Genomic DNA, 113,458 nt, shown 5'->3' with positions numbered 1-113,458 from the left:
TGCACCCGGGCCCGCACCTGCCGCCCCGGCCCGGTCACCACCAGCGTCTTCTGCCGCCGGTCGGCGGGGTCGGGGTGCCGCTCGACCAGCCCGGCCCGCTCCAGCTTGTCGACCAGGGCGGTCACGTTGGAGCGGTCGCAGCCCAGCCCTTCGGCGAGGTCGCGGGCCGGCAGCGGCCGGTCGGGGTCCAGCTCGTGCAGCGCCCGCGCGGTCGCGGGGGTCAGCCCCAGCTCGGCGATCTCCAGATCCTGGTGGTGGCGCAGCGCGGCGGCGACGTGCGTGATCCGGCGCACCACGTCGCCGGCCAGCGCCGCGCGGTCGGCGGGATGCGGCGGGGTGGAGGGGGCGGTGTGCTGCGCCATGCCCCACATCCTACTTGCGGTCAATAGTTTAGTAGCTCTACTGTTTAGCTGCTCACGCAAATCGCGTCGAGCGCCGAACGGAGGCACCCCGCCATGTCCGACTTCTCGGTCCTCGCCATCTCCGGCAGCCTGCGCCACGCGTCGTACAACACCGCGCTGATCCGGGCCGCGCAGCGCCTCGCCCCGGAGCGGCTGACCATCGAGCGGTACGAGGGACTGGGCGCCATCCCGCCCTTCGACGAGGACGTCGAGGCCACGCCGCCGGCGCCCGTGGTCGACCTGCGCCGGCGGGTGGCGGCGGCGGACGCGCTGCTCATCGCCACCCCGGAGTACAACTACGGGGTGCCCGGGGTGCTGAAGAACGCGCTCGACTGGGCGTCCCGGCCGAGCTTCCCGATCACCTCCTGGGTGTCGCCGCTGGCGCACAAGCCGGTGGCCATCATGGGCGCGGCGCCGACCGGCATGGGCACCGTCCGGGCCCAGCTCCAGCTCCGGCAGCTGTTCCTGTGGACCGACTCCACGGTGCTCAGCAAGCCGGAGATCATCGTGACCAACGCGCACGAGAAGATCGCCCAGGACGGCACCGTCACGGACGAGACGACGGCGGCGCTGCTGCGCGGCCTGCTCGACGCCCTGGCCACCCGCATCCGCATCAACCAGCTCGCCGCCGCCTGACCGCTGCCTCCGGGGCGTGCACGCCTACGCCCCTTGCCCGGCGCCGCTCTCGCGCGTATCTTTCGTTCAGAACATATTGAACGTTCGAAACGGGGAGCACATGACGGAACTGTCCGCCCAACGGCACTACGCCGAGGAAGCCGCCGTCGTGCTGAGCGGGCTCGGCCTGCCACCGGCGTACGGCAAGCTGCTCGGCTGGCTGCTGGTCTGCGAACCGCCGTGGCAGACCAGCAGCCAGCTCGCCGAAGGGCTCGGGCTCTCCAAGGGCTCCGTGAGCACCGGCATGCGGATGCTGGAGACCAGCGGCCTGGCCCGGCGGGTGCCGGTGCCGGGCCACCGGGGGCACGCCTACGAGGTCAGGCCGGACGCGATCATCCGGATCGCCGCCGACGCCGCCAAGTTCCGGGTGTTCCGCCAGCTGATGGAGCGAGGGCTGCTCCTCGTCGGCGGCGAGGACGCACCCGGCAGCGAACGGCTGCGGGTGATGCGCGACTTCTACGCGTTCGTCGAACGCGAGGTGCCGAAGCTCGTCGAACGCTTCGAGTCCGAGTACGCGAAGAAGGGAGGCAGGGATGGCTGACCCCGCCATCGAGACCGCGAACCTGGTCAAGACCTACGGGCGCAACCGGGGCCTGACCGGGCTGGACCTGCGGGTCGAGCGCGGCGAGGTGTACGGGTTCCTCGGTCCCAACGGAGCCGGCAAGTCCACCACGATCCGGCTGCTGCTCGACCTGATCCGCCCGTCCAGCGGCCGGATCAGCGTCCTCGGCGCGGACCCCCGCCACGACGGCGTCGCGCTGCGCCGCCGGATCGGCTACCTGGCCGGCGACTTCGTGGTGGACGGCCGGCAGAGCGCCCGGGAACTGCTCACCTACCTGGGCAACCTGCGCGGCGGGGTGCCCAGGGCCCGGATAGCCGAGCTGGCCGCCCGACTCGACCTGGACCTCGGCCGGCGGATCAGGGGGCTCAGCAAGGGCAACCGGCAGAAGGTCGGCGTGGTGCAGGCGTTCATGCACGAACCGGAGCTGCTGATCCTCGACGAGCCGACCAGCGGGCTGGACCCGTTCCTCCAGCAGGAGTTCCTGTCGATGGTGCGGGAGGCCCGCGCCGACGGCCGGACCGTGTTCATGTCCTCGCACGTCATGAGCGAGGTGCAGCAGACCGCCGACCGGGTAGGGATCATCCGCGAGGGTCGGCTGGTCACCGTGGCCCGAGTCGAGGAGCTGCGCGAGCGGGCCGTACGCCGGGTGGAGGTCACCTTCGCCGAGCCGGTCGTCGGGGCGGAGTTCGCCGCCCTGCCCGGCGTGAGCGAGGTGACGGTCACGGGAGCCACCCTGCGCTGCCGCCTCGACGGACGGGCCGACGCCCTGGTCAAGGCGGCCGCCGGGCACACCGTGGTCGGGTTGCTCTGCGAGGAGCCCGACCTGGAGGAGTTGTTCTTCGGCTACTACTCGCGGGAGGAGTCCGCCCGTGCTGCTGCGTGACCCGTTCACCAAGGCCCTGCACGACGCGCGCCGCTCACTGCTCGGCTGGACCGTGGCGATCGTCGCCGTCGGGGCGATGTACGCCTCGTTCTGGCCGACGATGCAGACGCCGGAGATGACGGAGGCGTTGGAGGCGTACCCGGAAGGGCTGCTGGAGGCGTTCAACTACAGCGACCTCACCAGCGCCGCCGGTTATCTCGGCAGCGCGGTGTACGGCCTGCTGGTCCCGCTGCTGGTCGCCGTCTTCGCCATCGCCGGTGGGGCCCGCGCGGTGGCCGGCGACGAGGAGGCCGGCACGCTCGACCTGGTGCTCGCCCACCCGGTCGGCCGGACCCGGCTCGTCCTGCTCCGCTTCGCGGCGGTGGCGGTCGGCATCGTGGCGGTGGCCGTTCTGCTCGGCCTCGCGATGGTCGCGCTGAGCGGGCCGGCGCAGTTCGACGGCATAACCGTCGGCGGCTTCGCGGCGATGACCCTGCACCTGGCCCTGTTCGGGCTGGCCTTCGCCGCGCTCGCCTTCGCCGTCGGCGCGGCCACCGGGCGGCGGGCCGCCGCGCTCGGCGTCGGCGCCGGAGTCGCCGTGCTCGGCTACCTGGCGAACTCGGTCCTGCCCCGGGTGCAGGGGCTGACCTGGGCGCGGGAGCTGTCCCCGTTCCACTGGTACCTGGGGGGCTCGCCGCTGGTCGACGGGGTGCAGCCGGTCGGGGCGCTGCTGCTCGCTGGTGCCACCGCGGCGCTGGCCGCCGTCGGCGCGGTCACCTTCGCCCGGCGCGACGTGGCGGTCTGACCGGGTGGGCTGGAACGGGCGGTCAGCCGGGGAGGAACGAGAAGCGGACGGTCCGGGTCGGGTTGTCGCCGTTGGGGTCGACCAGGCAGACCGACTGCCAGGTGCCCAACGCCAGCCGGCCGTCGACGACCGGCAGCGTCGCGTACGGGGGGACGAACGCCGGCAGGACGTGGTCGCGCCCGTGGCCGGGCGAGCCGTGCCGGTGCCGCCACCGGTCGTCGGTGGGCAGCAGGTCGTCCAGCGCGGCGAGCAGGTCGTCGTCGGACCCCGAGCCGGTCTCGATGATCGCCAGCCCGGCGGTGGCGTGCGGCACGAAGACGTGCAACAGGCCGTCGCCCTGCCCGGCGACGAACCGCTCGGCCTCCGCCGTGATGTCCCGGACGGTCGGCCGGGCCCCGGTCTGGACGGTGATGACCTCACTGCGCATACGACGCATTCTGCCCGAGGGGGTCGACGGCCGCCCACTTCCCACCGGGCGGCCCCGTTGCGCAAAGTTACCGGCGGGTACCTGTGTCGCGCGTCGCGTCTCCGGGCGGTGGGCGTGACGGCGGGTGCCACCAGGAGGCAGGATGGCGCTAGAGACCTATCCCACACAGAACCGAGGGAACGCCTGTGGCTACGGAACGCAAGCGCCCGGTGATCACCGCTGGTCTGCCGAGCCAGCTTCCGGACATCGACCCTGAAGAGACCAGCGAATGGGTCGAGTCGCTCGACGGTGTCATCGACGAGCGCGGGACCAAGCGCGCCCGCTACGTCATGCTGCGCCTGCTGGAGCGGGCCCGCGAGCGCCAGGTCGGGGTGCCGTCGCTGACCACCACCGACTACATCAACACCATCCCGCCGGAGCGCGAACCGTGGTTCCCGGGCGACGAGCACGTGGAACGGCGGATCCGGGCGTACGTCCGGTGGAACGCGGCCATGCTGGTGCACCGGGCGCAGCGCCCCGAGATCGGCGTCGGCGGGCACATCTCCACCTTCGCCAGCTCGGCCTCGCTCTACGAGGTGGGCTTCAACCACTTCTTCCGCGGCAAGGACCACCCGGGCGGCGGCGACCACATCTTCTACCAGGGCCACGCCTCGCCCGGCATGTACGCGCGGGCGTTCCTGGAGGGGCGGCTGACCGAGCACCAGCTCGACGGGTTCCGCCAGGAGCTGTCGCACCCGGGCGGCGGCCTGCCGTCGTACCCGCACCCCCGGCTCATGCCGGACTTCTGGGAGTTCCCCACGGTCTCGATGGGCCTGGGCGGGCTGAACGCGATCTACCAGGCGCGGTTCAACCGCTACCTGCACCACCGGGGCATCAAGGACACCTCGGACCAGCACGTGTGGGCGTACCTGGGCGACGGCGAGATGGACGAGCCGGAGACGCTCGGCGCGATCGGCGTGGCCGCCCGCGAGGAGCTGGACAACCTCACCTTCGTGATCAACTGCAACCTCCAGCGGCTCGACGGGCCGGTGCGCGGCAACGGCAAGGTCATGCAGGAGCTGGAGGCGTTCTTCCGGGGCGCCGGCTGGAACGTCATCAAGGTGGTCTGGGGCCGCGAGTGGGACCCGCTGCTCGCCGCGGACACCGACGGCGCGCTGGTCAACCTGATGAACACCACGCCCGACGGTGACTACCAGACCTACAAGGCGGAGTCCGGGGCGTACGTCCGGGAGCACTTCTTCGGTCGCGACCAGCGGACCCGCAAGATGGTCGAGGATCTCAGCGACGACGAGATCTGGAACCTCAAGCGGGGCGGGCACGACTACCGCAAGCTCTACGCGGCCTACAAGGCGGCGATGGAGCACACCGGCCAGCCGACCGTCATCCTGGCCAAGACGATCAAGGGCTGGACGCTGGGCTCGCACTTCGAGGGCCGCAACGCCACCCACCAGATGAAGAAGCTGACGCTGGAGGACCTGAAGACCTTCCGCGACCGGCTCTACCTGGACATCCCGGACAAGGTGCTGGAGGACAACCCCTACCTGCCGCCGTACTACACGCCGGGCGAGAAGTCCGACGAGATCGCCTACCTCAAGGAGCGGCGCCAGCAGCTCGGCGGCTACCTGCCGTCGCGGCGCTCCGGCCAGAAGCGGCTGGCCATCCCCGGCCCGGAGCGCTTCGCCGACGTCAAGCGCGGCTCGGGCAAGCAGAAGGTGGCCACCACGATGGCCTTCGTCCGCCTGCTCAAGGACGTGATGAAGGACAAGGAGTTCGGCAAGCGCTGGGTGCCGATCATCCCCGACGAGGCCCGCACCTTCGGCATGGACTCGCTCTTCCCGACGCAGAAGATCTACTCGCCGCACGGTCAGCGCTACACCTCGGTCGACCGGGAGCTGTTCCTGTCGTACAAGGAGGCCATCGGCGGGCAGATCCTGCACGAGGGGATCAACGAGGCCGGCTCGGTCGCCTCGTTCACGGCGGCGGGCTCGGCGTACGCCACCCACGACGAGCCGATGATCCCGATGTACATCTTCTACTCGATGTTCGGGTTCCAGCGCACCGCCGACGGGCTGTGGGCCGCCGCCGACCAGATGGCCCGGGGCTTCCTGCTCGGCGCCACCGCCGGCCGGACCACGCTCAACGGCGAGGGGCTCCAGCACGAGGACGGCCACTCGCACCTGATCGCCGCGACCAACCCGGCGGTGGTCGCGTACGACCCGGCGTTCGCGTTCGAGATCGCGCACATCGTGGAGAACGGCCTGCACCGGATGTACGGCGAGGCGCAGGAGAACGTCTTCTACTACCTGACGATCTACAACGAGCCGATCCTCCAGCCGGCGGAGCCGGAGGGGGTGGACGTCGAGGGGCTGCTCAAGGGCATCTACCGCTACTCCCCCGCCCCGTCGGTGGGCGACGACGCGCCGAAGGCCAACGTGCTCGCCTCGGGCACCGGCATGCAGTGGGCGCTCAAGGCGCAGCAGCTGCTGGCTCAGGACTGGGGCGTGGCCGCCGACGTCTGGTCGGTGACCTCCTGGACGGAGCTGCGCCGGGACGCGGTGCAGTGCGAGGAGCACAACCTGCTCAACCCGGGCGCGGAGCAGCGGGTGCCGTACATCCAGCAGAAGCTGGCCGACGCCGAGGGCCCGAAGGTCGCGGTCAGCGACTGGATGCGCGCGGTGCCGGACCTGATCGCCCGCTGGGTGCCCGGCGACTACACCTCGCTCGGCACCGACGGGTTCGGCATGTCCGACACCCGGCACGCCCTGCGCCGGCACTTCCACGTCGACGCCGAGTCGGTGGTGGTGGCGACGCTGCGGCAGCTCGCCCTGCGCGGCACGGTGCCGGCGAGCGTGCCGGCCGAGGCGGCCAAGAAGTACGCCATCGAGGACGTCAACGCGGCCCCGGTCGGCGAGACCGGCGGCGACAGCTAGGACGTACGCGACGAAGGGCCCGGCGCGGGTGCGCCGGGCCCTTCGTCGTCCGACGAGCGAAGCGGCGGTGGTCCGGAGTCCCTGGCGGGGACACCGGGCCACCGCCGTCGCGGGTGACGCCAGGACGTGCCCGGCTCAGCCGACGGCGGCCAGATCGGTCAGCCGGGCGAGCGAGTCCTCCAGGTCGGCGCCGACCCTGCGCAGGCCGAGGCGGAGCAGGGCGGCCTTGACCGGACCGGCCGGCCAGCGTACGACGATGAGCCGCACGATCGTCCCGCCCTCCTCCTCGTCCGCGGTGAGCTGGACGTAGATCTCGGTGCGCGCCTCCGCCCGGGCACCGGCGCCCTTGGCGCGTTCGCGCCAGCCGATCAGGGTCGGCGCCTGATAGGCGATCACCTCGGCCTCATGCGCGGCGCCACGTCCGGCCTGGACGAGTTGTCGTCGCCCGAAGCCCTCTCCCGAGAGCACCTCGGCCGCACGGACCCCCGCCAGCCAGGCCGGCAACTGCTCGGCCCGCTGCACGACGTCCCAGACCGCTTCCACTGGCGCCATCACGTGCGCACTGCGTTCCACGAGGATCATTTCCGTCTTTCCTCCAGTGAGGACATCCCACGATATCGGCACTCTATGCGCAAATTCGGACGTACTAGGACGGGTTTGGAAAAGACACGCCGAAATCCATTGCGCTGCGGCGCCGGAAGACCTATGGCGCATCGATCGACGGCGCTCTAGAGTCGCGAACACGATTCACGTACGCCGGGAGGACGCATGTCGACCGCAGCGATGCCCGAGTTCCCCGCCGGTTTCCGCTGGGGAGTGTCCACCTCCGCCTACCAGATCGAGGGCGGCGTCGACGAGAACGGGCGGGGAGCGTCCATCTGGGACACCTTCGCCCACACCCCCGGGCGGATCGCCGACGGCAGCACCGGCGACGTGGCCTGCGACCACTACCACCGGCACGCCGAGGACGTCGCGCTGCTGGCCGGGCTGGGCGTCTCGGCGTACCGCTTCTCGATCGCCTGGCCCCGGGTGCGGCCCACCGGCGACGGCCCGGTCGACGCGCGCGGGCTGGACTTCTACGACCGGCTCGTCGACGACCTGCTCGCCCACGGCGTCGACCCGGTCGCCACGCTCTTCCACTGGGACCTGCCGCAGGCCATCGAGGACGCGGGCGGCTGGCTGAACCGGGACACCGCCCACCGCTTCGCCGAGTACGCCGACGCGACCGCCGCCCGCCTCGGCGACCGGGTGAAGCTCTGGATCACCCTCAACGAGCCGTTCATCCACATGAGCCTCGGCCACGGCACGGGCGAGCACGCCCCTGGCCGGACGCTGTTCTTCGACGCCTTCCCGGTGGCCCACCACCAACTGCTCGCCCACGGCCTCGCCGTCGCCGCGCTGCGGACGCGCACCACCAGCCCGATCGCCATCGCCAACAACTACTCGCCCGTGCGGCCGGCCGGGGACACCGACGCCGACCGGGCGGCCGTCGCCGCGTACGAGGCACTGCACAACCGCCTCTTCACCGACCCGCTGTTCGGCCGGGGCTACCCCGACGGGCTCGGCTTCGACACCGCCGTGATGCGCGCCGGGGACCTCGACGTGATCGCCGCGCCGATCGACGTGCTGGGCGTCAACTACTACAACCCGACCGGCGTACGCGCCCCGCAGGAGGGCTCGCCGCTGCCGTTCGAGTTCGTACCGCTCGACGGATACCCGCGCACCGCCTTCGACTGGCCGGTCGCCCCCGACGGGCTGCGCGAGCTGCTCGGCTGGCTGCACCGCACGTACGCCGGCGACCTGCCGCCGATCCAGGTCACCGAGAGCGGCTGCGCCTACGACGACACGCCCGACGCCGACGGCCGGGTGCACGACCCGGAGCGCATCGCCTACCTCGACGGACACCTGCGCGCCGTACGCGCGGCGATGGCCGAGGGCGTCGACGTGACCGGCTACTTCGTCTGGTCGCTGCTGGACAACTGGGAGTGGGCGGAGGGCTTCACCAAGCGCTTCGGCCTCGTGCACGTCGACTTCGACACCCAGCTCCGTACGCCCAAGTCCTCGTACGCCTGGTTCCGTGACCTGATCGCCCGGCCGTGACCACCGTCGATCCGACGCCCGCGTCGCTGCCGGCGGCGCTCGCCGAGCCGACGGTGCCGGTGCGGCGGGGCTGGATCGCGCTGATCTTCGCGGCGAACCTCGGGGTCTGGATGGCGTTCTTCACGCCGATCCAGGTGCTGCTGCCGCAGCAGCTGGGGCGGATCGCGCCGGCCGACAAGGAGACCGCGCTGGCCGTGGTCACCGGCCTCGGCGCGCTCGCCGCGGTGCTCGCCAACCCCCTCGCCGGGGCGCTGTCGGACCGGACCTGCCTGCGGCTGGCCGGGCGGGAGTTCGGCCGGCGGCACGTCTGGACCGGCGGCGGCGCGCTGCTCGGCGCGGCGGCCCTGGTGCTGCTGGCGCAGCAGCGCACCGTCGCCGGGGTCGCACTCGGCTGGGTCGCCGCGCAGGTCTGCTTCAACGCGATGCTGGCCAGCCTCACCGCCGCCGTGCCGGACCGGGTGCCGGTCGCCCAGCGGGGCGGCGTCTCCGGCTGGGTCGGCATCCCCCAGGCGCTGGGGCTGGTGCTCGGGGTGGTGCTGGTCACCGCCGTGGTGAGCGGCACCGCCGCCGGCTACGTGGCGATGGCGGCGGCGGTGCTGCTGCTGGCCCTGCCGTTCGCGCTGCTCACCGCCGACGACCCGCTGCCCCGGGCGCACCGGCCGGCGCTGCGGTGGCGTGCCCTGCTCGCGTCGATGTGGATCTCGCCGCGCCGCCACCCCGACTTCGGCTGGGCCTGGATCACCCGCTTCCTGGTGCAGCTCGGCAACGCCCTCGGCACGCTCTACCTGCTCTACTTCCTCACCGACGAGGTACGCCACGTCGACCCCGAGGGCGGCCTGCTGGTGCTGATCCTGCTCTACACGGCCGGCCTGGCGGCCACCGCCGTGGTGGCCGGGCGGCTGTCGGACCGCTCCGGCCGGCGCAAGGTCTTCGTCATCACCGCCGGCGGGATCATGGCGGTCGCCGCGCTGCTGCTGGCCGTCGCGCCGGTCTGGCCGGTGGCCGTGCTCGTCGCGCTGCTGCTCGGCGCCGGCTACGGCGTCTACCTGTCGGTGGACGCCGCGCTCATCACCCAGGTGCTGCCGGCCGCGGCCGACCGGGCCAAGGACCTGGGCGTGATCAACATCGCCAACTCCGCCCCGCAGGTGCTCGGGCCGGCGATCTCCGCCCCGCTCGTGGTGCACCTCGGCGGCTATCCGGTGCTCTACGCGGTCACCGCGGCGGTCACCGTGCTGGGCAGCGCCCTGGTGCTGAAGATCCGCTCGGTGCCCTGAGCCGCACCCCTGGCGGAATCCGGTCGCGGGCCGCCGTAGGCTGGGGACGTGACGGTACGTGTACGCTTCGCCCCCTCCCCGACCGGTATGTTCCACGTCGGCGGCGCCCGCTCGGCGCTGCAGAACTGGATCTACGCCAAGCAGCAGGGCGGGGTGTTCGTGCTCCGCATCGAGGACACCGACGCGGCCCGCAACAAGCCGGAGTGGACCGAGGGCATCCTCTCCGCGCTGGACTGGATCGGCATCGAGCGCGGCAGCTACGAGGGCCCCCACTTCCAGTCCCAGTACGCCGGCGAGCACCGGGCCGCCGCCGCGCGGCTGCACGAGTCCGGCCGCGCGTACTACTGCGACTGCACCCGGGAGGCCGTGCAGGCCCGCACCGGCTCGCAGTACCAGGGCTACGACGGCTTCTGCCGCGACCGGGGCCTGCCGGCCGGCGAGGGGCGCGCCCTGCGCTTCCGCACGCCCGACGAGGGCGAGACCGTGGTGGTCGACCTGATCCGCGGCGAGCCCACCTTCGAGAACAAGCTGATCGAGGACTTCGTCATCGCCCGGGGCGACGGCTCGCCGGTCTTCCTGCTCGCCAACGTGGTCGACGACATGACCATGGGGATCACCCACGTGATCCGGGCGGAGGAGCACCTGCCCAACACCCCCAAGCAGCAGCTCCTCTGGGACGCCCTCGGGGTCAAGCCGCCGATCTGGGCGCACGTGCCGGTCGTGGTCAACGAGAAGCGGCAGAAGCTCTCCAAGCGCCGGGACAAGGTGGCGCTGGAGGCGTTCCGCGACGAGGGCTACCTGGCCGAGGCGATGCGCAACTACCTGATGCTGCTCGGCTGGGCGCCGTCGGGCGACCGGGAGATCGTCCCGTGGTCGGTGATCGAGCAGGAGTACCGCCTGGAGGAGGTCAACCCCTCCCCGGCGTTCTTCGACGAGAAGAAGCTCCGGGCGTTCAACGGCGAGTACATCCGGGCGCTCGGAGTCGAGGAGTTCGTCGAGGCCTGCCGGCCGTGGCTGACCGGCACCGGCACCATCGCCCCGCCGCCGTGGCAGCCCGAGGAGTTCGACGCGGACGCCTTCGCGGCCGTGGCCCCGCTGGCGCAGACCCGGATCGCGCTGCTCAGCGAGATCGTGCCGAACGTCGACTTCCTCTTCCTCGCCTCGCCGCTGATCGACGAGGCCGCCTGGGCCAAGGCGATGAAGGAGGGTTCGGCGGAGCTGCTGGACGCCGCCACGGCGGCGTTCGAGGCGCTCGAGTCCTGGGACGCGGAGACGCTGAAGTCGACGCTGGAGGCGGTCGGCGCCGAGCGCGGGCTCAAGCTCGGCAAGGCCCAGGCCCCGGTGCGCGTCGCGGTCACCGGCCGCACCGTCGGGCTGCCGCTGTTCGAGTCGTTGGAGGTGCTCGGCCGCGAGCGCGTCCTGAGCCGGCTGCGCGCCGCCCGGGTCCGCCTGGTCTGAGCCGCCACGCGGGCCACACCGCGCCAGCGCGACGTACCCCTCGGCGCCCGGACCGTCCGGTCCGGGCGCCGAGGCGTCGGGGCGTCGGGGCGGGCGCCCAGGCGTCGGGGCGTCGGGGCGGGCGCCGCTCAGCGACGGGCGGAGCGGCGGCGCAGCAGCAGGCCGGCCGCGAGGGCGGCGAGGAGAAGCACGCCGCCGAGGGCCCACAGCCAGCCGCGACCGGCCGCGTCGTCGCTCTCCTTCGCCGCCGGCACCGCGGATCCCGGCGAGCCCGCGCCCGCCGGATCGGGCACTGCCGAGGTCGGCGCGGCACCGGGCGAGGGCGGTACGGCCGACGCCGGAGCGGTCGGGCCAGCGGTGCCCGCGCCGGTCGGCGACTCGGCGGGGGTGCCGGTGGTCAGGGTGAACCGCACCTCACCGGAGACCGGGTGCCCGTCGCTGGACGCCACCCGGTAGTCGACGATGTACAGCCCCGCCCGGCCCGGCTTGAACGGCACGCTCACCCGCGAGCCGGAGAAGGTCGCCGCGCCGCCCAGCGCGGCCACGTTGTCCGGACCGGTGACTGTGATCTTCGTCGTATTCGGGTCCACCTTCGCCAGGAAACGCAGCTCGATCCGGGACGGCGCCTCGGCCACCCGGGCGCCGTTGCGCGGATCGCTGCCGGTCAGCGAGTTGTGGGCGGCTGCCGGCGCGGCCGGCAACAACAACGACACACCGAGCGCCACGCCGAGCACCACTGGCCAGGTGCGCGCCACTCGTGGGAACCTGCCCCCCATGAACCCCTCCGTAAAGGTACGATCCGCCCGCTGATCAACGGCTACCGTTCATTGGTCGGGCCGGGATCACAGATAGTTCCAATTACTGTTCCACGAGCTGCAACCGATCGACGTTCTGCGCAGTCTTGAGGGTGGCACCCTGCACGGGTTCGGTCACCCCCGTCAGCCAACCAACGCGTGACCTGCAGCAAGCCAGCCATCGAACGGGGCGAGGAGGCGGCGATGGTCCGAACGATGCGGCGGTTGGTCGCGGTGTTGGCGGGCGGGCTCGCGGCGGCGGTCCTGTCGCTCGGTCCGGCCGGGACGGCGACGGCGGCACCGAAGCCCCCACCGGCCGGAGTGGAGATCACCGGGCATGGGTTGGCGGAGCCGCTGCGGCTGCGCGCCGAGGCCCAACCGGCGCACGTGGTGGCCATCATCGACCAGGTCAACTTCCTCGGCCGTACGGGGCAGCCCAAGGGCCCGAAGGCGGCCGACCTCGGTCCGAAGTACACCCTCGTGGTGTTCGCCGGTGACGTCCCGAAGCAGACGTACGACCTCTACCCGAAGGCGGTCGGCGGGCCGCGCGTCTACCGCCCGGCCAAGCAGCCGGACGCCCGCAAGACCGTCGCGGGCTGGTTCCTGGGCCGGCTCAGCATGTCGGAGACCCTCCGCACGGCGGGCGTGCCGCTGGAGCGGCAGTTCGACACCGTCAGCGGGGGCGTCGGCGGCGGCGAGCGGGTCATCCCGGAGGACGCCCTCAACCCGGCGAAGGACATCGACGAGGCGCTCGGCGAGTTGCAGCGGCTGCTGCTGCTCAACGTCGCGGTGGTGCTGGTCATCACGTCGGGGCTCGCCGGGATCGCGCTGCTGGTCCGCCGCCGCACCCGCTGACCCGCGCAGCCCGACCGTCATCCGACACCCCACCGCCCTCGCCGGGCCGGCGCGAGCCGGTCGCGGGCCGACGTCCCCGGCCTCCGGTCGGGGTCAGAGCTCCAGGACCACCTTGCCGCGGACGTGCCCCGACTCCACCAGGCGCTGCGCGTCCGCCGCCTGCGCCAGCGGGAACGTCTGTTGCACGTGGACGGTCAGCCGGCCGGCGTCCACCAGCCCGGCGAGCATGCCCAGGTCCACGGTCGACGGCTTGACGAACAGATAGCTGCCGCCCAGCCGGGTGACGTGCTCCGGGTCGGCCGTCGAGACCAGCCGCGCGGGACGGGTGATCAACTCGGCCGACACGTCGAGCGCGTCGCCGCCGAACAGGTCGAGCACCACGTCCACCCCGTCGGGCGCGACCGCGCGGATCCGGTCGGCCAGCCCGTCGCCGTACGTGACCGGCTCGGCGCCCAGCGACCGGACGAAGTCGTGGTTGGCCGCGCCGGCCGTGCCGATCACGCGGTCGGCGCCGAGCGCGCGGGCGATCTGCACCGCCAGGTGGCCCACCCCGCCGGACGCCCCGTGCACCAGCACCGTGTCGCCGGCGCCGGTGCGGGACGACTGGAGCGCCTGGTACGCCGTGAGACCCGCCAGGGGCAGGCCGCCCGCCTCGGCCCAGGACGCCCGCACCGGCTTGGCCGCCAGCGTCCGCTCGGGTGCCGGGACGAGTTCGGCGTACGTGCCGTACTGGATGTGGTCGCGTCGGACGTAGCCGACGACCTCGTCGCCGACGGCGAACCCGGTCACCGCCGGCCCGACCGCCTCGATCACCCCGGCCGCGTCCCAACCCGGTACGAGCGGGAAGTGACCCGGGATCGCACCGGCCAGGTGCCCCTCGCGCACCTTCCAGTCGACCGGGTTCACCCCGGCCGCCCGGACCCGTACGAGCACCGTGTCCGGGCCGACCGGCGGGTCGGGCAGGTCCCGGACGGTCAGCAGGTCGGCCGGGCCGTACGTGTCGATCGCGATCGCCTTCACCCCGACCACGCTAGCGGCCCGGCGGCGTCGCCGTGGTCAGCACCAGCGGCGGGGCGGCCGCTCGCGGCGGGTGACGCGCTGCCGGGGGCGGACCGGGCCGTGCCGGTGCGCGCCGGCCCAGCCGGGCAGGTCGCTGCGGCAGCCCGGCACCTCCGCCGGCTCTGCCTCGCCGGTCGCAGCCGGCTCGGCGACGCGCTGCCGGGGCACCGTGACGTCGTCCTCGGGGCGCTCGGGCGTGCGGGCCGGGTGCTCCGGCGAGTGGGCCGGGAACCCGCCGGGCAGTCGGCGGTGCTTGGCTGCCGCCGGCTGCTCGTGGTGGCCCGGCCGGCAGGGCTCGCCCTGGGCGCAGCCGTGCTCGGCCTCCCCGTGCGCCATCGGAGTCTCCTCACGCTCGCCCCGCCCGCCGGGGTCGCTCCGACGGGCCCTGTCACCGTACTGGCCGGCACCGACGCCACCCGCAGCCACCCGACTCCCCCACCCCGCACACCCCCCTCCCCTCGCGATCACGGAGTTGTGGTGGGAATTTCGTACGCCGGTGCAGCTTTCGTCCCCACCACGACTGCGTGATCGGCGGGAACGGGCGGCGTGGGGGTGTGGTGGGATCGGGGGGTGGGGGTGGGAGCACGGAGTCGGCTGGGGAGTTGGGTGGGGGCCGGGACGGGTGGGCGGGATCTTCTGCTCGCGTGCGCGTCCCTGGTCGGCGGGGCGGTCATGTACGGCCTCGACACGCAGCCGCAACTGTCCTGGCACCCGGGCCTGCCGGAACCGCTGTTCCTGCTGCCGCTGGCGGTGGTCTGCGTGGCCGTGGGCCTGCGCCGGGTCGCCACCCGGGCGAGCCTGGCGCTCGGCACGGTGGCGGTGCTGGCCGACCTCGCGATGGGCGGCTCGCTGGCCACCGTCCTCGTCTACACCCAGGTGCTCTACGACGCGTGCGTGTTCGGCTCGGCCGGGGCCTGGCGCCGGCTGCTCCAGGTCATGGTCGGGTTGAGCGTCCTCGGCACGGCGGTGGGGGTGCTGCTGAGGGGCGACTGGCGGGGCGTGGGCTTCGGGGCGCCCGTGGTGCTGGCCGGGGTGCTGCCGGTGCTCACCGGGATCAGCGTGCGGCAGTACCGGGACCAGGCGGTCGCCGAGCGGGCCCGGGCCGAGCAGACCGCCCGGCTGGTGGAGCTGGACCGCCGGCAGGCGGTCGGCGCGGAGCGGGCCCGGATGGCCCGGGAGCTGCACGACGTGGTCGCCAACCACCTCAGCGCGGTGGCCATCCACGCCACGGCCGCGCTCTCCGTGCCCGGGCTCGACCGGTCGCAGGTCGAGTCGGCGCTGCGCGTGATCCGGGAGAGCAGCGTGCAGGGGCTGGTGGAGATGCGGCAGATGATCGGCCTGCTGCGGGAACCGGCGGAGGGCGGGACGGCCGTCGACGCGACCGACGAGACGACCCGGGCGCGGCTCAGCGAGGTGGACGCTCTCGTGGACCGGGTCCGCGCCGCCGGGCTGACCGTACGGGCGACCCGGCGCGGCGAGCCCCGCGCGCTGCCGGTCGGGGTGGACCTGGCCGCGTACCGGATCGTGCAGGAGTCGCTGACCAACGCGCTCAAGCACGGCGCCGGCGAGGCCGACCTGCTGGTCGCGTACGAGCCGGCGGGGGTGGTGGTGGGCGTGGAGAACCCGGTCGGCGCCGGCCGTGGCACCCTGACCGGCGCGGGCGCCGGCCTGATCGGGATGCGGGAGCGGGCGGTGCTGCTCAACGGCCGGTTCGCCGCCGGTCCGGCGGGGGGCCGCTGGCGGGTACGGGTGGAGCTGCCGACGGAGGCGGCGCCGTGAGGGGACGGGGCGCGACATGGCCGAGGTGATCCGGGTGCTGCTCGCCGACGACCAGCCGGCGGTGCGGGCCGGGCTGGCGCTGATCCTGGCCGGGGCGCCCGGCGTCGAGGTGGTGGGCGAGGCCGAGGACGGCGCCGAGGCGGTCCGGCTGTGCCGGGAGCTGCGCCCGGACGTCGCGGTGCTGGACGTGCGGATGCCCCGGCTGGACGGCATCTCGGCCACCCGGGAGATCGCCGCCGACCGGCTCGCCGACGTGCTCGTGCTCACCACCTTCGACGTCGACGAGTACGTCTTCGGGGCGCTGCGGGCCGGCGCGGCGGGCTTCGTCCTCAAGGACATCGACGCCGAGGGGCTGGTGGCGGCGGTACGGACGGTCGCCCGGGGCGAGGGCTTCATCGCCCCGGCGGTGACCCGCCGCCTGATCACCGCGTTCGCGGCGACCGCCCCGGCGACCTCCGCCGCGACCCGGGGGGCGGTGGACGCGCTGACGCCCCGGGAGCGCGACGTGCTGGCCTGTCTCGGCCTCGGCCTGTCCAACCAGCAGGTCGCCGACCGGCTGGCGATGGCCGAGAGCACCACCAAGACCCACGTCAGCCGGATCCTCGCCAAGCTGGACCTGCGCAGCCGGGTGCAGGCCGCCATCCTGGCCCAGGAGCTGGGACTGCCCGCCCCGCCGCCGGCCTGACCTCACCGCCGCCCGCGGAGCACGGCTTCGTCGTGACGGCGGGCGGGCCGCCCGGGGTCACGGCGAGCGGGACGCCCGGGGTCACGGCGGGCGGGACGCCCGGGGTCGCGGCGAGCGGGACGCCCGGCGCGGAGGCGCAGGTCGGGGCGTGTCAGGCTGGGGCGGTGAGCGAGCCGGGCGGGACGGAACTGTCGGCCACGCTGCGCCGGATCGAGCGGGCGGCGGGGGCGCTGGCCAGCGCCAGCGTGGCCCGGATGGACGAGGCGCTGCCCTGGTTCCGCGACCTGCCGCCCGACCACCGCTCCTGGGTGATGCTGGTGGCCCAGGCCGGCGCCCGGTCGCTGGTGCAGTGGCTGCGTGACGGCGGCGGCAGCGCGGACAGCACCCAGGAGGTCTCGGACGAGGTCTTCGCCACCGCCCCGCAGGCGCTCGCCCGCTCGATCAGCCTCCAGCAGACCGTCGCGCTGGTGAAGGTGATGATCGACGTCGTCGAGGAGCAGGTCTCGCACCTGGCGGCGAAGGGCGAGGAACAGCAGTTGCGCGAGGCGGTGCTGCGCTTCTCCCGGGAGATCGCCTTCGCCGCCGCCCGGGTGTACGCCCGGGCCGCCGAGTCGCGCGGTTCGTGGGACGCCCGGTTGCAGGCCCTGCTGGTGGACGCGCTGCTGCGGGGCGACTCGCCGGACGTGCTGGCGAGCCGGGCGGCGGCGCTCGGCTGGGCGGACGCCCCGCCGGTGGCGGTGGCGGTCGGCCGCTCCCCCGGCGGGGAGGTCTCCGCCGTGCTGCACACCGTGCACCGGCAGGCCCGGCGCATCGGCACGGAGGTGATCGGCGGGGTGCACGGCGACCGGCTGGTCATCGTGCTCGGCGGCGCCGCCGACCCGGTCGCGGCCACCGGCAAGCTGCTCGGCGCCTTCGGGGACGGGCCGGTGGTGGTCGGTCCGGCCGTACCGAGCCTGGACGAGGCGACCGAATCGGCGCGCGCCGCGCTGGCCGGCTTCCGGGCCGCACCGGCCTGGCCGACCGCGCCCCGGCCGGTGCCAGCCGACGACCTGCTGCCGGAGCGGGCGCTGGCCGGGGACGCGGAGGCGCGCCGACGGCTGCGGCACGACGTCTACGCCGCGCTGGTGCGGGCCGGCGGGGAACTGCTGGAGACCCTCGACGCCTTCTTCGCGGCAGGCGGCACGCTGGAGAGCGCCGCGCGGTCCCTCTTCGTGCACCCGAACACGGTGCGCTACCGGCTGCGCCGGATCTCCGACGTCACCGGCTTCTCGCCGCTCGCGGCCCGGGACGCGTTCGCGCTCCAGGTGGCCCTCACCGTCGGCCGGCTCGACCCGGTGGTCCCGGTGGTACCAACCCAGACAATCACCACGAGTGGCAACAGAACGCCACACACAGGTGATGATCGCCGCCGATCTTTGTAGGAACCCTCCAAAGGTACTAGTGCGGTTTGGTCGGAGGCGGCACAGCGCTACCCGCGCGTATCCGGGAGAGTCATAGACGTGCTCGCCGTACTCTCGCCCGGCCAGGGTTCCCAGAAACCCGGCTTCCTGACTCCCTGGCTGGACCTCACCGGCGCCGAGGCACGTCTGCGCTGGTGGTCGGCGCTGGCCGGGGTCGACCTGCTGCACCTCGGCACCGCCGCCGACGCGGACGAGATCAGGGACACCGCGCGGACCCAGCCGCTGCTGGTCGCCGCCGCGCTGCTGGCCGCCGAGCACCTGCCGATGTACGACGTCACGCTCACCGCCGGCCACAGCGTCGGCGAGCTGGGCGCGGCGGCGCTCGCCGGGGTGCTCCCGGCGGAGGCGGCGATCACCCTGGCGGGCGTACGCGGCCGGGAGATGGCCGCGGCCTGCGCCCTGGAGCCGACCGGGATGGCCGCCGTGCTGGGCGGGGACCCCGACGAGGTGCTCGCCTCGATCGTCGCGCACGGGCTGCACCCGGCCAACCGCAACGGCGCCGGCCAGTTCGTCGCCGCCGGCGCCGTCGACGGGCTGGAGAAGCTCGCCGCCGAGCCGCCGGCGAAGGCCCGGGTGATCCGCCTGAAGGTGGCCGGCGCCTTCCACACGCCGTACATGGCCCCCGCCGAGACGGCGCTGGCCGCCGTGGCCGCCGGGATCACCCCGACCGACCCGGCCCGGATCCTGCTGTCGAACCTCGACGGGGCCGCGGTCAACCACGGGCGCGTCATGGTGCAGCGCCTGGTCCGCCAGGTCACCGCGCCGGTACGCTGGGATCTCTGCATGCGTACCCTGGCCGACCTCGGGGTGACCGGCGTGATCGAGCTGCCCCCGGCCGGCACCCTCGCGGGCCTGGTGAAGCGGGAGCTGAAGGGGGCCGACGCCCCCGAGGTGGTCACCCTCAACACCCCGGACGACCTGCCCGCCGCCCGGGACCTGATCGCCCGGCACGGGATGGCGCCGGGTCACGAGCCGACCATGCAGTTCCGCGTGGTGGTGGCCCCGTCGGCCGGCACCTTCGAGCCGGCGGAGGAGCTCGCCGAGGGCGACACGCTCCGCGCCGGCCAGGTCGTCGGCCACGTGGCCACCCGGCAGGGCCCGGTCGAGGTGACCGCGCACGGCAGCGGCGTGCTCACCGAGTGGCTCGCCCACCACGACGACCCGGTCGCGCCGGGCCAACCGCTCGTCCGCATCGGAGGACACGCATGACCGGCAGCCGGATCGTCGCGCTGGGGCACTACCAGCCCTCCCGCGTGGTCACCAACGACGACATCGCCCAGCTGGTCGAGACCAGCGACGAGTGGATCCGGGACCGGGTCGGCATCGTCAGCCGGCGGATCGCCGACGGCGAGACGGTCGCCGACATGGCCGCCGCCGCCGGCGGCAAGGCGCTGGCCAACTCCGGGCTCACCGCCGCCGACATCGACCTGGTCGTCGTGGCGACGTGCAGCTCCGCCGACCGCAGCCCGAACGTGGCCTGCCGGGTCGCCGCCAAGCTCGGCATCACCGCGCCCGGGGCGTTCGACCTCAACACGGCCTGCTCCGGCTTCGCGTACGCGTTGGGCACCGTGGACCACGCCATCCGGGCCGGTGCCTCGCGCAACGCCCTGGTCATCGGCGCGGAGAAGCTGTCCGACATCGTCGACTGGACGGACCGCTCCACCTGCATCATCTTCGCCGACGGCGCCGGCGCCGCCGTGGTGTCGGCCGTCGGCGAGGGCGAGCCCGACGGCGTCGGCCCGGTGGTCTGGGGCTCGGTGCCGGAGCGCGGCGACGCGGTACGCATCGAGGGCTGGCGCCCGTCCATCCAGCAGGAGGGCCAGTCGGTCTTCCGCTGGGCCACCACGGAGCTGGCGCCGCTGGCCCGGCAGGCGTGCGAGCGCGCCGGGGTGGACCCGTCGGAGCTGGCGGCCTTCGTGCCGCACCAGGCCAACGCCCGCATCATCGACGGCATCGCCAAGCGGCTCGGCATTCCCAACGCGATCGTCGCCAAGGACATCGTCGAGTCCGGCAACACGTCGGCGGCGAGCGTGCCGCTGGCCCTGTCCAAGCTGGTCGAGCGGCGGGAGGTGCCGTCCGGCGCCCCGGTGCTGCTCTTCGGCTTCGGCGGCGGCCTGACCTACGCCGGTCAGGTCGTCCGCTGCCCCTGAGAAGCCCCTCCGGCCGCCGCGCCGGGGAGTGACGGCCGGCGTCGTCGGCCGTCGAATGATCCACGATGAGAGGAACCAACCGCAATGACCCGTGACGAGATCACCGCCGGCCTCGCCGAGATCCTCGAAGAGGTTGCCGGGGTGAACCCGGACGACGTGGCCGAGGGGAAGTCCTTCACCGACGACCTGGACGTCGACTCGCTCTCCATGGTGGAGGTCGTGGTGGCGGCCGAGGAGAAGTTCGGCGTCAAGATCCCGGACAACGAGGTGCAGAACCTGAAGACCGTCGGGGACGCCGTCAGCTACATCGAGGCGCAGTCCTGATCATGGCTCACACCGACGTCGTCGTCACCGGGCTCGGCGCGACCACCCCGCTGGGCGGGGACGTCGCGTCGACCTGGGACGCCATGCTCGCCGGCCGCTCCGGGGTGGGTCCGCTCACCCAGGAGTGGGCCGAGCAACTGCCCGTCCGCATCGCCGCCCGGCTCGCGGTCGAGCCGACCGGCCTGATCGACCGGGTCAAGCTGCGCCGGCTCGACCGTTCCGAGGCGATCGCGATCATCGCGGCGCAGCAGGCCTGGGCGGACTCCGGCCTGGCCGACTCCGGGCTGGACCCGGAGCGGCTGGGCGTCAGCGTCGGCTCGGGCATCGGCGGCGCGCTGACGCTGCTCGCCCAGGACGACATCCTGGAGGCGTCCGGCCCGCGGCGGGTCTCCCCGCACACCATCCCGATGCTGATGCCGAACGGCCCCGCCGCCTGGGTGGGGCTGGAGCTGGGCGCGAAGGCGGGGGTGCACTCGGTCGCCAGCGCCTGCGCGACCGGCGCCGAGGCGATCGCGCTCGGCATGGACATGATCCGTGCCGGCCGGGCCGACGTGGTGGTGGCCGGCGGCACCGAGGCGGTCATCCACCAGCTGCCGATCGCCGGGTTCAGCTCGATGCGGGCGATGTCGACCCGCAACGACGAGCCGGAGCGGGCCTCCCGGCCGTGGGACAAGGGCCGCGACGGCTTCGTGCTCGGGGAGGGCGCGGGCATCCTGGTGCTGGAGCGGGCGGAGCACGCCGCAGCCCGGGGCGCCCGGGTCTACGCCCGGCTGGCCGGCGCCGGCCTCACCTCCGACGGCTACGACATCGTCCAGCCGCATCCGGAGGGCGAGGGCGCGATCCGGGCGATCGCGAAGGCGATCGCGGACGCGGGCGTCGCCAAGGCGGACATCGTGCACGTCAACGCGCACGCCACGTCGACCCCGGTCGGTGACGTCGCGGAGATCACCGCGCTGCGCGCGGCGCTGGGTGACCACCCGGTGCTGACCTCGACCAAGTCGATGTCCGGTCACCTGCTGGGCGCGGCGGGCGCGCTGGAGTCGATCGCCACCATCCTGGCGATCCGCGACGGTGTCGTACCGCCGACGATCAACCTGGACGACCCCGACGACGGGCTCAGCCTGGACGTGGCCGCCAACGAGGCGCGCCACATGGACATCCCCGCCGCGCTGAACAACTCGTTCGGCTTCGGCGGTCACAACGTGGCTCTCGTCTTCACGCGGGCCTGAGACCACAGCCATGGAGGCTCACGTGACCACCACCGCCGTTGGCGTGGACGCGTCGTCCGTCGCGGACCACCGGGATCCGGAGGTGCGGCTCCGGGCGTTGTTCGACGCGGGTTCGTTGCGGCTGTCGGTGCCACGCGACACCTCGGGTGTGCTGTGGGCGCGGGGTGAGATCGACGGTTCGCCGGTCGTCGCGTACGCCACGGACGCGACGCGGATGGGCGGGGCGATGGGCACCGAGGGGTGCCGGCACGTCGTGGACGCGATCGACACCGCGGTACGCGAGCGGGTGCCGGTGATCGGGTTGTGGCACTCGGGTGGCGCGCGGTTGGCCGAGGGCGTGGTCGCCCTGGACGCCGTGGGTCAGGTGTTCGCGGCGATGGTGCGCGCCTCCGGGCGGGTGCCGCAGATCTCCACGGTGCTGGGCCCGGCGGCCGGTGGCGCCGCGTACGGGCCGGCGCTGACCGACATCGTGGTGATGAGCGGCGCGGGCCGGATCTTCGTGACCGGCCCGGAGGTGGTACGCAGCGTCACCGGCGAGCAGGTCGACATGGCCCGCCTCGGTGGGCCCGAGCCGCACGGCCGCCGCTCCGGGGTGGTCCACGTGACCTGCGCCGACGACGAGACGGCGCTGGTCGAGACGCGCAGGCTCGCCGCGCTGCTGGGCCGGCAGGGGCGGCTGTCGCCCGACGACGTGGCCGCCCAGGACGACGGGGCACACGACCTGACGGCGAAGATGCCGGTCGAGACGAACCGGGCCTACGACGTCAAGCCGGTGGTGAAGGCGCTGCTGGACGCCCCCGGGGTGGAGCTGCACGCCAAGTGGGCGCCGAACGTGGTGACCATTCTGGGGCGCTTCGCCGGGCGTACCGTCGGGGTCATCGCGAACAACCCGCTGCGCCTGGGCGGCTGCCTGGACGCCTCCAGCGCCGAGAAGGCCGCCCGGTTCGTGCGCATGTGCGACTCCCTCGGCGTGCCGCTGATCGTCCTGGTCGACGTCCCCGGCTACCTGCCCGGCCTGGGCCAGGAGTGGGACGGCGTCGTCCGCCGGGGCGCGAAGCTCCTGCACGCCTTCGCCGAGGCCGTCGTGCCCCGGGTCACCCTGGTCACCCGCAAGGCCTACGGCGGGGCGTACATCGCGATGAACTCCCGCTCCCTGGGCGCCACCGCCGTGTTCGCCTGGCCCAACGCCGAGGTCGCGGTGATGGGCGCCGGCGCCGCCGTCAACATCCTGCACCGCAAGAAGCTCGCCGCCGCCCCCGCCGAGGAGCGCGAGGCGCTGCGCGCGCAACTCGTCGAGGAGCAGACCCGCATCGCCGGCGGCGTCAACCGGGCGCTCGAGATCGGCGTCGTCGACGACGTCATCACCCCGGCCGAGACCCGCCGCCGCATCGCCGAAGCCCTCGCCGCCGCCCCCGCCGCACGAGGCGCCCACGGCAACATCCCCCTCTAGACCGGCCACGGCATCGGTGCGGCCACCGCGTGACAGCCGGTCGCGCCGCGGCGGGTCGACGTACCGCCGGAAGGGCCCGCGCTCAGCACGAGCGCGGGCCCTTCCGCGTCGCTCAGCCCCGGTTGCGGGGGTGCTGGCGGGCGGTCCGCTCGTTGCCCCGGCGGTAGTTGCCGGTCCAGCGGGCCATCACGAGCTGCGGGTCGCCGTCGACCTCGGCGAGGAACTCCGCCGCCCGACCGCCGCGCAGGGTGCCCGCCGCCCGGCCGTGGTGGGTGATGACCACCGTGCCGTCGGACCGTTCGACGTACGCGAAGCCCTCAGCCGTTGCCATGTGCGCGAGGGTGCCAGGCCCGGCGGCCGGACGCGACCCGGTTTCCCGCTTGACTCTCCAGCGGCTGGAGGCAGGAGGCTTCTCGACGTGGACGACCGCACCGACCTGTTCACCATCGGGCAGCTCGCCCGCCGGACCGGCCTGTCCGTCCGGACGATCCGCTTCTGGTCCGACCTCGACCTGCTCCCGCCCACCACGCGCTCCACCGGCGGCTACCGCCTCTACGACGCGGCGGCCGTGGCCCGGCTGGACCTGGTCCGGAGCCTGCGGGAGCTGGGAATCGGCCTGGACGACGTCCGCCGGATCCTCCAGCGGCGGATGAGCGTCCGGGAGGTGGCGCAGGCGCACGGCCGCGCCCTGGACGCGGAGATCCGCACGCTGCGGCTGCGCCGGGCGGTGCTGCGGTCGGTCGCCCGACGTGGCAGCACGACCGAGGAGTTGAGACTGATGAACGACCTGGCCCGCCTCTCCGCCCAGGAGCGGCAACGGATCATCGACGAGTTCGTCGCCGAGGTCTTCGGCGGCGTGGAGGCCGGCCCCGGCGGCGACGGGCTGGCCCGGGCGATGCGGACGCTCCCCACCGACCTGCCCGACGAGCCCACCGACGAGGAGGTGGACGCCTGGATCGAGCTGGCCGAACTGGTCGCCGATCCCGCCTTCCGGCTGCGGGTACGGGCGATGGCGGTGGCCGGGGCGGCGGCGACGTCCCCGCCGCCGGCGATGCCCTCCGTCGAGCCGGCGCGCGCCGCGCTCGCCGCCGGGATCGCCCCGGACTCCGGACGGGCGCGGGCGGTGCTCGACGAGATGGTGGACCCGGGGCTGTCCCGCGCCGAACGGCTCGCGCTCGCCGACGGCATCGCGGCCTTCACCGACCGGCAGGTGGAGCGGTACTGGCAGCTGATCGGGGTGCTCAACCGGCGGCCTCCGTTCCCGCCCGCGGTGCCCGCCGTGGAGTGGCTGGTGGCCGCCCTGCGCGCGGCGCCCTAGACCAACCGGGTTGACGACGCCGGTCCGCGCCGCTTTGATGAGCCGGCTCTCGTCGTCAACGGGGAATGGACACCATGAAACGTCGTACCCGCCTCGCCGTGCTCGCGGCGCTGACCGCCGCGCTGACCGCCGGCTGTGCCGAGGGGAAGGAGCCGCCGACGGACGCCGGCCCGCCGTCGGCCTCGCCGAGCCCCACCGGCTCGCCGGTGACCCCCGGCCCGCCCTGGCACGACGAGGTGGTGGCGGCTCCCGCCGGCACCACGGTGGGCGGCAAGGGCACGCCCTGCGAGCTGCCGGTCACGTTCTCGGTGCCCGCCGAGTGGAAGGTCGAGGCGGTGCGGGGCTCGGCGAAGCTCGGCGAGCCCCGCCTCGGCAAGGCCCTCATGCTGTGCGAGATCGACGCCCGGCCGACCGGCGACACCGGGTTCCTGCGGGTGTGGCGGGTCGACGGGGTCGCCGGCGGCGCCGAGGCGCACCTGAAGCACTTCCTCGACGCGTACTCGCCGAAGGCCGCGGACGCGGAGTACCGGCGGCTCAAGGCCGGCACCCTCGACGCCGTCGAGGCGAGCTATCCCAGGAAGGACGGCGGCGCGGTCAACGACCGGGCCATCGCGATCTCGTCCCTCTACGGTCCGATCGTGCTGAGCCTCGACACGCCGGAGCCGGTGGAGCTGCTGCCGGCGTACCAGCTGGTGAAGCAGTCGGCCCGGATCAACCGCGACTGACGCGGCTCAGGCGCCGCAGGTCGTGGCGGGCAGGCCGGTCACCGGCACCGGGGACCGGCCGCCCGGGCGGGTCTTGCCGGCCAGCACCCCGGCGAGGGCGGTCATCGACGCCCGGCTGGAGGAGTAGGTCGCCAGCAGCGTGGGCGACTTGGCCTTCGCCAGCACGTACGGGGTGTCCATGGCGACCGTGACGGCGGCGTCGGCGCGCAGGTCGCCGGCGCCGTCGCCGTACCCGACGAGGTGCACCACCGTGCCGCCGCCGGCGACCACCTTGACCCCGGCCGCCTTGAGCGCCTCGGTCAGCGCCGCCCGCGTGTGGTCCCGCCCACCGGAGGCCGTCACGGTCACCGGGCCCCGTACGCCGCCGCCGCAGGCGCCCCGCAGCACCGTCACCGCCGCCGCGGCCAGGTCCTCCGCCGCCTTGCGGTGTGCCGGGCCGGCCAGCGTGGACAGCTCGGGCGTGGGCCGGTCGGCCAGCTTGAACTTCATCGTCAGCACCCGGGTCGCGGCCTCGACGAGGCGGGCGCGGGGCAGCGAGCCGTCGCGGAGCGCGGCGAGCAGCCCGTCGTACGCCTGACGGACGTTCGGCGGCATCAGGATCAGGTCGTTGCCCGCCTTCAGCGCCCGCACGGCGGCCTCGCCCGGCGACCAGCGCTTGGCCGGCGGCATGTTCATCCCGTCGGTGATCACCACGCCCTTGAAGCCGAGCTGGCCACGGAGCACGTCGGTGAGCAGCTTGTGCGAGAAGGTCGCCGCGGTGCCCGGGTCCACCGACCGCGCGTCGAGGTGGGCGGACATCACGGCCATCGTGCCCGCGTCGATGGCGGCGGAGAAGGGCGGCCACGCCCCGGTCTCCAGCGTCTTCCTGGGCTGGTCGAGCACCGGCAGGCCCTCGTGGGAGTCGGCGGCGCTGTGCCCGTGCCCCGGGAAGTGCTTGACGGTGGCCGCGACGCCCGCGGCCTGCAGGCCCCGCACCGCGCCGGCGACCTGCCCCGCCGTCACCTTCGGGTCCGCCCCGTACGACCGGGAGCCGATCACGGTGCTGCGGGTGGCGAGCACGTCGGCGACGGGGGCGAAGTCGAGGTTGATCCCCATCGCGGCGAGTTCGGTGCCGGCCGCCCGCCAGGCGGCCTCGGTCAACTCCGGTCGTCCGGCGGCGCCGGCGGCGAGGGCGCTGGGCAGCAGGGTCACGCCGTCGGTGATCCGGGTGACCACACCGTGCTCCTGGTCGGTGCCGATCAGGAAGGGCGCCGGCCCGGCGGGCAGCCGGCCGGCGGTCGCGCGCAGGCCGTCGGTCAGCGCCCGGACCTGCTTCGGGTTGTCGACGTTGGTCGTCTCCTGGTTGCCCTTGGTGGGATCGTCGGCGCTGAAGCCGACCAGGATCAGCCCGCCGAGCCGGTACTTCTCGACCATCTGGGCGGGGGTGTCCACCCCGGCCAGCGCCTGGTTGCCGGCCGCCGAGCCGGCCGAGACCCGGGTGGCCGCGTCGCCGTAGGCGTACGGCATCAGCACCTGGCCGACGAGGTCCTCGTCGGCCAGCGAGGCCACGAGGGCGGCGGCGCGGGCGGCGGGGTCGGCGGCGGGGACGCTCGCGGCGGGTGTCGGGGCGGCCGTCGGGGCGGCGGCGCTCGACGGCGCCGGGTCGGGACGGCGGTCCGCCGGCCCGGAGCACCCGGAGACGAGCAGTGCGGTCAGGGCGGCGAGCGCGACGCCGGCACGTCGCGGGGTAGTCGACACGCGGCCCATCCCACCAGTTCACCCCTTATCGGGGCAACTTGACCTTCACCCGGCAGGAGGAGTCGGTCCCGGTCCCGGCCCCGCGTCAGCCGACGCGGGTGAGCAGGGTCACCGGCGCGCCGTCGCCGGCGTACCGGTAGGGCTCCAGCTCGGCGTCCCACGCCGTGCCGAGCGCCTTGTCCAGGGCGTGCGCGAGGGCCTCGGGCGCCCGCGCGCCCGCCATGATGCTGCGCAGGCGGTCCTCGCCGAGCTGGATGTCGCCGGCCGCCCCGACGCTCGCCCGGAACAGGCCCCGCCCGGGCACGTACATGAAGCGCTCGCCGTCGGCGCCGGGGCTCGGTTCCTCGGTGACCTCGAAACGGATCATGGGCCACTGCCGGAGGGCAGCAGCCAGCTCGGCGCCCGTCCCCGGACGACCGGTCCACCCGCACTCGGCCCGGCGTGCGCCGGGGTCGACGGGCTGAGCCGTCCACTGCAGGTTGACCGGCGCGGCGAGGACGCGCGCGATCGCCCACTCGACGTGTGAGCACACGGCGAGCGGGGTCGAATGGACGTATACGACGCCACGCGTTGGCACGGTGACCTCCCGGAGAGCGAGGTGCGTCTTCCCCTACGACCTCGACCACCCGAGTGGTTGCTGGAACACATGATGACTGGTGTGACGGATGGTGCGCCAGGGAATCGGAAAATTCGCGGGTCGGAATAGTCGGACGGGTGCTCCCGTTGACCCCTCACGACGCGATGACCAGCCAGGGATCGTGGTCGTGTACAGTTCCATCGGCGGCCTGTGCCGCGCACATCTTCCGCGGGCCCACCCACCAGGGTGTCGTCCGCACAGCCCCCGGACGTTCCGTCCTCCCGTACGTCTTGCAAGGAGTACCTCCGTGGCGAGCAACACCTCTAAGACCGCGCGCGCGTCAGTCCGGGCCGGCCAGGCTGGCCAGGGTGGCGCCCTCAGCGTGCTGGGCGAGTTCAAGTACCTCATCCCGCTCAACGGCGGCAAGCACGCCTACGTGCGGAACCTGACCAACGGCAAGACCGCGCACCTGCGCACCGACTCCGAGGCCTTCGTCGAGGAGATCCGGGTGCTGGCCGCCGCCGGCCACGCCGCGAAGATCCGCGCCGAGATCAACAACCTCAACACCACCCACCCGGGTGACGGCTGGGACGCCACCGAGAAGCGCCTCGTCGAGGCCGGCGTCTTCGAGGGCTGAGCCCTCCCCCACGCGACACCGCAACCGCCCGTCGGGATCAATCCCGGCGGGCGGTTGCGCGTCCGCGGAGCCCGGCGAGGGGCATTCCTACGTCTCCAGCAGGGCCACCTCGCCGGTCGCCAGGTCGTAGAGGGCGCCGACCACCGTCAGCCGGCCGGCGGCGACCGGGACGGCGAGCCGGTCGTCGGCGCGCAGGGCGGCGACCGTACGGAGCACGTGCCGCCGGACCGCCATCGGACGCACCCGGGGGTCGTCGACGCCCACCTCACGCACCGCCGGGGCGATCTGGTCGACGAGGTGGGCCAGCGCGCCGCCCGGCGACCGCCCAGCGCGCAACGCGTCCACGGCGGAGGCCACCGCGCCGCACCGCTCGTGCCCGAGGACCATCACCAGCGGCACGCCCAGCTCACCGACCACGTACTCGATGGAGCCGAGCACCGCCCGGTCGAGCACGTGCCCACCGGTGCGGATCACGCAGATCGAGCCGAAGGTCTGGTCGAAGATCGCCTCCAGCGGCACCCGCGAGTCGATGCAGCCGAGCAGCACCGCGTACGGCTGCTGGTCGCCCGAAGCCGCCGCGGCGGCGGTGACGTCGTGGCCGTGGATCGGCTGACCGCTGACGAAGCGGCGGTTGCCGGCGAGCAGCTCGGCCAGCGCGGCCCGGGGCGACCCCATGTCCCCCAGCTTGACGGGCCCGCCGGAGGCCCGGAGCGGGTTGCGAATCTTCTCACCGACACGGTTGTCGTGGTCTCATGACGGGTAGCCGGTGTTACCACCGGGTATCCCCGGTGTTGCGGTTCCGTGCGGCCCTGGGGAGGTGACGATGCCGGAGCACGTCGAGCTACGTCTTCCCGACGACGTACGCCTGCACGTCGAGGCGACCGGCCCGGCCGACGCCGAGGTCACGGTCGTGCTGCTGCACGGCTGGACGCTGGACGGGCGCGCCTGGCACCGGCAGCTCGCCGACCTGCGGCGACGCTTCGGCGACGCGGTACGGGTGGTGACCTACGACGCGCGCGGCCACGGCCGGTCGAGCTGCATGGCGCTGCCCACCGCCACCGTGGCCCAGCTCGGCGACGACCTGGCCGCGGTGCTGGACGAGGTGGCCCCGACCGGTCGTGTCGTGCTGGTCGGCCACTCGATGGGCGGCATGACGATCATGGAGTACGCGCACCGCCACCCCGAGCACTTCGCCGCCCGGACGGCCGGGCTGGTCTTCGTCTCCACCACCGCCGAGGGCCACACGCACACCGCCTACGGCCTCTCGCCCCGGATCGCCCGGCTGATCCGGCTCGCCGAGACCACCGGGGCCGGTGTGCTGGCCCGGTGCGGGGCCTGGCGACCGCCCCGGGCGCTGCTGCGCGCGCTGCGTCCCAGCATCCGCTGGATGCTCTTCGGCGACCGCTGCGACCCGCACGACATCCGGCTGGTCACCTCGGCGGTGGCCCGGGCCACCCTCCGCTCGATCGGCGGGTTCCGCGCCTCCATCGGGGCGCAGCACCGGCTGGACACCCTCGCCGGGCTGGCCCACCTGCCGGCCGCCGCCCTGGTCGGCGACCGGGACCGGCTCACCCCGCCGCCCTGCGCCGAGTCGATCGCCGGCGCGCTGCCGGCGACCGAGCTGACCGTCTGCCCGGGTGCCGGGCACATGCTGATGATGGAACGCCCCGACGAGGTCAACGCGGCGCTCGGCGGCGTGCTCCGGCGCGTGCTCGCCGCCCCCGGGGCCGGCGCCACCGCCGCCGCCCGGGCGGACTGAGCCGGGCCGGCGGAGAGCGCGACGCGGCCCTGCGGGCGTGACGCGGCTTCCTTTCCCGCACCGGTCGCGCCGCTGGTTGCGCGCGGGCCGTACCCTCTTGCGGTTGGCCTGGCGCGGTTCGCGCGGTTCGCGCCGCCCGCCGCCGACGTCAGGAGGAGCGAGCGGTGAGCGACCAGACCACCCTGGAACAGGAGATCGCCGTCGAGCAGCGGCATCTCGACCGGGTGTACGCCCGACTGGCCGAGCTGCGCCGGTCGGCGGTCAGCGCCGAGAAGGAGGGCTACCGGCTCGCCCGGGTGGGCAACTTCGGGGCGCTGGTCGAACGGGACGCGATGGTGTTCCACGCCGCGCGGCGGCGGCACATGCTGGACGCCGAGCACGAGGGCCTGGTCTTCGGCCGGCTGGACCTGCTCGACCGGCAGGTTCTGCACGTCGGGCGGCTCGGCATCCGGGACGACGACGCCTCCACCCTGGTGGTCGACTGGCGGGCCCCGGCCGCCGCCGCCTTCTACCAGGCCACCCCCGCGCAGCCGCTGGGCGTGGTGCGGCGACGCACGATCCAGTCCTCCGCCGAGCGGGTCACCCGGATCGAGGACGACCTGCTCGATCCCGTCGCCGCGCCCGCCGACATGGCGGTGGTCGGCGACGGCGCGCTGCTGGCCACGCTGTCGAAGGCCACCGGCCGGGGGATGCGGGACATCGTCGCCACCATCCAGCGGGAGCAGGACGAGGCGATCCGCTCCCCCGGCTCGGGCGTGACGATCGTGTCCGGCGGTCCGGGCACCGGGAAGACGGCCGTCGCCCTGCACCGGGCCGCGTACCTGCTCTACTCCGACCGCAGCCGGTTCGCCGGGGGCGGCATCCTGGTGGTGGGCCCGTCCTCGGTCTTCGTCGAGTACATCGCCTCGGTGCTGCCCTCGCTCGGCGAGGACACCGCCACCCTGCACTCGCTGGGCACGCTCTTCGCGGGCATGACCGCCACCCGCACCGATCCGCCGGCGGTGGCGGCGGTGAAGGGCTCGCTGCGGATGCGGCGGGTGCTGGAGCGGGCGGCCCGGGACGCGGTGCCGGACGGCCCGACCGAGCTGCGCCTGCTCTACCGGGGCGCGCTGCTCCGGCTGGAGCGCCGCGAACTGGACGGCATCCGCGACCGGGCGATGCCCCGGGGCGCCCGGCGCAACGAGGTGCGCCGGGCCGGCTTCGACGGGATCTTCGCCGCGCTCTGGGCGCAGGCCCGCAGGTTGGGCGTCGGCCGGCTGCCCGAGCAGCGCGCGTTCGAGGACGAGATCGCCGAGCGACCGGAGTTCCGGGAGTTCCTCAAGGCGTGGTGGCCCCGGCTGCACCCCCGGCACGTGCTGGGCTGGCTGGCCCGCCCGGACCGGCTGCACCGCTACGCCGAGGGGATCCTCTCCCGCGCCGAGATCCGGCTGCTGACCGACGCGTACCGCAGCCTCGACGCCGCCGGGCTGACGATCGCCGACATCGCGCTGCTCGACGAGTTGGACGCGTTGCTCGGCAAGCCGATGCGGCCGGCCCGGGCGAAGCGGGACCCGTTCCAGCTGGCTGGCGGGGTCCGCGAGCTGAGCACCTTCGCCGACCGGCAGCGCGCCGCCCGCGACGCGGCCCGGGAACGCCCCGACGACTACCGGGAGTACGCGCACGTGGTGGTCGACGAGTCGCAGGACGTCTCGCCGATGCAGTGGCGCATGATCGGCCGGCGGGGTCGGCTGGCCTCGTGGACGGTGGTGGGCGATCCGGCACAGACGGCGTGGACGGGGGATCCGGAGGAGCTGACCCGCGCCCGGGACCAGGCGTTGGGCCGGCGCAAGCGGCACCACTTCACCCTCACCACGAACTACCGCAACTCGGCGGAGATCTTCGCGGTGGCGGCGGCCGAGATCCGTCGGCTGCACCCGGACCTCCCGCTGCCCAGGGCGGTGCGCTCCACGGGCGTCGAACCGGTCGAGCTGGCGGTGCCGTCGGCGGAGCTGGAGGCCGCGGTGGTGGCGGCGGCCGGCGCGCTGCTCGCCGAGGTCGAGGGCACGGTCGGCGTGATCACGCCGGTGCCCCGCCGCGACGAGGTGGCCGGCTGGCTGGGCGGGCTCGGCGCGCCGCGCCTACAGGTGGTGACCAGCCTGGAGGCCAAGGGCATGGAGTACGACGGGGTCGTCCTCGTCGCCCCGAGCGAGATCCGGGCCGACCCGGGGTCGGGGGTACGGACGCTCTACGTGGCGCTGTCCCGGGCCACCCAGCGGCTGACCACCGTCGACCCGATCGGCTGAGGACCCGTTACTTGCATACATAGCGATGTCAGCATAAATTGAACGCGAATCCGGACCCCGAGAGGGAGGATGGGCGCGTGGGCGCAGGTCATGACCATCATCACGGGTCGGTGGCGAACGCCGCGCACCGCCACCGGGGCCGGCTCTGGGCGGCGTTCGGGCTGCTCGTCGGCCTGATGGTGGTGGAGGCGGTGGCGGCCTTCCGCACCGGCTCACTGGCCCTGCTGAGCGACGCCGGGCACATGTTCACCGACGTGCTCGGCATCGGCATGGCGCTCGCGGCGATCGCCGCCACCCGCCGGGCGGGCGCCGACCCGCAGCGCACCTTCGGCCTCTACCGGCTGGAGGTGCTGGCCGCGCTGGCCAACGCCGCGCTGCTCTCCGGGGTCGCGGTCTACGTCGTGATCGAGGCGGTGCGCCGCTTCGGCGACCCGCCCGAGGTGCTGGCCGGCCCGATGCTCGTGGTCGCCGTGCTCGGCCTGCTCGCCAACGTCGGCGCCTTCGCGCTGCTGCGCTCCGGGGCGAAGGAGAGCATCAACGTCCACGGCGCGTACCTGGAGGTGCTCGGCGACCTGTTGGGGTCACTCGGGGTGATCGGGGCGGCGCTACTGATCGTCACCACCGGCTGGTGGTGGGCGGACCCGCTGGTGGCGGTCGGAATCGGCGTGTTCATCCTGCCGCGCACCTGGCGGCTCGGGCGGGCCGCGCTGCGCATCCTGGTGCAGGCCGCGCCGGAGCACCTCCAGGTCACCGCGGTGCACGACCGGCTGGCCGCCGTGCCCGGCGTCGCCGAGGTGCACGACCTGCACGTCTGGACGCTGACTTCCGGGATGGAGGTGGCCTCGGCGCACCTGACCATGGCCCCCGGCGCGGAGGTCGGGGCGGTGCTGGGCGCCGCCCGCGCCGCGCTGCACGACGACTTCCAGATCGAGCACGCCACGTTGCAGATCGAGCCGGGAGCGTCGCCCGGGGCCTGTGGGGCGGTCGAGTGGTAATGAGGACAACCTTAAATCTGGGAGAGTATTGTGGCCTTATGCCGGATTTGACTGTTAGTGGACGCACACCGTCCGTCACCTGCGGTGCACCAGTCACACCGGCACCGGTAGGCTCGGCTTCGGCCTCCGCCAGGCGGCACCCACCGGTGCCGGCGGTGGCCGCCGCCTAATCGCCCGACGGGGCGAACCGGGGAACCAAGTTCGTGGGGTGCATCCGCGTCAGCGGTAGGGATCTTCCGTCCCGAACCCGTCAGCTAACCCGGTCGGCGGCTGACGGAAGGACACGTGTATGCCAGTGATGGCACCCGTACGACGACGTGCCGCCCGCGCGGCGGCCCTGATCGCCACGATGCTCGCTCTCGGCGCCGCGGTGGCCCCGGTCACCGCCGTCCCGGCGGCGGCCGCCACCCGCGCCGGCCTGCTCGCCGCGGCTCCCGGCCAGGACGAGGAGGGCGGCACGCCCGCCCTGCGGGCCCAACTGGAGGCCGCCAGCAAGGGCTATCTCGACGCCAAGCGCGCCCTGGACACGTCGGCCAAGCGGCAGCAGCAGCTCGCCGCGCAGCTCAAGACCACCGAGGTCGAGCTGACCGCGCGCACCGCCAAGGTCGGCGAGATCGCCGGGGCCGCCTACCGCACCGGCCGGCTCAGCGTGGCGTCCGCCCTGCTCAACAGCAGCTCGCCGGACGGCTTCATGGACCGCGCCGCCGCCCTCGACGCGGTGGCCGCCAAGGAGGACCGGGCCCTGCGCGAGCTCCAGGAGACCCGGGACGAGGCCACCCGCACCAAGCTGGCCCTGGACGGCGAGATCCGGGAGCAGCGCAAGCAGGTCAGCGTGATGGCCAAGCGCAAGGAGCAGGCCGAACGGGCGCTGACGGTCGCCAACCGCGAGCAGCAGCAGCGGCAGCAGTCCGCGCGCGGCGGCTCCTCGCCGGGCGGCACGTCGAGCAAGACGGCGAAGGCGGCGCCACGCAACTCCGACGGCTCCTGGCCGCGCGAGTCGTGCAGCGTCAACGACCCCACCCCCGCCAACGGCTGCATCACCCCGCGCACCCTGCACGCGCTCAACCAGGCCAAGGCGGCGGGCTTCACCCGCTACGTCTCCTGCTACCGCCCCGGCGGCTCGGGCGAGCACCCGAAGGGCCGGGCCTGCGACTTCGCGGCCCAGAAGGGCGGCTTCGGCGGCGACGCCACGGGCGGCGACCGGACGTACGGCAACAACCTGTCGGCGTACTTCGTGCGCAACGCCGACCGGCTCGCCGTGCTCTACGTGATCTGGTACCGGCAGATCTGGCTGCCGAGCAGCGGGTGGAAGTCGTACAGCGGAGCCAACGGCGACCCGTCCAGCGACCACACCAACCACGTGCACCTGTCGGTCTACTGACGCCCGCGCCCCGGCGCCCCGCCCGTCGCGGGGCCGCCGGGGCGCGACGGCGCCCGTCGCCTCCGGCCGGACCTGGCTGCTTCGCGCTCAGCCGGCCGGCGTCCCCGGCGGCTTCGTGTCGAGGGCCGCGGCGAGGCGCGCGGCCAGCCCGAGGTGGGCGGCGCGGGCCTGGCGGAACGCGTAGCCGAAGAGCGGCGCGGGCGCGGCGAGGGTGATCTCGACCTCGATGCGGACCACGCCGTCGGGCTCCGCCCGCAGCCGGGTGTGGTTGCGCACCGTGGTGGCCGGCCACTGGCGGGCCACGGTGACGATCTCGTCCGGATCGTCGACGAGGACGTCGGCGCGGTAGGTGATCGGCAGGCGCACCGGCCCGGCGGCCAGCCGATCGGTGATGGCGTAGCTGGCGCGCGCACCGGGACGGGGCGGCACCCGACGGACCCGGACGATCAGCGGGTGCAGGTCCTCCTGCCGGGCGGGGTCGGCGAGCAGCGCCGCGGCCTCCGCGAGGGAGCAGCGCGCCTGGACGGTGTAGCTGAAGGAACTTCGCCTGAGCACGCCGTCTCCCAGCGTCGGTGGTCGCCCGATCGTCGCGCATGCCGGGCGCGCTGGCAACGCCGCGCCGATCCCGCCCGGAGTCCGGACGTCCGGCCACCGATCCCACTACGGTCAGCTGATGAATGGTCACGGCACGTGTCGATCGGCGGAGGGCGGGCGCATGAACGGGTACGACGGATGAGCGGGCACGTGATGGTCTTCGCGCCCACGCCCCGGCTGACAGTGACCGTCGACCAGCCCAGCGAGGAGCCGGAGCTGCACCTGCACCCCGGCGGGCAGGGCGTCTGGCAGGCCCGGATGGTGATGTCGCTCGGGGTCGACGTGGTGCTCTGCACCGCCCTCGGCGGCGAGATCGGCCAGGTGCTGGAGCCGCTGCTGGTCAGCGAGGGGGTGCACCTCAAGGTGGTGGTCCGCGAATCCGGCAGCGGCGGGTACGTGCACGATCGGCGCGAGGGCTCCCGGCGGGAGATCGTGGACGTGCCCGGCCAGCCGCTCAGCCGGCACGAGCTGGACGAGCTCTACAACCTGGCGCTCGGCGAGGGCCTGCGCGCCACGGTCAGCGTGCTGAGCGGGCCGAACGAGCCGTCGCTGGTCCCGGCCGACCTCTACCGGCGGTTCGCCGCCGACCTCGGGGCCAACGGCAGCCGGGTGGTGGTCGACCTCTGCGGCGAGCACCTCGACGCCGTGCTGGACAGCGGCGTCTTCTTCCTCAAGGTCAGCCACGAGGAGCTGATCGCCGACGGCCGCGCCGACGGCGAGGACGAGGAGCAGCTCACCCGGGCCCTGTACGACCTGCATGCCGGCGGCGCCGAGAACGTGGTGGTGAGCCGGGCCGACAAGCCCGCCCTCGCCCTGGTCGACGGCGAGGTCTTCGAGGTCGAGATGCCCCGGCTGGAGGCGGCCGACCCGCGCGGGGCGGGCGACTCGATGACCGCCGGGGTGGCGGCCGTGGTGGCGCGCGGTGGTGACGTGCGCACCGCGATCCGTACCGGCGCGGCGGCCGGCGCGCTGAACGTGACCCGGCACGGCCTCGGCACCGGCCGGCTCGACTCGATCACCGGTCTGGTCGACCGGGTGCGCCTCGTACCGGCCGGCAGCCGGCCACAGGAGCGGACCAGCCCCGACGAACTGGCCGACCGGGCGGCCGGGCGATGACGCTGCGGGTGCTGGTCACCAACGACGACGGGATCGCCGCACCCGGCATCCAGGCGCTCGCGCGGGCGGCGGCGGACCGGGGCCTGGACGTGGTCGTCGCCGCCCCGCTGGAGGAGGCGAGCGGCACCAGCGCCGCGATGACCGCCGTGGAGCGCGACGGGCACGTGGTGGTCCACGAGCACCCGCTGCCGGAGGCGCCGGGGGTGCCGGCGTTCGCGGTCGGCGGCTCCCCCGGCTTCATCGCGCTGATCGCCGTGCACGGCGCCTTCGGCCCCCCGCCGGCGGTGGTGCTGTCCGGCATCAACCGGGGCGCGAACGCGGGACGCGCGGTGCTGCACTCGGGCACGGTGGGTGCGGCCTTCACCGCCGCCGCGAACGGCTGCCGGGCGATGGCCGTCTCGCTCGACGTGCTCTCGGCCGGGGAGGCCACGGCCGCCAGCGGGGGCGCCGCGGTGGCCGCCGCCGCCCGGGTACGCGACGCCGAGCGGCACTGGGCGACGGCCGCCCGGGTCGCCCTGGACCTGCTGCCCCGGCTCACCGCCGGGCCGGTGGAGAGCGTGCTCAACGTGAACGCGCCGGACCTGCCGCACGGCCGGCTGCGCGGGGTGCGCCGGGGCACGCTCGCCACCTTCGGCCAGGTGCAGATGACGGTGGCCGAGGCCGGGCACGGCTTCGTCCGCACGTCGCTGGAGGAGCCGGGGCAGGCCGTGCAGCCCGGCACCGACCTCGCCCTGCTGGCCGAGGGGTACGCCTCGGTGACGGCGATCCGCGCGGTCACCGAGGTGGCGGACGTCGACCTGTCGGGCCTCGGCGACGCCTGAGCGGCCCGCCTCCCGCCTCACGCCGCGTGGCCAGGGCGGGCCCCGGGCGGGCGGGGCGGGGAACGTCGGCGCGTCAGGCGCCGGGGAGGACCTCGGGGGTGGGCGCGCCGGCGTAGTAGGGCTCGGGGGCGCCGAAGAGGCCGAGCAGGCCGGTCACCCAGAGCTGCCGGTGCACGAAGCGGCTCGGCTCGGTGACGACGAGCTTGACGCCGCTCACCTCGGCGGTCTGGAAGCCGGCGACCATCGCGCTGATGCCGACCGAGTCGATGAAGGTGACGAGCCGCATGTTCAGCTCGATCCGACCGGGGCGCCCCTTGGTCAGGACCTCGGCGATCGCCTCGCGCACCTCGTACGCGGTGTCGACGTCGATCTCACCCCGCGGGGCGATCTCGATGACACCACCGGGCAGGACCGACTTCACGATCGACAGGCTCACGCGAGCACCTCCACTCGCCCGTCCGACGGGCGCCTCATCAGTACGCGGGCCGCGACCGAGAGTATTCCTCTGACGGCCTCGGTCGCCACCCCTCGGGATGAGCAATTCGCGGATGAGGGCACAGCAAGTCGCCCTTATCCGGACTATTGACGTTTTGTCTACCTGACGATCAGCTTGCCGCTGACACGTCGCGCCCCAGGGTAGCCGGCTCCCACCGGCCACGCCCAACAGCCGGCCCTCGGGCGTGGCCTCTTCCGCTTCAGCCCCGGGCCTTGCCCGTTCTGCCTAGCATCGGCTCGGAGACACGACTGCGACCGGGAGGACGATCGATGTTCAGGAGACTTGCCGCGCTGGCCGGCGTCAGCGCGCTGTTGGCCCTCGTACTGGCCTGCGGGTTCGGCGGCGGAGGCGATGACGACGACGACGGCGACGACGACTTCGCGCGGGGCGTGCCCACGGCGGTAGCCGTCCGCTGAGGCCGGCCCGCGGGCCGCCGTACGGGGGTTTGCGGAGCGGCCCCACCGGGCACAGGCGGAAAAGAGCGAACCGTCACACGCCGGTGCGACGCCGAAGTCCGAAGTGGCCGCCGGCTTCGGCACCCGAGGAGGTACCCACCATGTTCGGAAGTAACCTGCTGGACCGCCGCAGCAAGCCCGAGCGGATCACGGACCAGGCGTGGCAGCACCTGGTCTCGGCGGTCAGCTCCGCCAGCGACAGCGTCCGGGACACCGCCCGTTCGGCCCGCCGGGGCGGCTCCGGTCTCGCCGACGAGGCCGGCGACCTGGTGGGCTCCGCGGCGGACGAGGCCCGCCGCCGGGCCACCCGGGCCTTCGACGCGCTGGCCGGCCGCCGGCCCGCGCTGCCCTGGACGCTGCTGATCGGCGCCACGCTGGTCGGCGCGGCGATCGGCTGGGCCGCCGGCACCGCCGCGCGGGCCGCCGGCAGCCGGGGCGACCGGGCGATGGACGACATCGAGTTCGTCGACGTCGACCGGCCCAACTCCCCCGTCGGCCTCGACGGCTGACCGGCTCGGCACGCGCTCGCGACGAACGGGCCCCGGAAGACCGCGAGGTCGGCCGGGGCCCGCGCCTGTTCCGGGCGGCGTCCCGGGACGGACGGTCCGTCGTCCCGCACCCGCTCAGAGGGCGGCGACCCCCGCCGGAGCCCGCTCCGCCCGGCTCAGGGCGCGCAGCACCGCCGGCTGCCCGTGCCGGCGTACGGCGAGGCGGGCCAGCAGCGTCAGCACCGGGTCGACCACCTCGGCCGGCAGCTCCGGGGTGGGTACGCCCACGCTGACCGCGAGGTCGTCCGCGTGCACGACGAGTTCCATCAGCCGGGTGACCAGGTAGTCGTCCAGGGTGAGCGACCACGGGCCACGGACCACGTGCACCACCCGCCCGGGTGGCTCCGCCGCCAGCACGTCCGCCAGCTCGCGCAGCGTGGCGGCGCACCGGTCGACCAGAGCGGCCGGGCCGTCGGCGGCGAGTCCGTCACCGGCGCGGCGGATGGCGACGTTCACCGTGGCGTCGACCGGGGCGCCGAGCCAGGTGCCGCGCGCGTAGTGGTCGAGCAGCCCCACGGGGTCGCCGGCGGGGACAGGTGCGGCCAGCACGGCGGGGACGCCGAGCACCTGGCTGGCGAGGTGGCCGGCCAGGCCCCCCACGCCGAACGCGGGCAGGGCGCTCGGCTCGTCCCAGCGGGCCGCGACGGCGGGGGCGGCGAGCAGTTCCACCGCCGAGCGCGCGGCGGTGAGATAGGTCGTCCTGATCGGATTCACGGAGGACCCCTCCTTCGACGGGCGATCCCCCGAGCCTATGGCCCGCCGGGACACCGGCCCTCTCGGTGCGTGCCGGGTAGGCCGCCCCTCCCGTCCCGTCCACGGACCGGAGGCGGTGCCGGGCGAAACGGGACAGCCGAAACCCGTCCGCGCTGGCCGGGACCCCATACGTCTCACTCTCGTACGTCGGCTGGCCCATGGGCGTCGGCGCTCGCCGTCACGCTCCCACCGCCGGCTGAGTCGGCCGCACCCGGGCCACCGGGGTGCCGCCGACGGCCGCCCGCCAACCGGGCGGGACACCGGCCGCTCCGCACGACCGCGCACGTCACGCCCCTGGTGGGGACGGGGTGCGCGGTCGGCGGAGCGGACGTCAGCGGGCGGTGCAGGTGACGGTGGCCGGCGCGGTGTTCGCCCCGGTCGTACTGCCAAGGAAGCCGGCGGTGGCGGTGGCGCCCGCACCGAGGGCGCCGTTCCAGCCGGCGTCACGGACGGAGACGGTCGCCCCGGTCTGGGTGTGGGTGCCGCCCCAGAGCTGGGTGATCCTCTGACCGTCCGGGAAGTTCCAGCCCACCGTCCAGCCCGCGATCGCCGCGCTGCCGGCGTTGCGGACCACCAGCTCGCCCTGGAAGCCGCCCTGCCAGGAGCCGGTCACCCGGTACGTCGCCGTGCACCCGCTGGTGGGCGGCGGGGTCGTCGGGGGCGGCGTGGTCGGCGGCGGCGTGGTCGGCGGCGGCGTGGTCGGGGGCGGGGTCGTCGGCGGCGGGGTGGAGGCGGTCGGCGTCGGGTCGGGCGTGCCACCGAGCCGGTCCGCCACCAGGATGCCGCGGCCGTTGGTGCCGAGGTAGACCCGGCCGTAGACCCGGGGGTCGCCGGTCAGGGCCTCGCCCGCGTTGCCGTACTGGTGCTGGTCGTCGTTGATCCGTACCCAGGTCGCGCCGGTGTCGTCCGAGCGGTGCACGCCGGGTCGGCCGTCCACGGTGCCGAACAGGTACAGCGCCGGGTACGTCCGGCCGGGCGCGGCCTTGCCGAAGCCGACGTTGCCGGCGGTGCTCACCGCCGCCAGCTTGGCGAAGGTGGCCCCGGAGTCGGTCGAGCGCCACAGCCCGCCCTCGCCGGCCAGCCACAACTCGCCCTCCTTGCCGGGCAACGCCTTGAACCTGACGTTGCCGGTGGCGGGCAGGCCGGCGGCGGCCGAGGCGGTGAAGCTCGCTCCGCCGTCGGTGCTGACGTAGAGCCTGCCGCCGGCGAAGGCGTAGAACTTGTTCGGGTTCACCCGGTCGGACTCGATGGTCGCGTTGGCCGGGACCCCCGTCGACGCGGCCCACGAGGTGCCGAACCCGACCGAGTGCACCACCCGCTGGCCGGCGTCGCCCGGCGCCCAGACGAATCGGCTGCCGTCGGCCGACGCGGCGACCGTGCCGCCGCTGTTGACGCCGGACGGCTCGGTGCCCTGGAACCAGTTCGCCCCGCCGTCGGTGGAGAACGCGACGTGGCTGTCGTTGGGGCGGTCCGCGTCGGCGAAGTTGCCGGCCCGCACCATCACCGCCGGCTTCGTCTCGGCGTAGTCCAGGCTGGTGGTGCTGGTGAAGTTCGGCTGGGTGAACATCATCGGCGGCACGGCGTCCAGGTCGGTGTGCCGGAAGCCGCCGATGTCGCCGAGCGCGCTGACCAGTGGCGCCCCGGAGGGCGGGCTGACCAGGTCGAGCACCGCGGTCTCCTCCAGCCCCCGCACCATGGGCTTGATGGTGAACTGGCTGCCGGCGTCCCACTTGGTGAGGTCGGTGCTGCCGTAGATGGTCGCGCCGGTGCCGTACAGGAAGCGGTTGCTGTCGTGCGGGTCGATCTCGACCGACTCGTTCATCCAGCCGAGCTTCGGGGTCTCCTCCGGCGGGGCCGGGTTGCTGCCGAAGGTCAGCCACGGCACGGAGCTGACGTCCATGGTGTAGCGCTTGGACCGGTTCGGGTAGCTGGTGAACTCCCAGATCCGGGTCCAGGTGGCGCCCCCGTCGGTGCTGCGCCAGAAGATCGCGTCCGGCCACCACGAGATCTGGGTGGCCACCATCAGGGTGTTCGGCTTCTGCCGGTCGATGGTGAGGCCGCTGTAGCCGAAGTACGCGTCGGTGCTGGTGGACGGGATCGGGCTGATCCGCGTCCACGCGCCGGTGGCGCGGTCGAACTTCCAGACGTCGCCCTTGCCGCCGTCGTACGGGCCGCCGGTGTCGCTGGTGGCGATGTAGAGGAAGCCGCCCACCGGGTCGACGACGCCCTTGTGCGCGAGGTAGCCGGTCGGCTGCCCGGCGATCCGCTCCCAGCTCGCGCCGCCGTTCGTGCTGCGGTAGACCGGGTTCTCCTTGTCGGCCACGCCGACGTAGACGGTCTGCGTGGCGTTGCCGGCCGTACCGGTGCTCTTGTCGAAGCTGACCCAGGTCAGGCCCTGGTTCTGGCCGTTGTAGCCGTTCGGGTCGCTCGGGTCGGCCCGGTAGTTGCCGACGTTGGGGAAGTTGGCCACCTTGGCCCAGGTCGCCCCGAAGTCGGTGCTGCGCCACAGGCCGTTGCCGCCCTCGGCGCCGTAGTACAGGATGCTGTTCTTGTTGGGGTCGACGGCGAGCCGCTCGCCCATGCCCCGGCCGGGCATGTTCCCGCCGTTCTTGAACGGCAGCTCGGTGACCTGCCAGGTGGCGCCCTTGTCGGCCGAGCGGAGGATGGCGCCGTTGTTCGGGTCCCAGTCGTTGGTGTACATCCCGACGGCCGCGTAGACGCGGTTGGTCTGCACCGGGTCCGTGGCGACGCTGACCACGCCGTTCCAGCCCCACTTGTCGGCGCCGACCCAGTCCAGCAGCGGCGTCCAGGACTGCCGGTCCTGCTCCCACCGGTACATGCCGCCGATGTCCGTGCGGGCGTAGATCAGGTTCTTCTCGGTGGGGTTGAAGACGATGCCGGGGACGAAGCCGCCGCCGTCGATCCGGACGTTCTTCCAGGTGTACGGCTCGGCGGCGGCTGCGGCGGCGGTGGGCGCGCCGGCCGCTGTGAACGGTGCCGCCACGACGGCCGCGGCGACGACGAGCGCGGACACGACCGCGCCGACGTAACTTCTCCGCATCTGCGGTTCCTTCCGGGTTCGGACGCCGGGAGCGGACGTGGTGACGGCCACGCCCGGCAACGGGGACGTGCGGAAACGCGCCGGAGCTGCCCTGGCTCCGGTCATCGGCGCGACGGCTCCCGCACCCGAGGAACGGGCTTACCCTAGCTGATTCCACCGACCTGCTGGAAGCGCTCCCAGGAACCACCCGGGTCGGGTGAGGGGCCCTCATCCCGGCCGGCGCCAGGATCGGTCCCGGCGGGCCCGTGCACACCGGACAGCTATCCCGTGAGGAGTGACAGATGGCCATCGAGACGATCAGCCGTACCGACCGGGACATCCAGTCGGCCGTCCTCGACGAGCTGACCTGGGAACCCCGGGTACGGCCGCACGAGATCGGCGTGACGGTCGCCGAGGGCGTGGTCACGCTGACCGGCCGGGTGGACAGCTACGCCAAGAAGTGGGCCGCCGAGCGGGCGGCGCACCGGGTGGCGCGCGTCCGGGCGGTCGCCAACGACCTGGCGGTACGCCTCGGCACCGGCGCGGAACGCGCCGACCCGGACATCGCCGCCGCGGCCGGGCACGCGCTCGAGTGGGACGCGTTCGTCCCGCCGGAGCAGCTCGACGTGACCGTCTCGCACGGCTGGGTCACGCTGCACGGCGAGGTGGACTGGGAGTACCAGCGCCGCGCCGCCGAACGCGCCGTGGCCCGGCTGACCGGCGTACGCGGAGTCAGCAACGGCATCACCGTGCGCCCGGACGCCCGGCCGGACGGGCACGCCCTGGCGGTGCGGATCGTCGACGCGCTGGCCCGCAACGGGGCCACCGAGGCGGAGCGGATCACCGTCCGGGTGCACGGCGACACCGTGGTGCTCGGCGGGCTGGTCCACTCGATGCCGGAGCGGGCCGAGGTGGAACGGACCGTCTGGTGCGCGCCGGGCATCCGCGAGGTGCAGAACCACATCGCGGTCGCCCCGGTGCTGGGCTGAGCCGGGCGCGGACCACCCGGGCGGGGTGAGCCACCCTCACCCCGTCGCGGCGAAGGCTGGGAGGCATGACTGAGGGGACCACCCGATGACGACTCCACTCCAGGTCACCGCCCGCCTGCGGACCCCGGTGACCGGGCACGACCACATCCGCGGCCCGGTCGACGCGCCGGTGACCGTCGTCGAGTACGCCGACTTCCAGTGCCGGTTCTGCGGAGCCGCGTACGCGAACCTGCGGGAGCTGCTGCGGCAGCGGGCCGACACGGTGCGGCTGGTGTACCGGCACTTCCCGATCACCAACATGCACCCGTACGCGGAGCAGGCCGCCGAGGCGACCGAGGCGGCCGGCCAACGCGGGCAGTTCTGGGCGATGCACGACTGGCTCTACGAGCACCAGGACCAGCTCGACCCCGTGCACCTGTCGCTCGGCGCGGAGCAGCTCGGCCTGCCCGCCAACGAGGTCACCGCCGAGGTGGAGCGACAGGCGCACGGCGACCGGGTGCGGCGGGACTTCGTGGGCGGCATCCGCAGCGGCGTCCACGCCACCCCGACCCTGTTCGTCAACGGCACCCGCCACGACGGGGACTACGACGTCGCGGACCTCCTGACGGCGGTCGACGCCGCCACCCCCTGACCACCGACCGCCCCCGGCCCACCCGGACCACCTCCGGAACCCGCCCCGGGCCGGACTCCGGACCAAGCTCCGGACCGCCCCCGGACCGCGTCCGGACCGCCCCCGGGCCGCACCCGGGCCGCACCCGGGCCGCCTCCGGACCGGTGATCATGAGGTTTGCGTGCCAGAAAGCGCATTCCCAAGACGCAAACCTCATGATCACCGGGGAGAGGGCGGGCAGGCGGTGGGTGGGCAGGCGGGCCGGGGGCGTGGGTTAGATCAGGTGGAGGGAGCGGGCTCGGCGGACCGCTTCGCGGCGGCGGGTGGCGTCGAGCTTGCGGTAGATGTTGCGCACGTGGGTCTTGACCGTGTTGACCGACAGGGACAGTTCGGCCGCGATCTCCACGTTGGACAGGATGCTCTGCAGGTAGCGCAGGATCGTCAGCTCCCGCTCGGTCAGCGGCTCGTCCAGCGCCCCCGTGCCCCGCTCAGCCGGGGCCCGCTCGGTCGGCGCGTCGGCGCCCCGGACCAGGTCGCTGACCGTCGGCCAGTGCGCCGTACCGGCGTCCAGGTGCGCGGCGAGCAGGTCACGGACCCCGGGCTCGGCGCGCGTGAACGCCCGCCGGAACCCCTCCGGACCGGCCAGGTCGAGGGCCCGCTCCAGCAGTCGGCCGGCCCGCCGGTCGTCGCCCGCGCGCCCGGCCAGCACCGCGTCGAGCACGGCGGCGTCCAGGCGTACGGGCAGCGGCCAGCCGGCCGCCTCCGGCGACTCCCAGTCCGGCAGCGCGTACCCGGCGGCGCGCGGGTCGCCGGCCCGCAACTCCACCCGGGCGAGCGCGACGGCCAGCGGCGGGGCGGTCGCGTCGGGTGCCCGTGCGAGCAGGTCCCGGGCGGCGCCCAGATCGCCCCGTGCCCCGCGTACGTCGGACTCGGCGGCCAGCAGCCAGTGCGTCAGCTCGCCGGCCCGGGGGCGCCCGGTCAGCCGCTCCCGCGCCTCGGCCAGCACCCGGTGGCCCTCGGGCAGGTCACCGGCGTCCCGCAGCAGGTACGCCCGGCACAGCGCCGCCACCGCCCCCACCACGGGCTCGCCGGTGGCCGGCGTGGCCAGTGCCAGGTTCGCCTCCGCCTCCTCGGGCTGGTCGCGGTGCAGCGCGACCAGGGCCAGCGCCAGGTACGCGTGGGCGCAGTCCTCGCGGCAGGACCAGCCGTGGCAGGGCGGCATGGCGAGGGCGTCCCGGGCGAGGGTCTCGGCGGCCCGCAGCTCGCCCCGGACGGCGTGCAGCAGGGCCGCCCGGCTGGCGCAGACCAGCTCCGTACGCGCTCGCCCGGCCTCCCGGGCCGCCGACAGCGACCGGGCGAAGGCGAGACCGGCGGCGGGCAGGTCCCCGTCCGCCAGGTCGGCCAGGCCCAGCGCGGTGCCGGCCACCGCCCGCACGTCGGCGTCCTCGGCGACGGCGCCGCGCGGCTCGGCGGGCATCGGCGGGGACACGGACGGGCCGGGCGACGGGGCCGGGGACGCCGGCACCAGGGGCACGGACGGATCGGGCGACGCCGGGGACGGGGCGGGGCGGGTGGCGAGCAGTCGGGCCGCGGCGGCGCGTACCGCTTCGGGGTCGTCGGCCAGCCGGGCCAGGGTGAGTTCCAGCGCGGTGACCAGGCGCCGGAACCGGTCCCGGCGCGGCGCCGGCAGCGTCCGCGCGGCCTCGACGGCGCCGCGCAGGTGCCCGGCGGCGGCGGTGGCGTCGCCGGCCCCGGCCCGCTCGGCGGCGCAGGCCAGCCCGAGCTCCGGGTCGCGGCGCACCGCCTCCGGCGGCGGGGGCGCGGGCGGACGGCCGGCGGGCGTGTCCCGGTCGTACGGGACCAGCTCCGGCCAGCGGGCCACGAAGAGCGCGGCGGCCCGGTCGTGGTCGCCGCCGGCGAGCGCGTGCCGCAGCCCCTCGGCGGGCCGCCCGTTGTCGGCGTACCAGCCGGCCGCGCGCAGGTGCAGGTCGCGCAGTTCGTCGGCGGGCAGCCGGCCCAGCTCCGCGTGCAGCAGGTCGGCCAGGAGCGGTGGGCACCGGTACCAGGGCGGGCGGCTGTCGTCGCGGCGCAGCAGCCCGCCGTCACCGGCCAGGCCGGCCAGCGTCTGCTCGGCGTCGGCCCGGCCGGTCAGCGCGTCGGCGAGGCCGGCGCAGACCGCGTCGGCGACGGCGGAGCGGCGCAGCACGTCCCGCGCCGCCGGGTCGAGCCCGGCGAGCACCTCCTCGCGCAGGTAGCCGGCCACTTCCGGCTGGTCGCCGCCGAACTGCTCGGCCCAGCGGGCCGGGTCCGGCTGCCCGCGCAGCGCCAGCGCGGCGAAACGGAGCGCCGCCGGCCAGCCGCCGGTGCGTTCCCGCAGCCGCCGCACCCCGGCCGCCGGCAGCGCCACCCCGTGCGCGGTCAGCAGGTCGGCGACCTCGTCGCCGCTGAAGGCCAGTTCGTCGGGGCCGACCTCGGTCAGCTCGCCGGCCAGCCGCAGCCGGTGCACGGCCAGCGGCATGCCGGCGCGGGCGCCGACCACCAGCCGCAGCCGCTGCTCGGCGTGGCGGAGCAGGAACTCCAGTCCGGCCAGCGCCTCCGGGTCGGTGATCCGGTGCAGGTCGTCCAGGACCAGCAGCACCGGCCGTTCCCGGGCGGCGAGGGCCGCGGCCAGCACCTCCAACTGGTCGGGGCGGGGCGGTCGGTCGGGCACGGGCGGGGACGCCACGTCGTCGCCGGGGTCCGTGGCCGCGCGCAGCGCCGCCGCGAGGTAGGACCAGAGCCGGTCCCCGTCGTCGCCGGCCTCCACGGAGACCCAGGCCGCCCGGGGCCGGTCGGGTTCCGCCGGTTCGCCCGCCGCCGCGCCGAAGTCGCCCGGCGCGGCACCGGCCGGCCCCTCGTCCCGGGGGCCTCCGGCGGCGGCGGTCACCGGCCCCTCCCCCACCCGGCCCCGGTGCGCGCCGGCCTGGCCGGCGGCCCGGAACCAGGAGGCGAGCAGCGTCGTCTTGCCCCACCCCGCCGGGGCGCGGACCAGGGTGACCGGCCCGGCGGTCCCCTCGTCCAGCGCCCGCAGCAGCCGGGGCCGCAGCACCAGCGGCTCCGGCGGCGGGGCGGGGCACAGCCGCGACGCCAGCAGCGGCGTGCCGGCCCGCCCGGGCGCGACCGCGACGACTCCCTTGTCCCGTACGTGCTCCGGCATCCGGCCCGCCCTCCACCGATGCGTCCACTCCCCCAGGTCCCGCGGGCGGCGGTTACCCGGCGTGGGCCCGTTCACCCCTTCGGGGGGACCCGGCTTCACCCCGCCCCGGGCGACCCTGGTCGTACGCGGGCGACCGGCCGCGCGCGCCGGTGCGCGTCCGGCGGGGAATGGGGAACGGGAGGCGGGGCCGAGGTGAATCGGATAGGACGGCTGGCGGGCGCGACCGGCGCGGCGCTCGCCGTCGTGGCGGCGGGCCGGGCGCTGGCTGTACGGCGGCGCGGGTCGGCCTGGCCCCGCGCGGCCGGCGCCGACCCGCGCCCCGCGCGCTGGCAGGTGGTGACCGTCGACCGCGCGCCCGGCGAGGTGCTGCCCGGCGGCCGCTGGCCGGAGCCGCTGCGCCGGCTCGGCCGCGCGGTGCAGGTCGAGCTGCGGCCGGCCCCTGGCTGCCGGGGCACGGAGCTGGCGGCCCGGCCGGTGCCCGGCGCGGCGGCCCCGGCGGGGCTCGCCGCCCACCTGGTCGGCGACGATCCCGGCCTGCTGGTCCGCCGGGCGCTGCGGGAGGTCAAGCAGCTCGCCGAGACCGGTGAGGTGCTCCGCGCGGACCGCCGGCCGGCCGACCGCCCGGCGGGACCGCCGCGATGAGGGCGCTGTGCTGGGTGGGCGCGGGCGAGCTGGCGGTACGGCAGGTGCCCGACCCGGAGCTGCGCAACGGCCACGACGTCGTCGTCCGGGTCCGGCAGAGCGCCACCTGTGGCGGGGACCTGCCGCTGCTGGCCGGGCGGGTGCCGTTCCTCGCCGTCGGCGACGTGCTCGGGCACGAGTTCCTCGGCGAGGTGGTCGAGGTCGGGCCGGAGGTGCGCCGGCACCGGGTCGGCGACCGGGTGGTGGTCTGCTCGTCGGTGGCCTGCGGCAGCTGCTGGTACTGCCGGCGCGACCTGCCCTCCTGCTGCGACAACGGCAGCGCCGACCCGGCCGTCGCCGAGGCGGCCTGGGGCCACCCCACCGGCGGGGCGTTCGGCCAGCCCCGGGCGATGGGCGGCTTCGCCGGCAGCCACGCCGAGTACGTCCGGGTGCCGTACGCGGACGTGGGCGCGTTCACCGTGCCGGAGGCGGTCAGCGACGACCGCGCGCTGTTCGCCTCCGACGCCGCGCCGGCCGGCTGGATGGGCGCGGACCTCGGCCAGGTGCGCCCCGGCGACGTGGTGGCGGTCTGGGGCGCGGGCGCGGTCGGGCAGCTCGCGGCCCGGGCGGCGTGGCTGCTCGGCGCGGAGCGGGTCATCGTCGTCGACGCCGAGGACGAGCGGCTGCGGATGGCCGAACGGCACGCCGGCGCGGAGACGATCGACCACCGGCTCGCCGACGTCACCGCCGAGCTGCGCGAGCGCACCGGCGGGCGGGGCCCGGACGTGTGCGTCGAGGCGGTGGGGGCGGCCTGGAACGGGCACGGCCCCCGGTCGCTGGCCGAGCGGTTCACCGGCGGCGCCGAGCGACCGGCCGCCGTCCGGGAGGCCGTGCACGCCTGCCGCAAGGGCGGTTCGGTCTTCCTGCTCGGCGAGTTCACGGGCTTCGTCGACACCTTCCCGCTCGGGGCGGTCACCAACAAGGGACTGACGGTGCGGGGCGCGCGGCAGCACGGGCAGCGGTACATCCCGATGCTGCTGGAGCGGATGGCCCGCGACGAGCTGCGTACCGAGCACCTGGCCACCCACCGGCTGCCGCTGGAGCGGGGCGCGGAGGCGTACGCGCTGTTCCGGGACCGGGCCGACGGCTGCGTCCGCGCCGTACTCAGCCCCGATCCTCCGGCCGCCGCCGGCTGAGACGGAGCGCTGCGGCCCGCCGGGCCGGGTGGCAGACTCGGCGGATGCGTGAGCAGCGGACGTACGACGTGGTCCTCTTCGGGGCCACCGGCTTCACCGGAGGGCTGACCGCCGAGTACCTGGCCCGCAACGCCCCGCCGGGGCTGCGCTGGGCGCTCGCGGGACGCAACCCCGGCAAGCTGGCCGCCGTACGGGACCGGCTGGCCGCGATCGACCCGGCGCTGGCCGGGCTGCCCCTGCTCACCGCCGACGTCACCGACGCGCAGTCGCTGCGGGCGGTCGCCGAGAGCGCCCGGGTGGTGGCCACCACCGTCGGCCCGTACGTGCACCACGGGGAGCCGCTGGTCGCCGCCTGCGCCCACGCCGGCACCGACTACCTCGACATCACCGGCGAGCCCGAGTTCGTCGACCTCATGTACGTGCGCCACCACGCCGAGGCGGAGCGCACCGGGGCGCGGCTGGTGCACGCCTGCGGGTTCGACTCGATCCCGCACGACCTGGGCGTCTGGTTCACGCTCAAGCACCTCCCGGACGACGTGCCGATCACCGTCGACGGGTTCGTCCGGGCCGGCGGGCGGTTCTCCGCCGGCACGTACCACTCGGCGCTCACCGCCTTCTCCCGCACGGCGCAGGCGTCCCGGGCGGCCCGCGAGCGGCGGCAGGTCGAGCCGCGACCGACCGGGCGGCGGGTACGCGCGGTGCCGGGCCGGGTCGCCCGCGCCAAGGAGCTGGGCATGTGGATCGTGCCGCTGCCGACCATCGACCCGCAGGTGGTCCGCCGCTCGGCCGCCGCCCGCCCGGAGTACGGGCCGGACTTCCGCTACCGGCACTTCGCGGCCGTGAAGCGGCTGCCCACGGTGCTGGCCGGCGGGGTCGGGCTGGGCGGGCTGGTGGCCCTGGTGAAGCTGCCACCGACCCGGCGCTGGCTGCTCGGCCGGCTCGCCTCCGGGCAGGGGCCGACGCCGCAGCAGCGGGCGAAGTCCTGGTTCCGGGTCCGGTTCGTCGGCACGGGCGGCGGGCGGCGGGTGCTGACCGAGGTCGCCGGCGGCGACCCCGGCTACGACGAGACGGCGAAGATGCTCGCCGAGTCGGCGCTCTGCCTGGCCGGCGACGAACTGCCGGTCACGGCGGGTCAGGTCACGCCGGTGACGGCGATGGGCGACGCGCTGCTGGACCGGCTGGTGCGGGCGGGGATGACCTTCCGGGTGCTGGACACCCCGGGCTGACGGGGTGCGGACCCCGGACCGAACGGGTCCGGGAGCCGGACCGGACGGAGGCGGCCCACGCAGCGGCGGGAGCAGAGGTCGGCGGGTTGACCCTCGACCAGGTCGAGGCGGCAGGATCGACGCCGTGGAGAGCGACCTGCGCAGCATCGGCGAGCTGGCCCGGGCCAGCGGGTTGACCGTGAGCGCCCTGCGGTTCTACGACTCGGCCGGGGTGCTGGCCCCGGCCCTGGTCGACCCGGTGACCGGCTACCGCTGGTACACGGGCGAACAGGTGGCGCCCGCCCGGCTGGTGGCCGGGCTGCGCCGGGTCGGCATGCCGGTCGCCGAGATCGCCGCTGCGCTGCGCGCCGAGCCGGCACAGGTCCACCGCCTGCTCGACGCGCACCTGCGCCGGTTGGAGGACGGTCTCGCCGACGCCCGCCGCGAGCTGTCCCGGATCCGTACGCTGATCGGTTCCGGGGAGCCCGCCACCACCACCCGTCTCGTCCTGTCCCGCGTCGACCTGGCCGCCGCCGTGGACGCGGTCCGCTTCGCCGTCTGCGCCGATCCCGACCTGCCGGTGCTGGCCGGCGTGCTGTTCGAGTCCGACGCCGACGGCGTACGGCTGGTGGCGACCGACCGGCACCGGCTGGCCGTCGCGCGGGCGGACGCCCGGGTCGACGGGCCGGCGGTGCGGGTGCTCGCGCCGGTCGCCTTCGTCGACGAGGTGCGGGCCCTGCTCGACACCGGCGCGGGGAGCACCCCCGAGGCCCGGCTGACGGTCGACGCCGGCACGATCTCCGTCCGCGTCGCCGGCCGCACGGTCGACGCCGCCGCCCTGCCGTACGACTTCCCGGACCACCGCCGGCTGCTCCGCCCGACGCCCGACGGCCGGCCGGCGCACCGGCTGACGGTCGACGCCGACGCCCTGCGAGCGGCCCTGACCAGCGCCGACGCCCCCGTCGTCGTCCGCCGGCACGACGGCGCCCCGCTCGCGGTGACCGTGCTCGGCCCGGACGGCCAGGGCGGGGTGCGGCTGCTCGGGGCGGACGAGCTGACCGGGGAGGCCGACGCGTTCCGCGTCGGGGTGAACGGCGGCTACCTGCTCGAGGCCCTCGACGCGGCCGGCCGGGGCCAGTTGCTGCTGGAGCTGGACGGGCCGATCACCCCGCTGGCCGTGCGCCGGACGGACGACGTCGACGCGTTCTCCGTCCTGATGCCCATCCGGCTCTGACCGCCGCGCCGGCCCCGACCCGCCGCGCCGGCCGGCGTTGCCGGGGCGCGACGCCGGCCGCGCGGGGCCGTCGAGACCGGGCCGGGGCGTGACGGGCCGCGACGGTAGCATCGGTGGGTCCACCCGACGTCCGGACGGAGCGTACGGAGCAGCATGCTCGACATGGAGTTGATCCGGAAGGATCGCGAGGCGGTGGCGACCGCGCTGGCGAAGCGACTGGATCCCGCCGAGGTCAACCGGGCCCTGGACGAGATCCAGCGGCTCGACCAGGAACGCCGTGCCCTGATCAGTGGCATCGACGGCGAGCGGCAGCGCCGCAAGGCCGAGGCGCGCGCCTACGCGGCGGCGAAGCGGGCCGGCACCGAGCCGGAGGTCTCCACGCCGGAGGCGGGGCGCAAGCAGCTCGCCGAGCTGGAGTCCGAGCTGGACGAGGTGCAGGCGCGGCTGCGCACCGTGATGAGCGAGCTGCCCAACCTGCCCGCCGACGACGTGGTGGCGGGTGGCAAGGAGGCCAACCGGGTCGTCCGGGCCTTCGGCGAGCCGCCGGTGATCGAGAAGGTCCGCGACCACGTCGAGCTGAGCCGGATGCTGGGCCTGGTCGACCACGAGCGCGGGGTCAAGCTCGGCGGCTCCGGCTTCTGGATGTACACGGGCATGGGTGCCCGGCTGGAGTGGGCGCTGCTCAATTTCTTCGTCGACGAGCACATCGGCGCCGGCTACGAGTTCCTGCTCCCGCCGCACCTGCTGCTGGACACCGCCGGGTTCGCCGCCGGGCAGTTTCCGAAGTTCTACGACGACGTCTACCACCTGGACCGGGAGTCCGCCCCGCGCGGCCAGTTCCTGCTGCCCACCTCGGAGACGGCGATCCTCGGGGCGTACCAGGACGAGATCCTGGAGACGGCGAAGCTGCCGCTGAAGGCGTTCGCGTACACCCCCTGCTACCGCCGCGAGGCGGCCGGTTCGCACTCGGACGAGCGGGGCACCGTCCGGGGCCACCAGTTCAACAAGGTGGAGATCTTCCAGTTCTGCCTGCCGGAGCAGGCCGACGCCGCGCTGGAGGAGATGCTCCTGCACGCGGAGAGCCTGGTGGAGAAGCTGGGCCTGCACTACCAGCGCACCCTGCTGTCGGCGGGTGACGCCAGCGCGTCGATGAAGAAGACCCTCGACATCGAGGTGTGGATGCCGAGCACCGGCAAGTACAAGGAGGTGTCGTCGGTTTCCTGGGCCGGCGACTACCAGGCGCGCCGGGCGGCCATCCGCTACCGCGAGCCGGGCGGCAAGCAGACCCGCTTCGTGCACACCCTCAACGGGTCGGCGCTGGCCACCAGCCGGCTCTTCCCGGCCATCCTGGAGCAGTTCCAGCAGCCCGACGGCTCGGTGCTGGTTCCCGAGGTCCTCCAGGCCCGCCTGGGCACCGACCGCCTGACCCCCCGCTGACCCGCCGGCCTCCCCCGCCTCCTCAGGGGGCGGGGGTGAGGCGCAGCGCGAGTTCGGGGCAGACCCTGACCGCCTTGCGCGCGCCCTCGCGCAGCCAGGTCGGCACGGGGGTGGGCGGGAAGGCGGGGTAGCCGTTCCCGTCGAGCCGGATGAAGTCCGGCACCACGTGCGCGCACAGCCCGTGCCCGTCGCAGCGGGACCAGTCCAGCGTGAGTCGTTGCGGGTCCGGGTCGGGGGCGCCCGGCAGGCCCAGCACCGCCCTGACCCGCCGGCCACAGCCCTCGCCGGTGGTGTGCAGCCGCAGGTCATCGGCGAACACCTCCATCGCGGAGAGCGCGAACCGGGCCGTACCGTCGGGGTGGCTGCACGCCCCACGGCCCTTCACGTCGCCCGCGGCGGCGCGGACCACCTCCACCGGGGCGCTGCCGGAAACCGCCAGGTCGACGGCGCGGGCCAGGTCGGGCAGGCCCATCCGGCACGGGCCGCACTGCCCCGCGGACTCGCCGGCCAGGTAGCGCACCACCTGGGCGGCCTCGCCGAGCGGGCAGGTGTCCGCGCCGAGCGGGACGAGGATGCCCGCGCCGAGGGTGCCGCCCACGGCGGCCAGCCCCTTGCGGGAGATCTCCGCCCGGTCGGCGGCCTCCCGGGTGATCCACCTGCCGTGGTAGCCGCCCGTCAGGATGCCCGGCCCGTCCGGCACCTCGCACAGGTCGAGGATCTCCCGCAGCGGCGTGCCGGCCGCGCACTCCACCACCGCCGGGCGTCCGGCCGCGCCGGTGACGGTGAGCAGCACGGTGCCCGGCTCGTCGTCGGTGCCGAGCGCCGCGTACTCGTACGGGCCGAGCCGGGCGGCGACCGCGAGCTGGGCGTACGTCTCGGCGTTGGAGAGCAGGGTGGGCAGGCCGCCGACGCCGGAGTCGCTGGAGCGTCGCCTGGTGCCCGGCGGGATGTGCGGCAGGCCGTTGATGCCGTTGACCAGGGCTCCGCCCTCGCCGGAGATGAACCGGTGCGGCACGGTGACGATGCTGGTCGGCGCCGGCATCCGGCGTTCCTCCAGCGCGTCGGTCAGGGAGTCGCGGCCCACCCCGCCGTCGGCCACCCCGACGACGATCTCGTCGGCGTCCAGCGCGTACGCGGCCAGTGCGGCGCCGTCGAGGACCAGGTGCGGGGCCCGGGTGAGCAGCACCTTGTCCTTCCAGCTCGCCGGCTCCCCCTCGGTGGCGTTGACCACCACCACCGCCGGGAGGTCCCGCCGCTCGCAGGACTCCAGCACCGCGCGGAGCTTCCTGGCGAACGGGAAGCCCGCCCCGCCCTTGCCCTTGAGTTGGACGCCCTCGGCGAGCCGGAGCAGGGTGGCCGGTTCCATCGGCCCGACCGGCCCGTGCACCTCCTCGTGGGCGAGCAGGTCGAGCCGGCCGTACTCGGCGAAGCCGGCGGTGAGCCGGGGCTCGCCGACGCAGGCCACCGGGGGCACGGTCGTCCGCGTCACTTCGCCTCACCCCGCAGCCCGGCCCAGTACGCCCCGTCGACGGCGTCGGCGTTGACCCGGCGGCGGCGGGCCGACCGGCTCTCGCCGGCGGCCCGGCGCGCCCGCCGGGACGCGAGGTCGACCAGGGTCGGGGTGTCGTCGGCCGGCAGCGGTACCTCCTCGGGGACGTACCGGACCGGGGGCCGCCAGTAGTCCGGTTCGAGGTCCCGGTCGTCCTCGACGCTGTGCCGGCCGCCGCCGCCGCGCGGCGCGGCGGACACGCGCCCGGCGGACACGCGCCCGGCGGACACGCGCCCGGCGGACACGGGCCCGGCGGAGATCGGGTCGCTCGGTTCCCAGCGCCGCGGGCTGTCCCAGGGCTCCTCGGCCACCTCGCGGCGGCGCGGCGGCGCGGTGTGGCGTCGCTCCGCGTCCCGCTCGGCCCGGTCCCGGCGAGGGGTCTCCCCGCCGTGGCGGCGCCGGCCGGCGGGGGCGGGTTCGTCCCCGCGCCGGCGGCGGCCGGTCGACGCCGGCTCCTCCTCCCGCCGACGGCCGGTCGACGCGGGTCCCTCCTCCTCCCGCCGGCGGCGCGCGGTCGACGCGGGCTCCTCCTCGCCTCGGCGCCGCCCGGTCGGGGCGAGTTCCTCCTCGGGCCGGCGGCGGGGGCGTGCCGGGTCGCGGAGCATGCCGGGCTCGGGCACGGCCGGCACGGTGAACCGCCCCGGGTCGCGACGCCGCGCGGCGGGGGCGGACCAGGTGCCGGCGACCGTGGCGCCGGCGACCGTGGTGGCCGACCGGGTCCCCGCGTGCCCCTCCGGCTCCGCCGTCCGGTCGGCGCGTCGGGTCAGACCCCGCACCAGCGACCGGCGCGGGGCGTCCTCGGCCGGCCGCCCGGCCAGGGCCTGGTTCATCACGGCGGCCTGGTGCTGCTCCCGGCGGCGCCGGCCGAGGCTCACGGAGAGGCGGACCAGCAGCGCCAGCACGACCAGCAGGACGCAGGCCAGGTAGCTCAGCATCACCCAGGGCTTCGCGGGCCGCCCGGCGTTGAGCCCGTGCACGATGGCGAACGGCCAGGAGAGGTACGCGGCCGAGTGCAGCGTGCGCCAGAGCCACTTCGGACCGACCCCGGCGAAGCGGGCCCGGACGACACCGGTCCAGAGCACGCTCACCATCAGCAGGGCGGACACCGTGCCGAGGCCGACGTAGAGGCCCCGCCCACCGACGAAGGGGACCACCGCGTCGGTGCTCGCCGCCCGGCCGGTGGCGATCTTCGTGAGCACGTGGAAGACCAGCCCGGCGACGCCGAGGATGCCGGTGGCCCGGTGCGCGGACTGGAGCAGCACCCGGTGCCGGATCAGCAGCACCAGCCGGTCGGTGGCGAGCAGCCCCATCATCACGGTGAGGCTCAACGCCACGAGGGCGACGACCCCGGCGAAGAACTCGGTGAAGAAGAAGCCGTACGCGTACGCGGCCGAGCCGACGCCGGTCAGCATGGTGGCGGCCCACAGCGCGGCGAGCGCCGAGAGCGTCAGCAGGGCCACCGCGGACCGGGACCGGGTGCGGGCCCCCCGGCTGGTGCTGGTGGTCCGGACGGTGGGCGGCTTCTGGTTGCGTTGTGCCCGGCCCATCTGCTCCTCGATCGTCTCGCGGCGGCGCACCACCGGCCGGCCCTGTTCCCCATCGAGTACGGACCGACGCGGCGGGCGGATCACCGGCGCGCGGAAATTCCCCCGCACGGTCGTCGAACCGCCCGCCTCCTTGCGCGCGGGCGGCCCGATCGCCCCGAACGCGGCCACCCGGCGCGCATCCACACATGCCCATGCATTGACAGTGCTTGCAATGCGCTTGTAACCTTTCGGAAATTTTCAAGCCCTACTGCAAGATCCCGGCACCATCGGGGCCTCTCGGCCTCGCCACCGCCCCCGTCCCCCACGCCCCGTCAGGAGTCCTCCCATGCAGAGACGTCGACGGTTGTCGGCGATCGTCGCCCTCGGCGTGATCGCCGGCCTGATCGTCCCCACCGCCGCGACCGCGCCCCCGGCCGGCGCGGCCCCGGCGGGCGGCAAGAAGGTCATCGCCAACCTCTTCGAGTGGAACTGGTCCTCGGTGGCCACCGAGTGCCGCACCACCCTCGGCCCGAAGGGCTACGGCTGGGTGCAGGTCTCGCCGCCCCAGGAGCACGTCCGGGGCTCGCAGTGGTGGCTGGCGTACCAGCCGGTCAGCTACCGGATCGAGTCCCGCAAGGGCACCCGCGCCCAGTTCAAGTCCATGGTCGACGCCTGCCACGCCGCCGGCGTCAAGGTGGTCGTCGACGCGGTCGTCAACCACATGTCCGGGCAGGACAACGGCGGCACCGGCTGGGCCGGCTCGTCGTACGGGCACTACGACTACCCCGGGATCTACCAGACGCAGGACTTCCACCACTGCGGGCGCAACGGCGGCGACGACATCGCCAACTACAACGACCGGTGGGAGGTGCAGAACTGCGAGCTGGTCAACCTCGCCGACCTGAAGACCGAGTCGGACTACGTCCGGACGAAGATCGCGGGCTACCTGAACGACCTGCTCTCGCTGGGCGTCGACGGCTTCCGGATGGACGCCAGCAAGCACATGCCGGCCGCGGACATCGCCGCCATCAAGGGCAAGCTGTCGCGCTCGGCGTACATCGTGCAGGAGGTGATCCACGGCGCCGGCGAGCCGATCCAGCCGGGCGAGTACACCGGCAACGGCGACGTGCACGAGTTCCGCTACGGCAAGGACCTCGCCCGGGTCTTCCGCTCCGAGAAGCTCGCCTACCTGCGCAACTTCGGCGAGGGGTGGGGGCACCTGCCCAGCGGCTCGGCCGGTGTCTTCGTGGACAACCATGACACCCAGCGCGACGTCGGCGGGGTGCTGACCTACCGCGACCGGGGCATCTACGCGCTGGCCAACGCGTTCATGCTCGCCTGGCCGTACGGCTCCCCGACGGTGATGTCGAGCTACACGTTCAGCCAGCGCGACCAGGGCCCGCCCTCGGACAGCTCCGGCAGGACGCTCGACGCCACCTGCTACTCCGGCTGGGAGTGCGAGCACCGCTGGCCGGTCGTCGCCAACATGGTCGGCTTCCGCAACGCCACCGAGGGCGCCGGCGTCGTCAACTGGTACGACAACGGCAACAACCACATCGCCTTCGGCCGGTCCGGCAAGGGCTACGTCACGATCAACGACGAGGACTCCGCGGTCACCGGGCGTTCGTACCAGACCGGGCTGCCGGCCGGCCGCTACTGCGACGTCATCCACGGCACCTTCAGCAACGGCACGTGCAGCGGGCCGGTGATCACCGTGGACGGCGGCGGCTGGTTCGCCGCGAACGTACCGGCCCACGACGCGATCGCCATCCACGTGGGCGCGCGGCTGAGCTGAGACCCCCGCTACGGACCCCGTCCCGACCGACATTCGGTCGGGGCGGGGTTTGGCCGTCGTTTGCCCGTTACAGTTGGTTCGTGCGTTTTGACCGAATGAACCGGCGACGCGTCCGCACGCTGGCCGTCGCCGTCGGCGTACCCCTGCTCCTGCTGGCCGGCGGGGCCACCGGCTGGGTGCTGACCCCTTCGGCCGCGCCCACCGCGCCGCCGGTCGTCGTCGGGCCGCCCGCGCCGACCAGCGCGGCCCCGACCAGCGCGGCCCCGGAGCGGGTGCCCCTCGCCGCGCCCGCGCCGGACGACCTGCCGGTGGTCGACTACGGCCCGGCGCCCACCGGCTTCCCGGCCGACCCGGACACCCTGGACACCACGCCGCTGGCCGAGGGTCTGCACCCGACCCGCCGGATCGCGGCCTACACCGCCCCCGGCGGCCGGCCGCTGGCCTTCCTCGACCCCACCCTCAGCGGCGTCGAGCTGACCATGCCCATCGCCCGGCGACAGGCCGGCTGGACGGCGGTGCTGCTCCCGTCGGCCAACCGCACGCTCGCCTGGCTGCCGCCCGGCGGCCACACCACCGTGGCGCTGCCCGACCAGATCGTGGTGGAGCGCAGGCACCACCGACTCACCTGGTACCGCGCCGGCCGGGCCGTCCGCAGCTGGGAGGTCAGCCTCGGCCAGCGCGGCCAGGAGACCCCGCTGGGCCGGACCTTCATCCTCGGTCGCACCCCGCCGCCGGAGAGCGTGTACGGCGGCGTCGACATCTACGCCCTCGGCTCGGTGCCCGACGACCCCGACTCGGTGCCGCCGGGCCTGCGCGGCGCGCACATCGGCATCCACAGCTGGTACCACGACGGCGAGCTGGGCAGGAACACCACCAACGGCTGCATCCGGCTGACGAAGAGCGGGCAACGGGAACTGCTGGCGGAGGTCCGCCCGGGCACCGAGGTGGTCGTGGTCGACGAGCTGCCCGCCCCGCCCCCGACGGCCTGACGCCGCCCGGCACCGACCGTCGCCCGCGTCACGCCGGGGTCAGGAGGCGACCCGCTCGTCCGTGCCGGCCGGCGAGGACCGGCGCGGCAGGGGCGGGCGCGCCTGCCCGGCGAGCGTGCGCCACAGGAACTCCAGCGTCAGCGCCCAGACGAAGGCGCGCTGCTCGTTGTTCGCCGCCGCGCCGTGCCCGCCCTCGACGTTCTCGTAGTAGGACACCTCGTGGCCGTGCTCGCGCAGCCGGGCCGCCATCTTGCGGGCGTGCCCCGGATGCACCCGGTCGTCACGGGTCGAGGTGACGAGCAGGACCGGCGGGTACGACCGGTCGCCGTCGATGTTGTGGTACGGCGAGTACCGGCGCAGGAACTCCCAGTCGGCCGGCACGTCCGGGTCGCCGTACTCGGCCATCCACGAGGCGCCGGCCAGCAGCCGGTGGTAGCGCCGCATGTCCAGCACCGGCACGTGGGCGACGACCGCCCCGAACAGCGACGGGTGGCGGGTCAGCATCACCCCCGTCAGCAGGCCGCCGTTGCTGCCGCCCTCGACACCGAGCCGCTCCGGCGTGGTGATGCCGCGCGTCACCAGGTCGGCCGCCACCGCCGCGAAGTCCTCGTACGCCCGGGGCCGGTTCTCCCGCAGCGCGGCGCGGTGCCACGCGGGGCCGTACTCCCCGCCGCCCCGGATGTTCGCCACCACGTAGCTGCCGCCCCGGGCCAGCCAGCCCCGGCCGATGACCCCGCTGTAGCGCGGGGTCATCGGGATCTCGTAGCCGCCGTAGCCGGTGAGCAGCGTCGGCCCGGCGGGCGCGTGCGGGTCCCCGACCACGAAGTACGGCACCCGCGTGCCGTCGGCCGAGACGGCGAAGAACTGGCGTACCGCCAGGCCGTCCGCGTCGAAGGCCGCGGGCGCCCGCTTGAGCGTCTCGACCCCGCCGCCGACCTGCCCGAGCCGCAGCGTCGCCGGCTGGAGGAACCCCTCCGAGGCGAGCAGGTAGGCGTCGTCGTTGTCCGGGTCGGTGTCGACGACCTCGCTGTGGTCGAACTCGGGCACCCCGGGCAGGGGCTCCCGCCGCCAGCCCGCCGCGTCGGGCGTCAGCACCTCCAGCCGGCTCCGCACGTCGACGAGGGTGGCCAGGATCAGTCGGTCACGGGTCCAGGACCAGCCGCTGAGCGCCGTACGGTCGTCGGGGCGGAAGAGCACCGTCAGCTCCCGGTCGCCGGCGAGGAAGGCGTCGAACCGGGTCGCCAGCAGTGCTCCTGCGGGATGGGTCACCCCGCCGACCGTCCACGGCGAGCGCAGCCGGACCAGCAGCCACTCGCGGTGGACGTCCCACCCGGCGTCCTCCGGCACGGCGACGCCGACCCGCTCGCCGGTCGCGGTCAGCAGGAACCGCTCCGAGCGGTAGAAGTCCAGCCGGCGGCCCACGAAGTCGCGCTCGAAGCCGGGCGTCGGGTCGTGCCAGGCCCACACGGCGACGTCGTCGGCGTGGCCCTCGTGGACGATCTCGGCCTCGGACAGCGACGTGCCCCGCCGCCACCGCCGGACCATCCGGGGATAGCCGGAGGAGGTCAGCGTTCCCGGCCCGAAGTCGGTGGCGACGTAGATCTGGTCGGCGTCGATCCAGCCCACGGCGCTCTTCGCCTCGGGCAGCGTGAAGCCGTCCTCGACGAAGGCGCGGCGGTCGAGATCGAACTCCCGCACCACGACCGCGTCGCCCCCGCCCCGGGAGAGGCTGACCAGGCAGCGCCCGTAACCCGGCCGCAGCACCGTCGCCCCACCCCAGACCCAGTTCTCGCTTTCCTCGGCGGCCAGCGCGTCCAGGTCGAGCAGCACGTCCCACTCCGGCTCCGGCCGGCGGTACTGGTCGAGCGTCGTCCGCCGCCAGAGCCCACGCGGATGCGTCGCGTCGGTCCAGAAGTTGTAGTAGAGACGGTCCCCGCGCCACCCGGGTTGGGGGATGCGGTCCTCCGAGTCGAGCACCTGCCGGATCTCGGCCCGCAGGGTGGCGAACGCGTCGCCCGCCGTCAGGGTGGCCACGGTCTCCGCGTTGCGCTCCCGCACCCACCGGGCGGCGTCCGGGCCGTCGAGATCCTCCAGCCAGAGGTACGCGTCGTCGCTGTCGTCGGTCAGCCTCGCCACCCCGCCACTATGCCCGATGAGCGGCCCGGTCAGAACTGCTCGACCCAGTACGGGGAGAGGTCCATCCAGCCGTTGGCGGCGGCGCCGTGCCTCCGGCCGCTGCTGGCGGTGCTCAGGGTGTACCAGGCGTCCACGAAGTCCGGGTCGTCGGTGTACCAGGAGGTGGGCACGGCGTCCAGGATCGCGTTGACCAACGGGGTGTACGCGCCACCGTCCACGATCACCAGAAGGGCGCCCGCGATGGCCTTGACCAGGGCCGCGTAGTTGGTGTCCCCGTCGTCCTCCATCATGACCACGTCGGCCAGGTTGTACTTGTACGCCGAGAAGTGCACCAGCAGCTGGTTCGGCTGGTAGGTGGTGCCGTCGTGGTCCAGGTACGGCATCTGCACGAGGTCGACCTTGACCTTGCCGTCCAGCCCGAACCCGGCCACGAGGTTGTAGATCTCGGCGTCCCCCTTGATCCAGGGCTCCTCGTCGTCGTTCAGCCGGACGGCGTCGACCCGGGTGGCCCAGTAGCCGGCCGACGCGGTCACCCCGGAGTGGCGGGTCGCCGGACGCGCCGGAGCCGTCCCGCCGATGCCCCGCGCGCCCAGCTCCTGGCGCATCAGCGCCAGCCCCGCGGTGAGCGCCCGCTCGGTGTCCACGTCGACCACGAGCACCGGCCGCTGGGGCACCCGCGCGGCGTCCAGCACCACCGTGGCGCCGGAGCGGTCGTACGCGGTCACGCTCGTCGCCGAGTCGTCGGGCGGCGTGGCGGCCACCAGCGGCGCCTCGCCGCGGGCCAGTGCCGCGCGCATGTCCGGGTGGGCCAGCCGCAACCGCAACAGCGAACCGGTGCCGCCCGGCAGGCCCTTGGCGGCCAGCAGCCGGTGATTGGCGGCGCGGAGTTGGCCGAGGAGGCGGGCGTCGACGCCGGCGGCGAGCAGGTCGACCGGGCCACTCGCGGCGGAGACGCCCAACCGGGTCAGCTCGGACCGACCGGTGAGGGCCACCTGACGGGCCACGCCGTCGGTGATGGCGAACACCGGGCTGGCGACCGCCGGGGCCGGCGCGAGGTGGTCGGGCCGGGCGTACGCCGGGGTGGCGACCGCCCCGACCAGCGTGGCGGTCGCGATGCCGAGCGACAGGACGGCCCGGCGGAAGGTACGTCGGTTCACGTGGACTCCTCTGCGTCTCCCGGCCATCGGCTCGTGGCGGCGACCAAGCGATTGACGACTGTGACTACATAGGTATACGTCCATCGATAAGTCGTCAACGCCCATGACGCTCTTCCCCGGAGCCTCGTGCGCGGTTAACGCCCCCGCCCGCCGGGCCGCAAAAGGGTCAACGGCACCGAACCCCGCCCGGGTCGCCGCACGTCCGCGCTACGGGGCAGCTCGCCCGGTGCGCCGCGCCGGCATGGGCGCGGCCATCGCGGGTAGTACCCCAACATGAGGGCGAGTTTCCGGCTCGGCCGGATCGCGGGCGTACCGGTCGGGGTCAACTGGAGCGTCCTGGTCATCTTCGCGCTGATCGCCTGGGGGCTGTCGGCCAACCAGTTCCCCCGGGCCTACCCGGACCGGCCCGTCGCCGCGTACGTCCTGGCGGGGCTCGCGGCGGCGGTGGTCTTCTTCCTCGGCCTGCTCGCCCACGAGATCTCGCACGCGATCGTCGCCAAGCGCAACGGGCTGGAGGTCGGCGGGATCACCCTCTGGCTCTTCGGCGGGGTGGCCGAGCTGCGCGGCGAGGCGCGCGACCCGGGCGCGGAGCTGCGCATCGCCGGCGTCGGCCCGCTGGTGAGCCTGCTGATCGGGCTCTTCTTCGGCGCGATCGCGGTGGTGCTCGCCGTGGCCGGGGTGGAGGGGCTGCTGCTCGGCTCGCTGGCCTGGCTGGCCGGCATCAACGTGCTGCTGGCGGTCTTCAACGCCCTGCCCGCCGCCCCGCTGGACGGCGGGCGGCTGCTGCGCGCGGCGGTCTGGAAGGCGACCGGCGACCGGACGAAGGCGTCGGTCGTCGCCGCCCGGGCCGGCTGGGTGCTCGGCGCGGTGCTGATCGGGCTGGGGCTGTGGCAGTTCCTGGCCGGCGTCGGCTTCGGCGGGCTGTGGCTGGCCCTGATCGGCTGGTTCCTGATCGGCGCCGCCGGCATGGAGGAGCGGCAGGCCCGGATGGGCAGCGCGCTGGAGGGCGTCCGGGTGGCCGACGTGATGACGCCGCAGCCGCAGACCGCGTCGGGACAGATGACGGTGGGCGACTTCGTGGACCACTACCTCTTCGCGTACCGGCACACCGCGCTGCCGCTGACCGAGGACGACCGGCCCGTCGGCCTGGTCACCCTCGACCGGGTGCGGGGCATCCCGGCGGACCGCCGGGCCGGCACCACGCTGGCCGAGGTGGCCTGCCGCGCCGACGAGCTGGTGCTCGCCCGGCCGGACGAGCCGCTGAACGAGCTGCTCCCCCGGCTCAGCGAGTGCGCCGACGGCCGCGCCCTGGTGGTGACCGACGGCCGGCTGGTCGGGATCGTCTCGCCGAGCGACATCAGCCGGGCGGTGCAGCGCGGCAGCCTCCGCGAGCAGCTGGCCGGCGACCGGCGCTGACCGGCCGCCGGCCGCACGGCGGCCGGGTCCTCAGCAGCCCGCGCAGCCGCGCGCCGCTCCCCCCGGCGTCCGCCCGTCAGGACCGCGGGAGGTAGCGGTCGAGCAGGTCGGTGCGGAACGCGCCGGCCGGGTCGAGCCGGCATGCCAGGTCGACGAAGTCGGCGTACCGGGGCAGGGCCGCGGCGACCGCCGCCGGGGCGAGGCCGAACACCTTCCCCCAGTGCGGGCGCGGCGCGAACGGCGCGAGCCTCTCCTCCACCGCCGCCACCACCGGCAGCACCGCCGCCGCGTCGGCGGTCCAGGTGAAGTGGATGGCGAGGCTGTCCCGCCCGTGGTTCGGGCTGAGCCACAGCCCGTCGGCGGCCACCACCCGCAGCTCGCAGACCTGAAGCACCGGCGCGACCAGGTGCGCCACCGGGTCCAGCGCGGCCAGCGCCGCCGACGCCGAGGCGCGCGGCACGTGGTACTCCGACTGCAACTCCGCCCCGCTGCTGGGGGTGAACCCCAGCCGGAAGTGCGGCAGCCGTTCGTGCCACGGGCCCGGCTCGCCGAGCTGCGGGGTGCAGTTCTGCGCGGGCATGCCCGGCACCGGGTGCCGCGGCGTGTCGGCCGCCGTCGTGCCGAGCCAGTCCGCCGGCAGCGGGGCCGCGTCCGCGCGCTGCTTGACCCACACCTCCCGCAGCCGCGGCGACCGCCAGTCGGTGAAGACGCTGACGCTGTACGCCGACGCGAACGCCTCGTCCAGCGCCGCGCGGGACAGGCCGAGGCGGACGTGCTGGCGGATCTCGAAGGTCGGCACCACGTCCAGGGTGACCCGGGTGACGACGCCCAGCGCGCCCAGCGAGACGACCATCCCGGCGAAGGTGTCCCCGTCGGCCGCCCTGTCCACGGTCAGCAGGTCGCCGCCGGCGGTGACGAGTTCCAGCCCGGCGACCGCGCTGGCCAGGTTGCCGATCGTCTCCCCCGAGCCGTGGGTGCCGGTGGCGACCGCCCCGGCGACCGAGATGTGCGGCAGCGAGGCGAGGTTGGCCAGGGCGTACCCGCGCGCGTGCAGCCAGGCCGCGAGGTCCCCGTACCGCATGGCGGCCGGCACCGTGACGGCCCGGCGGTCCGGGTCGAGCGCGACGGTCGCGGGCAGCCCGGCCAGCGAGACCAGGTCGCCGGCGGTGTCGCCGAGGCGGTTGAACGAGTGCCCGGTGCCCACCACCCGGAGGCGGTCGCTGCCCGCCACCAGCCGGCGCAGCTCGTCGAGGGAGGAGGGGCGGTGGTGGCGGCGGGCGGCGTAGCGGACGTTGCCCGCCCAGTTGTGCCGCGGCCCGGCCCCGGCGCTGGTCACGGGGTGCGGTGGTGGTCGGCGGACCGGTCGGCGGCCGGGGCCCCACCGAGCGCGTCGACGAAACGGTCCCCGGCGTGCCGGGTCAGCGCCGCCGCCACCTCGACGGGCTTCTCCCGGACCCGCGCCAGGTCCAGCAGTTCCACCGCGGCCCGGCCGTCGACCGGGTGGCGCGCGTCGGCCGGCAGGTCGGCCAACGCGCCGGGCGCGGGGACCAGCAGCAGTCGCGGCGTCGACGGCAGCCCCTCCCGGGCGGGCGGCCGGGCCAGCGCCAGCGCCGCGACCTCCGCCCACGCGATCGTGCGGCGCAGCCCGGGGCGGCGGACGCTCAGGCCGTCGGCGCCGATGACGAACCGGAACGGGCGCAGCAGGCCGACCAGCACGCCCCCGCCCAGCAGCACGGCGCCGACGGCGACCAGCCGGCGCAGCAGCGCGTGCTCCCCCGGCAGCGCCAGCAGCACCCCGCCACCGATCACGCAGGCCAGGGGCAGCACCAACGCCCCCCGGTTGCGGTGCAGTTCCATGTCGTACCCCCGTTCGACACCGTGGTCGTCGGGACGCATCATCCGACGACCACCGGCGGGACGGAAACCGGTCGATCGGGCACGGTTACCGCGCCGCCGTCGGGGAACCCTACGCCGATGAGCAGCTACCGCGATCCCGCCCCGCGGGGCGACGTGTTCCCCTCCGAGGAGGAGATCGACCCCACCGGCGTCGGACCGGTGTCGTCGGGCGTGCCGCCGGTCGGGGCGTACCCGGCGGGCACCACGCCCGGTCCCAAGCCGGCGCCGCCGCCCACTCCCCCGCCGCGCCCGGTGCCCCATCCGGGGCCGGCGCCCCGGGCGGTCGCCGCCGGCGGCCGCGCCTGACCTCCGGCCCGACGGGTCCGCCGCCCCGCCGGACGGCGGACACCCCGCCGGCTCAGAGCTGGGGCCTCACCTCGGCGGCGACCAGCTCCAGGTGGTCGAGGTCGGCCAGGTCGAGCACCTGGAGGTAGAGCCGCTCGCTGCCGATCTCGGCGTACCGACCGATCTTGTCGACCACCTCGGCGGGCGTGCCCGCGAGGCCGTTCTCGCGCAGTTCGTCCGGTTCCCGGCCGATCGCGGCGGCCCGCCGGGCCACCTCGGCGTCGTCCCGCCCGCAGCAGAGCACCAGGGCGTTGGACCAGCGCAGCTCGCCCGGGTCCCGGCCTGCCTCCGCGCAGGCGGCGCGGACCCGCGCGAACTGGGCGGCGGTGTCCTCGACCGAGACGAACGGCATGTTGAACTCGTCGGCGTACCGGGCGGCCAGGCGGGGCGTGCGCCTCGTGCCCTTGCCGCCGAGCAGGATCGGCGGGCGCGGGTCCTGCACCGGCTTCGGCAGTGCCGGCGAGTCGCTGACCGGGTAGTACGTCCCGGCGAAGTCGAAGGTCCCGCCGGGCGGCGTCGCCCAGAGCCCGGTGACGACGGCGAGCTGCTCCTCCAGCCGGTCGAAGCGCTCCCCCAGCGGCGGGAAGGGAATCCCGTACGCGGTGTGCTCCTCGGCGTACCAGCCGGCGCCGATGCCCAGCTCGACCCGGCCGCCGCTCATCTGGTCGACCTGCGCGACGGTGATGGCCAGCGGGCCGGGCAGCCGGAAGGTGGCGGCGGTCATCAGCGTGCCCAGCCGGATCCGCCGGGTGTCCCGGGCCAGGCCGGCGAGGGTGGTCCACGCGTCGGTCGGACCGGGGTCGCCGCTCACCGCGCCCATCTTCAGGTAGTGGTCGGAGCGGAAGAAGGCGCCGTAGCCGGTTTCCTCCGCGCAGCGGGCCACGGCGAGCAGGTCGTCGTACGTCGCGCCCTGCTGGGGTTCGGTGAAGATCCGCAGTTCCATGCCCCGAGCATAGGGAGCGCGCCGGGCCGGCGCGCCGATCCGGTCCTTCCCCGGACGGCCGGGCCGGGCGAAGTGGCGGGCATCCGATAGCGGCGTCCCTGGCCCCCGGGCCGCGCGCCGGTCCAGAGTGGAGGCCGAGCGACGAGGCGAGGAGGAACCCATGGAGGACCAGCACCGGGACGGGCTGACGGGGGCGGTGGACGCGCTACTCCCGGAGGTGTCCCGCCGGGCCGGGGAGATCGAGGCGGCCCGGGGCCTGCCTGCCGATCTGCTCGACTCGCTGCGGGCGGCCGGCTGCTTCCGGATGTTCGTCCCCCGCAGCCACGGCGGGTACGAGGCGGATCTGCGCACCGGGCTGCGGGTGCTGGAGGCGCTGGCCCGGGCCGACGGCTCCACCGGGTGGACCGTGATGATCGGCGCCGAGACACCGCACCTGGTGGCGATGCTCTCCCGCGACCGGTTCGACAAGGTCTACGCCGACGGGCCGGACGTGGTCGTCGGGGGCGGGTTCGCCCCGCAGGGGCGCGCCGAGCCGGTCGACGGCGGCTTCCGGGTCACCGGCCGGTGGGCGTTCGCGAGCGGCGCCCGGCACGCCGACTGGATCTTCGGCAACTGCGTGCTGACCGGGGACGGCGAGCGGCTGCCCGGGCCGGCGGGGGCACCGCCGGCGGTGCGCTCCATGCTCTTCCCGGCCTCCCGGGTCACCGTGCACGACACCTGGCACGTGCTCGGCCTGCGCGGCACCGGCAGCCACGACATCGAGGTGGCGGACGCCTTCTGCCCCACCGAGGAGAGCTTCGACCTGTTCACCGGCGCGCCCTGCGTACCGGGGCCGGGCTTCGTGGCGCCGCTGGTCCACTTCGTCCTGCACCTCGGCGCGGTGGCGGTCGGCATCGCGCAGGGCGCGCTGGACGACATGGTCGCGCTGCTCGAGGGCGGTCGGCAGCGGCTCTACGCCCGGCAGTCGCTCGCCGACTCGCCGGCCTTCCGCCTCCAGCTCGGCCGCGCCGACCTGGACGTACGGGCGGCCCGGGCGCTGCTGCGGGACCTGGCCGACGAACTCTGGGCGGCCTGCGCCACCGACCCGGCGGCGATCCCCGCGCTGCACCCACGGATCTCCGCCGCGCTGCCCTGGGTGACCGAGCGGGCCGCCGCCGCGGTCGACACCTGCTACCGGGCGGCCGGCGGCGGGGCGGCCCGGGATTCCTCGCCGCTGCAGCGCCGGTTCCGCGACATCCACACGTTCAGTCAGCACGCCGCGGCGGCCGAGGGCTGGCTCGCCAACAACGGCGCGCGGGTGCTCGGCCGGCCGGTGGAACTGGCCTACTGACGGCGGGGCGAGGCAACGCGTGGGCGCGGCGGATGGGTGTCCCGGCCTCCGACCGGAGCCGGGGCACCCGTCCGCCGCCGATCGACGGATCAGCAGCGCTGCCGCTGCCCCGTGTGGTGCACGCCGACCCTGCCCACCACGGTCAGGTCGGTGCTCGCACCGCGGTGCACGTAGCACGAGTAGCGGTGCTTTTTGATCACCTCGAGGTGGATGTGCACCCCGCTCACCGTTGACCTGGTAGCAGCTGGACCAGCGGAATCAGACGTACGGGCGGGTGGCGTACGCCGCCCTCAGCGCGGCCAGCCCCGTCGACTTCGGCAACAGGGTGCCCCAGCCCGAGTTGAAGTAGTTGGTCCGCGCGATCCGTGGTCCCCGCTCGGCGTTGAGCTGGGCGATGGCGGCCGGCACGGTGGCGATCCAGGCCGCCTGGTCCGGCACCTCCGCCACCCGTACGCCCCACTCGGCGATGATCACCGGGCGGGAGAGGGCGACGGGGCCGAGGTCGGCCACCGCCCAGTCCTTCGTCCGGCGGAACCGGGCCAGCGCCGTGTGGGTGGGGCTGGTGGCGTAGGCGTTCCACTGGAGGAAGTCGAGCTTGGCCATCAGCGCCTCCGGGTGGGTGCGCTGGAAGCAGGCCCGGTCGAAGCCGCCCACCCCGACCGAGAACGTCGTGCCAGCGGGCAGTTGACGGGCCTTGAACCAGTTCACGATGTACGTCATCGCCTGCACCGCGCGGGCGTCCGACTGCGCCCACGGGTAGGTCACACCGGACTCGGTGGTGCCGAACTCGTGGTCGGTGTCCAGCTCGGAGGCGAGCTGGATGTTCACCCCGAAGCCCAGGGTCCGGTACTGGGACAGGGCGCGGGCGAACAGCCCGTCGCAGCGCCCGGCCAGGACCTGGCTGTAGCCGTACGCCCGGGGCCAGGTCGTGCCCGGGCGTTGCTGGATGGTCATCGCGGGCGCCGGGACGGTGTAGGTCACGCCGTCCACGGTGAAGGTCTGCGGCCCGGTGTCGGGCGCGCCGTAGTGCTTCAGCTCCAGCACCATGTTCATCTGCACCCCGGCCCTGCCGAGCGTGACGAGCCACGGCCGTTGGTAGCCGGGGAAGGTGTAGCCGTCGGCGAAGCTGCGGTACTGGGTCAGCGAGCGGAAGTTGCCGCCCGCCATGTCGGCCGTCGGGTCGGCGCCGCCGGAGAGGTAGTAGCCGCCCAGCACCGGCGGCGCGATCGTGTAGTCGGCGGTCGCGGTGGCGGTGCGCCCGCCGTTGTCGCGCACCGTGACGGTGACCCGGGGCATCACGCCACCGCCCGGTAGACGGCGACGGACCCGTTGTCCGACGCCTTGGTCCAGGTGCGGCCGGAGTCGTCGGTGACGGCGAGGGTGAGCGGGTCGATGACGGCGGTGACCCTGACCGGCGCGCTGCTGTTGCCCTGCGCGTCGGTCACCACGATCGTGACGGTCACCGGCTTGGTGTCGGCGTCGCCGTAGGTGACCGTCAGGACCATCTGGTCGCCGGGTGAGTAGGTGGAGGCGTTCAGGGAGGCGGTGGCGGTGGGAGCGGCCATTGCCGGCTCCTCTCGTGCTCGGGTGACCGGACCGACCGGCTCGTGGCCACGGTCGGTGCCGGTTGGGAGGATGGCTCGGGCGACGACCGGGTCGCCGGGCACGCGACGGCGTGGGCCCGGAACGGATCGTGGGTACGGCTCGCCGGCCGCGCTCGCCTCGGGGTTGCCGCGCGGCTCCGGTGGCTGCCGTGATGGGGACGTCGATGTCGTTGGCGGCGAGGCGGCTTCCGCCCGGGCACCCGGGACGGTGCCTGCCGGAGTGCGATCCACGCGGTGCGCGGACGGCCGGCGCTGCGCTACGCCGGGGCCGTCGCGGGGTCGGGCTCGGTGACGGCGGTGTCGGCGGGGACGGTGCTGTCTCCGCCGGGCCCTAGGAATGGGTTGTGGCCCGCCATCCGCACGCCTCTGACCTGCTACAACAGTGCGTCGCGAAGGCGTTCGGCGTCCTGTCCGTTATCGGACGGAACGTTCTTCGGGCATTACTTGCGGAATCTCTGGCGGTATGCCGGATGAGCGCTATTCGCCTCTCCGTTCGCCCGCCTCGGTGCCGACCGTTGCACGGGGCGGCGGCGGGCCCGGAGTCGGCCGTACAGTGTGCCGACCGTTCTAACGAGGAGGGGTTCCGTGACCCAGCCACCACCGGTGCCGGGCTCCCCGGGTTCCGGCGAGGCCCCCGGAAGCACCGACGGTGACGATCCCGGGAGCGCGACGCCCTACCTGCTCGTCATGCCGTCCACCGAGGGCGCGCCACCGCCGATGGTGTGGCCCGGGGCGGAGGGCGCCCCCGCCTGGGCGATCCCCGTCAGCATTCCGCCCGGGACACGCGGGTACGCGGTGTTCATCCCGCTGGTGCCGGCCGCCCCCACGGCGGCTCCGGTCGCCTCCGACCCGCCGGCCCCGGCCGCCCCCGCCGCCAGGCCGGCCGAGGCGACCGCCACGAGCATCCCGACGTCCGTCGTCGAGCCGGCGAAGAGCATCCCGACGCAGACCGCCAGGGTGGCGGCGGCGGACACCGCGGCACCGGCTGCCGCGCCGTCACCTGAGGCCGTCGGCCCGCCGCCGGAGGGCGCCGACGCCGCACCGACCGCCCCCGCTGCGTCCACCACGAACGAGCCCACCAGCGGGGCGGCGCCCGCCACCGGAACGCCCGCGACCGCCACGCCGGCCGCCGCAGGAGCACCGGCCGCCACTGGAGCGGGCACCGACGCATCCACCGCCGGCCGGCCGGGAACCGCCGTCCAGCAGCCCGCCGCCGCGCCGCTGCCGGCGCCGTACCGGATCGGGGTGCCGTCCGGCGCGCCGGCGCCGTACCGCGGCTACCAGCCGATCCCGCGCCCGCCGTCGTTCCTCGACACGCGCTGGCCGGGGCCGGCGCCCGCCCGGGACCGGGCCGTACCGGCCGCGATCCTCGCCGGAGCGCTGGGGCTGGCGTTCTTCGTGCCGCTCACCCGCACCGGCATCGGCTGGTTCCTCGGCTGGCTCGTCCTGACCGTCGCGGTGGTCCTCGCGGTCCGCCGGACGGGCGCGGAACTGCCGCGCGCCGACCGGCGGATCCGCGCCGGCTGGGCGGTGGCGGCCTTGGCGCTGCTGTCGGTCCTGGCCTTCCGCAACGCCTGGTGGCTGGTGACGTTCTGCGTGCTCGGCGCGCTCGCCTGCGCGACCCTCGCGATCGTGGGCGGCCGGCTCGTCCGCTCGATCCTGTTCAGCCTGGTGGCGGCGCCGTTCGCGGCGTTGCGAGGGCTGCCGTGGGTGCGTGGGCACCTGCACGCCCCGGCGAACCCGGGTCTGGTCCGCCGCGTCGTCGGGTCGGCCGCGGCCACCCTGGCCGCGCTGGTCGTCTTCGGCGCGCTCCTGTCCTCGGCCGACGGCGCTTTCTCCGTGGTGCTCGGCGAGATGATTCCCGAGGTCAACGTCGGCACGGTGTTCCGCTGGATCCTCCTCGCCGCCGTGGGCGGCCTCTGCGCCGTCGCCGCCGTCTACACGTTGGCCGCCCCGCCCGACCTGTCGACGGTGGACCGGCCCGGTACGCGCCGCTTCGGCCTCGTGGAGTGGGCTCCCGCCATCAGCGCCCTGACGCTGCTGTTCGGCGGCTTCGTGGCCGTGCAGTTCACCGTCCTGTTCGGCGGGCAGCGGCACGTGCTGCGCACCGCCGGCCTCAGCTACGCCGAGTACGCGCGCAGCGGGTTCTGGCAGCTCGTCGTCGTCACCCTGCTGACGCTGGCGGTACTCGGCGGGGTGGCCCGCTGGGCGCGGCGGGACCGGCCCGTCGAGCGCCACCTGCTGCGGGTCCTGCTGGGCCTGCTCAGCGTGCTCAGCTTCGTCATCGTGGTGTCGGCGCTGTCCCGGATGTACACGTACCAGAAGGCCTACAGCTTCACCGGCGAGCGGCTCTTCGTGATGGCGTTCGAACTGCTGCTCGGCACCGTGTTCCTGATGATCCTGGTGGCCGGGCTCCGCTGGCGCGGGGCCTGGATCCCCGGCACGACGGTGGCGCTCGCCGTGGTGATGCTGCTGGGCCTGGCCGTGCTCAACCCGGAGGACTACGCCGCCCGCCGCAACATCGCCCGGTACGAGCAGACGGGGAAGATCGACGCCTGGTACCTGCGGGCGCTCTCGGCCGACGCGACGCCCGCCCTGGCCGGCCTGCCCGACCCGGTGCGCCGCTGCACGCTGAGCTGGATCGCCGACGACCTCGACGAGCCGGACCCCTGGCACGCCTGGAACCTCGGCCGGGTCCGGGCCCGCGCGGCGCTCGACCGGGCCGGGCCGGGCGCCGTCGGCGGCCCGCGTGACTGCAGGGCCGCCGACCAGTTCGACCTGCCCAAGCGCCGCCGGTGACGGGCCCGCCGTCCCCGGGTCGACCGGGGACGGCGGGGTCGGTCAGTCGAGGTGGTCGGCCGGCGTGGTCTGGAGCAGCCAGGCCAGCGGCATCCTGGCCCGTTCCTCGTACGCGCCCCGCCCGCCCAGTTGGTGGAGTGTGACGGTCTGCCCGCTGTCGCGGTCCACCACCCAGTAGCGGGGGATGCCGGCAGCCGCGTACTCCCGCGCCTTCGTCACCGAGTCCATGGCCTCCGACCCCGGCGAGACGATCTCGATCACCAACGCGACGTCGGCCGCGGCGGACCAGACCGCCCGTGGCGGCGGCTTACGCCAGACCGTCAGATCCGGGATCCGGCCGCCGTCGCCATCCGGCCCGGGAATGCGGATGCCGGCGGCCTGAAGGACCTGCTCGGCGGGCCAGCCGGCCATGATGAGCCAGGCGAAGAGGCGACTGGCGATCACGGCGTGCTCCGAGTCGGGGGGCGGCATGACGGACAGGACCCGCTCGGGGCTCGTCTCGTAGCGATGGCCGTTCGGGTCGGCGGCGTTCATCGCCGCGACATCGTTGAGCGTCACGACGGCGGGCATGTGCATGCCGACGGCCTCAGCGCTCATTGCCCCACCCTAGGCGACGAGCAGCACGAACCCGGCCGATGCTCACGCCGGCGCCGTGCCCCGGACGGCCCAGGCCCGGGCGGTGAGCCGGACCGACCCGTCCGGCGCCACGGGCAGGCGGGCCGCCAGCAGGTTGCGCAGGCGGGCGCGGTCCGGCGCCGCCAGGGACGCGACGTACGTCGGGGCGGGGCCCTGACCGCCGAGGAACGGGGTCCAGTAGTCGTCGACGTCTGCGAACACCGTGGGCACGTCGACGGGCCGGACCGCCACCGCCGTCAGCCCCGCGTCGGTCCACATCCCGCGCAGGGAGTCCGGGTCGCACACCGCGAACCGGCGGCCCTCGTCCCGTTCGGCCACGGCGGGGTCGAGCAGGGCGGCGGCGTCCCAGAAGTGACGCAGCAGCGCCATGCCCCCGGCGTAGTCCCAGACGTAGGCGGCGACCACCCCGCCCGGTCGGGTGACCCGGGCGAACTCGGCGACGGCGCGCGCCGGCTCGGGCACGAAGTTGACCGCCAGGCCGCTGACGACGACGTCGACGCAGCGGTCGGGCAGCGGCAGCGCCCGGGCGTCGCCGACCTGGAAGGCCGCCCGCGCGTCGCGGACCGCCGCGCGGGCGTACGCCACGAAGCCTGGCGAGCTGTCGACGGCCGCGACGTGCGTCGGGTCGGCCAGCGCCAGCACGGTCGACGTGAGCGCGCCCGTGCCGCAGCCCACGTCCAGCCAGCGCCGGCCCGGCGGCACGGCCAGCCAGTGCAGGAACTCCCTCGCGACGGGGCGGCTCCACCGGCCCACGTACGCCTCGTAGGCCTTGCCGTCCGCCCAGACCGGGTGCGCCATGGGGAGACGATACGACGCACGCGGTGTGGCGGGCCGGCGGCAGGCCAGGGCCGGTGGGGCCGGTACGCAGCGGTCCGACTCGATCCGTCAGACTCGGTCGTATCCCCGCCGGCCCCGACAGCTCCCGAGCGCACCCCGCACCCCTCGTCCGATGGTTGGAGCGCATGTCCCACACCCTCCTCGTCTGGTTGGTCGGCGGCGCCCTGCTGGTGGGCGCGGGCTTCGCGACGACCCTGCTGCCCCGGTTGCGGGCGCGGGGGCGGGAGCAGCGCACCGCCTGGTCCTCCGCGCGGGCGGCCATCGACAGCGCGGCCGTCAGCCGGGACGCGGCGACGAGCCGGGTGCCGGAGGCCGAGCGGTTGCTGGCCCGCGCCGAGGCGATCGCCGCCGGGCGCGGCGGGGCTTCCGCCGCGCACGCGGCGGCGCGACACGCGAGGGAGGCCGACCGGCTGTGGCGCACGCACCAGTGACACTCCGCAGGCACCACCGGTACGAGCTGCTGCGGTGGTCGCTGCTCGGCGTCGCCGTGGTGGTCCTGGTGGTCTTCCTGCTCGCCCAGCGGCAGAGCGTCGACGTCAGCTACGGCCGGTCGCCGGCCGCCACGGCGAAGATCGACGAGGGCTCGGCCGGTGAGCTGAGCGACGCGAGCGTGCCCTCCGTGGACGAGATGACCGCGCTGGTGGCCGCCGAGCCGGTGGTGCGGCTCCCCGGCTCGACGGCGCGCTGGAACGAGCAGCGGGTCCGCGAGGCCGCCGGCGACCGCCCCGTCCGGATCCTGGTCGCGCCGCCCGGGCTCGACAAGGACGAGCGTGACCGGGTGCGGGACGTGGAGAACGCGACCATCCGGGTGATCGGCACCGAGGTCAGCGGCGGCATCTATCAGGCCGTGGCCGACACGCTGCCCGACTGGCGGGCGCAGTTCGCCACCGCCGACGTGACGAACCTGCTGGTGGGGCTGATCGCCGCGCTGCGGGACACGCCCGAGCCGCCCGAGCACGACGAGCTGAGGTGGCGTAACCCGACCGACCGGGAGCTGGCCGCCGTCGCCGCCGACCTGCGGGCCACCGGCCTGCACCTCGGGGCCGGGGCCACGCTGACCGGCGTTCCCGACAAGGCCGCGCGCACCGCCTTCCCGGACGGCGCCCGGTACGTGGCGCTGCCCGCGCAGCCGTTCGGTGAGCCGGTGCCCCGGTACGGGCCGGCGCTGGCCGAGCTGTTCCCGGGCACGCCGATCGTCGTGATGTACGGGCTCTGGATCGAGTACCACGGGCCGGCGGCCGACGACTTCGCGGAGCTGGCCGGGGCGAGTTTCTACGGCCAGTTCGCCGACCGGCTGAGCCGCTACGACTACCCGCAGGGCAACGTGCTGACGGCATACCTGAACCGGGTCACCGACCTGCGCTACTCGGGGCTGTTCGACCGGCCGCTGCCGTACCGGCCGATCGACCCGCTGCGGGTGGCGCTGCCGGCCCTGCCGTGGATCTTCGCGGGCTGCGTGGGGACGTTCCTGATCCTCTCGGTCCGGTCGTTGCGCCGGCCGGACGGGCTCGGGATCCGGCGGGGCGACCCGGGGCGGGGCGGCACTCCCGCGCGGTTGGCGGGCCTCACCGCGCTCGCCGTCGAGATGTCCCTGCTCACCGACGCGCGCAGCAACCCGGCGCTGACCCGGGGCGTCGTGAAGCTCCAGGCGGCCCGCGCCGCGCTGGACGAGGAGCTGCCGGACCGTCACGCGCGTACGTTGCTCAACGAGGCGTCCGAGGAGCTGGACGACGCCGCCCGGACGCTGGGGATCGCCAGCTACCGCCCGGCCCTCTACCTCCGGGGCAGGTTGTCGTGAACCCGTCCGTACGACGTCGGCTCGGTGACCTGTTCGGCACGCCCTTCGGCATCGCCGTCCTGGCCTGCCTGGTGCTGGCCGGCTGGGCGTTGTGGACCGGCGGGGCGCTGGACGGTCCGGTCGCCCGGCAGGTGCGTACCTCGTCCGTGTACGTCGCACCGGGCGTCGAGCTGGACCGTGCGGCGGCCGAACGGGTCATCGGCAACCGCCGGCTGGTCGTGCTGATGCTGGAGCCGGGCGCGGACCTCAGGCAGGGCTGCCGCCAGGTTGAGCGCGCCGCCGACGGGACCGTCGTGCTGGTGATGAGCCGCGACTCCGACGAGTACGACACCTACGGCTGCGCGCTGCTGCCCGGGCGCGACGACGGGAACTTCGGCCGGGCGTTCGTGGCGGAGATGACCATCAGCCGGGGCGTCGACACCTTCGCCGACCGCCCCCTGGAGGCGCTGAAGGTCGTCACCGTCAACTACGACCTGCTGGTGAAGGCCGGCACCGTCCCCGACGGCGCGCGGACGATCAGCCCGTCGCTGCCCCGCTTCCTGCTCGCCGGCGCCGCGATCGTGGCCGTCGTCGCCGGGGCCACGGTGCTCTACGTCGGTGGCCGCCGCGCGGGCCGGCTCGCGGACGCCCGTCGCCGCCGCCGAGACGAGAACGCCGACGCCCGCGGCGCGCTCGGCGCCGCCGCGGCCGTGCTGGCCCAGCAGATCATCGACCTCGACCAGCGGTACGCCCGGGCGCGGCGCGAGGCCTACGTCAGCGGCGCCGAGGAGTCGTTCGGCAGGAGGTACCTGGCGCTGACGTCGGACTACGCCGCGCTGCTCGATCGCGTCGCGGCCGTGGACGCGGACGACGAGGACGCCGTACGCCGACTCGTCGATCGCGTCGACGCGCTGAGCGGGCGCGCGTCGGCGCTCAGCGGGTCGGCGGCCGGGGACGGGACAGGTCCGAAGGCCGCCCGGGGCGCCGGCACGCCGCGCTCCGGCGACTGACGAGGGCCACGAACCGCGTCGACGACGACCGCCGGCCTGATCGGTTGAGACCGTGCCGTTCACTGCGGCGCCGACCGTACGGCGGCACCGGGTTCCTCCTGGCCGCGGAAGCGACGGCGGTGCTCGGCCGGGGTGACGCCGGCGACCCGCAGGAAGGCGCGGCGCATCGTCTCGGCCGAGCCGAAGCCGCAGGCGCGGGCGATGGACGCGACGCCGGCGTTCCCCGTCTCCAGCAGCGCGCGCGCCGCGTGCACCCGCATCCGTTCGACGTACCGGGCCGGAGTGGTGCCGGTGCCGCGACGGAACAGCCGGGTCAGGTGGCGCTCACTGACCGCGGCGCGGGCCGCCATCGCGGCGAGGCTGTGATCGGCCGACGGTTCCGCCACGACCGCGTCGAGCACCCGGCGCAGGACCGGTTCACGCGGCGCGGGCCCGGCGCCCGGGGCGTCGAACTGTGCCTGGCCACCGGGCCGCTGGAGGAACACGACCAGATGTTTGGCGACGGTCCGCGCCCGGTCGACGCCGAGGTCCTCGGCCACGAGGGCGAGCGCGAGGTCGATGCCCGCGGTCACCCCGGCCGAGGTGGCGACCGGGCCGTCCCGGACACAGATGGCGTCGGGTTGCACCGCCACGCGCGGAAACCGTGCCGCCAGCTCGGCGCAGGCCGCCCAGTGGGTGGTGGCCCGCCGCCCCTCCAGCAGGCCCGCCTCGGCCAGCACCAGCGCCCCGGTGCAGACCGAGGCGACCCGCCGGGCCGCCAGGCCGATCCGCCGCACCTGCTCGACGACGGCGACGGGTGGGCGGTGGCCGGCCTTCGTGCCGTAGCCCGCGACCATCAGCGTGTCGACGGGGGTACGGACCTCCGGCAGCGCCAGGTCGACCCCCAGGGGCACGCCGACGTCGGTGTGCACCGGTCTCCCGTCGGGCGACGCGAGCCGCGTCCGGTAGCCGCCGGAGCCGTTCAGGACCTGGACCGGTCCCGCCACGTCCAGGAGGACCGCGCCGTCCCACACCACGAGGACGATCTCGTGCCCGTTCTCTGCCGCCACACTCTGTAGGTCCGCCGTAACGGCCGGCTGGTTCCCGCGGGCGACCCCCTTCGGCACGTACGGAGCGGGATGCGGCACCGGACCCGCCGATACGGACCGGGGCCCCTCGCATCCGGACCTGCCTCGCGGCCTGCGGAACCAGGGCGGCGGCGTGACCGACCACCGGGACATGCGGAAGCTCAGCTCGACCGACAGGAGGCGATCGATGTTCAGCATGGACGTGCACCGGCGGACGGTGTTGCGGGCGGCGGTGGCCGGCGGGGCCGGCGTCGGCCTGGCCGCCACCGGCCTGGGCGACCCGGCCCGGGCGGGGCGGCCCACCGACCCGGACGGGCCCGCCCGGGGCCCCCGCATCGCGATCCTGCTCTTCGACGGGATCGCCCCGATCGACGCGATCGGCCCGTACGAGGTGCTGTCCCGGATCCCGGGCGCCTCCGTGGTGACCGTCGGCAAGCGGACCGGCCCGGTCCGGACGGACAACGGCGTGCTCACCCTCGGGGTGGACCGCACGCTCAGCCAGGTGCGCCGGGCCGACGTGCTGCTGGTGCCCGGAGGGAACATCCGCGGCGTCCAGACCGACCCCGACACGATCCGCTGGATCCAACGCATCCACCGGCACACGACGTGGACCGTCTCGGTCTGCACCGGCGCCCTCGTCCTGGGCACGGCCGGCCTGCTGCGCGGGCTGCGGGCGACGACGTACTGGAGCCTGCGGGACCAGCTCGCCCAGTACGGCGCGACGTTCGTCCCGGGCCGCTACGTCGAGGCGGGCCGGACCATGACCGCCGCCGGCATGTCCGCCGGGATCGACATGTCCCTGCACCTCGCCGCGAGGATCGCCGGCGAACGGATCGCGCAGGCGCTCCAACTGGTCGTCGAATACGACCCCGATCCGCCGTTCGACACGGGCAGCCCCGAGAAGGCCGGCCCGGAACTGATGCGCCTGGCGCTGGAGTTGCTGGGGCAGCCCGCTCCCCGCTGACGGCAGCGCGAGCGTGGTCCGTACCCGTCGGTCCGGGGCGTCGATGGCGCCGCCCCGGGTCGACGCACCGCCTCCTGCTCGCAGCCGCGGCGGTCGTGCCGGGCGACGGCGCTGCACGCCGGCTCGCCGCTTCCCTTCAGTTGCTTCGGTCCGGCCGGTGATCCTAGACGGGGCCGTCCTCCCGATGCCGCCCACTCGACAGCGACGAGTAGTAGGTCGGGACAGGGGGGCGCCGCTGGTAGTCGTCCGCCAGGATCGCGACGAGAGGGGGAATGGCAGGCCGCATGACCTCGATGGCCAGATTCGACAGGTCCTTGATCGGCTGGATGGCGATCTCCCTCCAGCGGCCACGTTGCCTGGCGACGAGTTGGCCGACGATGTCCTTGAACGCCTTCGCGTCATCGCCCTGCCACACGGCGAGTCCGACGCGCATCGCGGCGAAGACCTCGGCGATCTCGCGGGCGTCCGTCAGATTTCGTTCGTAGATGGTGAAGAGCCGCGGGAACTCGAGGAACAGCTTCGGGTGTTGCGCCACCACCGGGGCGATGCGCACCGCCGCCTCGGTGCTGTTCAACCAGAGTGCGGTCTGGGCCAGCCTCCGTACGTCCTCGTAGTCGAGGCGACCGCCGTGGCGGACCAGGTACTCCACGAAGAGGTTCCCCGTCTCCGGCGAGGCTGACGAGGCTGCCGCCTCCATGATGGCCTCGTGGTCGCCGGACCGCTCGTCACGGTGCACCAGGGACGAGAGGATCTTCATGCACACGTCGCCGACCTCGTCACCCCAGTGGGCGAGGCGACGCCCGTGCAGGGCCGTGGCGCCGAGCAGGAGCTGCAACTCCCTCTGTGGTTCTCCGGCAAGCCGAGCCTCGTACGGTTGAATGAGCAGTCTGTCTATCGGCGCGCGCCGTTTGAAGATGGATGGCACCTCGTCGGTGACGGACAGGTCGATGCTGGAAAGCAGCATCGACCATCCGTTGTCGTCGAGCCCGGCATGAATGAAGCGGACGGTGCTCCGCCACCAGGTGAGCGGGTCGTCCCCCTCGGGCGCGAGTTCCGCGAGCGGGACAGGCCCGTCGCAGAGCTCGGTCAACAGCGTGAGCAGGTTGCCGAGGTATGCGGCGACCCGGCCGAGCAGGTACTGCCTCGACGGGTTGTAGCCCTCGAAACGGCCCACTCCTTCCCGTTCCTGGCTGAACCGGACGAGAGCTTTCAACTCCGTGACGATCGCCTGCTGTCGAGCCGTCGGCGCGGCCTCGAAGAGTTCCCGCAGGAACGGCATGATGGCGCCGCCGACCGACAGTTGCTGGTGGGACAGCAGCGCGAAGAGTTGGTCGTCGGTCCACTCCTGGCCGACCGGCAGACGACGACGCGCGTCGGCGAGACCTTTCAGCTGTTCGAGTACGTGATAGGCGATCAGGTATTCGCCGAACGTGGCGTGCAGGAACTCGTAGCTGCTCGCGGAGACCAGACCACCACTGACGTCGGCGGCGTGGATGAAGAAGAACCTGGCGATCGTACGGATCGCGGGGTCCAGCGGTTGGGCCAGACGCTTCCGGTGGCTACCCTGCACCGCGCCGGCACGCAACATCGGAGCCAGGTCGCTGTTGAGGTCCTGGCCGGTGACGGATTGTTGGCCGCGATTGAACATCGCGAAGGCCGCGATGCCGAGCTGCCAGAGTTCGTGATCCGCGCGCGCCGCGATCTCCTCGTCCTCGGAGAGGAGATCGGTGGCCGCCCCGGGCGTCTTCGCGACCTCACGCGCGATGTAGCCGTTGAGCAGCCACTGATACAACTGGCCCTGCGTGACCTGACCATCGCCGCCGGTCGGCGGATCCTCCGTGGCGCCGAAGACGGCCAGCATGAGCAGCAGGAGCGGCTGACGCGCGAGTTCGCCCATCGCCCAGACGCTGTCCACCGCGAGCGGCTTCACAGTTCCGTTCGCGATCGGCGCCTCGTTGACCTTGTTCCACATGTCGACCCAGAAGTCGACCTGATCCCGATCGAAGTCTTCGAGTTTGACGACCAGGGAACCCACCGGAATGTTCGCGATGTCGGCCACGACGGTGCGCGACGTCACCACCACCGAAACGGGCGAACCGATGCCGGCCTCCTTCTCCTGGAACTCCCGCACCTCGTGCAGGAATCCCGACTCGGTCGTCCGGGTGGCCTGCATCAACTCGTCCAGACCGTCGAGGATGACCACTCTCGTGACCTCGTGGCTGGCCTCGGACAGGTCCCGCCATCGCACGCCGAGGTGCGTGTCGTCGTCGAGGAAGTCCTGGATCTGTTGGTAGATCTTCGCTGCGGGGTTCCGCACCTGGCGCAACGGCACGCGGACCGTGGTGAAGTGCTCGGGCGGCAGCCGAGCCGCCATGATCTTGGTCAGGAGAGACTTCCCCGCACCCGGGTGACCCAGGATGACCAGTGGAAACTCGGCGCTGCGCGCGGACGTGAAGTACGCAGCCAGGAAGTGGTCCAGGCGGTGCCCGTGCGCCTGATGCCCCCACCACTCCTCGTCCCAGGCGCGGGAACGACCGCTCATCACCGCCCACTGGAAGCGTGGGTTGACGTAGCCGGTCTCGGCGTCCGGCATGCTGAGGCCGGACTCCAGGTCGATCTTCGTGACCTGCGCGAGCGGCTCGGACAACAGCTGCCGGTTGCGCTTCGCCATGATCGTCCGGCTACGTTCGGTCGGAAGGTCCCGCATCCCGGACAGGGCGGCGAGGAGTTGCTCCATCAGCGAGAGGGAACGCTGCTGGAATTCCTCGGAACGCCGACGGGCCGACTCCCGGGCCACCGTGGCGGATTCGAACTGGTCGAGTAGTGCCCACATGCCGAACTCCGGCACCTCGGCCGCCAGCCGCCGGTAGTCGTTCCGGTAACGCGTGATGGCCTTGCCCACGATGACCGACGACAGCGCTCCCCCGTGGTGGGCGTCGTGGAGCCCGACCTCGATCTGCCCCCAGGCGGCAAGACCGCGGAAGAACCGCAGGCAGCGCCCCGCCAGGTTGTCGTAGAACGGAGCCACCGAAGCTCGGAGGTTCGCTTCGAACCCGCAGGCGACCCACGGCATCGACACCTGCACGTTCAGCAGGCAGGAAACCACGCTCTCGTGGTCGCCGGCGACGCTTCCGGACGTCAGTTGCTGTTTCTCGGCCTCCGTCAGCCCGAGCCGTGCGTATTCTCCGCCCACCGCCTCGTTGAGAGCGGCGAAGAACGCGCCGGTGACCACGGCGGTGTGTGCCGCCGCGATGAGTTCGTGTCGCTCGCGGCCCCTGGCACCCAGGCACCGGTCGCGTACGCGGTCGACGGCCGAGGTGATCTGGCTGACCAGTTCGTTCTTCTGATCGATCCAACCCCACCCGGCCCTGATCGCCGGCACAGCAAGACCGACAGCCCCGCTGCCCAGGGCCGCCAACCCGAGCAGGGCACTCAATCTGCTGCTCCACTCGGAGTCACGCTGGCCGAGGATCCGACGCGCGGTGTCGAAGGACATTGACGAACTGCTCATCGAAATCCTCTCCGCCGCGTACGCGCCGAGGTCGGTGGCCCCCGCCGGGGGTGAAGCAGAGCCCACCGTAGTCGGCCGTCTCGTGACAGAAAAAGGATCGGACAGTCGGCTATCCGCCAGTTCCGTTACGTCTCCTGGAGCGTGATCGCCAACCTGTCCGGGCGACTACCGGGCGATGAGCAGCAGCAGTGCCCGCCCACCCAGCGCGTACGTGGTGGAGGCACCACCGATCAGGGCCTCGCTGCCGGGGCTGGCCACCTGGTTGGGCCCCTCGGCCCAGGTCGAGGTGTCGGTGACCCGGTACCACTGCTTGCCCGGGGGCGGGGCGGGCAGGGTGAATGTCACGTTGCCGGACCAGCCGTTGTAGGCGACGTAGAGACCCGAGTCGCCGAACTCGCTGCCGTCGATGCGCCAGGCCAACGCGTGGTTGTTCGCGTTGCCCCAGTACGCACCGTCCGGTGCCGTGCCCGCCGGGGTGAACCATTCGAGCTGGCCCAGTCCGTTGCCGTTGGTGTCGGCGGCGGTGTAGAAGTTCGTTGGTCGCAGGGCGGGATGTGCCTTGCGGAAGGCGAGCAGCCGGCTGGTGAAGGCGGCGAAGGTCGTCTGGTCGGCGTCCGGGGTCCAGTCCAACCAGTTCGCGCTGGAGTCCAGGTTGTAGGGGTTGTTGTTGCAGTTGGTGGTGCGCAGGTACTCGTCGCCACCGGTCATCATCGGGGTGCCCGCCGACAGCATGAGGAACGCGTGACCGTTGCGGGCCGCCCGGCGTTGGTCGGCGGCCACGCCGCCCTGGTCCCAGGAGATGTTGTCGTCGGATCCGCCATCGGACGGACCGTACGGCCATGGTTGGTTGTTGTTCTTGCTGTTGCAGGCGTAGAGGTCCCGCAGCGTGAACCCGTCGTGGGCGACCACGAAGTTGACCGAGTTCCAGGGGCGCCTGCCGTCGTCGCCGTAGAGGTCGGACGAGCCGGCGAACCGGTCGGCGAGGCTGGCCGGTGTGACCGCGTCGACGCCCAACTTGTTCTGGTCGCGGCGCAGGGTGTCGCGGTAGATGCCGTTCCATTCCGACCAGCCGGTCGGGAAGTTGCCGACCTGGTAGCTGTTGCCGCCGATGGCCCACGGTTCGGCGATCCAGTCGACACCGGACCCACCGCCGGCCGGGCGCGCGGGCATCTCGGCGACCAGGCGGTTCAGGGCGGTGCCGGAATTGGTCCGGCTGTAGTTGAAGCAGCCGTGCTGGCAGGTGTTGCCCAGCACGGACGCCAGGTCGAACCGGAAGCCGTCGACGCCGAGCGTGTCCTTCCAGTAGGCGACGGAGTCGACGATGAGGTTCTGCGCGGCGGGGTTGAAGGTGTTGTAGTTGCCGCCGACGCCGGTGTTGTCCCAGGGGCTCTGCCGGTCGCCGGTCAGCGAGTAGTAGGTGGAGTTGTCCAGGCCGCGCCAGGAGAACAGGTTGTAGGTGTTCTTGTCGCCCTGCGGCCCCTCCTCGCCGGTGTGGTTGTAGACGACGTCCACGAGCACCTTGATCCCGGCGTCGTGGAACGCCTTCACCATGGCCTTGAACTCGGCGGTGGGACCGCCGGGGGACTTGTCGTAGGCGTAGCGCCGGTCGGGGGCGAAGTAGTTGAGCGTCATGTAACCCCAGTAGTTGTCGCCGGCGGTGCTGGTGGGGTCGACGTCGTGGGTGTCGTTCTGCGTCTCCTGGAGGGGCAGGAACTCCACCGCCGTCACACCCAGCGACGCGAGGTAGGGGGCCTTGAGCCCGGCGCCCCGGTAGGTGCCACGGTACGCCGACGCGATCGTGGGATCGTTCCTGGTCAGACCGCGCACGTGCACCTCGTACACGATGTCGTCCTTGAACGCCCGGGTGGGTTTGGTGCCGAATCCGCCGGCCGTCGGCGTGAGGACGATGCCCTTGGGGGCGAACGTGCCGGTGTCGACCGCGCGGTTGGCCCCGCTGCGGTAGCCGGCCACGTCGGGACGGCTCGGGGTCTGCGGGTCGTGGCTGATCTCCCGCGCGTACGGGTCGATCAGCAGCTTGTTGGGGTTGAACCGGTTGCCGGCGGCGTCGACGTCGGAGACGAATCCCGCCGTCGACCCCTTCGTCCAGCCGGCGTGCCACGGCCAGTTCGGCCCCCAGGCGCGGTAGCCGTAGTAGACCGTGCCGGTGATACCGAGGCGGTTCAACTCGGCGACGCTGACCGTCTTGGCGAAGATGCCGCCGGTGCCGGTCAGCACGTAGCTGACCCGTTCCTGCGCACCGGTGGCGGCACTGTAGAGGTAGAGCGCGATCCGGGTGGCCGTCGCCGAGCGGACGCGGAAGGTGATCTCGCTGGCGGCCCCGTTGTAGCGCGCGCCGAGCGCCTCCCCGTCGATCGTGGCCTGGGCCGCCGGTGCGGTGACCAGGCCCGAGGACAGTACGCCGGTCAGGCCGACCAGCATCGCGACGAGCAGGGCGAGACGTCGTGGTGCGGGTCGGGTGGTCGTCCTCGGCTCCGTGGCCATGGTCGGCGGCTTGGAGCGCGACTGGGGATTCATGCGAAAGACCTCCTCGCGGGGGCGGGGGTGTGGGGCGAGGAGGTCGGCAGCGGGCCCGTCCACCGACCATCGATCGATGCAAGTCCTTGCAATGTTTCCAGGACGCTACCATCCAGGAACATCAAAGTGAACGGGCTCGATGCCCGACGCGAGAGGGCGCCACGGCCGAAGCGGGCGGGTGACGTGCCGTGCCCGTCCGGAAAGTGTTGCAGAGCCAGCAAGAAGTCGGCGCCCTGAGGGCGCCCGACTTCGTGTCGATCGCCGACTGATGCACGGCAGACGTCCGCCAACTGACCCATGACACCTCAGCGCACTGATTGCGGCCACGGGGCGCTGCGGGTGGGCGGGGTGTGCCGCGTGGCTGGGTGCGGTGATCCAGCACTTCAGGATCACGCGGCATGCCGTCCGGTTGCCGGAGCGCTCAGCGGGCGGGCGCCGGCTCGCGGGATCGGACCGCGCCGGGTCAGCCGAATGACCGCTCCCGAGGGGCCGATGTAAAGTTTTCTAGACACAAAGTCAAAGATTTGCTACCTTGCTGATGTCAAAGATTGCAGACATCCGGAGGGCTTGTCATGACGCACGAAGAGAAACGCGCGTGGATCAGGCTGGTCGTCGCCGTGCTCGGCTACTCCGCCTACGTGGCCCTCGTCGTCAGCCGCACCGATGGCCGCTCGCTGCCCGACGTGCCGTACGCGAGCACCCTGTTGTGGACGGTCGGCGCGAGCATCGTCGCGTCGATCGTGGCGGAGATCGGCATGGCCGTCGTGAATCCGCGCGCGCCCCGCGCCAAGGACGTGCGGGACCGCGAGATCGGGCGGCTCGGCGACCACGTCGGCCAGTCGTTCGTCGTCATCGGCGCGGTCGCTGCGATGCTCATGGCCCTGGCGGACTGGGACCGGTTCTGGATCGCCAACGCCATCTACCTGTGCTTCGTGCTGTCGGCGATCCTCGGCGGCATCACCAAGGTCATCGTGTACCGCAGGAGCTTCCCGCAGTGGTGAAGCCGACGCAGGTCACCAACTGCATCCGCGCGCTGCGCTTCGCGCACGGCGAGATGACCCAGGCCGAGCTCGCCGAGCGCATCGGCGTGACCCGGCAGACCCTCCTCGCCATCGAGCAGGGCCGCTATTCGCCATCCCTGGAAATGGCCTTCCGGATCGCCCGGGTGTTCGGCGTTCCGCTCGACGACGTGTTCCAGTACCCCGACTCCCCCGAGGAGAAGTCATGAAGGCGATCGTCCGCGACGTGTACGGCCCGGCCGACGTGCTCGAGCTTCGCGAGGTCGACAAACCCTCGATCGGAGACGACGAGGTACTCATCGAGGTACGCGCCGCTGGCCTGGACCCAGGCGTGTGGATCTTCATGACCGGTCGGCCCATGGCGGTGCGGCTCGCGGCCGGGCTGCGCCGGCCCAAGGTCGCGGTGCTCGGTCGGGCCGTCGCCGGTGTGGTGGTGGCGGTCGGCGCCGGCGTGACCCGCCTGCGCGCTGGCGACGAGGTGTACGGCACCTGTCAGAGCGGCTCTTTCGCCCAGTACGCGACAGCGCGGCAGCACCGGGTGGCACCCAAGCCGGCCAACCTCACCTTCGAGCAGGCGGCGGCGATGCCCATCTCCGCGGTGACCGCGCTACAGAGCATCCGCGACGCACGCGTGCAGCCCGGACAGCGGGTGCTGATCATTGGCGCGGCCGGAGGCGTCGGGGCGTTCGCCGTCCAGCTGGTCAAGGTGTACGGGGCAGGCGTGACCGGCGTCTGCAGCACCTCGAAGATCGAGCTGGTGCGTTCCATCGGTGCTGAGGACGTCATCGACTACACCCGGCACGAGATCGACCGTGGCGGCGCACGATACGACATCATCATCGACACCGCCGGCAACCGGCCGTTGTCGCTGCTCCGGCGCGCCACCACGCCGCGCGGGACGATCGCCCTCGTCGGTGGCGGCCACGCCACAGGCTGGCTGCTCGGCGGCTTCCAACGCCAGATGGCCGCGCCGCTTCTCTCACTGTCCGGCAGTCAGCGAGTGCACGGCGTGACCGCTGGGGAGCGCTACGAAGATCTCGAGGAACTGACCACCCTCGTCGAGGCGGGCTCGGTCACCCCGGTCATCGACCGCACCTACGCTCTCGCCGACGCGCCCGACGCGATGCGCTACCTCGCCCAGGGCCATCCCGCGGGGAAGATCGTCGTCACGGTGTAGCCCCAGCCGGCAGCCGGCAGACCCCGCGACCGCGAATCCCACCAGCCCAACCGATGGCCGCGCAGATCGCCGGCCGTGCCGGCTCGCGCTGCTGCGGACTCGGTGCGGACCGAAGGCGCTGGTCCCGACCTTGACGTAGTTCGTCCGGGCCATCGCCATTTTGCCTGAGCAGGGCGTTTGCGTGGTGGGGCGGGCGGGACTCGAACCCGCGACCGAGGGATTATGAGTCCCCTGCTCTAACCGGCTGAGCTACCGCCCCAATACCGCGCCGGATCCTATCCCGCCCGGTGGATCACCGGCCAGCACGAAACGGCGCCGTCGCTCATCGGCGTCGCCGGCGCAGCAGCACGATGGGCAACGCGAGGATAACAGTGAGCAGCCATCCCACGGCGATGACGCCCCACAGCCAGCCCTCGTCGCTCTCGGCGGTCTCGGTGATGAACATGCCGAGGGTCAGCAGCGCGTTCGCGCCGCCGATCGCCAGCGCGGCGAGGCCGCTGACGACCATCAGCGGGATCTCCCACCAGGAGCGCTTCACCGGTTCCCGCCGTGCGGAGCCGGCTGCCGCGGCCCGGGGCTGCGGGATGCGTGCCGGGTCGCGGGCCGGCATGACCACCTGCCGGTCGGCCGGCACCTGGGAGTCGATCACCCGGATCGCGCCGGGGTGCAGGTCGAACATGGTCGGTTCGATCCGCATCGAGATGGCGTCCTCGCCGATGAGCTGCCGGGCGCCGTCGGGCCAGGCGAGCATGACGGCGCATTCGGCGTACCTCACCGTGAGCGGGCCGCCGTGGCCGAGCCAGCTCACGCCGTCCACGCCGACGTGCAGCTCGCCGTCGCCTTCCTTCTCCTGGTAGGGGGTGCCGGCGACCGTGTCGGCCGAGCGGGTGGGCGCCGCGGCGAAGCCGGCCCAGTCGGCCCGGTGCCCCTCGGGCACCATCAGCAGCGCCCCGTCCAGCGCCTCGCGGGCCACCTCGTGCACGTCGTCGGTGCTGACGGCCTTCAGCTCGGCCCGGTGCTCGTCGACCGTGAGGTTGCGCTCCCCGGTGAGCACGTTGAAGGCGTACGACGGCAGCCGCGCCGCGTCCACCTCGGCGGTGCCGAGGAAGTCCTCCCGCTTCGCCACGACGGCGTCGAGGTCGGCCTGTTCGATCCGGCCGACCCGGAGCTTGGCGAGCGTGTCGACGAAGCCGCCGAGCACGGCGTCCTGCTTCTCCGGCAGCGCGTCGGCCAGCGCCCGCAGCGTCGCGTGGCCGTCGCCGCGCGGCTCGTAGCCCGCCGTCGTCTGGTAGGAGAGCCCGCCGTCCTGGCGCAGCGCCCGGTACAGCTCGCGCTCCAGCACCCCGGCGAAGACGCTCGCGGCGGTCCGGCGCCGCACGACGGCGTCCAGCACCACCGCCCGCGACCCGCCGACGAAGTACGCGGGCGTCTGCGGCAGCGCCGACGACGCCGCCGGCACCGGCTGCCGTACGCCCGGGGGCAGCGTCAGGCGCAGCCCGGCGGGAACGGCCTTCCCGGCGATCCAGAGCACCGCGTTCTCCCGGGTGAACCAGCGGGCCGCCCACTGCCGCAGGTCGTCGGCGGTGAGCGCGGAGAGCCCCCACTCCGGGTAGCTGGTGATGCCGAAGTCGCGGGCGCCGTGCCGCCACAGGGGGATGTCGTCGACGGCGGCCGTGCCCCGGCTGCTGTGCTCGGTGCGCAGGATCTCCTTCTCCACGTCCAGCCGGCCGGTCGGCAGCTCGGTCAGGTTGGCGCAGACCGAGGTGAGGAAGGTGGCGATGTCCTGCGCGGAGCCCTGCATGTGGAACGTGGTGAACACCGGCGCGGTGGCGCCGTTGACGTGGTAGTCGGCCAGCCCGAGGGGGGCCAGGGCGAGGTGTTCCAGCAGGTGGGTGATGCCGCTGCGGGCGAGCGTCTCGTCGGCGGTGCCGACCCGGAAGGTCAGCCCGGCGCGCATCGGCCCGCCGGTGGGGGCGAGCAGCGTGGGCACCCCGTCCACCTCCAGTTCCTGGATCATGACTGCCCACCCTTCGCGTACGCCTTTTCGCGGAACCGCTGGAACTGCCTGACCGCGTCGCCGTCGACGTAGCCGAACATCGCCTCGTCGCCGAGCGGCCCCATGGCCGCGAACTGCTGGGCCGCCGCCGGGTATTCGTCCATCAGGCAGAAGGCCATCGCGAAGACGCTGCGCACCCAGACCCAGCCCCAGCCGTTGCGGAACTCGGGGTGCCAGACCGACCGCTGCGCCGCCTGGTGGATCTCGCGCTGCACGTGCCCGCCGCGCAGGTGGGCGCTCGCCTCGCGCAGGTTGTCGTGGTCGAGCGCCTCCTCCAGGTGGGCCTCGACCACCAGCACCGCGTTCGGGGCGCCGGGCGGGGCGGCGTCGGCGCACTCCCGGGCGAAGCCGTGTGCCCGCTCCCAGGTGCCGCTCCACTTCGGGCAGAACTGTTGCAGCAGCGAGGCCTGGGCCGGCAGGTGGTGCGGGTGGTGCTTGGCGAGCTGGTCGTAGCGGCGGCGGGCCTCCGCCTGGCCGAGCTCCAGTCCGCGCGCGTTGGTGATCCGCTGCGTCCACGCCGCCGCGTCGTCCGGGTGGCGGGCGGTGACGTCGATGAGCACCTGCTCGGCGCGCCGCAGGTGGGCGTGGAACTGGGCGAACTGCTCCCGGCTGACGTGCTGGGCGCGGTAGGACGAACGGATCCGCCAGCCGGCCCGGATCAGATGGGCCCCGAGCAGGGCGCCGGCGAGCGCGTCGTCGGGCCGCTGGGCCAGCACCCCCCGGAGGAACTCCTCGATGTCCGCGGTCTCGCCGGCCTCGCCCACGAGGAAGGTCCGGCCGTGCGGGTCCTGCCCGTCGACGAGCGCGCGCAGGGCGGGCCAGTCGCGCGCCGCGAGGGCCGCGCGCACCTGACCGACCTGGGGGTACGCCGCCGCGGCGTCGAAGTCGGGCGGCGCAAGGGGTGCGGGCATGGCGAGGAGCATAAGTGATCATCAACGGGGCGTGACCCTCCGTTCAGCCGGTACGCAGCTCCGACAGGACGGCCCCGGCGGCCCGCCAGCCGCTGGCGAGGGCGCCCTGGATGGAGGGGCTGTCGCGGTGGTCCCCGGCCACGAAGATGCCCTCCCCCAGCGCCACCGGCTTGCGCAACCGCCCCTGCGGCGGGGGCGCGGCGGGCAGCGCGTCGGGAACCGACACCGTGGTCAGGTGGGTCCAGTCCGCCGTGGACCGGCCGTAGAGCCGGGTGAGTTCGGCCCGTACCGTCGGCTCGGGCGGGGCCGACGGGCCGACCACGGAGGTGGCGACCAGGTGCCGACCGTCCGGCGCGTACGTGGGCGCGGCCCTGCTGACCACCACCGTGTTGGCGACGATCTCCCGCCGGTCCCCGTCGACGAGCAGGATCGGCTCGTCGAGCGGCGGCTCCCGCGTGCTGTGGTAGTAGGTCGTGTAGCTGTGGGTGCGTACCGCCGGCAGGCCCGGCAGCAGCGTGGCCGCCGCCGGCGGGTCCACGGCGACCACGACGGCGCGGCAGCGCAGGTCGCCGGCCTGGGTGCGGACCCGGCCGGGCGCGACCTCGGCGACCGGGGTGTCCAGGTCGATCAGCTCCGCCGGGAGCGGGTCGGCGACGGCGCGGGGCAGCGCGGCCATCCCCTCGGCGGGCAGGCCGATCCGGCCCCGGGCGAAGGAGCGCAGCACCATCGCCAGCACGTGGCTGGAGGTCTCCAGCTCCCGGTCGATGAGGACCCCGGACAGGAACGGCCGCAGCAGTTCCTCGATGATCGCGTCGGAGAGCCCGGCGCGGCGCAGCGCGGCCTCGGTGGTGGTCTCCGGGGCGGCGAGCAGCCGTTCCTTCGGCAGGGTGGCGCAGCCCGTGGCGAGCGCGGCGAACCGCAGCCGGTCGAGCAGGGAGCCCACGCCGGCCAGCGCGGTGCCGGGCGCGCCGGTGGGTTCGCGCAGCGGGTTCACCAGGCGGGCCAGCCGGTCGCCCCTGCGCACCAGCACGCCGGCCGTGAAGTGTCCGAGGCGCAGCCGGCCGACGTCGAGCAGGGCGCCGAGCCGCGGGTACGCGGTGTTGAGCACCTGAAAGCCCCGGTCCAGCAGGTAACCGTCGACCGCGTGGGTGGCGACCCGGCCGCCGAGCCGCCCGCCGGCCTCCAGCAGCCGCCACGGCACGCCCGCGCGGTGCAGTCGCCGGGCCGCGGCGAGCCCGGCCAGGCCGCCGCCGACCACGATCACGTCGGTCTCCGCGAGCATCTCGGACCTCCCGCTCTCCGTCCGTCCGGGACAGCCGCCCGGCCACCCACCCCACGAATCGACGCACCAATCGACGCAGCGGGAGTCTAGGTCGACATCGACCATCCTGCCGGGCGAGCGGCCCGGAGGTGGGCGAAACAGGTCGTCCCGCACCCGCCGGGCACGGCCACCGCCACGCCGGACACGGGCGGCGGGCGGCGGGCACGGCGACACGGCGGCGGCATGACGGCGCGGTGGCGGCGGCCCGGTGGCGCGGTGCCGACAGCGACGGTGGTGGCACCGGCGGCGGGAACGGCGAACGCCCGCCGGCGTGGCCGACGGGCGTTCGGTGTGTGAAGCTCCCCCGTTTGGACTCGAACCAAAAACCTGCCGGTTAACAGCCGGCTGCTCTGCCAATTGAGCTACGGGGGACCGTTGCGTCGTCCGGCGCCGATCTCGCTGCGCCGTGCGACGGGGACAAGAGTACAGGATTCCGGGGGGTGTTGGTCCAGGGGGTTACCCCATGGATCGGCACCCAGACGACACGACAATAAACCCGGACAAATCGTCATCCCGGCACAAGGAGGTATGAGCGGAGAGCAGGATGGGTAGTTAGCTGCAGACAGAGAAGGCAGGCGCGATTTGGTCGCCTCCGGCGGGGTAACCGTCGGTCGACGGCGCGTCAGGTACGGAAGGAGCCGCCATGCGCGGAAAGATGATGTTCCTTGGCGGGCTGGCTGCGGGATTCGTCCTGGGCGCCCGTGCCGGTCGGGAGAAGTACGAGGAGCTGGTGATCCGGGGCCGCAAGGTGCTCGACCACCCGACCGTCCAGGAGGCGGCCGGTGTCGCGCAGGCCCAGGCGACCCGCCTCTACAGCGAGGGCAAGGACAAGCTCGGCCAGTCGAAGCTGGGCGAGAAGCTGAGCACCAACGGGCACAAGCAGGAGCTGACCGCCGCCGACGACGCGTTCGCCGGCACGCCGGCCACGGCCGGCGCGAAGAGCTCCACCGGGTCGTCGAGCACGACCTCGACCCCCGGGTCGACGTCGACCACCGCCACGCCCCGTAGCAAGCCGTCCAGCTCGGGCACCAACGGCAGCACCCTCTGATCGCACCTTCGAACGGGCCGGTCACCTTCGGGCGACCGGCCCGTTCGTGTGCGGGCTCCCGACGCCGGCCCGCTCGGATGCGACCCGGGCCGGTCAGTCCTTGCTGGTGAACGCGGCGTCGAAGGCCGCCGCCGGGGCGTCGAAGGCGAGCCGGCGGACGAACTGCAACGCCTCGGGGGCGCCGACGAGGCGGTCCATCCCGGCGTCCTCCCACTCGATCGAGATCGGACCGGCGTAGCCGATCGCGTTCAGCGCCCGGAAGCAGTCCTCCCAGGGCACGTCGCCGTGCCCGGTGGAGACGAAGTCCCAGCCGCGCCGCATGTCCGCCCACGGCAGGTGCGAGGCGAGCCGGCCCCGCCGCCCGTCCCCGGTGCGCACCTTCGCGTCCTTGCAGTCGACGTGGTAGATCCGGTCGGCGAAGTCGAAGATGAAGTTCACCGGGTCCAGCTCCTGCCAGACGAAGTGCGACGGGTCCCAGTTCAGCCCGAACGCGGGCCGGTGCCCGACCGCCTCCAGCGTCCGCTTCGTCGTCCAGTAGTCGTACGCGATCTCGCTCGGGTGCACCTCGTGGGCGAAGCGCACGCCCGTCTCGTCGAAGACGTCCAGGATCGGGTTCCACCGGTCGGCGAAGTCCTGGTAGCCACGCTCGATCATCGACGGCGGCACCGGCGGGAACATCGCCAGCGTGTGCCAGATCGACGAGCCGGTGAAACCGACGACGGTGTCCACCCCCAGCTTCGCCGCCGCCCGGGCGGTGTCCTTGATCTCCTCGGCGGCGCGGCGGCGTACCCCCTCGGGTTCGCCGTCGCCCCAGATCCGGGCGGGCAGGATGCCCTGGTGCCGCTCGTCGATCGGGTGGTCGCAGACGGCCTGGCCGACCAGGTGGTTGGAGATCGCGTAGACCTTCAGGTTGTGCTTCGCCAGCGTCTCGCGCTTCCGCTCGACGTACGACTCGTCCGAGAGCGCCTTGTCGACCTCGAAGTGGTCGCCCCAGCAGGCGATCTCCAGCCCGTCGTAGCCCCACTCGGAGGCGAGGCGGCAGACCTCGTCGAACGGAAGATCGGCCCACTGGCCGGTGAAGAGCGTGATGGGTCGCGCCATGGTGCTTCTCCCCTGTGCTGATGGGGGATTCCGTGGGTGCGTGACCGGGGCGAGGTGACCGGCCGGGCCGGTGCGGCGGCGGGCCACGGCGGGACACCGGTGGGTGCGCGTGCGCACCTGGACCCGGCCGGGTTGCGCCTCCCGCCGGTCACCGGCAACCGCCACGGTCGCCGCCACCACTCTAGAACCGCCGGGCCCACCACGAAAGCCCTCGCCCCTCCCCACGGTCCTGCGCTGTCCGCACGGTCCGCGCCCTTGCTGAAGACATCGGGCACGGACCGCGGGACCGCGGGGAGGAACGGAAGGGTCAGCGGATCAGGGCAGGGTCCACTTCTGGTTGGCGCCGGTGTGGCACGTCCACAGGTGCACGGGCTGACCGTCGGCCGGGTTGTTGCCCGAGACGTCCAGGCACTTGCCGGTCTGCGGGTTCTTCAGGGTGCCGTCCGCCTGCGCCGACCAGTTCTGCGCGCCCGTGCCGTTGCACGTCCACAACTGGATCTTCGTCCCGTCCGCCGACGCGCCCCCGGAGATGTCCAGGCACTTGCCCAGCGCCTTCACCGTCGAGTTCGGCGTCACCGTCCACGTCTGCGCCGCGGAGCCGTTGCAGGTCTGGATCTGGATCTGGGTGCCGTCGGCCGTGGCGCCGTTGCGCACGTCCAGGCACTTGCCGCCCAGGCCGCGGATCGGGCCGACGCCGCCGCTGCCGCCGGACCTGACCAGGGTGAAGTCGTCCACGTCGAAGAGCCCCGTGCCCGACCCGGTGAAGGTGAGGTAGAGGTCCCGGGTGCCGGACGGCACGCCGGAGAGGGTGGTCGTGACGTCGGCGAAGGTGCTCCAGCCACCCGTGTTCGGCACGGCGACCGAGCCGAGCACGGTGCCGGTCGTGGACCCGGTACGCACCTGGATGGTGCCGCCCGGCCCGCCGGAGACCACCCGCGCCCGCAGCGACGTGACGCCGGTCAGGTCGACCCCGGCGTACGCGGCCCAGTCGCCCGGGTCGATGTGGCCGAGGGTCTGCCCGCCGTTGGCGCCGGCCTTGGCGAACGGGGCGACCCCGCCGGCCGAGCTGAACGCCTCCGCCTGGACGGTGGTGTTCCCGCCCGGCGGGTTGACGCCGAGTTCCTTGATCCGAATGTTGCGGAACGAGGCGTCGTCGCCGGTGCCGTGGTTCTGCAGCCCGATGTGGCCGGCGAGCGAGCGGACCGGGTCCGTGTTCGTGAAGTCGTTGATCTTCACCCCGTTCAGGAAGACCTGAAGGCGCTCACCCTCGACGAGCAGCTCGTAGGTGTTCCACTCCCCCGGCGGGTTCAGCGCCGCGTCCCGGGCGGCGATGTCGGCGGACTTGAAGGTGTAGACCGCGCCGGTGGTGCGGTCGGCCGCGTCGGTGGCGTCGATCTGGACCTCGTAGCCGTTGTTCACCGCCGACCAGGGGTCGCTGGAGGCCGGGAACCCGATGAAGACGCCGGAGTTGTCGTCGCCGGCGAGCCGCCAGTCCAGCTTGAGCGAGTAGTTGGTGAACTGCTTCGCGCTGTACCAGTAGAGGCCCATCCCGCCGACCGAGGTCAGGGTGGCGTCGGCGTTGCTGAAGCTGCCCGGCCCGGCCTGGGACCAGCCGGTGGTCGCGCCGTTGTAGAGCGCGGTGTAGCCGGTCTCGGCCCGGCAGTCGGCCTTGGCCCGGCCGGCCGCGTACCGGATGCCGCCGAGCAGGTGGGCGCGGAACGCCGGCTCGGCGTACGACGCCTGGGTGTGCCCTCCGCCGGTGTAGAAGGACCGGCCGCCGCTGTAGGTCTTGCACCAGGAGTGCGGGTGGTCGGCGCCCATCGAGCCGCCCGTGTAGGACGACTCGTCGAGGGTGGCCAGCACCCGGGCCGTGGAGCGGGCGTTGGTCTGGTAGTTGTACCACTCGTCGGTGCGGGTCCAGGTCTGCGGCAGGTGCGCGGTCGCCGCGTGCGCCCGGTTCTCCGCCTTGACGTTCGCCTGCTGGATGTGCGGGTGCGAGGCGAAGTACGCCCCGACCAGGTTGCCGTAGAAGGACCAGCCGTACTCGGTGTCGGCGGCGGCGTGCACGCCCACGTACCCGCCGCCGGCGCCGATGTACGACTCGAAGGCGCTCTGCTGCGTGGCGTCGAGCACGTCGCCCGTGGTGTTGAGGAAGACCACCGCCTCGAAGCGGGACAGGTTGGCGGTGGTGAACTGGGCGGCGTCCTCGGTGGCGGTGACGGTGAAGTTGTTGGCCGCGCCGAGGTCGCGGATCGCCTGGGTGCCGACCGCGATGGAGTCGTGCCGGAAGCCGGCGGTCTTCGAGAAGACCAGCACGTCGTACGGGGCGTCGGCGGCGCTGGCCGGCGTGGCCGGGGTGGTGCAGGCGAGGACGGCGAGGACGGCGGTGGCCGCGCCGAGGAGGGGTCGGAGGAGTCTGCGCATGTCGCTCTCCAATGCCGGGGGTGTTCAGGGGCCTGCCGGAGCGGGGAGGGGCGCAACGCCCCTCCCCGCCTCAGCTCAGGGCAGGGTCCACTTCTGGTTGGCGCCGGTGTGGCACGTCCACAGGTGCACGGCCTGACCGTCGGCCGGGTTGTTGCCCGAGACGTCCAGGCACTTGCCGGTCTGCGGGTTCTTCAGGGTGCCGTCCGCCTGCGCCGACCAGTTCTGCGCGCCCGTGCCGTTGCAGCCGTACAGCTGGATCTTCGTCCCGTCGGCCGAGGCGCCGCCGGAGATGTCCAGGCACTTGCCCAGCGCCTTCACGGTCGAGTTCGGCGTCACCGTCCACGTCTGGGCGGCGGAGCCGTTGCAGCCGTAGATCTGGATCTGCGTGCCGTCGGCGGTGGCCGCGTTGCGTACGTCCAGGCACTTGCCGCCGAGTCCGACGACCGGGCCGGTGCGGACCGCCGAACCGGTGGTGAAGGCGAACGTGTCCACGTCGTAGAGCGCGCCGGTGCCCGTGCCGGCGAACGTGAGGTAGAGCGTGCCGGTGCTGGCCGGCGCCCCGGAGATGCTGCCGCTGACCGTGGTGAACGTGTCCCAGGCGCCGGTGACCGGGACGGTCGCGGAGCCGAGCACGGTGCCCGTGGGCGAGCCGACCCGCACCTGGAGGGTGCCGCCGGCGCCGGCCGAGGAGACCCGGGCGCTGAACGAGGTCGCGTTGTCGATCCGGTACGGCTCGAACGCGATCCAGTCGCCGTTGTTGATGTCGCCGACGGTCTTGCCGCCCTCGGCGGTGCCCTTGTCGAAGGTCCCGATGCCGGAGGAGGTCTTGAAGTGCTCCGCCTGGCGCTTGCGCGGCTGGAGGGTGTGCTGCTTGTGCGTGGTCAGCCCGCCCGCGTCGGTGTACTCGGCGTCGAAGATGGCGAAGATGTTCGCCGCGTCGTCGTGTTCACCGTCGACCGGGATGGTGATCGAGCCCGAGCAGCCGTTCTTCGAGGTGATCTGGTGGCCGTGGTTGTCGTGGCCAAGCACGTAGGTCATCTTGACCTTGGTGCAGTCGATGGCGGCGTCCTCGGGGTCGGTCACCGTGATGCTGAACGGCACGGTGTCGCCGTAGCTGAACAGGCTGCCGTTGGCCGGGCTGTTGATGGTGACCGTGGGCGCGGTGTTGCCGACGCCGATCTGCACGTTCGCCGTGCCGGTGGCGCCCTGGGGGTCACGGACGGTCAGCGTGACCTGGTAGGTGCCGTTGGCGGTGTACGTCTTGCTGGGGTTGGCCGCCGTCGAGGTGGTGCCGTCGCCGAAAGCCCAGGAGTACGTGAGCGCCCCGCCGTCGGGGTCGCTGGACCCGGCCGAGGAGAAGTTCACGGTCAGCGGGGCCGCGCCGGAGGTCTTGTCGGCCGCGGCGACGGCGGTCGGCGCCCGGTTGCCGCCGGCGATGTAGTCGTAGCGGTAGAGCGCCGAGTTGGCGTCGCCGTTGAAGTACCCGGTGCCGTAGTCGAGGATGTAGAGCGCGCCCTCGGGCCCGAACGCCATGTCCATGATCTGCTTGCCGTTCCACGGGAACGTGTCGATGGTTCCCGGGCTGCCGTCGGCGTTGAGGTGGATCGGCTTGACCCAGCCCCGGCCGAGTTCACCGGCGAAGAACTGCCCGTCGAAGGACTGCGGGAACTTGGTGGTGGAGTTCAGCGCGGCGTCGTACCGGTAGACGGGGCCGCCCATCGGCGACTCGGAGCCGCCGCCGAACTCGGGCGGGGTGCCGGCGTCGCCGGCGTACCGGATCCAGGCCGGCTTCGCCCCGGGCAGGGTGGGCAGGCCCGTGTTGCGGAAGGAGTTGTTGGTCGGCCCGCCGGAGCAGTTGTACTTCGCACCGCCGGTCCCGGCGGCGAAGTCCCACTCGGCGTACGTCTCGGTGGCGGTGTTGGTGCCGGTGCAGTACGGCCAGCCGTAGTTGCCGGGCCCGGTGACCCGGTTGAACTCCACCTGGCCGCTCGGCCCCCGGGCGCTGGTGGTGCCGGCGTCCGGGCCGTAGTCGCCCACGTAGACGATGCCGGTGGCCCGGTCCACGCTCATCCGGAACGGGTTGCGGAAGCCCATCGCGTAGATCTCGGGGCGGGTCCTCGCGTCCGAGTCGACGAACATGTTGCCCGCCGGGATCGAGTACGTGCCGTTGGCGTTCACCTTGATCCGCAGGATCTTGCCGCGCAGGTCGTTGGTGTTGGCGGCGCTGCGCTGCGCGTCGTACGCGGGGTTGCGGTTGGTGCGCTCGTCGATGGGCGCGTACCCGGCCGAGTCGAACGGGTTGGTGTCGTCGCCGGTGGAGAGGTAGAGGTTGCCGGCGGCGTCGAAGTCGATGTCGCCGCCGACGTGGCAGCACATGCCCCGGTCGGCGGGCACGTCGAGGATGTCGACCTTGCTGGCGGTGTTGATCGTGAAGTCGGCGTTGAGGGTGAACCGGGAGAGGCGGTTGACGCCCTGCCAGGCCGAGAAGTCGCTGCCGGTGGCCGGCGCGTCGCCGGCCGGGGTGGACAGCGGCGGCGCGTAGTAGAGGTAGATGTGCCGGTTGCTGGCGAAGTTCGGGTCGGCCCCGACGCCCTGCAACCCCTCCTCGTCGTGGGTGTAGACCGGCAGCGTGCCGATCACGGAGGTGGTGCCGGCGGAGTCCGTACGCCGGACGGTGCCGTTGCGGGCGGTGTGCAGGACCGACCGGTCCGGCAGCACCGCGATCGTCATGGGCTCGCCCACCTCGGCGACGCCCTTGGCGAGGGTGACCTGCTGGAAGTCGGTGCCGACGATGGGGTGGGCCTGGGCGGGGGTGGGGCCGCCCAGCGGGGCCGGGCCGGCGCCGAGGGCGACCGAGCCGGCGGTGGCGACCAGCAGCAGCGCCGAGCCGGCGGAGAACCGCCGTCGGAGCCGGTGGGTGGGGGCGTCCTGGGTGGACATGGGTGTGCCGTCCCTTCCTGACGAGTGACTGCCAGGGCGGGCGCGCGCCGTCGCGCCGGATGCCGTAGCGGGGGATGCGGTCGGCCCGCCGGGGTGCCGTGCCCGGCCGGCCGTGACCTGCGAGGGATGGAGTGGACCCCATCGATCGGAGGTCACCAGTCGATGGGTTCCCGCGCCGCCGGTTCACCTCGACGAAACAAATTCGTGATGGCCCGACATTAAATGGCAGACATCGATGTGTCCATACCTTCCGCCGATTCGGCACCAACTTTCGTCGATCTCGTCAAAAGTCGGCGACGAGGAACGCCGCCCTCTGCCGTTGCACCTCGCCGCCGAGGGCGGCGGGTGGCCCTCGGCGGCTCCGGCAACGGAAGGGGCGGTCTGTTCAGCGGGGACGGTCCACGGCCTGGGCGGCGAGGGCCGTCAGGGCGGCCCGGGCCTCGGCGGTCACCGGGGCGGACCCCAGGGCCGCCAGGGCGGCCTCCGCGCGTACCCGGATCATCCCCTCGATCCGCTCACGGGCCCCGGTGCCCTCGATGATCTTCCGCAGCTCGGCGGCGCCGTCGCCGTCGAGCGCCGGGTTGCCGAACAGCTCCCGCAGCCGCGCGGCCTGCGCCCGGTCGGCGGCGCCACGGGCCAGCGCCATCATCACCGTCGGCTTGCCCTCCCGCAGGTCGTCCAGGACCGACTTGCCGGTGACCGTCGGGTCACCGAAGACCCCCAGCACGTCGTCGCGCAGCTGGAACGCGTCGCCCAGCGGGTCGCCGAACTCGGCCAGCGCGGCGACCAGCTCCGGTCCGGCCCCGGCCAGCGTCGCCCCGATCTGCAACGGCCGGGTGACCGTGTAGCGGGCCGCTTTCATCCGGACGACGGTCAGCGCGCTCGCCACCGACCCGTCGCCGACCCCGGAGACGAGGTCCAGGTACTCCCCCGCGATCACCTCGGTGCGCATCAGCGCGTAGACCGCGTACCCCCGGTGCACCCGCCCCACGTCCAGGCCGCACTCGTGGAACATCTGGTCGGACCAGGCGGCGCAGAGGTCGCCGCAGAGCAGCGCGGTGTTGCGCCCGTACGCCTCGGGGTCGCCCCGCCAGGACGAGCGGGCGTGCAGGTCGGCGAAGAGCCGGTGCACCGAAGGCCCGCCCCGGCGGCGGTCGCTGCCGTCCAGGATGTCGTCGTGGATCAGCGCGAACGCGTGGAACAGCTCCAACGCGGCGGCGGCCACCACGATCGGGGCGCCGTCGACGCCGCCCGCGCCCCGCCATCCCCAGTAACAGAAGAGCGGGCGCAGCCGCTTGCCGCCGGCCAGCACGAACCGGTGCAGTGCGGTGAAGACGCCCCGGGGCGCCCCGTCCGGCCAGTCCCGGCCCTGCCGGTCGAGGAAGGCGGCGAGCGCGGCGTCGAACCGGTCCCGCAGCCCGCTCGTGTCGGTCGGGGCGACGACGGCGGTCACGGCGCCTCCCCGGGCCGCCCCGCCGACGTCGCAGTGGACGGCGCGGCGCGACGCGGCGGCGCGACCGTGTCGGCGGCCGGCGGCGGGTCCGCGTCGGCGGCCGGCGGCGGTGCCAGCCCCGCCAGCTCCAGCAGGAGTGCCTTGACCTCGGTCGCGGCGACCCGGTCCCGGGCGGCGGACGGGTCGGAGCAGAGCAGCACCGGCCCGTCGGCCGGGTCGGCCGGGAGCCGGCCGTGCGACCCGCGTACCGCACGGGCGCCGGCGTCCAGCCCCACCACGCTCATCAGGTAGCGCATCCCGAGCTTCTTGCGGGCCAGCGCCACGGCGGCCCGCCGCTTCGCCGTGCCCGGCGCGTCCGGGTCGAAGAACAACTCGGCGGGGTCGTAACCCGGCTTCCGGTGGATCTCCACCAGCCGGGCGAAGTCGGGCGCGCGGTCGTCGTCGAGCCAGTAGTAGTAGGTGAACCAGGCGTCCGGCTCGGCGACGAGGACCAGCTCTCCGGCGCGCGGGTGGTCCAGCCCGTACGCGGCCCGGCCGTCGGCGTCGAGCACCTCGGCCACCCCGGGCAGCCCGGCGCAGAGCGCCGCCACCGCCGGCACGTCGGCCGGGTCACGGACGTAGACGTGCGCCACCTGGTGGTCGGCCACCGCGAAGGCCCGCGAGGTCCACGGGTCGAGGTACTCCATGCCGGCCTGGGTGTGCACCCGCAGCAGCCCCTCGGCGCGCAGCAGCCGGTTGACGTCGACCGGCCGGGAGACGTCGGTGATGCCGTACTCGGAGAGCACCACCACGGTGGCGTCGCGGGCGCGGGCGGCGTCCAGCAGCGGACCGAGCACCTCGTCCAGCTCGGCCGCCGCGGCGGCGGCCCGGGGCGACGAGGGGCCGTGGCGTTGCAGGTCGTAGTCGAGGTGCGGGACGTAGACCAGGGTCAGGTCCGGGGACTGCTCGGCGAGGATCCGCTCGGCGGCCCGGCAGATCCACGCCGACGACGCCAGCCCGGCGCCCGGCCCCCAGTAGCTGAACAGCGGGAAGGTGCCGAGCCGGTCGGTGAGGTCGTCGTGCAGCTCCGGCGGGTCGGTGTAGCAGTCCGGCTCCTTGCGCCCGTCCGCGTGGTAGACGGGGCGCGGGGTGACCGTCCAGTCCACGTCGGCGCCCATCGCGTACCACCAGCAGACGTTGGCGACCGTGAAGCCCGGCTCGACCCGGCGGGCGGCCTGCCACAGCTTCTCCCCGCCGACCAGGGCGTGGTGCTGCCGCCAGAGCAGCACCTCGCCGAGGTCGCGGAAGTACCACCCGTTGCCGACGATCCCGTGCCCGGCCGGGAGCGCCCCGGTGAGGAACGTCGACTGCACCGGGCAGGTCAGCGCGGGCAGCACGGTGCCCAGCTCGGCGCGGAAGCCGGCGTCGGCGACCGCGCGCAGCCGGGGCATGTGCGCCAGCAGGCGCGGGGTCAGGCCGACCACGTCCAGCACCACCAGCCGCCGGCTCATGTCGTCACCTCGCTCCGCCCGACGCCGCCATGAGCCACCCCAGCCCCGTGTCGATGACTCGCTCGCTGACGCTCGCTCATGCCGTCACCCCGCTCCGTCCGGCGTCGCCGGGAGACACCCCGGCGCGGTCCCGGTGTTCCGTTGGCGTCAGGCCCACGGCGACCAGCTCGGCGTGGGCGAAGGCCAGCTCCGCGGCGATCCCGGCGGCCAGCTCCGCGTCGGTGCGCGGGCGCCGCGCGGCCGGCAGCACCCCCCAGGTGTACGTCTCGACGTCGAGGTGGTCGCAGCCCGCCCCGGGCCCGGCGTAGAGCGCGGCCAGCGCGGCGCGCAGCACCGGCAGGGTGGAGCCCAGCGGCGGCTCGGGCGGGGCGTGCAGCGGCACGTGGTAGTGCACCCGCCACGGCCCGGGCAGCCGCGCGGCCAGGGCGGCGTCGAGGTCGTCGGCGGCGTGGGCGGGGTCGGCCGGGTCCGCCGCGCCCGCGCAGCCGGCGGCGCGGGTCTGGTGCAGGAAGCGCGGCTCCACCCAGCGGCACAGCGCCGGCGTCGCCTCGGCGGGCGCCTCGATGGCGACCGAGACCTGCACCTTCACCACCGGCAGGCCGGCCGTGCGCAGCCGGCGCAGCGCCTCGGCCGGCTCCTCCCAGGCGCAGGCGAGGTGGGCGAGGTCCAGGCAGACGCCGAGCCGGTCGGTGTCCAGGCCGGACAGGGCCGCCACGGCCTGGCCGCTGCTCTCCACCACGCAGCCCGGCTCCGGCTCGAAGCCGACCCGCACCGCCCGGCCGGTCTCCCGCTCGACGGCCGCGAGACCGGCCGACAGGTCGTCGAGCCGTCGGCGGGCGGCGTCGGCGCGGGCGGCGTCCCAGGGTTGCCGCCAGGCCAGCGGCAGGGTGGAGACCGAGCCCCGGGCCGCGTCGTCGGGCAGCAGGTCGGCGAGCACCCGGGCCAGGTCCAGGGTGTACGCCAGCCGAGCCGGCGTGGTCCAGTCCGGGTGGTACACGTCGCCCTTGACGACGGGGGCCTGGAAGTCCGCGTACGGGAAGCCGTTGAGGGTGACCACCTCCAGCCCCCGGACGGTCAGCTCGGCGCGCAGCCGGCGCCGGGCGGCCGGGTCGGCGGCCAGCGCGGCGGCGGCCGGGGCGGCCAGCCACAGCCCGAGGCCCAGCAGGTCGGCGCCGAGCGCCTCGCGTACGGGCACGGCGTAGGTGTCGAGCTGGCGGAGGATGCCGGCGAGGTCCTCGGCGGGGTGCACGTTGGTGCAGTAGCCGAGGTGGACGGTGTCGCCGCCGGCGTGCCGCAGCCGCATCAGCTGCCGCCGCGCAGGATCGAGTTGCCGGCCCAGGTGCCGGTCGACGCGTCGGCGGCGTGCTCCAGGTCCGTCAGGTCGAGCCGCCCGGACTGGCCGTAGAACTCGACCGGGTTGCGCCACAGCACCCGGTCCACGTCGTCGTCGGTGAAGCCGGCCAGCAGCATCGCCTCCCCGGTGGCCCGGGTGAGCAGCGGGTCGGAGCGCCCCCAGTCGGCCGCCGAGTTGACCAGCACCCGCTCGGTCCCGTACGCCCGCAGCAGCTCCACCATGCGCGGCGGGGACATCTTGGTGTCGGGGTAGATGGAGAAGCCCAGCCAGCAGCCGGTGTCCCGGACCAGCCCCACCGTCACCTCGTTGAGGTGGTCGAGCACCACCCGGCCCGGCTCGACGCCGGACTCGGCGACCACGGCGAGGCTGCGTTCGACGCCCCGAGCCTTGTCCCGGTGCGGGGTGTGCACCAGGGCCGGCAGGTCGTGGGCCACGGCCAGAGCGAGTTGGGCGGCGAACGCCTCGTCCTCCTCCGGCGTCATCGAGTCGTAGCCGATCTCGCCGACCGCCACCACGGCGTCCTTGTCGAGGTAGCGCGGCAGCAGGTCGAGCACCGGCCGGCAGCGTGGGTCGTTGGCCTCCTTCGGGTTCAGCGCCACCGTGGCGTGGTGGCGGATCCCGAACTGCCCGGCCCGGAACGGCTCCCAGCCGACCAGCGAGTCGAAGTAGTCGGCGAAGGAGGCGGGGCTGGTGCGGGGCTGGCCGAGCCAGAACGCCGGCTCCACCACCGCGCGGACGCCCGCGGCGGCCATCCGCTCGTAGTCGTCGGTGGTCCGCGAGGTCATGTGGATGTGCGGGTCGAAGATGCGCATCAGGCCTCCTGGATTTCGCGCAGCCGGGCGAGCAGGTCGGTCGCGTCCGCCGGCATGGCCCGCCCGGCGGCCTGCCGCTCGGCGGCCAGCCCCGCGAGCATCGCGGCGAGTTCGCCGTCGGCGCGGGCGTCGAGGTCGTGCACCACGGCCAGCGGTACGCCGGTGAACACGCACTTGAGCACCGCCTGCCGCCAGGCGGCCGGGTCGAGGTGCCGGGCGTACGGGCCGAGGGCGGCGGCCAGCAGCCGGGTGTCGTTGGTGCGGATCGCGTCGTGCAGCAGCGGCGCCCCGGCCGCGCCGATCGGCAGCAGCGGCAGGGCCTTGAGCACGGCGCGCTTCTCGGCGGCGTCGCCCTGCCGGTAGCGGGCCTGCGCGTGCGCGGCGTGGTCGCCCGGCAGCGCGGTCAGCAGCAGGGCCCGGGCCGCCTCGTCGGCGCTCCAGCCGGGCGCCCCGGCCAGCGGTGCCCGGCCGCATTTCCGCCCGGCGGCCGGGAAGAACCGCTCGATGGCCGCCGGTTCGGCCGCCACCCGCCGCAGCGCCGCGTCGAGCCAGTCGGGATCGGGTACGCCCCGCAGCGCGGCCCGCAGTTGATCCGGTGTCATCCCGTCTCCTCTCTCGTGCTGCCGACGTGGCCCCGTCACCGTTCCGGTCGCGCCGCTTCCCTCCCGTTGGCACCCGGTCCCGGTCGCGCCGCCTCCTTCGCGGCGGCGCGCAGGAAGTCGAGCGAGCGGGCCGCGACGGCGGGGGCGGCGTGCGAGTGGCGGGGCAGCTCCACGGCGACCAGTCCCCGGTAGCCGGCGTCGCCCAGGGCACGCAGCACGGGCGGGAAGTCGATCTCGCCGGTGCCGAACTCCAGGTGCTCGTGCACGCCCCGGCGCATGTCGTCGATCTGCACGTTGACCAGGTGCGCGGCCACCTGGCGTACGCACTCGGGGACCGGCCACGGCTCCAGGCAGCGGCAGTGTCCGATGTCGAGGGTGATGCCGAAGCCCGCCGGATCGCCGAGGGCGCCGCGCAGCCGGCGCCAGCCGGCGATGTCCTCGACCAGCATGCCCGGCTCCGGCTCGAAGCCGAGGGTCGTCCCGGCCGCCTCGGCGGCGTCGAGGACCGTGGCGCAGCCGGCGACCAGCCGGTCCCAGGCGGTCGCCGGTTCGACGTTCTCCGGTCGGACGCCCGCCCAGAGGGTGACGGCCTCCGCGCCCAGGTCGGCGCCGATCCGCACGGCCCGGCGCAGGAACTCGACGCGCCGCGCCGGGTCGTCGTGCAGCAGCGTCGGGGCGTGCTTGTGCCACGGGTCGAGCAGGTAGCGGGCGCCGGTCTCGACGACCACGGCGAGGTCGAGCGCCGCGAGCCGGCGGGCGACGGCGGCCACCCGGCGGGCCAGCGCGGGCGCGAACGGGTCGAGGTGGTCGTGGTCCAGGGTGAGCGCCACGCCCTGGTAGCCCAGGTCGGCGACGACGGCGAGCGCGTCGGTCAGCCGGTGGTTGGCGAACCCGTTGGTCCCGTAGCCGAAGCGCGGGCCGTCGCCGCCCCGGTCGGCCGCGCCGGCCGCCGCCCGGCCCCGGTGGGCGGTCACGTCGGGGAGACCTTCCGGGCCAGCCGGCCGCCGAGCGGCGCGGCGGCGGCCACCGCCAGCCCCAGCAGCCCGGCCCCGGCGCGTGCGGCCAGGGCGCCCTGCAACGCGGGCAGCCCGGTGATCCCGGCTCCCACCGCCGCCCGCACCCGGCCGGCGCAGGGGTCGGCCGCCGCCCGGGCCTGGGCCGCGCCGTAGCGGGCCGCGTACCAGCCGGCCAGCAGCGCCGGCAGCGCGGCGGCGACGCCGGGGGCGGGCCGCGGGGCGCGCTCGGGCACGTCGGTGGGCGTGGCGCGGGTCGCGGCCCGGGGGCGGCGGCCCGGCCCGGCCCGGTCGGGGCGCGGCCGGACGGCGGCGCTCGCGGCGACCAGGGCGGTGCCGGCGAGGGTACGCAGCGGCAGCGCGGCGTCGGCGCCGGTGACCTCCCGGCGGGAGAGCGCGGTGACCGTCCACGTGTGCGCGGCCACGGTGACCGCCGCCGGCACCGCCCGCAGCGCCCGGCCGCCCGTCGCACCGAGCAGCACGTCCAGCCCTCGGCAGGCGGCCATCACGGCCGGTCCGGCGGGCGTGTCCTTCGCCGCCAGGTCGTACCCCCAGACGGCGGCGGCGAGGCCGACCGCGACCGTCGCGGCGCGCCGGCCCCCGGCGGCGGTGGCCAGCGCGACCCCGGCGGCGGTGAGCCCGGCGGCGAGGCCGAGCGCGACCCCGGGGGCCACCCGGCCGCTGGGGATGGGCCGCTCGGGGCGTTCGACGGCGTCCAGCCGGCGGTCGGCCCAGTCGTTGGCGGCCATCCCGGCCCAGTAGAGCAGGACGGACGCGCCGGCCAGCGCGGGCGTACGCCGCCCGAGGGTGCCGGCTGCCGCCGCCCCGGCGACGACGTCCCCGGGCACCGACAGCGCGGCCGGCGCCCGGACCAGTTCGGCGAGGTCAGCGACGCGCGGCATCGGTGCCTCCCGCGTGCAGCCGCTGGGCGAAGCCGCACAGCCGGGTCCACTGGTCGGCCAGCGAGTGGGTGGGCGTGCCGAACGGGTCCTTGAAGAAGAAGGCGAGGTCGGTCAGGGGGCCGGCGTGGCCGGCGGCGTGCGCGGCGGCGGTGAGTCGGGCCAGGTCGAGCACGAGGGGCGCGGCCAGGGCGGAGTCGCAGCCGTGCCAGGTGAACTCCATGCGCATCCCGGTGCCGAGGAACCCGGCGAACGTGATCAGGTCCCAGGCGGTCTTGAAGTCGCCCAGCGCCTCGACGTACTCGATCCGGGTGCCGCCCTGCGGCAGGTGGCCGAGGGTCTCGCCGAGCACCCGCTGCTTGCTCTCCGCCTTGGCCGCGTTGGCCGCCGGGTCGGTGAGGGTGGCGCCGTCGCCGCCGCCGAGCAGGTTGATCCCGGACCAGGAGCGCACCGCCAGGTGCCGCATCGCGAACATCGGCGCGAGCACGGACTTGACCAGGGTCTCCCCCGTCTTGCCGTCGTGCCCGGCGTACGGGATCCCGCCCTCGGCGGCCAGCGCCAGCAGGGCCGGCAGCCGCAGCCCGGTGGACGGGGTGAAGTCGACGTACGGGCAGCCCGCCCGCACCGCCGCGTACGCGTAGAGGGAGCTGGGCGGCAGCACCTCGTCGCCACCGGCGAGCGCGGCCCGCAGCGCGTCCGGGTCGGCGTGCCCCGGGTGCGGGCGGGCGGCGGGTTCGGTGGCCGAGACGTTGACCACCACCACCCGGTCCAGCCCGTGCCGGCGGCGGAAGTCGGTGAGGTCGCGTACGGTCGCGGCGGCCCGGTCCGCCTGGGTGCCGACGGCAGGGGCCGGACGCAGCTCGCGTTCGACGGCGGCCAGCTCGTCGGGGAGGGCGGCGACCAGCCGGCCGGGCAGCACGCCGGCGGCGGCCAGCGTCTCGGCCCGCTTCGCCAGCGGGGTGGTGACGACGTCGTGCCCGCCGAAGACCAGGTCGGTGAAGGCCGGCAGGGCGGGCCCGCGCAGCTCGGGAAGTTCGGTGACGCAGCCGGTCGGGCCGGTGAGCCCGGACCGCAGGGCGAGCGCCCCCACGATGCTGGTGGTCGCGACCGAGCCGCGCGCTCCCACCAGCCAGACACCCGTACGCATGGTGCTCCTTCCCGATCAGGAGGAACCAGCCGTGCATTGAGTTACATAGATATCAGAAGTTTGTTCAGAAAGATACGGATCTATGCGGATGGGCCCCGTCCGCCGGCCGCCCCGGGAGGAGCCCACCGGTCCGGTGTCGACGTCGGCGGCGACGACCCCGGCCCGGTTCCCGGCGCGGGCACGGACGGACGGGGCTGGCAGGCAGGGCCGGTCGGCGTCTCGTCCCTGCCTCCCCCGCATCCGCCGGTCGGGACGACGGCGCGCGCCGACCGGACGTCGTGGGGTGGCACGGCCCGGCGGGGTCGCCGGGTGGTGACGGTCCTCCGGTGCGACCGGGGAATCCCGGTCCGGCCGCACCGGACGACCGTTCTGCTCGTGCGTCACCGGGCCACGCCGGCCCGGCCGCACGCCCTCCGGTGCTGACCTCGTCCCGGCCGCGGGGCGCAACCGCGGCCGGTCCCTCGCCGGTCGGCACCGGAGTCGGCTCAGGCGGCGACCGTGGCCAGGGCCGGCTCCACCTCGGTCCACGAGGAGCCGAGCTCCGCCGACCGGGTCACCGCGTCCAGCACCAACTGGACCTGCAACCCGTCGACGAAGGAGGGGGCCGGGTCGACGCCGGTGGCGACCGCCTCGACGAAGTCCCGCATCTGGTGGGTGAAGGAGTGCTCGTAGCCGATGAGGTGGCCGGGCGGCCACCAGGCGGACATGTACGGGTGCTCCCCCTCGGTCACCAGGATGCGGCTGAACCCCTGCTCGGCGGCGGGTCGCGTCGCGTCGTAGAACTCCAGCTCGTTGAGGCGCTCCAGGTCGAAGGCCACCGTGCCCAGCGAGCCGTTGATCTCCACCCGGAGGGCGTTCTTGCGTCCCGTGGCGAACCGGCTCGCCTCGTACGTCGCCAGCACGCCGCCGTCGAGCCGGGCCACGAAGACCGCCGCGTCGTCGACGGTGACCGCCCCGGTGGCCGGGCGGTGGCCGTCGGGACCGAGGCCGTCGGCCGCCGCCCCGTCCACCGTCGCCGCCAGCCCGCTCGACCCGGCCGGCAGCGGCCGTTCCCTGACGAACGTCTCGGTGACCGCGCTGACCCCGGTGATCCGCCGGCCGGTGACGTACTGGGTCAGGTCGATGATGTGCGCCCCGATGTCGCCGAGCGCGCCCGAGCCGGCCCGGTCCCGCTGCAACCGCCAGACCAGGGGGAACTGCGGGTCCACGATCCAGTCCTGCAGGTACGTCGCCCGGACGTGCCGGATCACCCCGAGCCGCCCGTCGGCGACGAGCTGGCGCATCATCGCGACCGCCGGCACCCGTCGGTAGTTGAACCCGCACATCGACCGCACCCCGGCGGCCTGCGCGGTGACCGCCGCGGCGGCCATCGCCCGGGCCTCGGAGACCGTGTTGGCCAGCGGCTTCTCGCACAGCACGTGCTTGCCGGCGGCCAGCGCGGCGAGGGCGATCTCGGCGTGGCTGTCCCCCGGCGTGCAGACGTCGACCACGTCGATGTCGTCCCGGGCGATCAGGTCGCGCCAGTCGGTCGTGTACGCGTCCCAGCCGAGCCGGTCGGCGGCGTCGGCCACCTTCCCGGTGTCCCGGCCGCAGATCAGCGACATCCGGGCCCGCGTCGGCAGGTCGAACACCCGGTTCACGGTGCGCCACGCCTGCGAGTGCGCGGCGCCCATGAACGCGTAGCCGACCATGCCGACCCGCAGTTCTCTGTCTGTCGTGGACAAGGTGGGTCTCCCCCCGTGTATCAGAACCCGAGCTTGAGGTAGTTGCCCGCGTTCTCCTTGGTGATCGTCTCGGAGGCGAGGATGATCTCCTTGGGCACCTGGAGTTCCACCAGGTCGGACATGCCCTTGCCCTGGCCGATCAGGCGGGCCAGGGAGATGGCCGAGGAGGCCATCGAGGGGCTGTAGGTCACGGTCGCCTTGAGCACCGTGTTGTCCGCCTGGATGTCCTCCATCGCCTTCTTCGAGCCGGCGCCGCCGACCATGAAGAACTCCTTGCGGCCGCTCTGGCTGACCGCGGCCAGCACGCCGATGCCCTGGTCGTCGTCGTGGTTCCAGAGCGCGTCGATCTTCGGCAGGGCCTGGAGCAGCTGCGCCGCCTCCTGCTGCCCCGAGTCGGCCGTGAACCGGGCCGCCCGGCGGTTGGCGACCTTGAAGCCGCTCGCCGTCAGGGTGTCGACGAAGCCCTTCGACCGCTCCTGGGTCAGCTCCAGCTCGTCCATACCGGCGATCTCGCCGATCACCGGGTTGCTGATGCCCTTGGCCTTGAACTGCTCGATCATGTAGGTGGCGGCGGCCACGCCCATGCCGTAGTTGTCGCCCTTGATCTGGAGCCGGTAGGCCCGCGCGTCGGGGAAGGCCCGGTCCAGGTTGACCACCGGGACGCCGGCCTTCATCGCCTCCAGGCCGAACGCGTTGAGCTCCTTGCCGTCGTGCGGCAGCAGCACGATCACGTCGGGCTTCTGCGAGATCAGCGTGGACAGCGCCGCCCGCTGGGCCGCCGCGTCCGCGCCGGCCTCGACCGACTTGAACTCCACGTCGGAGTACGCCCCGGCCTGCGCCTTGGCGTTGTTGGTGATGGCGGCGATCCAGCCGTGGTCCGCGGCCGGCGCGGAGAAGCCGATGACGACCCGCTTGCCGGGCTCGCTGTTGCCGCCCGGCGCGGCCGCCGCCTTGGTCTGCGCCTCGGTCGGCTGGGCTTCGTTGCTGGTGCAGCCGGCGAGCAGCACGCCGGCGCCGACGGCGGCCCCGCCGAAGAGCAGTCGGCGGCGCGACATGTCGCGACTGTGCTGGGTCATGACGACCTCCTGGGTCTGACGGTGGTGGAGGAAATCTCGCGGTGCGGGACGGAGGAGAGCGTGCGGTGCCCGGCCACCGTCGCTCGGGTGGCCCGGATGCCGCACGGTCGTGCGGTGCGGATCAGGTGGTGGTGAGCCGGTTGCGGCCGAGGAACTGGGTGAGGCTGCGGAACTGGACCTGCTGGACCAGGACGGCGGCCACGATGATGCCGCCCTTGACCATGTTCTGGGCCTCCGTGGAGAGGCCGTTGATGGCGAAGAGGTTGGTGATGGTGGCGAAGATGACCACCCCGAGCAGGGAACCGATGATGGTGCCCCGCCCGCCGCTGAGCAGCGTGCCGCCGATGATCGCGGCGGCGATCGCGTCCAGCTCGTAGAGGTTCGCCATCGCCGCCTGCGCCGAGTTGGCCTGGGCGGTGAGCATGATGGCGGCGATCCCGCAGCAGAGGCCGGAGAGCGCGTAGAGCAGCACGGTGTGCCGCCGGACGTTGATCCCGGCGAGCCGGGCGGCCTCCGGGTTGCCGCCGACGGCGACCGTACGCCGGCCGAAGGTGGTGCGGTTGAGCAGCACCCAGCCGGCGGCGACCACGGCGGCGAGGATGTAGACCAGCAGCGGGATGCCCAGCAGGCTGTTGCTGGCGAGGCCGTTGATGAAGCCGTTGTCCGACACCTGGGTCTGCTTGTCGGAGATCTCGGCGGCCAGGCCCCGGGCCGCCACCAGCATGGCGAGGGTGGCGATGAACGGCACCAGCCGGCCGTACGAGATGAGCAGCCCGTTGACCAGCCCGACCGCCAACCCGACGGTGAGCGCGCTGAAGATCATGCCGCCGGCGCCGTAGCTCTGGGTGGCCACCGTGGTGCACCAGACGCCGGCCAGCGCGACGATCGCGCCGACGGAGAGGTCGATGCCACCGCCGATGATCACGAAGGTCATGCCGACGGTGACCACGCCGACCACGGCCGCCAGCTTGAGGATGCTCAGGACGTTGTCCCACACCCAGTCCGGGTTGGAGTAGAGGTCGGAGCGGGTGAGGGCGCCGATCACGACGAGCACGGCCAGCACCCCGATCAGGCCGAGGTTGCGGCGGACGCCCTCGCCGCCGTCCCCCCGCCACCAGGAGATCCGGCCCGGTGCCGCCACCTTGTCGACGGCCGCCGCGGTCTGCGCCGGGTCCACCGGCGGCGACTGCGCCGGCAGCTGCGCCGCCCGCTTGGGCGCCACGGTGGGAGTAGGACCCTCGGTCATGCCGGTGCGCCTTCCATCAGGGACCCCGCCATGACGAGGTCGAGCACGGTGTTCTCGTCGAGTTCTCCGGCCGGGGCCTCGCGGACGACCCGCCCCTCCCGCATCACCAGCACCCGGTCGGCCAGGCCGAGCACCTCGGGGACCTCGCTGGAGACCAGCAGCACCCCGACGCCGCGCGCGGCCAGACCCCGGATCACCTGGTAGAGCTCCGCCCGGGCGCCGACGTCGACGCCCCGGGTCGGCTCGTCGAGCAGCAGCAGCCGGGTGTCGCCGAGCAGCCAGCGGCCGACCACCACCTTCTGCTGGTTGCCGCCGGAGAGGGTGCGCACCGGCCGGCGTACGTCGCGGGGGCGCAGCTCCAGGCTCTCGGCGATCCGGTCCGCCTCGGCCCGTTCCCGCCCGGCGTCGGTGAACCCCGCGCGGGCGTACCGGGCGAAGGTCGCCAGGGTCACGTTGCGGTAGATCGGCTCGCCCAGCAGCAACGCCTGGCTCTTGCGCTCCTCGGGGGCCATGCCCATGCCGGCCCGCACCGCCGCGCCGACGCTGCCGGGCCGCAGCGCCCGACCGGCCATCCGCACCGAACCGGCCTCGGCACGACGCGCGCCGTAGATGGTCTCCAGCAGCTCGGAGCGGCCCGAGCCGACCAGTCCGGCGATGCCGACGATCTCGCCGGCCCGGACCCTGAGCGAGACGTCGGCGAACTCGCCGGCCCGGGTCAGCCCCTCGACCGTGAGCAGCTCCGCGCCGCCGGCCGCGCCGGCCGGGCGGTCCGGGAAGACGTACTCGATGGTGCGGCCGGTCATCCGGCTGACCAGGTCGCGGGTCGGGGTGTCGCGGGCCGACAGGTTCGCCGCCGTGGTCCGGCCGTCCTTGAGTACGGTGACCCGGTCGCCGATCTCGCGGATCTCCTCCAGGCGGTGCGAGATGTAGATGACGGCGATGCCCTGCGCGGTCAGCTCCCGGATGATGCGGAACAGGTTGCCCACCTCGTCGTGGGCCAGTACGGCGCTCGGCTCGTCCATGATGATCAGCCGTGCCTCGTGGGAGAGCGCGCGGGCCATGCTGACGATCTGCTTGCCGGCGGCGGGCAGCGCGCGCACCATCCGTCCGGGCGGGATCTCGGCGTGGCCGAGCCGCCCGAGGATCTGCCGGGTGTGCCGGGCCATGGTGCCCCGCCGGACGAAGCCGAGCCGGCGCGGCTCGTGGCCGAGGAAGGCGTTCTCCGCCACCGAGAGGTCCTCGACCAGGTCGAGTTCCTGGTAGATGGTGGCGATACCGGCGCGCATGGCGGCCTGCGGGTTGGCGAAGGCGACCGGTTCGCCGCGCCACTGGACGAGCCCCGAGTCGGGCCGGTGCACCCCGGCCAGCACCTTGATCAGGGTGGACTTGCCGGCGCCGTTCTGCCCGAGCAGGCAGTGCACCTCACCGGCACGCACCTCCAACTGCACCCCGTCCAGGGCCCGTACGCCCGGGAAGGTCTTGACCACGTCGGTGAGGCGCAGCACCACCTCGCCCGCGACGGCGTCGGCGGGCGCCTCGACCAGCGGGGCGCCGGCGGGGACGGCATCCACCGGCCCGGCGGCCGTCTCCTCGGATCGGGCCACGGTCTCCTCCTCGCGCTCGATCACGATGCCTCATCCGTTCGCGACTGCGGGGCTCGCAGACCCGGCCCACTCCTCGCGCTCACGACGACCTCTCCGTTCGCGACTGCGGGGCTCGCAAACCCGGCCCACTCCTCGCGCTCACGACGACCTCTCCGTTCGCGACTGCGGGGCTCGCAAACCCGGCCCACTCCTCGCGCTCACGACGACCTCTCCGTTCG

Annotated in this window: 97 protein-coding genes, 2 tRNA genes and 1 riboswitch (1 of these 100 running past the window's edge); of the genes, 49 read left to right on the top strand and 50 right to left on the bottom strand. The window is 74.2% G+C overall.

Annotated elements, in window-relative coordinates; genetic code table 11:
- On the bottom strand, positions 1-362 hold the 5' portion of the coding sequence (locus tag AB0883_RS15645) for a MarR family winged helix-turn-helix transcriptional regulator (RefSeq protein WP_366641864.1). Its footprint begins 121 nt before the window's first position; the window shows 362 of its 483 coding nt (coding positions 1-362); the start codon lies at positions 360-362; the stop codon falls past the left edge of the window.
- Positions 363-455: 93 nt separating this feature from the next.
- On the opposite strand from AB0883_RS15645, the gene AB0883_RS15640 reads away from it, so the two are divergent.
- From AB0883_RS15640 to AB0883_RS15625, 4 genes are all read left to right on the top strand, one after another.
- Positions 456-1,037: an NADPH-dependent FMN reductase gene (locus AB0883_RS15640; protein WP_366641863.1), complete on the top strand. Its 582-nt coding sequence runs from the start codon at positions 456-458 to the stop codon at positions 1,035-1,037.
- A 100-nt stretch (positions 1,038-1,137) separates the two neighbouring features.
- The gene (locus AB0883_RS15635; RefSeq protein ID WP_366641861.1) at positions 1,138-1,617 is read left to right on the top strand and encodes a MarR family transcriptional regulator; all 480 of its coding nucleotides are present in this window, start codon (positions 1,138-1,140) and stop codon (positions 1,615-1,617) included.
- Positions 1,610-2,521, top strand: a complete 912-nt coding sequence (locus AB0883_RS15630) for an ABC transporter ATP-binding protein (protein WP_366641860.1) — start codon at positions 1,610-1,612, stop codon at positions 2,519-2,521. The genes AB0883_RS15635 and AB0883_RS15630 overlap by 8 nt, the downstream gene beginning before the upstream one ends.
- Complete coding sequence (locus tag AB0883_RS15625; RefSeq protein ID WP_366641859.1) at positions 2,508-3,305, top strand: ABC transporter permease subunit; 798 nt, start codon at positions 2,508-2,510, stop codon at positions 3,303-3,305. Before AB0883_RS15630 ends, AB0883_RS15625 begins: the two co-directional genes overlap by 14 nt.
- Positions 3,306-3,327: 22 nt before the next feature.
- On the opposite strand, the gene AB0883_RS15620 is transcribed toward AB0883_RS15625, so the two are convergent.
- Positions 3,328-3,732 carry a YjbQ family protein gene (locus AB0883_RS15620; protein WP_132237228.1) on the bottom strand — a complete coding sequence of 135 codons (405 nt, stop codon included), beginning with the start codon at positions 3,730-3,732 and terminating at the stop codon, positions 3,328-3,330.
- Between the two features lie 185 nt (positions 3,733-3,917).
- Here AB0883_RS15620 and aceE point away from each other — a divergent pair, with 185 nt between their 5' ends.
- A complete protein-coding gene (gene aceE / locus AB0883_RS15615; protein ID WP_366641858.1) occupies positions 3,918-6,662 on the top strand; it encodes a pyruvate dehydrogenase (acetyl-transferring), homodimeric type in 2,745 nt (914 codons plus the stop codon).
- Between the two features lie 135 nt (positions 6,663-6,797).
- Here the strand turns inward: aceE and AB0883_RS15610 are convergent, their stop codons facing one another.
- Positions 6,798-7,244 (bottom strand): SRPBCC family protein, encoded by a 447-nt coding sequence (locus AB0883_RS15610; protein ID WP_121400347.1) that lies wholly within the window; start codon positions 7,242-7,244, stop codon positions 6,798-6,800.
- A gap of 186 nt (positions 7,245-7,430) precedes the next feature.
- Between AB0883_RS15610 and AB0883_RS15605 the strand changes: the two genes are divergently transcribed.
- The 3 genes from AB0883_RS15605 to gltX are packed head-to-tail and all read left to right on the top strand — an operon-like array spanning position 7,431 to position 11,494.
- Positions 7,431-8,762 (top strand): GH1 family beta-glucosidase, encoded by a 1,332-nt coding sequence (locus AB0883_RS15605; RefSeq protein WP_366641857.1) that lies wholly within the window; start codon positions 7,431-7,433, stop codon positions 8,760-8,762.
- Complete coding sequence (locus AB0883_RS15600) at positions 8,759-10,036, top strand: MFS transporter (protein ID WP_366641856.1); 1,278 nt, start codon at positions 8,759-8,761, stop codon at positions 10,034-10,036. The genes AB0883_RS15605 and AB0883_RS15600 overlap by 4 nt, the downstream gene beginning before the upstream one ends.
- A gap of 48 nt (positions 10,037-10,084) precedes the next feature.
- Positions 10,085-11,494 carry a glutamate--tRNA ligase gene (gene gltX / locus AB0883_RS15595; protein WP_366641855.1) on the top strand — a complete coding sequence of 470 codons (1,410 nt, stop codon included), beginning with the start codon at positions 10,085-10,087 and terminating at the stop codon, positions 11,492-11,494.
- A 128-nt stretch (positions 11,495-11,622) separates the two neighbouring features.
- Here the strand turns inward: gltX and AB0883_RS15590 are convergent, their stop codons facing one another.
- Entirely contained in the window at positions 11,623-12,249 is a 627-nt protein-coding gene (locus tag AB0883_RS15590) for a copper resistance protein CopC (protein ID WP_366641854.1), read from the bottom strand.
- Positions 12,250-12,492: 243 nt separating this feature from the next.
- On the opposite strand from AB0883_RS15590, the gene AB0883_RS15585 reads away from it, so the two are divergent.
- Entirely contained in the window at positions 12,493-13,143 is a 651-nt protein-coding gene (locus AB0883_RS15585) for a hypothetical protein (protein ID WP_366641853.1), read from the top strand.
- 93 nt (positions 13,144-13,236) lie between these two features.
- Here the strand turns inward: AB0883_RS15585 and AB0883_RS15580 are convergent, their stop codons facing one another.
- Together AB0883_RS15580 and AB0883_RS15575 are read right to left on the bottom strand one after the other, a co-directional pair.
- Positions 13,237-14,163 carry an NADP-dependent oxidoreductase gene (locus tag AB0883_RS15580; RefSeq protein ID WP_366641852.1) on the bottom strand — a complete coding sequence of 309 codons (927 nt, stop codon included), beginning with the start codon at positions 14,161-14,163 and terminating at the stop codon, positions 13,237-13,239.
- 36 nt (positions 14,164-14,199) lie between these two features.
- On the bottom strand, positions 14,200-14,538 hold the full coding sequence (locus tag AB0883_RS15575) for a hypothetical protein (protein ID WP_366641851.1): 339 nt from the start codon (positions 14,536-14,538) through the stop codon (positions 14,200-14,202).
- 270 nt (positions 14,539-14,808) lie between these two features.
- Here AB0883_RS15575 and AB0883_RS15570 point away from each other — a divergent pair, with 270 nt between their 5' ends.
- The 8 genes from AB0883_RS15570 (at position 14,809) to AB0883_RS15535 (ending at position 23,279) form a co-directional block, all read left to right on the top strand.
- Positions 14,809-15,981, top strand: a complete 1,173-nt coding sequence (locus AB0883_RS15570) for a histidine kinase (protein ID WP_366641850.1) — start codon at positions 14,809-14,811, stop codon at positions 15,979-15,981.
- A gap of 16 nt (positions 15,982-15,997) precedes the next feature.
- The gene (locus AB0883_RS15565; protein ID WP_366641849.1) at positions 15,998-16,666 is read left to right on the top strand and encodes a response regulator transcription factor; all 669 of its coding nucleotides are present in this window, start codon (positions 15,998-16,000) and stop codon (positions 16,664-16,666) included.
- A 164-nt stretch (positions 16,667-16,830) separates the two neighbouring features.
- The gene (locus AB0883_RS15560; protein ID WP_366641848.1) at positions 16,831-18,087 is read left to right on the top strand and encodes a helix-turn-helix domain-containing protein; all 1,257 of its coding nucleotides are present in this window, start codon (positions 16,831-16,833) and stop codon (positions 18,085-18,087) included.
- Between the two features lie 78 nt (positions 18,088-18,165).
- Positions 18,166-19,335 (top strand): acyltransferase domain-containing protein, encoded by a 1,170-nt coding sequence (locus AB0883_RS15555; protein ID WP_366641847.1) that lies wholly within the window; start codon positions 18,166-18,168, stop codon positions 19,333-19,335.
- The gene (locus AB0883_RS15550; RefSeq protein ID WP_366641846.1) at positions 19,332-20,276 is read left to right on the top strand and encodes a beta-ketoacyl-ACP synthase III; all 945 of its coding nucleotides are present in this window, start codon (positions 19,332-19,334) and stop codon (positions 20,274-20,276) included. Before AB0883_RS15555 ends, AB0883_RS15550 begins: the two co-directional genes overlap by 4 nt.
- 84 nt (positions 20,277-20,360) lie before the next feature.
- Positions 20,361-20,600: an acyl carrier protein gene (locus AB0883_RS15545; protein WP_007072348.1), complete on the top strand. Its 240-nt coding sequence runs from the start codon at positions 20,361-20,363 to the stop codon at positions 20,598-20,600.
- A gap of 2 nt (positions 20,601-20,602) precedes the next feature.
- A complete protein-coding gene (fabF, locus tag AB0883_RS15540) occupies positions 20,603-21,829 on the top strand; it encodes a beta-ketoacyl-ACP synthase II (protein ID WP_121400336.1) in 1,227 nt (408 codons plus the stop codon).
- A gap of 10 nt (positions 21,830-21,839) precedes the next feature.
- Positions 21,840-23,279 carry a carboxyl transferase domain-containing protein gene (locus AB0883_RS15535; RefSeq protein ID WP_366641845.1) on the top strand — a complete coding sequence of 480 codons (1,440 nt, stop codon included), beginning with the start codon at positions 21,840-21,842 and terminating at the stop codon, positions 23,277-23,279.
- 112 nt (positions 23,280-23,391) lie between these two features.
- Here the strand turns inward: AB0883_RS15535 and AB0883_RS15530 are convergent, their stop codons facing one another.
- The gene (locus tag AB0883_RS15530; protein WP_121400334.1) at positions 23,392-23,610 is read right to left on the bottom strand and encodes a hypothetical protein; all 219 of its coding nucleotides are present in this window, start codon (positions 23,608-23,610) and stop codon (positions 23,392-23,394) included.
- An 87-nt stretch (positions 23,611-23,697) separates the two neighbouring features.
- On the opposite strand from AB0883_RS15530, the gene AB0883_RS15525 reads away from it, so the two are divergent.
- Together AB0883_RS15525 and AB0883_RS15520 are read left to right on the top strand one after the other, a co-directional pair.
- Positions 23,698-24,597: a MerR family transcriptional regulator gene (locus AB0883_RS15525; protein ID WP_366641844.1), complete on the top strand. Its 900-nt coding sequence runs from the start codon at positions 23,698-23,700 to the stop codon at positions 24,595-24,597.
- A gap of 74 nt (positions 24,598-24,671) precedes the next feature.
- Positions 24,672-25,322, top strand: a complete 651-nt coding sequence (locus AB0883_RS15520) for a lipoprotein (RefSeq protein ID WP_366641843.1) — start codon at positions 24,672-24,674, stop codon at positions 25,320-25,322.
- A gap of 6 nt (positions 25,323-25,328) precedes the next feature.
- Here the strand turns inward: AB0883_RS15520 and AB0883_RS15515 are convergent, their stop codons facing one another.
- Positions 25,329-27,068 carry a glycoside hydrolase family 3 N-terminal domain-containing protein gene (locus tag AB0883_RS15515; RefSeq protein WP_366641842.1) on the bottom strand — a complete coding sequence of 580 codons (1,740 nt, stop codon included), beginning with the start codon at positions 27,066-27,068 and terminating at the stop codon, positions 25,329-25,331.
- Positions 27,069-27,144: 76 nt separating this feature from the next.
- Positions 27,145-27,636, bottom strand: coding sequence for a DUF3145 domain-containing protein (locus tag AB0883_RS15510; RefSeq protein WP_121400330.1), 492 nt, complete (start codon positions 27,634-27,636; stop codon positions 27,145-27,147).
- Between the two features lie 307 nt (positions 27,637-27,943).
- On the opposite strand from AB0883_RS15510, the gene AB0883_RS15505 reads away from it, so the two are divergent.
- Positions 27,944-28,273, top strand: a complete 330-nt coding sequence (locus tag AB0883_RS15505) for a hypothetical protein (RefSeq protein ID WP_074313395.1) — start codon at positions 27,944-27,946, stop codon at positions 28,271-28,273.
- An 87-nt stretch (positions 28,274-28,360) separates the two neighbouring features.
- On the opposite strand, the gene AB0883_RS15500 is transcribed toward AB0883_RS15505, so the two are convergent.
- A complete protein-coding gene (locus AB0883_RS15500) occupies positions 28,361-28,948 on the bottom strand; it encodes a carbonic anhydrase (protein WP_366641841.1) in 588 nt (195 codons plus the stop codon).
- Positions 28,949-29,096: 148 nt separating this feature from the next.
- On the opposite strand from AB0883_RS15500, the gene AB0883_RS15495 reads away from it, so the two are divergent.
- The 4 genes from AB0883_RS15495 to AB0883_RS15480 all read left to right on the top strand — a co-directional run bounded on the left by AB0883_RS15495 (position 29,097) and on the right by AB0883_RS15480 (position 34,690).
- Positions 29,097-30,032 (top strand): alpha/beta hydrolase, encoded by a 936-nt coding sequence (locus AB0883_RS15495; protein WP_366641840.1) that lies wholly within the window; start codon positions 29,097-29,099, stop codon positions 30,030-30,032.
- 164 nt (positions 30,033-30,196) lie between these two features.
- Positions 30,197-32,314 carry an AAA family ATPase gene (locus AB0883_RS15490; RefSeq protein WP_366641839.1) on the top strand — a complete coding sequence of 706 codons (2,118 nt, stop codon included), beginning with the start codon at positions 30,197-30,199 and terminating at the stop codon, positions 32,312-32,314.
- A 77-nt stretch (positions 32,315-32,391) separates the two neighbouring features.
- Complete coding sequence (locus AB0883_RS15485; protein ID WP_366641837.1) at positions 32,392-33,309, top strand: cation diffusion facilitator family transporter; 918 nt, start codon at positions 32,392-32,394, stop codon at positions 33,307-33,309.
- A gap of 153 nt (positions 33,310-33,462) precedes the next feature.
- Positions 33,463-33,594: riboswitch (cyclic di-AMP (ydaO/yuaA leader) on the top strand.
- Between the two features lie 13 nt (positions 33,595-33,607).
- Positions 33,608-34,690, top strand: coding sequence for a hypothetical protein (locus tag AB0883_RS15480; RefSeq protein WP_366642230.1), 1,083 nt, complete (start codon positions 33,608-33,610; stop codon positions 34,688-34,690).
- 87 nt (positions 34,691-34,777) lie between these two features.
- Here the strand turns inward: AB0883_RS15480 and AB0883_RS15475 are convergent, their stop codons facing one another.
- On the bottom strand, positions 34,778-35,245 hold the full coding sequence (locus AB0883_RS15475) for an SRPBCC family protein (RefSeq protein WP_366641836.1): 468 nt from the start codon (positions 35,243-35,245) through the stop codon (positions 34,778-34,780).
- A 177-nt stretch (positions 35,246-35,422) separates the two neighbouring features.
- Here AB0883_RS15475 and AB0883_RS15470 point away from each other — a divergent pair, with 177 nt between their 5' ends.
- Together AB0883_RS15470 and AB0883_RS15465 are read left to right on the top strand one after the other, a co-directional pair.
- Positions 35,423-36,400 (top strand): PfkB family carbohydrate kinase, encoded by a 978-nt coding sequence (locus AB0883_RS15470; protein ID WP_366641835.1) that lies wholly within the window; start codon positions 35,423-35,425, stop codon positions 36,398-36,400.
- Entirely contained in the window at positions 36,397-37,221 is an 825-nt protein-coding gene (locus tag AB0883_RS15465) for a 5'/3'-nucleotidase SurE (protein ID WP_366641833.1), read from the top strand. The genes AB0883_RS15470 and AB0883_RS15465 overlap by 4 nt, the downstream gene beginning before the upstream one ends.
- 73 nt (positions 37,222-37,294) lie before the next feature.
- On the opposite strand, the gene AB0883_RS15460 is transcribed toward AB0883_RS15465, so the two are convergent.
- Positions 37,295-37,657: an STAS domain-containing protein gene (locus AB0883_RS15460; RefSeq protein ID WP_088998998.1), complete on the bottom strand. Its 363-nt coding sequence runs from the start codon at positions 37,655-37,657 to the stop codon at positions 37,295-37,297.
- Between the two features lie 329 nt (positions 37,658-37,986).
- Here AB0883_RS15460 and AB0883_RS15455 point away from each other — a divergent pair, with 329 nt between their 5' ends.
- Positions 37,987-38,133, top strand: coding sequence for a hypothetical protein (locus AB0883_RS15455; protein WP_366641832.1), 147 nt, complete (start codon positions 37,987-37,989; stop codon positions 38,131-38,133).
- Positions 38,134-38,273: 140 nt separating this feature from the next.
- Positions 38,274-38,681 carry a hypothetical protein gene (locus tag AB0883_RS15450; protein ID WP_366641831.1) on the top strand — a complete coding sequence of 136 codons (408 nt, stop codon included), beginning with the start codon at positions 38,274-38,276 and terminating at the stop codon, positions 38,679-38,681.
- Between the two features lie 114 nt (positions 38,682-38,795).
- On the opposite strand, the gene AB0883_RS15445 is transcribed toward AB0883_RS15450, so the two are convergent.
- Together AB0883_RS15445 and AB0883_RS15440 are read right to left on the bottom strand one after the other, a co-directional pair.
- On the bottom strand, positions 38,796-39,434 hold the full coding sequence (locus tag AB0883_RS15445; protein WP_366641830.1) for a maleylpyruvate isomerase N-terminal domain-containing protein: 639 nt from the start codon (positions 39,432-39,434) through the stop codon (positions 38,796-38,798).
- A gap of 370 nt (positions 39,435-39,804) precedes the next feature.
- Positions 39,805-42,534, bottom strand: coding sequence for a cellulose binding domain-containing protein (locus tag AB0883_RS15440; RefSeq protein WP_366641829.1), 2,730 nt, complete (start codon positions 42,532-42,534; stop codon positions 39,805-39,807).
- Between the two features lie 281 nt (positions 42,535-42,815).
- Between AB0883_RS15440 and AB0883_RS15435 the strand changes: the two genes are divergently transcribed.
- Both AB0883_RS15435 and AB0883_RS15430 read left to right on the top strand, forming a co-directional pair.
- On the top strand, positions 42,816-43,502 hold the full coding sequence (locus AB0883_RS15435) for a BON domain-containing protein (RefSeq protein ID WP_366641828.1): 687 nt from the start codon (positions 42,816-42,818) through the stop codon (positions 43,500-43,502).
- 85 nt (positions 43,503-43,587) lie between these two features.
- Positions 43,588-44,133 (top strand): DsbA family protein, encoded by a 546-nt coding sequence (locus tag AB0883_RS15430; protein ID WP_366641827.1) that lies wholly within the window; start codon positions 43,588-43,590, stop codon positions 44,131-44,133.
- A 253-nt stretch (positions 44,134-44,386) separates the two neighbouring features.
- Here the strand turns inward: AB0883_RS15430 and AB0883_RS15425 are convergent, their stop codons facing one another.
- Entirely contained in the window at positions 44,387-47,308 is a 2,922-nt protein-coding gene (locus AB0883_RS15425) for a LuxR C-terminal-related transcriptional regulator (protein WP_366641826.1), read from the bottom strand.
- Between the two features lie 192 nt (positions 47,309-47,500).
- Between AB0883_RS15425 and AB0883_RS15420 the strand changes: the two genes are divergently transcribed.
- The 5 genes from AB0883_RS15420 (at position 47,501) to serS (ending at position 53,001) form a co-directional block, all read left to right on the top strand.
- A complete protein-coding gene (locus tag AB0883_RS15420) occupies positions 47,501-47,950 on the top strand; it encodes a hypothetical protein (RefSeq protein WP_366641825.1) in 450 nt (149 codons plus the stop codon).
- Positions 47,947-49,125: a zinc-dependent alcohol dehydrogenase gene (locus tag AB0883_RS15415; protein WP_366641824.1), complete on the top strand. Its 1,179-nt coding sequence runs from the start codon at positions 47,947-47,949 to the stop codon at positions 49,123-49,125. The genes AB0883_RS15420 and AB0883_RS15415 overlap by 4 nt, the downstream gene beginning before the upstream one ends.
- Before the next feature lie 44 nt (positions 49,126-49,169).
- Positions 49,170-50,351, top strand: a complete 1,182-nt coding sequence (locus AB0883_RS15410; RefSeq protein ID WP_366641823.1) for a saccharopine dehydrogenase NADP-binding domain-containing protein — start codon at positions 49,170-49,172, stop codon at positions 50,349-50,351.
- Positions 50,352-50,487: 136 nt separating this feature from the next.
- On the top strand, positions 50,488-51,564 hold the full coding sequence (locus tag AB0883_RS15405) for a MerR family transcriptional regulator (protein ID WP_366642229.1): 1,077 nt from the start codon (positions 50,488-50,490) through the stop codon (positions 51,562-51,564).
- A 153-nt stretch (positions 51,565-51,717) separates the two neighbouring features.
- Positions 51,718-53,001 (top strand): serine--tRNA ligase, encoded by a 1,284-nt coding sequence (gene serS / locus AB0883_RS15400; protein ID WP_366641822.1) that lies wholly within the window; start codon positions 51,718-51,720, stop codon positions 52,999-53,001.
- Between the two features lie 22 nt (positions 53,002-53,023).
- On the opposite strand, the gene AB0883_RS15395 is transcribed toward serS, so the two are convergent.
- A complete protein-coding gene (locus tag AB0883_RS15395) occupies positions 53,024-54,490 on the bottom strand; it encodes an NADH-ubiquinone oxidoreductase-F iron-sulfur binding region domain-containing protein (RefSeq protein WP_366641821.1) in 1,467 nt (488 codons plus the stop codon).
- Positions 54,487-56,265: a hypothetical protein gene (locus AB0883_RS15390; protein ID WP_366641820.1), complete on the bottom strand. Its 1,779-nt coding sequence runs from the start codon at positions 56,263-56,265 to the stop codon at positions 54,487-54,489. The genes AB0883_RS15395 and AB0883_RS15390 overlap by 4 nt, the downstream gene beginning before the upstream one ends.
- A 157-nt stretch (positions 56,266-56,422) precedes the next feature.
- Here AB0883_RS15390 and AB0883_RS15385 point away from each other — a divergent pair, with 157 nt between their 5' ends.
- Both AB0883_RS15385 and AB0883_RS15380 read left to right on the top strand, forming a co-directional pair.
- Positions 56,423-57,871 (top strand): alpha-amylase family protein, encoded by a 1,449-nt coding sequence (locus tag AB0883_RS15385; RefSeq protein WP_366641819.1) that lies wholly within the window; start codon positions 56,423-56,425, stop codon positions 57,869-57,871.
- 80 nt (positions 57,872-57,951) lie between these two features.
- The gene (locus AB0883_RS15380; protein WP_366641818.1) at positions 57,952-58,860 is read left to right on the top strand and encodes a L,D-transpeptidase; all 909 of its coding nucleotides are present in this window, start codon (positions 57,952-57,954) and stop codon (positions 58,858-58,860) included.
- Between the two features lie 39 nt (positions 58,861-58,899).
- On the opposite strand, the gene AB0883_RS15375 is transcribed toward AB0883_RS15380, so the two are convergent.
- Positions 58,900-60,996, bottom strand: coding sequence for a prolyl oligopeptidase family serine peptidase (locus AB0883_RS15375; protein WP_366641817.1), 2,097 nt, complete (start codon positions 60,994-60,996; stop codon positions 58,900-58,902).
- A 29-nt stretch (positions 60,997-61,025) separates the two neighbouring features.
- Positions 61,026-62,153 carry a DUF3103 family protein gene (locus AB0883_RS15370; RefSeq protein ID WP_366641816.1) on the bottom strand — a complete coding sequence of 376 codons (1,128 nt, stop codon included), beginning with the start codon at positions 62,151-62,153 and terminating at the stop codon, positions 61,026-61,028.
- Positions 62,154-62,426: 273 nt separating this feature from the next.
- On the opposite strand from AB0883_RS15370, the gene AB0883_RS15365 reads away from it, so the two are divergent.
- Positions 62,427-63,569, top strand: coding sequence for a site-2 protease family protein (locus tag AB0883_RS15365; protein WP_366641815.1), 1,143 nt, complete (start codon positions 62,427-62,429; stop codon positions 63,567-63,569).
- A gap of 76 nt (positions 63,570-63,645) precedes the next feature.
- On the opposite strand, the gene AB0883_RS15360 is transcribed toward AB0883_RS15365, so the two are convergent.
- Both AB0883_RS15360 and AB0883_RS15355 read right to left on the bottom strand, forming a co-directional pair.
- Positions 63,646-64,905 (bottom strand): FAD-binding protein, encoded by a 1,260-nt coding sequence (locus AB0883_RS15360; RefSeq protein WP_366641814.1) that lies wholly within the window; start codon positions 64,903-64,905, stop codon positions 63,646-63,648.
- Positions 64,902-65,468, bottom strand: a complete 567-nt coding sequence (locus AB0883_RS15355; protein WP_366641813.1) for a hypothetical protein — start codon at positions 65,466-65,468, stop codon at positions 64,902-64,904. The genes AB0883_RS15360 and AB0883_RS15355 overlap by 4 nt, the downstream gene beginning before the upstream one ends.
- A 75-nt stretch (positions 65,469-65,543) precedes the next feature.
- Here AB0883_RS15355 and AB0883_RS15350 point away from each other — a divergent pair, with 75 nt between their 5' ends.
- Entirely contained in the window at positions 65,544-65,771 is a 228-nt protein-coding gene (locus AB0883_RS15350; RefSeq protein ID WP_366641812.1) for a hypothetical protein, read from the top strand.
- 52 nt (positions 65,772-65,823) lie between these two features.
- Here AB0883_RS15350 and AB0883_RS15345 read toward each other — a convergent pair whose 3' ends face one another.
- On the bottom strand, positions 65,824-66,753 hold the full coding sequence (locus AB0883_RS15345) for an LLM class F420-dependent oxidoreductase (RefSeq protein ID WP_366641811.1): 930 nt from the start codon (positions 66,751-66,753) through the stop codon (positions 65,824-65,826).
- 160 nt (positions 66,754-66,913) lie between these two features.
- Between AB0883_RS15345 and AB0883_RS15340 the strand changes: the two genes are divergently transcribed.
- A complete protein-coding gene (locus AB0883_RS15340; RefSeq protein ID WP_366641810.1) occupies positions 66,914-68,083 on the top strand; it encodes an acyl-CoA dehydrogenase family protein in 1,170 nt (389 codons plus the stop codon).
- Positions 68,084-68,172: 89 nt separating this feature from the next.
- On the opposite strand, the gene AB0883_RS15335 is transcribed toward AB0883_RS15340, so the two are convergent.
- From AB0883_RS15335 to AB0883_RS15325, 3 genes are read right to left on the bottom strand one after another with little or no spacing between them, the layout of a single operon-like run.
- Positions 68,173-68,310, bottom strand: a complete 138-nt coding sequence (locus AB0883_RS15335; protein WP_366641809.1) for a hypothetical protein — start codon at positions 68,308-68,310, stop codon at positions 68,173-68,175.
- Positions 68,311-68,341: 31 nt separating this feature from the next.
- Positions 68,342-69,379, bottom strand: a complete 1,038-nt coding sequence (locus AB0883_RS15330) for a hypothetical protein (protein ID WP_366641808.1) — start codon at positions 69,377-69,379, stop codon at positions 68,342-68,344.
- Complete coding sequence (locus AB0883_RS15325) at positions 69,379-69,648, bottom strand: hypothetical protein (protein WP_366641807.1); 270 nt, start codon at positions 69,646-69,648, stop codon at positions 69,379-69,381. Before AB0883_RS15325 ends, AB0883_RS15330 begins: the two co-directional genes overlap by 1 nt.
- Before the next feature lie 624 nt (positions 69,649-70,272).
- Here AB0883_RS15325 and AB0883_RS15320 point away from each other — a divergent pair.
- Complete coding sequence (locus AB0883_RS15320) at positions 70,273-72,486, top strand: DUF4173 domain-containing protein (protein ID WP_366641806.1); 2,214 nt, start codon at positions 70,273-70,275, stop codon at positions 72,484-72,486.
- A 42-nt stretch (positions 72,487-72,528) separates the two neighbouring features.
- Here the strand turns inward: AB0883_RS15320 and AB0883_RS15315 are convergent, their stop codons facing one another.
- Together AB0883_RS15315 and AB0883_RS15310 are read right to left on the bottom strand one after the other, a co-directional pair.
- Positions 72,529-73,083, bottom strand: coding sequence for a Uma2 family endonuclease (locus AB0883_RS15315; RefSeq protein WP_366641805.1), 555 nt, complete (start codon positions 73,081-73,083; stop codon positions 72,529-72,531).
- Positions 73,084-73,125: 42 nt separating this feature from the next.
- Positions 73,126-73,920, bottom strand: a complete 795-nt coding sequence (locus AB0883_RS15310) for a class I SAM-dependent methyltransferase (RefSeq protein ID WP_366641804.1) — start codon at positions 73,918-73,920, stop codon at positions 73,126-73,128.
- 164 nt (positions 73,921-74,084) lie between these two features.
- Here AB0883_RS15310 and AB0883_RS15305 point away from each other — a divergent pair, with 164 nt between their 5' ends.
- Genes AB0883_RS15305 through AB0883_RS15295 form a run of 3 tightly spaced genes read left to right on the top strand, consistent with a single transcriptional unit; the run spans position 74,085 to position 76,746 of the window.
- Positions 74,085-74,390, top strand: coding sequence for a DUF6403 family protein (locus tag AB0883_RS15305; protein ID WP_366641803.1), 306 nt, complete (start codon positions 74,085-74,087; stop codon positions 74,388-74,390).
- On the top strand, positions 74,387-75,757 hold the full coding sequence (locus AB0883_RS15300) for a hypothetical protein (RefSeq protein ID WP_366641802.1): 1,371 nt from the start codon (positions 74,387-74,389) through the stop codon (positions 75,755-75,757). Before AB0883_RS15305 ends, AB0883_RS15300 begins: the two co-directional genes overlap by 4 nt.
- On the top strand, positions 75,754-76,746 hold the full coding sequence (locus AB0883_RS15295) for a hypothetical protein (RefSeq protein ID WP_366641801.1): 993 nt from the start codon (positions 75,754-75,756) through the stop codon (positions 76,744-76,746). Before AB0883_RS15300 ends, AB0883_RS15295 begins: the two co-directional genes overlap by 4 nt.
- A 59-nt stretch (positions 76,747-76,805) precedes the next feature.
- On the opposite strand, the gene AB0883_RS15290 is transcribed toward AB0883_RS15295, so the two are convergent.
- Positions 76,806-77,795, bottom strand: a complete 990-nt coding sequence (locus tag AB0883_RS15290) for a DJ-1/PfpI family protein (protein WP_366641800.1) — start codon at positions 77,793-77,795, stop codon at positions 76,806-76,808.
- Between the two features lie 205 nt (positions 77,796-78,000).
- On the opposite strand from AB0883_RS15290, the gene AB0883_RS15285 reads away from it, so the two are divergent.
- A complete protein-coding gene (locus AB0883_RS15285) occupies positions 78,001-78,777 on the top strand; it encodes a DJ-1/PfpI family protein (RefSeq protein ID WP_366641799.1) in 777 nt (258 codons plus the stop codon).
- 163 nt (positions 78,778-78,940) lie between these two features.
- On the opposite strand, the gene AB0883_RS15280 is transcribed toward AB0883_RS15285, so the two are convergent.
- Complete coding sequence (locus tag AB0883_RS15280) at positions 78,941-82,273, bottom strand: ATP-binding protein (RefSeq protein WP_366641797.1); 3,333 nt, start codon at positions 82,271-82,273, stop codon at positions 78,941-78,943.
- 180 nt (positions 82,274-82,453) lie between these two features.
- Positions 82,454-84,823: an isoamylase gene (locus AB0883_RS15275; RefSeq protein WP_366641796.1), complete on the bottom strand. Its 2,370-nt coding sequence runs from the start codon at positions 84,821-84,823 to the stop codon at positions 82,454-82,456.
- A 572-nt stretch (positions 84,824-85,395) separates the two neighbouring features.
- Here AB0883_RS15275 and AB0883_RS15270 point away from each other — a divergent pair.
- Genes AB0883_RS15270 through AB0883_RS15260 form a run of 3 tightly spaced genes read left to right on the top strand, consistent with a single transcriptional unit; the run spans position 85,396 to position 87,019 of the window.
- Entirely contained in the window at positions 85,396-85,824 is a 429-nt protein-coding gene (locus AB0883_RS15270; RefSeq protein ID WP_366641795.1) for a hypothetical protein, read from the top strand.
- Positions 85,818-86,051, top strand: coding sequence for a helix-turn-helix transcriptional regulator (locus AB0883_RS15265; RefSeq protein WP_121398094.1), 234 nt, complete (start codon positions 85,818-85,820; stop codon positions 86,049-86,051). The genes AB0883_RS15270 and AB0883_RS15265 overlap by 7 nt, the downstream gene beginning before the upstream one ends.
- Positions 86,048-87,019, top strand: a complete 972-nt coding sequence (locus tag AB0883_RS15260; RefSeq protein ID WP_366641794.1) for an NAD(P)-dependent alcohol dehydrogenase — start codon at positions 86,048-86,050, stop codon at positions 87,017-87,019. The genes AB0883_RS15265 and AB0883_RS15260 overlap by 4 nt, the downstream gene beginning before the upstream one ends.
- A 182-nt stretch (positions 87,020-87,201) precedes the next feature.
- On the opposite strand, the gene AB0883_RS15255 is transcribed toward AB0883_RS15260, so the two are convergent.
- The 5 genes from AB0883_RS15255 to AB0883_RS15235 form a co-directional block, all read right to left on the bottom strand.
- Positions 87,202-87,278, bottom strand: a tRNA-Ile gene (locus AB0883_RS15255).
- Between the two features lie 63 nt (positions 87,279-87,341).
- The gene (locus AB0883_RS15250) at positions 87,342-89,036 is read right to left on the bottom strand and encodes an insulinase family protein (protein WP_366641793.1); all 1,695 of its coding nucleotides are present in this window, start codon (positions 89,034-89,036) and stop codon (positions 87,342-87,344) included.
- Positions 89,033-89,986: a hypothetical protein gene (locus AB0883_RS15245; protein WP_366641792.1), complete on the bottom strand. Its 954-nt coding sequence runs from the start codon at positions 89,984-89,986 to the stop codon at positions 89,033-89,035. The genes AB0883_RS15250 and AB0883_RS15245 overlap by 4 nt, the downstream gene beginning before the upstream one ends.
- A 43-nt stretch (positions 89,987-90,029) precedes the next feature.
- Complete coding sequence (locus tag AB0883_RS15240) at positions 90,030-91,268, bottom strand: NAD(P)/FAD-dependent oxidoreductase (protein ID WP_366641791.1); 1,239 nt, start codon at positions 91,266-91,268, stop codon at positions 90,030-90,032.
- 338 nt (positions 91,269-91,606) lie between these two features.
- Positions 91,607-91,679, bottom strand: a tRNA-Asn gene (locus tag AB0883_RS15235).
- Positions 91,680-91,950: 271 nt separating this feature from the next.
- Here AB0883_RS15235 and AB0883_RS15230 point away from each other — a divergent pair.
- The gene (locus AB0883_RS15230) at positions 91,951-92,355 is read left to right on the top strand and encodes a hypothetical protein (protein WP_366641790.1); all 405 of its coding nucleotides are present in this window, start codon (positions 91,951-91,953) and stop codon (positions 92,353-92,355) included.
- A gap of 93 nt (positions 92,356-92,448) precedes the next feature.
- On the opposite strand, the gene AB0883_RS15225 is transcribed toward AB0883_RS15230, so the two are convergent.
- From AB0883_RS15225 to AB0883_RS15155, 15 genes are all read right to left on the bottom strand, one after another.
- Entirely contained in the window at positions 92,449-93,456 is a 1,008-nt protein-coding gene (locus tag AB0883_RS15225) for a sugar phosphate isomerase/epimerase family protein (protein ID WP_366641789.1), read from the bottom strand.
- Between the two features lie 315 nt (positions 93,457-93,771).
- A complete protein-coding gene (locus tag AB0883_RS15220) occupies positions 93,772-95,880 on the bottom strand; it encodes a ThuA domain-containing protein (protein WP_366641788.1) in 2,109 nt (702 codons plus the stop codon).
- Positions 95,881-95,955: 75 nt separating this feature from the next.
- On the bottom strand, positions 95,956-98,820 hold the full coding sequence (locus AB0883_RS15215) for a PQQ-dependent sugar dehydrogenase (RefSeq protein ID WP_366641787.1): 2,865 nt from the start codon (positions 98,818-98,820) through the stop codon (positions 95,956-95,958).
- Between the two features lie 385 nt (positions 98,821-99,205).
- Positions 99,206-100,273 (bottom strand): polyprenyl synthetase family protein, encoded by a 1,068-nt coding sequence (locus AB0883_RS15210; protein WP_366641786.1) that lies wholly within the window; start codon positions 100,271-100,273, stop codon positions 99,206-99,208.
- On the bottom strand, positions 100,270-101,763 hold the full coding sequence (locus AB0883_RS15205; RefSeq protein ID WP_366641785.1) for a nucleotide pyrophosphatase/phosphodiesterase family protein: 1,494 nt from the start codon (positions 101,761-101,763) through the stop codon (positions 100,270-100,272). Before AB0883_RS15205 ends, AB0883_RS15210 begins: the two co-directional genes overlap by 4 nt.
- Positions 101,764-101,839: 76 nt before the next feature.
- Positions 101,840-103,066 carry a metabolite traffic protein EboE gene (gene eboE / locus AB0883_RS15200; protein WP_366641784.1) on the bottom strand — a complete coding sequence of 409 codons (1,227 nt, stop codon included), beginning with the start codon at positions 103,064-103,066 and terminating at the stop codon, positions 101,840-101,842.
- Positions 103,066-103,929 (bottom strand): TatD family hydrolase, encoded by an 864-nt coding sequence (locus AB0883_RS15195; RefSeq protein ID WP_366641782.1) that lies wholly within the window; start codon positions 103,927-103,929, stop codon positions 103,066-103,068. The genes eboE and AB0883_RS15195 overlap by 1 nt, the downstream gene beginning before the upstream one ends.
- Positions 103,929-104,531, bottom strand: a complete 603-nt coding sequence (locus tag AB0883_RS15190) for an EboA domain-containing protein (protein WP_366641781.1) — start codon at positions 104,529-104,531, stop codon at positions 103,929-103,931. Before AB0883_RS15190 ends, AB0883_RS15195 begins: the two co-directional genes overlap by 1 nt.
- Before the next feature lie 35 nt (positions 104,532-104,566).
- A complete protein-coding gene (locus tag AB0883_RS15185) occupies positions 104,567-105,505 on the bottom strand; it encodes a sugar phosphate isomerase/epimerase family protein (RefSeq protein ID WP_366641780.1) in 939 nt (312 codons plus the stop codon).
- Positions 105,502-106,446 (bottom strand): SCO3242 family prenyltransferase, encoded by a 945-nt coding sequence (locus AB0883_RS15180; RefSeq protein ID WP_366641779.1) that lies wholly within the window; start codon positions 106,444-106,446, stop codon positions 105,502-105,504. The genes AB0883_RS15185 and AB0883_RS15180 overlap by 4 nt, the downstream gene beginning before the upstream one ends.
- Complete coding sequence (locus tag AB0883_RS15175) at positions 106,430-107,590, bottom strand: inositol-3-phosphate synthase (protein WP_366641778.1); 1,161 nt, start codon at positions 107,588-107,590, stop codon at positions 106,430-106,432. Before AB0883_RS15175 ends, AB0883_RS15180 begins: the two co-directional genes overlap by 17 nt.
- A gap of 485 nt (positions 107,591-108,075) precedes the next feature.
- Complete coding sequence (locus AB0883_RS15170) at positions 108,076-109,314, bottom strand: Gfo/Idh/MocA family oxidoreductase (protein ID WP_366641777.1); 1,239 nt, start codon at positions 109,312-109,314, stop codon at positions 108,076-108,078.
- Positions 109,315-109,334: 20 nt separating this feature from the next.
- Positions 109,335-110,390, bottom strand: coding sequence for a substrate-binding domain-containing protein (locus AB0883_RS15165; protein ID WP_366641776.1), 1,056 nt, complete (start codon positions 110,388-110,390; stop codon positions 109,335-109,337).
- 121 nt (positions 110,391-110,511) lie between these two features.
- Complete coding sequence (locus AB0883_RS15160; protein WP_366641775.1) at positions 110,512-111,636, bottom strand: ABC transporter permease; 1,125 nt, start codon at positions 111,634-111,636, stop codon at positions 110,512-110,514.
- Positions 111,633-113,144, bottom strand: coding sequence for a sugar ABC transporter ATP-binding protein (locus AB0883_RS15155; RefSeq protein ID WP_366642228.1), 1,512 nt, complete (start codon positions 113,142-113,144; stop codon positions 111,633-111,635). The genes AB0883_RS15160 and AB0883_RS15155 overlap by 4 nt, the downstream gene beginning before the upstream one ends.
- Between the last annotated feature and the right edge of the window lie 314 nt (positions 113,145-113,458).

Origin of the sequence: Micromonospora sp. NPDC047812 (assembly GCF_040704175.1) — a bacterium.
Taxonomy (GTDB): Bacteria; Actinomycetota; Actinomycetes; order Mycobacteriales; family Micromonosporaceae; genus Micromonospora.
The sequence above is the reverse complement of the archived record's forward strand: the minus strand, read 5'-3'. Positions and strand labels throughout refer to the sequence as shown.

Excerpts from the sequence above, each read along its gene's own strand:
- AB0883_RS15640 (WP_366641863.1), top strand. The coding sequence starts at position 456 with ATGTCCGACTTCTCGGTCCTCGCCATCTCCGGCAGCCTGCGCCACGCG.
- AB0883_RS15635 (WP_366641861.1), top strand. The coding sequence starts at position 1,138 with ATGACGGAACTGTCCGCCCAACGGCACTACGCCGAGGAAGCCGCCGTC.
- AB0883_RS15630 (WP_366641860.1), top strand. The coding sequence starts at position 1,610 with ATGGCTGACCCCGCCATCGAGACCGCGAACCTGGTCAAGACCTACGGG.
- AB0883_RS15620 (WP_132237228.1), bottom strand. The coding sequence starts at position 3,732 with ATGCGCAGTGAGGTCATCACCGTCCAGACCGGGGCCCGGCCGACCGTC.
- AB0883_RS15610 (WP_121400347.1), bottom strand. The coding sequence starts at position 7,244 with ATGATCCTCGTGGAACGCAGTGCGCACGTGATGGCGCCAGTGGAAGCG.
- AB0883_RS15605 (WP_366641857.1), top strand. The coding sequence starts at position 7,431 with ATGTCGACCGCAGCGATGCCCGAGTTCCCCGCCGGTTTCCGCTGGGGA.
- AB0883_RS15585 (WP_366641853.1), top strand. The coding sequence starts at position 12,493 with ATGGTCCGAACGATGCGGCGGTTGGTCGCGGTGTTGGCGGGCGGGCTC.
- AB0883_RS15575 (WP_366641851.1), bottom strand. The coding sequence starts at position 14,538 with ATGGCGCACGGGGAGGCCGAGCACGGCTGCGCCCAGGGCGAGCCCTGC.
- AB0883_RS15565 (WP_366641849.1), top strand. The coding sequence starts at position 15,998 with ATGGCCGAGGTGATCCGGGTGCTGCTCGCCGACGACCAGCCGGCGGTG.
- AB0883_RS15550 (WP_366641846.1), top strand. The coding sequence starts at position 19,332 with ATGACCGGCAGCCGGATCGTCGCGCTGGGGCACTACCAGCCCTCCCGC.
- AB0883_RS15545 (WP_007072348.1), top strand. The coding sequence starts at position 20,361 with ATGACCCGTGACGAGATCACCGCCGGCCTCGCCGAGATCCTCGAAGAG.
- fabF (WP_121400336.1), top strand. The coding sequence starts at position 20,603 with ATGGCTCACACCGACGTCGTCGTCACCGGGCTCGGCGCGACCACCCCG.
- AB0883_RS15535 (WP_366641845.1), top strand. The coding sequence starts at position 21,840 with ATGGAGGCTCACGTGACCACCACCGCCGTTGGCGTGGACGCGTCGTCC.
- AB0883_RS15530 (WP_121400334.1), bottom strand. The coding sequence starts at position 23,610 with ATGGCAACGGCTGAGGGCTTCGCGTACGTCGAACGGTCCGACGGCACG.
- AB0883_RS15520 (WP_366641843.1), top strand. The coding sequence starts at position 24,672 with ATGAAACGTCGTACCCGCCTCGCCGTGCTCGCGGCGCTGACCGCCGCG.
- AB0883_RS15515 (WP_366641842.1), bottom strand. The coding sequence starts at position 27,068 with ATGGGCCGCGTGTCGACTACCCCGCGACGTGCCGGCGTCGCGCTCGCC.
- AB0883_RS15500 (WP_366641841.1), bottom strand. The coding sequence starts at position 28,948 with ATGGGGTCGCCCCGGGCCGCGCTGGCCGAGCTGCTCGCCGGCAACCGC.
- AB0883_RS15495 (WP_366641840.1), top strand. The coding sequence starts at position 29,097 with ATGCCGGAGCACGTCGAGCTACGTCTTCCCGACGACGTACGCCTGCAC.
- AB0883_RS15480 (WP_366642230.1), top strand. The coding sequence starts at position 33,608 with ATGGCACCCGTACGACGACGTGCCGCCCGCGCGGCGGCCCTGATCGCC.
- AB0883_RS15470 (WP_366641835.1), top strand. The coding sequence starts at position 35,423 with ATGAGCGGGCACGTGATGGTCTTCGCGCCCACGCCCCGGCTGACAGTG.
- AB0883_RS15465 (WP_366641833.1), top strand. The coding sequence starts at position 36,397 with ATGACGCTGCGGGTGCTGGTCACCAACGACGACGGGATCGCCGCACCC.
- AB0883_RS15455 (WP_366641832.1), top strand. The coding sequence starts at position 37,987 with ATGTTCAGGAGACTTGCCGCGCTGGCCGGCGTCAGCGCGCTGTTGGCC.
- AB0883_RS15450 (WP_366641831.1), top strand. The coding sequence starts at position 38,274 with ATGTTCGGAAGTAACCTGCTGGACCGCCGCAGCAAGCCCGAGCGGATC.
- AB0883_RS15440 (WP_366641829.1), bottom strand. The coding sequence starts at position 42,534 with ATGCGGAGAAGTTACGTCGGCGCGGTCGTGTCCGCGCTCGTCGTCGCC.
- AB0883_RS15435 (WP_366641828.1), top strand. The coding sequence starts at position 42,816 with ATGGCCATCGAGACGATCAGCCGTACCGACCGGGACATCCAGTCGGCC.
- AB0883_RS15430 (WP_366641827.1), top strand. The coding sequence starts at position 43,588 with ATGACGACTCCACTCCAGGTCACCGCCCGCCTGCGGACCCCGGTGACC.
- AB0883_RS15425 (WP_366641826.1), bottom strand. The coding sequence starts at position 47,308 with ATGCCGGAGCACGTACGGGACAAGGGAGTCGTCGCGGTCGCGCCCGGG.
- AB0883_RS15415 (WP_366641824.1), top strand. The coding sequence starts at position 47,947 with ATGAGGGCGCTGTGCTGGGTGGGCGCGGGCGAGCTGGCGGTACGGCAG.
- AB0883_RS15410 (WP_366641823.1), top strand. The coding sequence starts at position 49,170 with ATGCGTGAGCAGCGGACGTACGACGTGGTCCTCTTCGGGGCCACCGGC.
- serS (WP_366641822.1), top strand. The coding sequence starts at position 51,718 with ATGCTCGACATGGAGTTGATCCGGAAGGATCGCGAGGCGGTGGCGACC.
- AB0883_RS15385 (WP_366641819.1), top strand. The coding sequence starts at position 56,423 with ATGCAGAGACGTCGACGGTTGTCGGCGATCGTCGCCCTCGGCGTGATC.
- AB0883_RS15365 (WP_366641815.1), top strand. The coding sequence starts at position 62,427 with ATGAGGGCGAGTTTCCGGCTCGGCCGGATCGCGGGCGTACCGGTCGGG.
- AB0883_RS15355 (WP_366641813.1), bottom strand. The coding sequence starts at position 65,468 with ATGATGCGTCCCGACGACCACGGTGTCGAACGGGGGTACGACATGGAA.
- AB0883_RS15350 (WP_366641812.1), top strand. The coding sequence starts at position 65,544 with ATGAGCAGCTACCGCGATCCCGCCCCGCGGGGCGACGTGTTCCCCTCC.
- AB0883_RS15345 (WP_366641811.1), bottom strand. The coding sequence starts at position 66,753 with ATGGAACTGCGGATCTTCACCGAACCCCAGCAGGGCGCGACGTACGAC.
- AB0883_RS15340 (WP_366641810.1), top strand. The coding sequence starts at position 66,914 with ATGGAGGACCAGCACCGGGACGGGCTGACGGGGGCGGTGGACGCGCTA.
- AB0883_RS15330 (WP_366641808.1), bottom strand. The coding sequence starts at position 69,379 with ATGCCCCGGGTCACCGTCACGGTGCGCGACAACGGCGGGCGCACCGCC.
- AB0883_RS15325 (WP_366641807.1), bottom strand. The coding sequence starts at position 69,648 with ATGGCCGCTCCCACCGCCACCGCCTCCCTGAACGCCTCCACCTACTCA.
- AB0883_RS15315 (WP_366641805.1), bottom strand. The coding sequence starts at position 73,083 with ATGAGCGCTGAGGCCGTCGGCATGCACATGCCCGCCGTCGTGACGCTC.
- AB0883_RS15310 (WP_366641804.1), bottom strand. The coding sequence starts at position 73,920 with ATGGCGCACCCGGTCTGGGCGGACGGCAAGGCCTACGAGGCGTACGTG.
- AB0883_RS15305 (WP_366641803.1), top strand. The coding sequence starts at position 74,085 with ATGTCCCACACCCTCCTCGTCTGGTTGGTCGGCGGCGCCCTGCTGGTG.
- AB0883_RS15285 (WP_366641799.1), top strand. The coding sequence starts at position 78,001 with ATGTTCAGCATGGACGTGCACCGGCGGACGGTGTTGCGGGCGGCGGTG.
- AB0883_RS15280 (WP_366641797.1), bottom strand. The coding sequence starts at position 82,273 with ATGTCCTTCGACACCGCGCGTCGGATCCTCGGCCAGCGTGACTCCGAG.
- AB0883_RS15275 (WP_366641796.1), bottom strand. The coding sequence starts at position 84,823 with ATGAATCCCCAGTCGCGCTCCAAGCCGCCGACCATGGCCACGGAGCCG.
- AB0883_RS15270 (WP_366641795.1), top strand. The coding sequence starts at position 85,396 with ATGACGCACGAAGAGAAACGCGCGTGGATCAGGCTGGTCGTCGCCGTG.
- AB0883_RS15260 (WP_366641794.1), top strand. The coding sequence starts at position 86,048 with ATGAAGGCGATCGTCCGCGACGTGTACGGCCCGGCCGACGTGCTCGAG.
- AB0883_RS15250 (WP_366641793.1), bottom strand. The coding sequence starts at position 89,036 with ATGATCCAGGAACTGGAGGTGGACGGGGTGCCCACGCTGCTCGCCCCC.
- AB0883_RS15245 (WP_366641792.1), bottom strand. The coding sequence starts at position 89,986 with ATGCCCGCACCCCTTGCGCCGCCCGACTTCGACGCCGCGGCGGCGTAC.
- AB0883_RS15240 (WP_366641791.1), bottom strand. The coding sequence starts at position 91,268 with ATGCTCGCGGAGACCGACGTGATCGTGGTCGGCGGCGGCCTGGCCGGG.
- AB0883_RS15230 (WP_366641790.1), top strand. The coding sequence starts at position 91,951 with ATGCGCGGAAAGATGATGTTCCTTGGCGGGCTGGCTGCGGGATTCGTC.
- AB0883_RS15225 (WP_366641789.1), bottom strand. The coding sequence starts at position 93,456 with ATGGCGCGACCCATCACGCTCTTCACCGGCCAGTGGGCCGATCTTCCG.
- AB0883_RS15220 (WP_366641788.1), bottom strand. The coding sequence starts at position 95,880 with ATGCGCAGACTCCTCCGACCCCTCCTCGGCGCGGCCACCGCCGTCCTC.
- AB0883_RS15215 (WP_366641787.1), bottom strand. The coding sequence starts at position 98,820 with ATGTCCACCCAGGACGCCCCCACCCACCGGCTCCGACGGCGGTTCTCC.
- AB0883_RS15205 (WP_366641785.1), bottom strand. The coding sequence starts at position 101,763 with ATGAGCCGGCGGCTGGTGGTGCTGGACGTGGTCGGCCTGACCCCGCGC.
- eboE (WP_366641784.1), bottom strand. The coding sequence starts at position 103,066 with ATGCGGCTGCGGCACGCCGGCGGCGACACCGTCCACCTCGGCTACTGC.
- AB0883_RS15195 (WP_366641782.1), bottom strand. The coding sequence starts at position 103,929 with ATGCGCATCTTCGACCCGCACATCCACATGACCTCGCGGACCACCGAC.
- AB0883_RS15190 (WP_366641781.1), bottom strand. The coding sequence starts at position 104,531 with ATGACACCGGATCAACTGCGGGCCGCGCTGCGGGGCGTACCCGATCCC.
- AB0883_RS15180 (WP_366641779.1), bottom strand. The coding sequence starts at position 106,446 with ATGCCGCGCGTCGCTGACCTCGCCGAACTGGTCCGGGCGCCGGCCGCG.
- AB0883_RS15175 (WP_366641778.1), bottom strand. The coding sequence starts at position 107,590 with ATGCGTACGGGTGTCTGGCTGGTGGGAGCGCGCGGCTCGGTCGCGACC.
- AB0883_RS15165 (WP_366641776.1), bottom strand. The coding sequence starts at position 110,390 with ATGACCCAGCACAGTCGCGACATGTCGCGCCGCCGACTGCTCTTCGGC.
- AB0883_RS15160 (WP_366641775.1), bottom strand. The coding sequence starts at position 111,636 with ATGACCGAGGGTCCTACTCCCACCGTGGCGCCCAAGCGGGCGGCGCAG.